This window comes from Deltaproteobacteria bacterium (genome assembly GCA_020848745.1).
GTDB lineage: Bacteria > Desulfobacterota > Binatia > UTPRO1 > UTPRO1 > UTPRO1.
The window spans coordinates 57,672-158,049 of record JADLHM010000055.1; the positions used below are offsets into that span (position 1 = coordinate 57,672).

General features: G+C 72.4%; 83 protein-coding genes, 2 tRNA genes and 2 pseudogenes. 47 read left to right on the forward strand and 40 right to left on the reverse strand.

What is annotated here, in order from left to right; translation table 11 throughout:
• Window positions 1-9 precede the first annotated feature (9 nt).
• Window positions 10-723, forward strand: coding sequence for a cupin domain-containing protein (locus tag IT293_07440; GenBank protein ID MCC6764483.1), 714 nt, complete (start codon window positions 10-12; stop codon window positions 721-723).
• 81 nt (window positions 724-804) lie between these two features.
• Here IT293_07440 and IT293_07445 read toward each other — a convergent pair whose 3' ends face one another.
• From IT293_07445 to IT293_07455, 3 genes are all read right to left on the reverse strand, one after another.
• A complete protein-coding gene (locus IT293_07445) occupies window positions 805-2,217 on the reverse strand; it encodes a wax ester/triacylglycerol synthase family O-acyltransferase (protein MCC6764484.1) in 1,413 nt (470 codons plus the stop codon).
• Between the two features lie 81 nt (window positions 2,218-2,298).
• Window positions 2,299-2,580, reverse strand: a complete 282-nt coding sequence (locus tag IT293_07450) for a hypothetical protein (protein ID MCC6764485.1) — start codon at window positions 2,578-2,580, stop codon at window positions 2,299-2,301.
• A gap of 20 nt (window positions 2,581-2,600) precedes the next feature.
• Complete coding sequence (locus IT293_07455) at window positions 2,601-3,065, reverse strand: nitroreductase family deazaflavin-dependent oxidoreductase (protein ID MCC6764486.1); 465 nt, start codon at window positions 3,063-3,065, stop codon at window positions 2,601-2,603.
• Window positions 3,066-3,178: 113 nt separating this feature from the next.
• On the opposite strand from IT293_07455, the gene IT293_07460 reads away from it, so the two are divergent.
• Both IT293_07460 and IT293_07465 read left to right on the forward strand, forming a co-directional pair.
• Window positions 3,179-3,328, forward strand: a complete 150-nt coding sequence (locus IT293_07460; protein MCC6764487.1) for a hypothetical protein — start codon at window positions 3,179-3,181, stop codon at window positions 3,326-3,328.
• A 33-nt stretch (window positions 3,329-3,361) separates the two neighbouring features.
• The gene (locus IT293_07465) at window positions 3,362-4,213 is read left to right on the forward strand and encodes an enoyl-CoA hydratase/isomerase family protein (protein ID MCC6764488.1); all 852 of its coding nucleotides are present in this window, start codon (window positions 3,362-3,364) and stop codon (window positions 4,211-4,213) included.
• Window positions 4,214-4,241: 28 nt separating this feature from the next.
• Here IT293_07465 and IT293_07470 read toward each other — a convergent pair whose 3' ends face one another.
• Window positions 4,242-4,685: a PaaI family thioesterase gene (locus tag IT293_07470; protein ID MCC6764489.1), complete on the reverse strand. Its 444-nt coding sequence runs from the start codon at window positions 4,683-4,685 to the stop codon at window positions 4,242-4,244.
• A gap of 69 nt (window positions 4,686-4,754) precedes the next feature.
• Between IT293_07470 and IT293_07475 the strand changes: the two genes are divergently transcribed.
• Complete coding sequence (locus tag IT293_07475; GenBank protein ID MCC6764490.1) at window positions 4,755-5,279, forward strand: universal stress protein; 525 nt, start codon at window positions 4,755-4,757, stop codon at window positions 5,277-5,279.
• Between the two features lie 19 nt (window positions 5,280-5,298).
• On the opposite strand, the gene nadA is transcribed toward IT293_07475, so the two are convergent.
• A complete protein-coding gene (gene nadA, locus IT293_07480) occupies window positions 5,299-6,636 on the reverse strand; it encodes a quinolinate synthase NadA (protein ID MCC6764491.1) in 1,338 nt (445 codons plus the stop codon).
• A gap of 54 nt (window positions 6,637-6,690) precedes the next feature.
• On the reverse strand, window positions 6,691-7,365 hold the full coding sequence (locus IT293_07485; GenBank protein MCC6764492.1) for a transglutaminase family protein: 675 nt from the start codon (window positions 7,363-7,365) through the stop codon (window positions 6,691-6,693).
• 209 nt (window positions 7,366-7,574) lie between these two features.
• On the opposite strand from IT293_07485, the gene IT293_07490 reads away from it, so the two are divergent.
• Window positions 7,575-9,314 (forward strand): HAMP domain-containing histidine kinase, encoded by a 1,740-nt coding sequence (locus tag IT293_07490; protein ID MCC6764493.1) that lies wholly within the window; start codon window positions 7,575-7,577, stop codon window positions 9,312-9,314.
• A 101-nt stretch (window positions 9,315-9,415) separates the two neighbouring features.
• On the opposite strand, the gene IT293_07495 is transcribed toward IT293_07490, so the two are convergent.
• Window positions 9,416-10,105, reverse strand: a complete 690-nt coding sequence (locus IT293_07495; GenBank protein ID MCC6764494.1) for an FKBP-type peptidyl-prolyl cis-trans isomerase — start codon at window positions 10,103-10,105, stop codon at window positions 9,416-9,418.
• A gap of 92 nt (window positions 10,106-10,197) precedes the next feature.
• On the opposite strand from IT293_07495, the gene IT293_07500 reads away from it, so the two are divergent.
• The 4 genes from IT293_07500 (at window position 10,198) to IT293_07515 (ending at window position 14,317) form a co-directional block, all read left to right on the forward strand.
• Window positions 10,198-11,751, forward strand: coding sequence for an ATP-dependent DNA helicase RecQ (locus IT293_07500; protein ID MCC6764495.1), 1,554 nt, complete (start codon window positions 10,198-10,200; stop codon window positions 11,749-11,751).
• Entirely contained in the window at window positions 11,748-12,416 is a 669-nt protein-coding gene (locus IT293_07505; protein MCC6764496.1) for a lysophospholipid acyltransferase family protein, read from the forward strand. Before IT293_07500 ends, IT293_07505 begins: the two co-directional genes overlap by 4 nt.
• Before the next feature lie 223 nt (window positions 12,417-12,639).
• Window positions 12,640-13,443 (forward strand): MotA/TolQ/ExbB proton channel family protein, encoded by an 804-nt coding sequence (locus IT293_07510; GenBank protein ID MCC6764497.1) that lies wholly within the window; start codon window positions 12,640-12,642, stop codon window positions 13,441-13,443.
• A complete protein-coding gene (locus tag IT293_07515; protein MCC6764498.1) occupies window positions 13,433-14,317 on the forward strand; it encodes an OmpA family protein in 885 nt (294 codons plus the stop codon). Before IT293_07510 ends, IT293_07515 begins: the two co-directional genes overlap by 11 nt.
• Here the strand turns inward: IT293_07515 and IT293_07520 are convergent, their stop codons facing one another.
• Together IT293_07520 and IT293_07525 are read right to left on the reverse strand one after the other, a co-directional pair.
• On the reverse strand, window positions 14,318-16,111 hold the full coding sequence (locus IT293_07520) for a hypothetical protein (protein ID MCC6764499.1): 1,794 nt from the start codon (window positions 16,109-16,111) through the stop codon (window positions 14,318-14,320). It abuts the gene before it with no gap.
• Between the two features lie 138 nt (window positions 16,112-16,249).
• Complete coding sequence (locus IT293_07525; protein ID MCC6764500.1) at window positions 16,250-16,792, reverse strand: hypothetical protein; 543 nt, start codon at window positions 16,790-16,792, stop codon at window positions 16,250-16,252.
• Between the two features lie 252 nt (window positions 16,793-17,044).
• On the opposite strand from IT293_07525, the gene IT293_07530 reads away from it, so the two are divergent.
• Window positions 17,045-17,254, forward strand: coding sequence for a helix-turn-helix transcriptional regulator (locus IT293_07530; protein MCC6764501.1), 210 nt, complete (start codon window positions 17,045-17,047; stop codon window positions 17,252-17,254).
• Between the two features lie 10 nt (window positions 17,255-17,264).
• Entirely contained in the window at window positions 17,265-17,717 is a 453-nt protein-coding gene (locus IT293_07535; protein MCC6764502.1) for a response regulator, read from the forward strand.
• Between the two features lie 20 nt (window positions 17,718-17,737).
• Here the strand turns inward: IT293_07535 and IT293_07540 are convergent, their stop codons facing one another.
• The 3 genes from IT293_07540 to IT293_07550 all read right to left on the reverse strand — a co-directional run bounded on the left by IT293_07540 (window position 17,738) and on the right by IT293_07550 (window position 19,683).
• Window positions 17,738-18,100: a hypothetical protein gene (locus IT293_07540; GenBank protein MCC6764503.1), complete on the reverse strand. Its 363-nt coding sequence runs from the start codon at window positions 18,098-18,100 to the stop codon at window positions 17,738-17,740.
• A gap of 82 nt (window positions 18,101-18,182) precedes the next feature.
• The gene (locus IT293_07545; protein ID MCC6764504.1) at window positions 18,183-18,914 is read right to left on the reverse strand and encodes a hypothetical protein; all 732 of its coding nucleotides are present in this window, start codon (window positions 18,912-18,914) and stop codon (window positions 18,183-18,185) included.
• A 10-nt stretch (window positions 18,915-18,924) separates the two neighbouring features.
• On the reverse strand, window positions 18,925-19,683 hold the full coding sequence (locus IT293_07550; GenBank protein MCC6764505.1) for a urate hydroxylase PuuD: 759 nt from the start codon (window positions 19,681-19,683) through the stop codon (window positions 18,925-18,927).
• A gap of 131 nt (window positions 19,684-19,814) precedes the next feature.
• Here IT293_07550 and IT293_07555 point away from each other — a divergent pair.
• The 4 genes from IT293_07555 to IT293_07570 all read left to right on the forward strand — a co-directional run bounded on the left by IT293_07555 (window position 19,815) and on the right by IT293_07570 (window position 21,346).
• Window positions 19,815-19,903 (forward strand) — tRNA-Ser (locus tag IT293_07555).
• Between the two features lie 281 nt (window positions 19,904-20,184).
• Window positions 20,185-20,601 carry a hypothetical protein gene (locus IT293_07560; GenBank protein ID MCC6764506.1) on the forward strand — a complete coding sequence of 139 codons (417 nt, stop codon included), beginning with the start codon at window positions 20,185-20,187 and terminating at the stop codon, window positions 20,599-20,601.
• A gap of 187 nt (window positions 20,602-20,788) precedes the next feature.
• Window positions 20,789-20,862 (forward strand) — tRNA-Arg (locus IT293_07565).
• A 241-nt stretch (window positions 20,863-21,103) separates the two neighbouring features.
• On the forward strand, window positions 21,104-21,346 hold the full coding sequence (locus IT293_07570) for a hypothetical protein (protein ID MCC6764507.1): 243 nt from the start codon (window positions 21,104-21,106) through the stop codon (window positions 21,344-21,346).
• Between the two features lie 114 nt (window positions 21,347-21,460).
• On the opposite strand, the gene IT293_07575 is transcribed toward IT293_07570, so the two are convergent.
• On the reverse strand, window positions 21,461-22,891 hold the full coding sequence (locus tag IT293_07575; protein ID MCC6764508.1) for an aldehyde dehydrogenase family protein: 1,431 nt from the start codon (window positions 22,889-22,891) through the stop codon (window positions 21,461-21,463).
• A gap of 113 nt (window positions 22,892-23,004) precedes the next feature.
• Here IT293_07575 and IT293_07580 point away from each other — a divergent pair, with 113 nt between their 5' ends.
• Complete coding sequence (locus IT293_07580) at window positions 23,005-23,772, forward strand: enoyl-CoA hydratase/isomerase family protein (GenBank protein MCC6764509.1); 768 nt, start codon at window positions 23,005-23,007, stop codon at window positions 23,770-23,772.
• Window positions 23,773-23,869: 97 nt separating this feature from the next.
• Here the strand turns inward: IT293_07580 and IT293_07585 are convergent, their stop codons facing one another.
• Together IT293_07585 and IT293_07590 are read right to left on the reverse strand one after the other, a co-directional pair.
• Window positions 23,870-24,328, reverse strand: coding sequence for a hypothetical protein (locus IT293_07585; protein MCC6764510.1), 459 nt, complete (start codon window positions 24,326-24,328; stop codon window positions 23,870-23,872).
• Between the two features lie 2 nt (window positions 24,329-24,330).
• On the reverse strand, window positions 24,331-25,560 hold the full coding sequence (locus IT293_07590) for an acyl-CoA dehydrogenase family protein (protein MCC6764511.1): 1,230 nt from the start codon (window positions 25,558-25,560) through the stop codon (window positions 24,331-24,333).
• 82 nt (window positions 25,561-25,642) lie between these two features.
• Here IT293_07590 and IT293_07595 point away from each other — a divergent pair, with 82 nt between their 5' ends.
• Complete coding sequence (locus IT293_07595; GenBank protein ID MCC6764512.1) at window positions 25,643-26,149, forward strand: VCBS repeat-containing protein; 507 nt, start codon at window positions 25,643-25,645, stop codon at window positions 26,147-26,149.
• Window positions 26,150-26,460: 311 nt separating this feature from the next.
• Window positions 26,461-27,123, forward strand: coding sequence for a biliverdin-producing heme oxygenase (locus IT293_07600; GenBank protein ID MCC6764513.1), 663 nt, complete (start codon window positions 26,461-26,463; stop codon window positions 27,121-27,123).
• Between the two features lie 3 nt (window positions 27,124-27,126).
• Here IT293_07600 and IT293_07605 read toward each other — a convergent pair whose 3' ends face one another.
• Both IT293_07605 and IT293_07610 read right to left on the reverse strand, forming a co-directional pair.
• Entirely contained in the window at window positions 27,127-27,909 is a 783-nt protein-coding gene (locus IT293_07605) for a glucose 1-dehydrogenase (GenBank protein ID MCC6764514.1), read from the reverse strand.
• A gap of 71 nt (window positions 27,910-27,980) precedes the next feature.
• Complete coding sequence (locus tag IT293_07610; protein MCC6764515.1) at window positions 27,981-29,303, reverse strand: aminotransferase class I/II-fold pyridoxal phosphate-dependent enzyme; 1,323 nt, start codon at window positions 29,301-29,303, stop codon at window positions 27,981-27,983.
• A 47-nt stretch (window positions 29,304-29,350) separates the two neighbouring features.
• On the opposite strand from IT293_07610, the gene IT293_07615 reads away from it, so the two are divergent.
• From IT293_07615 to IT293_07630, 4 genes are all read left to right on the forward strand, one after another.
• On the forward strand, window positions 29,351-29,995 hold the full coding sequence (locus IT293_07615; protein ID MCC6764516.1) for a pyridoxamine 5'-phosphate oxidase family protein: 645 nt from the start codon (window positions 29,351-29,353) through the stop codon (window positions 29,993-29,995).
• A gap of 9 nt (window positions 29,996-30,004) precedes the next feature.
• Window positions 30,005-30,610, forward strand: coding sequence for a glutathione S-transferase family protein (locus IT293_07620; protein MCC6764517.1), 606 nt, complete (start codon window positions 30,005-30,007; stop codon window positions 30,608-30,610).
• A 176-nt stretch (window positions 30,611-30,786) separates the two neighbouring features.
• Window positions 30,787-31,812 carry a hypothetical protein gene (locus IT293_07625; GenBank protein MCC6764518.1) on the forward strand — a complete coding sequence of 342 codons (1,026 nt, stop codon included), beginning with the start codon at window positions 30,787-30,789 and terminating at the stop codon, window positions 31,810-31,812.
• A 577-nt stretch (window positions 31,813-32,389) separates the two neighbouring features.
• Window positions 32,390-32,935: a GNAT family N-acetyltransferase gene (locus IT293_07630; protein ID MCC6764519.1), complete on the forward strand. Its 546-nt coding sequence runs from the start codon at window positions 32,390-32,392 to the stop codon at window positions 32,933-32,935.
• An 8-nt stretch (window positions 32,936-32,943) separates the two neighbouring features.
• Here the strand turns inward: IT293_07630 and IT293_07635 are convergent, their stop codons facing one another.
• The 3 genes from IT293_07635 to IT293_07645 all read right to left on the reverse strand — a co-directional run bounded on the left by IT293_07635 (window position 32,944) and on the right by IT293_07645 (window position 36,655).
• Window positions 32,944-34,365, reverse strand: a complete 1,422-nt coding sequence (locus IT293_07635; GenBank protein MCC6764520.1) for an AarF/ABC1/UbiB kinase family protein — start codon at window positions 34,363-34,365, stop codon at window positions 32,944-32,946.
• 35 nt (window positions 34,366-34,400) lie between these two features.
• Window positions 34,401-35,423: an MFS transporter gene (locus tag IT293_07640; protein MCC6764521.1), complete on the reverse strand. Its 1,023-nt coding sequence runs from the start codon at window positions 35,421-35,423 to the stop codon at window positions 34,401-34,403.
• A gap of 149 nt (window positions 35,424-35,572) precedes the next feature.
• On the reverse strand, window positions 35,573-36,655 hold the full coding sequence (locus IT293_07645) for a class I SAM-dependent methyltransferase (GenBank protein MCC6764522.1): 1,083 nt from the start codon (window positions 36,653-36,655) through the stop codon (window positions 35,573-35,575).
• Window positions 36,656-36,742: 87 nt separating this feature from the next.
• Here IT293_07645 and IT293_07650 point away from each other — a divergent pair, with 87 nt between their 5' ends.
• The 4 genes from IT293_07650 to IT293_07665 all read left to right on the forward strand — a co-directional run bounded on the left by IT293_07650 (window position 36,743) and on the right by IT293_07665 (window position 45,829).
• Window positions 36,743-37,864 (forward strand): pyridoxal-phosphate dependent enzyme, encoded by a 1,122-nt coding sequence (locus IT293_07650; GenBank protein MCC6764523.1) that lies wholly within the window; start codon window positions 36,743-36,745, stop codon window positions 37,862-37,864.
• Window positions 37,865-37,956: 92 nt separating this feature from the next.
• On the forward strand, window positions 37,957-38,937 hold the full coding sequence (locus IT293_07655) for a radical SAM protein (GenBank protein MCC6764524.1): 981 nt from the start codon (window positions 37,957-37,959) through the stop codon (window positions 38,935-38,937).
• Between the two features lie 68 nt (window positions 38,938-39,005).
• A complete protein-coding gene (locus IT293_07660; protein MCC6764525.1) occupies window positions 39,006-42,365 on the forward strand; it encodes a PD-(D/E)XK nuclease family protein in 3,360 nt (1,119 codons plus the stop codon).
• Window positions 42,362-45,829, forward strand: coding sequence for a UvrD-helicase domain-containing protein (locus tag IT293_07665; GenBank protein MCC6764526.1), 3,468 nt, complete (start codon window positions 42,362-42,364; stop codon window positions 45,827-45,829). Before IT293_07660 ends, IT293_07665 begins: the two co-directional genes overlap by 4 nt.
• Window positions 45,830-45,841: 12 nt before the next feature.
• Here IT293_07665 and IT293_07670 read toward each other — a convergent pair whose 3' ends face one another.
• Both IT293_07670 and IT293_07675 read right to left on the reverse strand, forming a co-directional pair.
• Entirely contained in the window at window positions 45,842-46,039 is a 198-nt protein-coding gene (locus IT293_07670; protein MCC6764527.1) for a hypothetical protein, read from the reverse strand.
• Window positions 46,040-46,175: 136 nt separating this feature from the next.
• Window positions 46,176-46,859 (reverse strand): TetR family transcriptional regulator, encoded by a 684-nt coding sequence (locus IT293_07675; GenBank protein ID MCC6764528.1) that lies wholly within the window; start codon window positions 46,857-46,859, stop codon window positions 46,176-46,178.
• 206 nt (window positions 46,860-47,065) lie between these two features.
• Here IT293_07675 and IT293_07680 point away from each other — a divergent pair.
• The 3 genes and pseudogenes from IT293_07680 (at window position 47,066) to IT293_07690 (ending at window position 52,225) form a co-directional block, all read left to right on the forward strand.
• Window positions 47,066-49,792, forward strand: a pseudogene (locus tag IT293_07680) (hypothetical protein).
• Between the two features lie 544 nt (window positions 49,793-50,336).
• A complete protein-coding gene (locus tag IT293_07685) occupies window positions 50,337-51,623 on the forward strand; it encodes a citrate (Si)-synthase (GenBank protein MCC6764529.1) in 1,287 nt (428 codons plus the stop codon).
• Entirely contained in the window at window positions 51,620-52,225 is a 606-nt protein-coding gene (locus IT293_07690) for a class II aldolase/adducin family protein (protein MCC6764530.1), read from the forward strand. Before IT293_07685 ends, IT293_07690 begins: the two co-directional genes overlap by 4 nt.
• Window positions 52,226-52,254: 29 nt before the next feature.
• On the opposite strand, the gene IT293_07695 is transcribed toward IT293_07690, so the two are convergent.
• Together IT293_07695 and IT293_07700 are read right to left on the reverse strand one after the other, a co-directional pair.
• Window positions 52,255-53,883, reverse strand: a complete 1,629-nt coding sequence (locus tag IT293_07695) for a hypothetical protein (GenBank protein ID MCC6764531.1) — start codon at window positions 53,881-53,883, stop codon at window positions 52,255-52,257.
• Window positions 53,884-54,070: 187 nt separating this feature from the next.
• On the reverse strand, window positions 54,071-54,724 hold the full coding sequence (locus IT293_07700) for a glutathione S-transferase family protein (protein ID MCC6764532.1): 654 nt from the start codon (window positions 54,722-54,724) through the stop codon (window positions 54,071-54,073).
• A gap of 117 nt (window positions 54,725-54,841) precedes the next feature.
• Between IT293_07700 and IT293_07705 the strand changes: the two genes are divergently transcribed.
• Window positions 54,842-59,674 carry an AAA family ATPase gene (locus IT293_07705; GenBank protein MCC6764533.1) on the forward strand — a complete coding sequence of 1,611 codons (4,833 nt, stop codon included), beginning with the start codon at window positions 54,842-54,844 and terminating at the stop codon, window positions 59,672-59,674.
• An 84-nt stretch (window positions 59,675-59,758) separates the two neighbouring features.
• On the opposite strand, the gene IT293_07710 is transcribed toward IT293_07705, so the two are convergent.
• Complete coding sequence (locus tag IT293_07710; GenBank protein ID MCC6764534.1) at window positions 59,759-61,372, reverse strand: sigma 54-interacting transcriptional regulator; 1,614 nt, start codon at window positions 61,370-61,372, stop codon at window positions 59,759-59,761.
• A gap of 198 nt (window positions 61,373-61,570) precedes the next feature.
• Between IT293_07710 and IT293_07715 the strand changes: the two genes are divergently transcribed.
• A complete protein-coding gene (locus IT293_07715) occupies window positions 61,571-61,780 on the forward strand; it encodes a hypothetical protein (GenBank protein MCC6764535.1) in 210 nt (69 codons plus the stop codon).
• Between the two features lie 118 nt (window positions 61,781-61,898).
• Here IT293_07715 and IT293_07720 read toward each other — a convergent pair whose 3' ends face one another.
• Window positions 61,899-63,185 (reverse strand): class I SAM-dependent methyltransferase, encoded by a 1,287-nt coding sequence (locus IT293_07720; GenBank protein MCC6764536.1) that lies wholly within the window; start codon window positions 63,183-63,185, stop codon window positions 61,899-61,901.
• Window positions 63,186-64,001, reverse strand: coding sequence for a fatty acid desaturase (locus IT293_07725; protein ID MCC6764537.1), 816 nt, complete (start codon window positions 63,999-64,001; stop codon window positions 63,186-63,188).
• A gap of 86 nt (window positions 64,002-64,087) precedes the next feature.
• Here IT293_07725 and lnt point away from each other — a divergent pair, with 86 nt between their 5' ends.
• The 5 genes from lnt (at window position 64,088) to IT293_07750 (ending at window position 70,445) form a co-directional block, all read left to right on the forward strand.
• Window positions 64,088-65,623 (forward strand): apolipoprotein N-acyltransferase, encoded by a 1,536-nt coding sequence (gene lnt / locus IT293_07730; GenBank protein MCC6764538.1) that lies wholly within the window; start codon window positions 64,088-64,090, stop codon window positions 65,621-65,623.
• A 53-nt stretch (window positions 65,624-65,676) separates the two neighbouring features.
• Complete coding sequence (locus IT293_07735; protein MCC6764539.1) at window positions 65,677-66,858, forward strand: methylated-DNA--[protein]-cysteine S-methyltransferase; 1,182 nt, start codon at window positions 65,677-65,679, stop codon at window positions 66,856-66,858.
• A 102-nt stretch (window positions 66,859-66,960) separates the two neighbouring features.
• Window positions 66,961-67,182: a toxin-antitoxin system HicB family antitoxin gene (locus IT293_07740; protein MCC6764540.1), complete on the forward strand. Its 222-nt coding sequence runs from the start codon at window positions 66,961-66,963 to the stop codon at window positions 67,180-67,182.
• The gene (locus tag IT293_07745) at window positions 67,179-67,574 is read left to right on the forward strand and encodes a type II toxin-antitoxin system VapC family toxin (protein MCC6764541.1); all 396 of its coding nucleotides are present in this window, start codon (window positions 67,179-67,181) and stop codon (window positions 67,572-67,574) included. Before IT293_07740 ends, IT293_07745 begins: the two co-directional genes overlap by 4 nt.
• Before the next feature lie 111 nt (window positions 67,575-67,685).
• Entirely contained in the window at window positions 67,686-70,445 is a 2,760-nt protein-coding gene (locus IT293_07750; protein ID MCC6764542.1) for a hypothetical protein, read from the forward strand.
• A 59-nt stretch (window positions 70,446-70,504) separates the two neighbouring features.
• On the opposite strand, the gene IT293_07755 is transcribed toward IT293_07750, so the two are convergent.
• Window positions 70,505-71,257 carry a class I SAM-dependent methyltransferase gene (locus IT293_07755; protein MCC6764543.1) on the reverse strand — a complete coding sequence of 251 codons (753 nt, stop codon included), beginning with the start codon at window positions 71,255-71,257 and terminating at the stop codon, window positions 70,505-70,507.
• 114 nt (window positions 71,258-71,371) lie between these two features.
• Between IT293_07755 and IT293_07760 the strand changes: the two genes are divergently transcribed.
• Window positions 71,372-71,851, forward strand: coding sequence for a hypothetical protein (locus IT293_07760; GenBank protein MCC6764544.1), 480 nt, complete (start codon window positions 71,372-71,374; stop codon window positions 71,849-71,851).
• A gap of 165 nt (window positions 71,852-72,016) precedes the next feature.
• Window positions 72,017-73,249, forward strand: a complete 1,233-nt coding sequence (locus tag IT293_07765) for a magnesium transporter (GenBank protein ID MCC6764545.1) — start codon at window positions 72,017-72,019, stop codon at window positions 73,247-73,249.
• A gap of 12 nt (window positions 73,250-73,261) precedes the next feature.
• Here IT293_07765 and IT293_07770 read toward each other — a convergent pair whose 3' ends face one another.
• On the reverse strand, window positions 73,262-74,452 hold the full coding sequence (locus IT293_07770) for an outer membrane protein transport protein (GenBank protein MCC6764546.1): 1,191 nt from the start codon (window positions 74,450-74,452) through the stop codon (window positions 73,262-73,264).
• Between the two features lie 143 nt (window positions 74,453-74,595).
• Between IT293_07770 and IT293_07775 the strand changes: the two genes are divergently transcribed.
• Entirely contained in the window at window positions 74,596-76,515 is a 1,920-nt protein-coding gene (locus tag IT293_07775; GenBank protein MCC6764547.1) for an alpha/beta fold hydrolase, read from the forward strand.
• Between the two features lie 69 nt (window positions 76,516-76,584).
• Here the strand turns inward: IT293_07775 and IT293_07780 are convergent, their stop codons facing one another.
• From IT293_07780 to IT293_07790, 3 genes are all read right to left on the reverse strand, one after another.
• Window positions 76,585-76,992 (reverse strand): hypothetical protein, encoded by a 408-nt coding sequence (locus tag IT293_07780; protein ID MCC6764548.1) that lies wholly within the window; start codon window positions 76,990-76,992, stop codon window positions 76,585-76,587.
• 280 nt (window positions 76,993-77,272) lie between these two features.
• The gene (locus IT293_07785) at window positions 77,273-78,655 is read right to left on the reverse strand and encodes a sigma-54-dependent Fis family transcriptional regulator (GenBank protein MCC6764549.1); all 1,383 of its coding nucleotides are present in this window, start codon (window positions 78,653-78,655) and stop codon (window positions 77,273-77,275) included.
• The gene (locus IT293_07790) at window positions 78,652-80,145 is read right to left on the reverse strand and encodes a HAMP domain-containing histidine kinase (GenBank protein MCC6764550.1); all 1,494 of its coding nucleotides are present in this window, start codon (window positions 80,143-80,145) and stop codon (window positions 78,652-78,654) included. Before IT293_07790 ends, IT293_07785 begins: the two co-directional genes overlap by 4 nt.
• Before the next feature lie 209 nt (window positions 80,146-80,354).
• Here IT293_07790 and IT293_07795 point away from each other — a divergent pair, with 209 nt between their 5' ends.
• On the forward strand, window positions 80,355-80,867 hold the full coding sequence (locus tag IT293_07795; protein ID MCC6764551.1) for a hypothetical protein: 513 nt from the start codon (window positions 80,355-80,357) through the stop codon (window positions 80,865-80,867).
• Between the two features lie 68 nt (window positions 80,868-80,935).
• Here the strand turns inward: IT293_07795 and IT293_07800 are convergent, their stop codons facing one another.
• The 3 genes from IT293_07800 to IT293_07810 are packed head-to-tail and all read right to left on the reverse strand — an operon-like array spanning window position 80,936 to window position 85,166.
• Window positions 80,936-81,322: a hypothetical protein gene (locus IT293_07800; protein ID MCC6764552.1), complete on the reverse strand. Its 387-nt coding sequence runs from the start codon at window positions 81,320-81,322 to the stop codon at window positions 80,936-80,938.
• A complete protein-coding gene (locus tag IT293_07805; GenBank protein ID MCC6764553.1) occupies window positions 81,319-82,056 on the reverse strand; it encodes an LOG family protein in 738 nt (245 codons plus the stop codon). The genes IT293_07800 and IT293_07805 overlap by 4 nt, the downstream gene beginning before the upstream one ends.
• Window positions 82,053-85,166 carry a discoidin domain-containing protein gene (locus IT293_07810; GenBank protein ID MCC6764554.1) on the reverse strand — a complete coding sequence of 1,038 codons (3,114 nt, stop codon included), beginning with the start codon at window positions 85,164-85,166 and terminating at the stop codon, window positions 82,053-82,055. Before IT293_07810 ends, IT293_07805 begins: the two co-directional genes overlap by 4 nt.
• A 583-nt stretch (window positions 85,167-85,749) precedes the next feature.
• On the opposite strand from IT293_07810, the gene IT293_07815 reads away from it, so the two are divergent.
• The 4 genes from IT293_07815 to IT293_07830 are packed head-to-tail and all read left to right on the forward strand — an operon-like array spanning window position 85,750 to window position 91,398.
• Window positions 85,750-87,456 carry an ABC transporter ATP-binding protein/permease gene (locus IT293_07815; protein ID MCC6764555.1) on the forward strand — a complete coding sequence of 569 codons (1,707 nt, stop codon included), beginning with the start codon at window positions 85,750-85,752 and terminating at the stop codon, window positions 87,454-87,456.
• A complete protein-coding gene (locus IT293_07820) occupies window positions 87,453-90,857 on the forward strand; it encodes a hypothetical protein (GenBank protein MCC6764556.1) in 3,405 nt (1,134 codons plus the stop codon). Before IT293_07815 ends, IT293_07820 begins: the two co-directional genes overlap by 4 nt.
• 38 nt (window positions 90,858-90,895) lie before the next feature.
• Window positions 90,896-91,156 carry an antitoxin gene (locus IT293_07825; GenBank protein ID MCC6764557.1) on the forward strand — a complete coding sequence of 87 codons (261 nt, stop codon included), beginning with the start codon at window positions 90,896-90,898 and terminating at the stop codon, window positions 91,154-91,156.
• Window positions 91,153-91,398, forward strand: coding sequence for a type II toxin-antitoxin system VapC family toxin (locus IT293_07830; GenBank protein MCC6764558.1), 246 nt, complete (start codon window positions 91,153-91,155; stop codon window positions 91,396-91,398). The genes IT293_07825 and IT293_07830 overlap by 4 nt, the downstream gene beginning before the upstream one ends.
• 73 nt (window positions 91,399-91,471) lie before the next feature.
• Here the strand turns inward: IT293_07830 and IT293_07835 are convergent.
• Window positions 91,472-91,728 (reverse strand): annotated as a pseudogene (locus tag IT293_07835) (hypothetical protein).
• A gap of 53 nt (window positions 91,729-91,781) precedes the next feature.
• Here IT293_07835 and IT293_07840 point away from each other — a divergent pair.
• The 3 genes from IT293_07840 to IT293_07850 all read left to right on the forward strand — a co-directional run bounded on the left by IT293_07840 (window position 91,782) and on the right by IT293_07850 (window position 95,594).
• Window positions 91,782-93,056 carry an MgtC/SapB family protein gene (locus tag IT293_07840; protein MCC6764559.1) on the forward strand — a complete coding sequence of 425 codons (1,275 nt, stop codon included), beginning with the start codon at window positions 91,782-91,784 and terminating at the stop codon, window positions 93,054-93,056.
• A gap of 269 nt (window positions 93,057-93,325) precedes the next feature.
• On the forward strand, window positions 93,326-93,604 hold the full coding sequence (locus tag IT293_07845; protein MCC6764560.1) for a hypothetical protein: 279 nt from the start codon (window positions 93,326-93,328) through the stop codon (window positions 93,602-93,604).
• A gap of 88 nt (window positions 93,605-93,692) precedes the next feature.
• Entirely contained in the window at window positions 93,693-95,594 is a 1,902-nt protein-coding gene (locus IT293_07850) for a transporter (protein MCC6764561.1), read from the forward strand.
• 43 nt (window positions 95,595-95,637) lie between these two features.
• Here the strand turns inward: IT293_07850 and IT293_07855 are convergent, their stop codons facing one another.
• The 4 genes from IT293_07855 to IT293_07870 are packed head-to-tail and all read right to left on the reverse strand — an operon-like array spanning window position 95,638 to window position 100,360.
• Entirely contained in the window at window positions 95,638-96,834 is a 1,197-nt protein-coding gene (locus IT293_07855; protein ID MCC6764562.1) for an acetate/propionate family kinase, read from the reverse strand.
• A 56-nt stretch (window positions 96,835-96,890) separates the two neighbouring features.
• Window positions 96,891-97,796 carry a polyphosphate kinase 2 family protein gene (locus IT293_07860; GenBank protein MCC6764563.1) on the reverse strand — a complete coding sequence of 302 codons (906 nt, stop codon included), beginning with the start codon at window positions 97,794-97,796 and terminating at the stop codon, window positions 96,891-96,893.
• A gap of 24 nt (window positions 97,797-97,820) precedes the next feature.
• Window positions 97,821-99,287, reverse strand: a complete 1,467-nt coding sequence (locus tag IT293_07865) for a hypothetical protein (GenBank protein MCC6764564.1) — start codon at window positions 99,285-99,287, stop codon at window positions 97,821-97,823.
• 26 nt (window positions 99,288-99,313) lie between these two features.
• On the reverse strand, window positions 99,314-100,360 hold the full coding sequence (locus IT293_07870; protein MCC6764565.1) for a type II asparaginase: 1,047 nt from the start codon (window positions 100,358-100,360) through the stop codon (window positions 99,314-99,316).
• Window positions 100,361-100,378: the final 18 nt, after the last annotated feature.

The following is a 100,378-nucleotide window of genomic DNA, read 5'->3' on the forward strand; positions in this document are numbered from 1 at the left end:
GCTCGTGAAATGGTACGCGATCTTCGGGGCGTCCGCGCTCGTCGCCTACCCGATCTGGCGACAGGCGAGCTGGTGGCGGTGGGCGGGTGTCGCGTTCGGGCTTGCAGCCGCCGTCGGCTTCGCGTCCGTGATCGCGCTTCCCGCGATCGAGCTTGCGGCGTATCTTCTGTCGCTGGCCTGGCTCGTCACCTGGGTGTACTCCATGCGGGCGTGAGCGACGCCGCGTTCTGGATCGAGCGCCTCGACCTCCGACCGCACCCCGAGGGCGGCTATTTCCGCGAGACGTATCGGGCGGCCGAGAGCATCGCCGCGTCGGCGCTGCCGCCGCGCTTCGGCGGCGGGCGCGCCTTTGCGACGGCGATCTACTTCCTCCTGACGCGCGATGCGTTCTCGGCGTTCCATCGCATTCGTTCCGACGAGATATGGCACTTCTACGCCGGGCAGAGCGTCACGCTGGCGATCCTCGAGGACGTCGGTGGAGGTCGCCTCACGATCGCGAGCCTCGGCCGCGACCCGGCGCGGGGGGAGCGTCCGCAGATCGTCGTGCCGGCCGGCGCGTGGTTCGGCGCCGAGGTCGCCCCCGCGGGGACCTACGCCCTCGTCGGCTGCACCGTGGCGCCCGGGTTCGACTTCGCCGACTTCGATCTCGCCGAGCGCGCGGCGCTCCTGGCGCGGTACCCGCGGCACCGCGGCGTGATCGAGCGGCTGACCCGGATCGGCTGATCCGGCGCGGCGGGCTGTCCGCCTCGCATCCTCATCGCGTCGAGGAGTCCTCGGATCGTCGTCCGGCGCGGCCTGTCGGCGTCATCCGAGCTCGGCGGCGACCCGTAGCTCGCGGAACGACTCCTCGATCGCGAGCACGAACTCGTGCAGGTCGGGAACGAGGTCCCAGTCGGCGATGAAACCCCAGCAGAGACGGCCGGCGTAGCTGAAGAGGGCGACTCCCAGCGCCTGGTTCGGGAGGAGCGCCAGCATCGGGTAGCACTCGCGGAGCTCGGCGCCGAGAAGGTAGAGCGGAATCTGCGGACCCGGCACGTTCGTCACGACCAGGTTGAACGGACGCGAGCGCGTGCTGAGGCGGACCGCCGACGAGAGCAGGGTCGTGCTGGTCCACTCGCTCACGGCGGCGAGGACGCGCGCACCGAGCGTCTGGCGGGACTCCTTGAGGCGCGCGGTATTGGCGCGGACCTTGTCGAGCCGCCGGCGCGGGTCGCGCTCGGCGACCGGCAGCTCGGTGATCCAGAGCGCGATCTGGTTCCCGAGCGTTCCGCGCTGCTCGTCGGTGCGGATGCTGACAGGGATGCTCGCGCGCAGCTCCAGGACGTCGACGTTCACGCGCCGGTCTTCGAGGAACGTGCGGAGCGCCCCCGACACCGTCGCGAGCACGACATCGTTGACGGTGCCGCCGAGGCGGTCTTTCACGGCCTTGACGGCGTCGAGATCGAGGGGAAGCCAGTCGTAGCGCCGGTGCGGACCGATCGGCAGGTTGATCGGCGTCGGCGACGCGGGGCGCGCGGCGACGCCGAGGGTCTCCCCGAGCGCGCTCAGGGCCTCCCAGAAGCCGGCGAGGATGCGGGTCGGCGCGGTGAACGCACAGGGCGCCTCCCACAGGAAATCGAGCGGCTCGCGGAGCCGGCGCAGCCATTCGTCGCGGAAGATCTGAAGGGGTGTCGGCGCCGGACGGGGAATCCAGCGCGGTCCCTGGGTGAATTCCGCCGACGGCGTCGGGTTCAGCAGCACCGCCAGGAGATCGACGCCGGAGACGCCGTCGACCATACAGTGGTGGGTCTTGGCGACGAGCGCGAAGCGGTGTCCCTCGAGGCCTTCCACCACCCAGATCTCCCAGAGCGGCTTCGCGCGGTCGAGCTGCTGGGAGACGATGCGAGCCGCGAGCCGCTTCAGCTGCCGTTCGTCACCCGGACGCGGCAGGCTCGCGTGGCGGACGTGGTAGTGGATGTTGAAGTGCTCGTCGTCGACCCACACCAGGCGGTTTCCGAGCGGCACCGTGGTGAGCCGCTGGCGGTAGCGCGGGATCAGGTGCAACCGCGACTCGATGTAGGTGCGGATCGTGTCGATGTCGATGCCGCCATCGGGTCCCGACAGCGGAGCCGCGTCCAGCACCAGCACGGCGGCGACGTGCTGATGGGTGGTCGGGCTCTCGATCGCGAGAAACGAGTTGTCGACGACGGACAGGCGGTCGAAGGCGTAGCTTTGCATGGCGGCGGGCTCCGGTGGCCGTGGTTTCGGCCCGCTACTATAGCCGAGGCGCCGGCCGCTTGGCTCCCCCGGATCGGCGGGCTAGAAGACGCCGGCGATGACCTCGAACGGCAGGGCGACGAGGTCGAGGATCAGGGTGAACGGGACGAGCGGCACCTTTGCGACGGGGTGTACGTCGAGGTCGAGCGCGGTCTTGGTGGCGACGAAGATGTACTCGTCGTTGTAGCCGCGCCGGTCCTCGTAGCGACCGCGGTCGTAGCGATCGGCGAACGTGGGCGTGGCGGGGGTCGCCGCGAGCAGGGCGAGGGCGAGCAGCGGCGCGGCACAGCGGCGGAGCACGGCGGAACGGGAATGGACGGACATCGGATCCTCCTCGAGTGGGTTCACGCCCGGGCCCGGGGTCGCAACACGACCACCGGAATCGGACGCGCGGTGAGCAGCGCGTAACGCGTGTAGAACGGGTTGGACGCGGTGAGTATCGGCCAGAGACGCCGGCGCTCGTCGGGATCGGCGGCGTGCGCGACGATCGGCACGCGGTTCGCGCCGACCTGCACGACCGCCTCGGGCCGCGCCTTGAGGTTCAACCACCATGCCGGGTGGCGATCGGCGCCGCCGTTGGAGGCCACCACGACGAAATCCTCGCCGTCGGGAACGTAGGTGAGCGCCACGGTGCGCTGGGTGCCCGAGCGGCGACCGGTCGTCGTCAGCAGGAGGCTCGCGAGGCCGACGGCGCGATGGCCGATCAAGCCGCGTGACAGACGATAGAGGCGTGTGTGTACGCGGCTGACGACCTTCCAGAGGCCGCTCTCACCGACGAGCTTCAACGCGCGCCGCGCGCCCTCCTGCATGCGCGCGGTTGTGGCAGCCCGTTCCGGGCGGCGCAAGCTGGCCGAGGGCGGAATCGCCTTGACGACGCCGAGGGGCGAGCAGTAGCTTGCCGCTCTCGCGCCGAGACTCGCGCATGAACCGGAAGACTTTCAGTGCCGCCTACGACGCTCCCGTCCTGCGCGCCGCGCGCGCCGTGCGCGGCGACGTGACGGAGGTCGACGGCGATCAGCTCGTGGCGGCCGCCCGCGGCGCGCCGGAGCGGCGGAGCTTCCCCACCTCGTAGCGGCGTGCCGTTCCGGCGCGCAGGAGACCGACCATGAGCCTCGTTCTCACCGAGAAGCCGCGTCCGCACGTGACCGTCGTGCGCTTGAACCGCCCGCATCGCCTGAACGCCATGTCGTTCGACCTGATGACGGCGCTCTACGAGACGCTGCGTCTGGTCGCCGCCGACAACGCCGCGTGGGTCGTCGTGCTGACCGGCGAGGGGCGCGGCTTCTGCTCCGGCCTCGACCTCGAGGATCCCGGCATGATCCCCGGCATCGACGACATGTCGCTCGCACGGATCGGCATGTTGGCGATGGGCCATTTCTCCCGCATCGTGCCGGCGCTCCGCGATCTGCCGCAGCCGGTGATCGCCGCGATCAACGGGCCCGCGTACGGCGGCGGCATGTGCCTCTCGCTCGGCGCCGACGTGCGCTTCGCCGCGGCCTCGGCCGAGTTCAACGCCACGGGGATCGTGAACGGCCTCACCTCGACCGAGCTCGGCGCGAGCTGGCTTCTGCCGCGCTTGATCGGAGCATCGCGGGCCAACGATCTCCTGCTGACGGGTCGCAAGGTCGGCGCCGAGGAGGCCGAGCGCATCGGGCTCGTGTCGCGCGTCGTCCCCGACGGAGCCGTCGTCGACGTGGCGATCGAGGCGGCCGAGCGCATGTGCGAGTTCAGCGCTTTCGGCCTGCAGATGACGAAGAAGGTGTGCTGGGCGAACCTCGAGACGACGAGCCTGACGGCCGCGGTCGACCTCGAGGACCGCAATCAACTGCTGCTCGGCAACACGGAGAATCTGGTCGAATGCATCCGGGCCCGGCGCGAGAACCGCAAGCCTGTCTACACCGATATGCCCCGGCGGGACGTCGCGGAGCATGCCGCGAGCCATCCGCCGAAGTACTGACGGGACGGCGTCCGTCGAGTCCCGTCACTCAGGGTTTCACGGCCGCGGGCTCGCCCGCGAGCGTGGCGCCGGCGTCGAGTGCGAGCAGGCGGACGCGCCCGCTCGCGACCAGCGTCCCGTCGGTCGTGCGCGCGTCGGCCTGCCAGAGCTGCGAACGGCGCCCGCGTGTCAGTGGACGCGCCGTCACGGTGATCCGCCCCTCGCGGACCGCGTGGATGAAGCTCGTGTGGTTCTCCACGCCGACGACGGCCTGGCGGCGCGGCATGGCGGCCAGGGCGGCGCCGATCGAGCAGGCCGTCTCGACGGCAGTGCAGTGCATGCCCCCGTGCACGATGCCGTAGGGCTGGCGGTGACGGTCGTCGACGTCGTACTCGAGCACGACCTCATCGGGCCCGCTGTGGACGACGCGGATCCCGAGCGTCGCGTCGAGCCCGCCCGCGGGACCGACGAGTCGCGTTGATTCGGAGGACACGCCGAGGTAGTGGCGCGGGCGAAGGGTTAACGCAAGCGCCGCGGCGCGCGGCGCCGGAGGGAGCGAGGGATGAGTGAGATAAAGAACCGCTTGTGCCGCCGGATCCTCGTGCCGCACGACTTCTCGAGCCACGCGACGCGCGCGCTCGAGATCGCGGCCGGGCTCGCGGGACCCGGGAGTGCGATCACCGTGCTGCACGCGCTCCCGCCGGTGTACTCTTCGATGGGCGGACCCGCCGCCGATCTTGCGTGGGCGCCGACGCCGGCGGTGGTTGCCGACGTGAGGCGCCAGCTGACGCGTACCGTGGAGCGCGCGCTCGGGCGCGAGGACGCCGCGCGCGTTCGCTGTCGCGTCGAGCTGGCCGATCCGCTGACGGCGATTCTCGCCGCGGCGAAGGGCGCCGACTTGATCGTGATGACGACCCTCGGGCGCACGGGACTGGGGCACCTCCTCATGGGGAGCGTCGCGGAGAAGGTGGTGCGGCACGCGACCGTGCCCGTGCTCACGGTGCACCCGAAGGCGGCAGCGCGTCTCGCGCGCAGCCGCACGCGGGTCGCCGCGCGTCCCCGCGCCAAGCGGAAGGCCCCCGCGTAGCGCGTGTTCAGCGCGGCTCTTAGCGCTCGGTGATCGCGATCATCTGCTCGAGCGCCCGCCGTGCGTCGCGGACCAGCACGGCGCGCTCGGCCTCGGACAGGCGCTCGCGCGCGCCGGTGTGCTCGTTCACGGCGTCGCCCGGCAGCACGTGGTTCAGGTCGGGCGGCATGCCCTTGCGCAGCAGGTCGAGGATCGCGACCAGGTGCGGCGGGTCGTTCCGCGACATCGTTGCGCAGCCGCATCCCATGCCCCCGAACTGCTCGCGCGGGACGTCGGCCATGTTGACGACCTCGACACCGCGGAGCGCGCCTTGTTCGCGTGCGTTCCGCACGAAATGCCCTTCGGTCGCGATGGCGAGCTTGTCGCCGGGCTCGGCATCGGTCATCGCCTTCCAGAGATAGCTCGTCGAGCCGGCGCCGTCGGCGACGTCGACGACGACCTTGGGGCACTCCGGGTGGACCAGCACGCGGTAGCCGCGGCCTCGCCAATACGCGACCTGTGACGGTGTGAAGACCGTGTGAACGCCGCAGAAGCTGCCCCAGAGCACCATGCGCGCGCGGTCGAGCCGATCGCGCGCGGCGGCGGGCAGGGCGGCGACGGTCTGCGCCGCGCCGTCGAGGCCGCCGGGCCACTGGAAGAGCGCGTCCGGACCGAGCCCGCACCATCCCGCGGCGACCTCGCCGAGATGGCGATCGGGGACGAAGAAGATCTTCTTGTGCTGCTGGAGCGCCCAACCCACTACGGCCCTGGCGTTGGAGCTCGTGCAGACGGCGCCGCCCGTCCGGCCGGCGAGCGCCTTCACGCGTCCCGAGGTGTTCATGTAGGCGACCACGAGGAGATCCTCGCCGTAGCGCACCCGTAGATCGTCGAACACGGGCTCCACCATGGAGTCCTTCGCCAGCATCTCCATCGTGCAGCCGGACTTCGGGTTGGTGATCCAGACGTCCTGATCCGGGTGCGCGAGGATCGCGATCGACTCGGCCATGAAGTGGACGGCCGACTCGACGAAGATCTTCACCTCGGGATGCCGCTGGGTCTGGAGCGCGAGCTGATACGAGTCGGCGATGTGCCCGCCATAGCGCTCGACGAGCTTCACGATCTCGCCGCCCATGTAGTAGTGCGCCAGGAGCATCACGCGGTCGCCGAGCGCGGCGAGCGCCGGGCGGATGTACGCGTCCATCCACGGCAGCACCGTTTCCGGGAGACGGTCGGGGAGGGCGAGGTACTCCTCGGCGTACGGTTGGAGCTCGGGCTGATACCAGTCGAGGGGGAGATCCGTCTGGCAGATCGGCATGTTCGGTACGAGCCGGATGCCGCTGCCGGGGACGTCGGACGCGTGCTGGGTCGGAATCGCCATCTCTGCAGTCGTCGCTACCAGGCGCGCCGATGCGATGCCATCGGAGCGCGCGGCTCAACGCGCGCGGTCGGCGTCGGCCTCGCGCTCGAAGTCGCCGCTCGCGCCGTCGGCCGCTGGCCCGGGATAGTACTCGGCGAACACGGCGTGCATCTCGTCGAACGGCACGTCGACGTGGGTCCCGCGGTCGCGGAGGTACTCCATGTGGCGCTCACCGGCGGTGTCGAACGGGTGCAGGACGCTGTCGGACACTCCGTCGAACTCGAGCGGCTTCACGCCGAATCGATCGCACAGGGAGCGGTTGAACGTCGGCGTCGCCTTCACCCACCGATCGTCGAGGAAGAGCTCCGTGAAACCGTGGAAAACGAAGACGTCCGTGCCCATCTGCGCCCGGAGGCGCTCGGTCGTGAGGTGGTTCCGGACGTCGGCGAAGCCGAGCCGCGCCGGGATGCCGACGGCGCGCGCGGCGGCCGCGAGCACGACCGCCTTCGCGACGCAGAATCCGGCGCCGCGGGTGAGGACGCTCGAGGCGCCGAGGAAGTCGGGCGTGAGGACGACGCCGTAGGGGTCGTAACGGATCTCGTCGCGGACCGCGTAGAAGAGACGCACGGCGCGTTCGCGATCGTCGGCGGCCCCCTCGGTGACGCGGGCGGCGAAGGCGCGGACGGCGGGGGCGTCGCTCTCTACGCAGGGGGACGGCTGCAGGAAGGGGGCGAGCTCGGGCGTCGGCATCGGGTCTCCTCGGTCGGGCGTCATGGCGTCCGGGGGTGGTAGCAGCTCGGCGGAGCCGACGGTACCTGGGCCTGAAAGAAGGTCCCGCCGGGGCGTGGCCGGGACTCAAGAGTCTCCGCGAGCCTGTCGATGTGTACCGGCGAGTGGCCGTGCCCGTTTCCGATTCGTGCGTTTCCCGGACCGCTTACCGGTCCGAGACGACCGCCGCCTTGCGGCAGCGCCTGGCGGTCGCCCTGGGGATCTTCGTCCTGTTCATGGGGGCCGGAACCTTCTTCGAGGTCGTGCGCTACCCGGAACGCATGCGGCCTGCCTTGCTGCTCTACACCGTCGAGGCCGGCATCGCGGTCGCCGGCGTGGTGCTCTGCCGCCTGCCGCGCTTCGACGCCTGGTCCGCGCCGATCGCGCTCGGAATCGGCGTCGGCGAAATGGCCTCCATCTGCGCCTACCACGCGATGGTGGGGGCGCAGGCCGAGCGCGTCACGACGATTCTCGGCGGCCTGCTGAACCTGCTCTCCGTGCTCTGTCCATGGGGCTGGGCGGTGCAGGCCTGGGCCGCGGCCGGCGCGGTCGCGAGCTTCGCGGCGGCGGCGCCGTTCCTGGTCACCACCGACGCGCTCGTGTTTCCGGGCATGGTGCTCCTCTGCGTCGCGACGACCTCGGTGTGGGCGGCGTTCTTCCTCGACCGCTATCGCTTCGAGGCCTTCACCCACGCCGCGCTACAGAGGGAGGAGGCTGAGATCGCAGCGCCGCTCGCGCGGATCAGCGAGACGCTGAGCCGACACCTCGGCCAGGCGGACGTGCTCGATCAGGTCAATCGCCTCGTGCGCGACGCGCTCGGGTGCGATTGGAGCAGCTTGTACCTCTTCGATCCGCATCGCTGCGTGTACTGGCTCGCGTCGAACGTCGGCTCGCCGCCGGACGTGGAGGCCGAGCTGACAGAGCTCGAGTTTCCGCCGACGAGCCTGGCGCTGATCCAGGCGCTGGCGCCCGGCGAGCTCATCGAGATCGCCGACGCCGACGACCAACCATGGGTTCCCGCCGCGCTGATGCGTCGCCTCGCGGTCGCGTCCGCGCTCTATGCCCCCGTCGTCCGCGGCGAACAGATCATCGGGGTGCTCGCTCTCGGGTACGTCGGCCGCCGCGGTGCCTTCTCGAGTCGGCAGCGCCGGCTGGCGCTCGGCATCGCGCACGTCACGGCGACGACGCTCGAGAACCGCCGGCTGATCGCCGACCTTCAAACGGCCAACCGCCTCAAGTCCGAGTTCGTCGCGACGATGTCACACGAGCTCCGCACGCCCATCAACGTCATCATGGGGTACACGGAGATGCTCGCCGACCGGGCCGTGACCGTCGACGAGTCCGCGTTCGATGACACGCTCGACCGCATCCGAACCCAATCGGTCGAGCTGTTGAATCTCGTGAGCGCCACCCTCGACATGGGGCGACTCGAGTCGGGACGCGAGAGCCTGACCCTCGACACGATCGCGCTCGACCCCCTCTTCGCGGAGCTGGCACGCGAGCTCGACGCGTTGACGCCCCCGAGCGTGCAGCTCCGCTGGCGGAACGGCGTGGATCGGGTCGCGATCGTGAGCGACCGCGCGAAGCTGAAGACGATCCTGAAGAATCTGGTCGGGAACGCGCTCAAGTTCACTGACGCGGGAACCGTCGACGTGACTGCGCAACGTATCGACAGCTGGGTGCGCTTCACCATCCGGGACACCGGCATCGGCATTGCGCCCGAGCACCTCTCGGTGATCTTCGAGATGTTCCGGCAAGTGGACTCGTCGTCGACCCGGAAGTTCGGCGGCGTGGGGCTCGGGCTGCACATCGCCCGGCGCCTTGCGGAGCTCCTCGGCGGGACGATCGCGGTGGAGAGCGCGGCGGGAGCGGGGTCGATGTTCGCGGTGACGATCCCGGTCGAACGGCTCACCGACCGCCTCGCCTCGTAGCGTGCGGTACGGCCGCGCCGCCGGCCGACGCCAGAAGCGCGAACGCCCGCGTCCGGTGGACCCACCGGACGCGGGCGTCCAGACGCGACCTGGCGGCGCGCTTACTTCACGATCTCGAGGAGCTCGATGTCGAAGACGAGGGTCGAGCCGGGCTTGATCTGCGGCGGGCGGCCCTGGTCGCCGTAGGCGATGTCGGAGGGACAGATCAGCTTCGCCTTGCCGCCGACCTTCATGAGCTGCACGCCCTCGGTCCAACACTTGATGACGCCGTTCAGCGGGAAGGTGGCGGGCTGGTTGCGCTGGACGGAGCTGTCGAAGACGGTGCCGTCGGTGAGCGTGCCGGTGTAGTGCACCTTCACCTTGTCGGTCGCCTTCGGCTGCTCGCCCGTGCCGGCTTTGATCTCTTGGATCACCATGCCGGACGCGGTCTTGGTGGCGCCTTTCTCCTTGGCGGCCTTCTCGAGGTACTCCTGGCCGGCCTTCTTCTCGGCCGCCGCGGTCGCCGCGGCGTTCGCGGAGATCCGGTCGCGAAGCTTCTGCTGCATCTTCGCAAAATTTTCCTTGACGTCTGCTTTCGGCTCCTTCTTGAGCGCTCCGTCCTCGAACCCCTCCTTGACCTTGGCGAACTCCTCGGGCGTGAGGTTCAACATCGAGAGCTGCTGGCTCAGGTTGAAGCCGAGGGCGTAGAAGCCCTTGTCGTCATCGGTCTTCAGCTCCGGATCGGCGGCGAACGCCGGGATCGTACACACGAGCGTCGCGCACACCAGCAACGCGGTTCGAACACGCAACATCAGGGACTCCTTTCAAAATGCGGGGGTGACCTCGAGAATCCGAGCGTACTATCCGCGTTGCGCGGCGCGCGCAATGCCTCTATACGACCGCGATCGAGTCCCACCGGCAAGCGTCGATCTTCGGTCCCCGCGAGATCCTGCGCGGCGTTTTCGGCTACGAGGACTTCCGTCCCGGCCAGGAGAAGATCATCTCGACCGTCGTCGGCGGCCGCGACTGCATCGGCGTCATGCCGACCGGCGCGGGAAAGTCCCTGACCTTCCAGATTCCGGCTCGCATCCTGCCAGGCACCGTGCTCGTGGTGAGTCCGCTCATCTCGTTGATGAAGGATCAGGTCGACGCGCTCACGCGCTACGGCTTCCGCGCGACCGTCCTCAACTCGTCGATCGACTACGAGACCCGACGCGACCGCCTCGAGCGCTTGCGCGCCGGCGAGTACGAGCTCGTGTACGTCGCCCCCGAAGGGCTCGAGGGCAGCCTCCGGACGATGCTCGCGCAGACGCCGATCTCGCTCGTGGTGGTGGACGAGGCGCATTGCATCTCGGAGTGGGGGCACGACTTCCGGCCGGCGTATCGACGCCTCTGCGGGTTGAAGCAGGAGCTCGGCGGCGTGCCGGTCCTGGCCCTCACGGCGACGGCGACGCGCAAAGTGGCCGGGGACATCATCCGGCAGCTCGGCATGGTGAAGCCCGACGGCTTCAAGGGCTCGTTCTTTCGCGCCAACCTCCGGCTCTGGGCCCACAAGAAGGGCGACGGCCGCGGCTCGCGGCAGGATCTGCTCGGTTACGTGCGGGGACGCGCGGGCGAAAGCGGCATCATCTATTCGTTGAGCCGGAAGAACGTCGACACGCTCGCCGCATTCCTCGCCGCGAACGGCGCGCGTGCGCTGCCGTATCACGCCGGACTCGACGAGGAGACGCGCGCGCGCCACCAGGACGCGTTCGCTCGGGACGAGATCGACGTCGTGGTGGCGACGATCGCGTTCGGCATGGGCATCGACAAGTCGAACGTTCGCTACGTCATCCACCGGGAGATGCCGCGCTCGATCGAGGGCTACACCCAGGAGGTCGGGCGCGCCGGACGCGACGGATGCGCCAGCGACTGCATCTTGCTGTACTCGTGGGCCGACGTCATCGCGCACGAACGGCTGCAGAGCACGATCGAGGACGCGACCGTCCGCAACGCCGCGCGCGCGAAGACCAAGGCGATGTTCGAGCTCGCCGACGCGCCCGGCTGCCGTCATCAGCGTCTGGTGGCCACCTTCGACGAGACGATCCCGCCGTGCGGCGAGTCGTGCGACCACTGTCGGGGCGAGTCCCTCGGCGACGTGCTCGTCGGGGCGCGCGCGAGCGGAAAGGCGATGCGCGGCGGCGCCGGCGGGGCGAAGACCGCGGCGGCGGACGCGCCGCTCGCGGGCGCCGCCGCGGCCCTGTTCGAGCGCTTGCGCGTGCTCCGTCGCTCACTCGCCGACGCGGAGGGCGTGCCCGCGTACATCGTCTTCAGCGATGCCGTCCTGGCGCGCATGGCGGCGACGCGTCCGGCCGACGACGCGGGACTGCTCGCCGTCCCGGGCGTCGGTCCCGCGAAGCTTGCGCGCTACGGCGCCGCGTTCCTGCAAGCCATCCAAGAGGGAGATCCTCATCGATGACGACGTCCCCACCGCCCTCGACGCGCCCAAGCGTCAAGACGACGCCCCCCGCGGGTCCGCTCGCACGCGCCCTCGCGCGCGCCTGGCTCTGGTTTTTCGGCTGGAAGGTCGAAGGGGAGCTGCCGCCCGGCATCAAGGCGGTCGCGATCGCGTATCCGCACACCACGAACTGGGACATGCCGTTCATGCTGGCCGTGGCGTATCGCCTCGGCGTGCGGCCGTCGTGGCTCGGAAAGCGGCAGATCTTCCGCACGCCCTTCGGCGGGTTCATGCGATGGCTCGGCGGCATTCCCGTCGACCGGAGCGCCCGCACGAACATGGTGGCCCAGGTGGTTGAGCGCTTCGCCGGCATCGACCGCCTCTTCCTCGTGGTGCCGCCGTCGGCGACACGCCACAAGGCGGCCCACTGGAAGTCGGGCTTCTACCACATCGCGCGCGGCGCCGGGGTGCCGATCCTCTGCACGTTCCTCGACTACACCCGCAAGGTCGGTGGGATCGGCGCCGTGGTCCACCCGACGGGCGACGTGCGCGCCGACATGGACGTCATCCGGGCATTCTATCAGGGGATCGAGGGCCGCTACCCCGAGAACCAAACCCCGATCTACCTTCCCGAGGAGGACCCGCCGCAGGCCCGGGCCGCCGGGGGCGCCGGACCGGTCGGCTAGATGGGATGAAGCGGCGGGCCACCACGTGGTGGGGGCCAGCCGCTTCATCTAGGAACCTCCGCGCCGCGTACGCCTGGGCGCGGGGGCGAGCAGCCGGCGGCGGCCGCTCCGGAGTGCGCGGCAGGAACGGCCGCGTCGGAGGGACGATTTTTCCCATGGGCGGACGCGGATACGGCTCGGCCGGCCGTTTCGCCGCTGGCATCGAACCTGCTGTCACCGGGGCATGGCGTATCGGTCATGGATTCGCGGACGGCTCCGGGCCTCGTTGGTCGGGGCGGTGGTGTTCACCGTGGCGGCGGGGGCGGTCGGGCTGCTCGATCCGACGGCGCTCGTGATCACCATCGGCGGCGGGCTCGGCGTCACGGCGATGACGTTCTCCCGCGAGCGCATCGCGCGCGCGTGGCAGCTGGTCCAGGCGGCGCTCGAGGAGCCCGCGGATCCCGAAGATATCCTCGCGACGCTCAAGCGCTATGCCCGCATCCACCGGCTCGAAGGGGCGCCGGCGCTCGAGCGCGCGGCGGCGCAGGCAGACGATCCGTTCCTGTGCGCGGCGATCATGCTCGCGACCGAAGGGCGCGACGACGAGGGGCTCGCGGGGGCGCTCGCCGGCGAGGTGCGGCGAGCGTCGGTGGAAGGTGAGAACGCGCGTCAGGTGGTGCTGCTGCTCGGGAAGCTCTTTCCCGCCTTCGGCCTCATCGGGACGCTGATCGGGCTCGCCCACCTGCTGCACAACCTCGGCAACGCGACGAATCTCGCCGCCATCGGTCCGGGACTTGGGATCGCGGTCACGACGACTCTCTACGGCGCCGTGCTCGCCAACGTGGTCGTCCTGCCGCTCGCGACGAAGCTGCACGCGCACCTCGACCGCCGCCACGCGACGATGCAGTTGATTGCGGACGGCACGTTGATGGTGCAACGCAAGGAATATCCGACCCGCATCGAACAGATGTTGCGCGGGGCGTTCGCACTGCCGACGCGCGGCGATGCCTCGTCCGCCGCCCTGACCCTCGCCGACCGTGCGGCCTGACCCGCGAGCGCGGAGCGCCGGGGCGTCCTTCCTCGAGGAGGACTCGAACGGCTGGCTCGTGACCTTCAGCGACCTCGTGCTGCAGCTCTTCGCCTTCGTCCTGGTGGCGGCGGTGCTCGGGGGCGGTGCGGGACCGATCGCGGCGCCGCGTTCGCCGCGCGCGGCGCTGCGGCAGGTCGTGTCCGCGCCGCCGCTCGTGGAGGCGCCGACGCGGCGCGGGCCGGACGCGCTCTCGCTGGCGCGCTTCGAAGAGCCGCCTGTGATGACCGTCTCCACGGCGCCGGCGGAGTCGGCGGTACTCGGCGCGGCCGCGGCCGTTCCCGGCGCGCGTTCTGAGCCAGCGACCGAGTCTCCAGCGCGCGTCGCCGCTGCGGTCGTCGTGCCGCCGAGGACGGGCGTCACGGCCGCGCCTGCCCGCTCGCTCGCGAGCGAGCTCGAAGCGTTCGTCACGGCGGAAGGGCTCGAAGAGGTGGTGCACGTCGCCGTCAAGGGCGGCGGCGTCATCCTCTCAATCGGCGACACGATCGGCTTTGCCTCCGGCAGCGCGGAGCTCCTGCCGGACACCGGCGCGGTGCTGGACGCCGTACGGGCGCTCGTGGCGGCGCGGCCGGATCTCGTCGTGGAGGTCTCGGGGCACACCGACGACCGTCCGTTGCACGCGGGGCCGTTCCGCTCGAATCTCGACCTCTCGCTCGCACGCGCCGCGCGCGTGGCGCACGCCTTGGCGGCCGACGACCCGGCGCTCACGAGCCGCGTCTTCGCGGCCGGCTACGGCGACGCGCGGCCGGTGGCGCCGAACGATGGCGCCGACGGCCGCGCGCGCAATCGCCGCGTCGAGCTGCGCCTGGTTCCCGGGCGCGACTCGGTATCCTGATCAGCGCCGCCCGGGCGCGGCGCCCGCGCGCTTCGGGTCGGGCAGGGCGTTGCGGCAGACCTTGACGAGCTCGTTCACGTCGAGGGCGGACGACCGCATCATGCGTTCGGCGATGCGAGCGAGCGATGCGCCGGTCGCGTCGCCGTGGACGATCAGCGTCAGCACGCGGCCGCTCTCCGGGCCGAGCGCGTCGAGGAACTCGACGGCGGGTTGGCCGGCCTGCCGCACGTCGATCACGACCGTGTCGGGGCGCAGGATGGCGAGCAGATCGAGCGCCTGCTTCTCGTCGCATGCCATCGAAACGGAATGGCCCGCCTTCACGAGCGCCGCTTTCGCCGCCATGAATCCGTCGATGTCCTCGGTGAGGAGGATCGTACGTCGGTTGCCGCGGCCGGCGCCCTCGACGGCGGCCGCGATCTCGGCGGCGCTCGGCGGGGTCACGAAGCAGCGGAGCGGACCGAGGATCCGGCTGCCGGACTCGGCATGCGAGGCGTAGCCGACCAGCGGTACGCCGCTCTCGCCTGCCGCCGTCATCTCGGCGATGCGCCCGCCGTCGCAGCCCGCGAGGTTCAGCACCGTGACGCTGCCGCGTCCCGCGGGGATCGCGCTCGCGAGCGCGGTCTGGATGTGGTCGCGGAGGATCGGATCGGGCTCGAGAACGCGGTGCTGCGCCGGATCGCCCGAGGTCGGCAGAACGGCGCGCGGCGCCGCGAGCTCCGGCCCGGCCTCGGGCTCGGGAGCGGTTGTCGCGGCCGGTGGCGACGCGGGCGCGGCGGGCGTCGCGGACGATGCGACGGCCGCGGCGTCGGCGACCGGAGACGCGGCGCAAGCGGCACCGACCGGGAGCTTCGCCGCCAGCACCTCCTCGAGCGATGCGAGCCGCGACGCGAGCAGGTTGCGGTCTTCCTCCGTGATCGCGAGCTGGGCGGCGAGCCTCCGGTGCTCCTGCTCGAAGCTCGCGAGCCGATCGGTGAGCGCGCTCCGCTCGCGCGCCGTCGCCTGCCGCTCGGCGTCCATGCGCGTGACGACGCCGCGCAACTCTTGCAGCGTCGCGTCGAGCGCGGAGCGCTCCTCGGAACGCTCGGCGAGATCCATCGCGCGGGGCCGGTCGTCGGCCGCCGCGCGCTCGCGGCGGTCGATCCACGGTACGCAGATGAGCGGCGACGGAGCCACGTCCGGGGCGGGAAGCGGCGTCGCGCCGCGCTCCTCGCGCGCCCACATGAGGGTCGAGAGTGCGAGGGACAGGACGGCATAGGCGAAGGAGGGCGCGAGCAACGCCTCGGAGGCGAGCGGCGCGGTGCCGCCGAGCACGAGCAGCACGCCGACCGGCAGATGCCAGCGGTAGAGCGGCACGGCGGCTACCGAGGACACCGGGCGGCGCTGATCCGTTCCGATCAAGCGCCGGATGAACGGATCCTGCGCGGGCTCGCCGACGACGTAGATCTTGCGGTCGACGAGCGCGCGGAGCGGCATCTCCGAGGTTTCCTCGTCGCCCCAGCGGAGCACGCCGAGCGCCTCGGCGCCCGCGACTGCGAGCCCGCGCGCGGCGGCGAGCGTCAGGACCGCGTCCTCGCGGCGGTAGAGCAGCAGTGCGCCCGCCGGCGCTTCGAAGAGATCGAGCACCGCCGGAAGCGCGTCCGCCGTCAGGGTGTCGAGCGGCACTTGGCGGAGCTGCAGCTCGACGATGCGAACCACCGCCGCGAGCGCGGGCCCTTCGATGGCGTCGTTCGGCGCGCGCGACGGCGGATCGGGAGCCGGATCGCGCACGATCCGGCTGAGTCCTGTCGGAGCCATCGCCATCGGGGGGTCCGACCAAGCTAGCACGCGAGGTCGCGGCTGCCGCCTGTGATTATCTCCGGCGCGTGATCGCGCGCCGCCGGCATGCGCGATGCGTTGTAGTCTTCCGAAGCGCCGCCGCGCGGCGCGGTCGTACTACTCGCCGCAGGCCGTGCTGCAGTCGCGGCCGGTCCCGACCGTGCCGCCGATCGCGGTGCAGCGCTCGGCGGATGCCGCGATCTCGCAGCGCGGAACCATGCACTCCGTCACCCGATCGCACCTGCGCTTGGTGCCGGTGCACGTGCCGTCCTTCGCGCCGTCCCCGGGCTTCGAGTCGCCCGCGCAATCGCGCTGCTTCGCGACGCAGCAAGTGACGGTCTCGGCCGCCTTGCCGCAGGCCGATCGGGACGCGAGCCGGCGGATCTTCGCGACGCAGGCGCGCGGGACCGATCCGCAGCTGCGCTTGCCGTTCGCGTCGGGTCCGCAGGCGCTGAGCTCGCGGAGCTTCCGGGTGACGCACCGGACGTGGTCGGCGTGGCTCCCGACCCCGTCACAGGGGCAGGCGGCGTCGAGGGCGGCCTTGGCCTCCTTCTGCGCGGCCTCGCAGTCGACGTCCGTGGCGCGCGCGTGGGCGGGGCCGGCGGCCAGGAAGGTCAGCGAAAGGGCGAGAGCGGCTATCGAGCCCAGCGTCTTGGTCATGGATGGAGTCCTCCGGAGGGATTGGCAGCAGCCACTATCGTATGCCGTCCGTGACCGGGCAAGCGTCCTTCGCGGGCCCTGCCGGCGCCAACGCCGTGACGCCGAGCCAACGAAGTGGCGCACGCCCGACGGGCCGCCGATCGCCAACGACCGAGATTCCAAGGATTTCCGGTCATGCCGGGTGGCATATCAGTTGCTCCCGTACCAGGCAGAGCTTTGTCGTCACTTCGCCAAACCGGAGGACCGTTGAACATGGAAGCCGAGAACATCCGCACGTTGCGCCACAATCTGGGTCTCACGCAGGAAGAGTTCGCGCACCGCCTCGGGATCACCGTCGCGACCGTGAACCGCTGGGAGAACGGTCACAACAGCCCGACCCGCCTCGCGCGCAAGGCGCTCTACGACCTCGCGTCCGAAAAGGGTGGCCCCGGCCCGCAACTGAACACGCCGTCCGAAGGCTGAGCGGGCTCGCATGCTCCGGGGACCGAGTCCGCGCGACGGCCGGCCCCTCACGATCCTGCTGGTCGAGGACAATCTCGACCACGTGGTGATCACGCGTCAGGCCGTGACGTCCATCCTGCCGTGCGAGGTCGAGGTCGTGGGCGACGGCGCGAAGGCGGTGGAGCGACTCGCGGAATCGCCGCAGGTGCGGCCGCGGCCGGATCTGATCCTGTTGGATCTGCACCTGCCGCTGATGAACGGCATCGACGTGCTGCGGTGGATCCGTCGCGACCCGACCTTCCACGGCACGCCGGTCATCGTGCTCACCGCCGCGGGTGACGACGAGACGCTGATCCTCGACTGCTACAAGAGCGGCGCCAACAGCTTTTTGCCGAAGCCGGCGACCGATCACCGGTTCGCCGAGGCGTTGCGCGTACTCACCGGGGCACCGCCGCCGGACGCGGAGGCGCCCGGCGCGGCATGAAGCGGGGGAGGGCGCTCGCCTTAGCGGCGACCGCCCGAGCGGCCCCCCGACGGCCGGAAGTTCGCGAACGCCTCGCTCCCCGGGCGAATCGCCCTGGTGTCGAAGAAGCGTTCCGGCTTCTTCGGGAAGCAGAGCCGTTCGTGGGTGCGCTTGATGCGTTCGCGCAGGATCGACGAGTCGCGCGAGCTCTCGCCGGCGCGGCGCAGCTCCTCCACCGAGAGCTCCATCGTCGCTTGCTGATGGCCGCGGGCGAGGCCGAGCGAGAGCAGGTGATCCTGCGGGGTCGGGCCGTCGTTCAGCTGGATCTGCAGCCGCTTGTCGACGGTGCGGACGATCTTCCGGAGGAGATTCTGTGACTCGGTCTCGAGATCTTGATGGCGCATCGGGTGGTTCCTTCCTGCGTGGCGTGGTTGGCGGCCGCTCACCGCGAAAAGCGGGGAAGTGTAGGAGCCGCCCGCCGAGGTGTCAAGGCGAGGCGAAGCGGATGGTTGCCATCGCGGTCGCGCCAGCGGCGACCGTCACCGCCAGCTCGCGGCGGCCGAGAGTGGGGTGGAGGGCCGCGAGGGTGTACGCGCCCGCGGGCACGTTCGGGAGCCGGAACGTTCCGTCCGCTCCGGTCACGACGAAGTAGGGATGGGGGACGACGCTCAACTCGAGCCGCATCCACGGGTGCACGTCGCAGCGGACCGTCGCCATGACCTCGGGCGCGTCGAGGACCATCGTCCGCTCCGTGGACGGGCCGGGCAGGCCGAAGTTCCAGCGCGCGTTGGCGCGCGGCTCGCCGTGGACGTTGTGGAGCGTGTCGTCGCTGCTTTTGAACACGATCGGCTGCCCGACCTGCGCCGCCGCCACGCGCGGCACGTAGCGGCAGCCGCGTTGGTCGATCACGACGGGCGCCGTCGGCGGCGCGAAGACGCGATCCTCGAGCCCGGACGCGACGTAGACGAACGCGTCGGCGAGGCCGCCGTCCGCTCCTTCGACGTCGCGAACGACGAGGCCGCCAGGGTGTGCGGCGGCGCAGGTCGGGTCGCTCTCCATTGCGATCGTGCGGGGCGGGGGAGGAACGCCCTCGAAGAGGACGCGTCCGGCGATCGTCCCGGTCGTCGCCGGGTCGAGCGGCGTCGGCGTGCCGACGACCCGCGGCGTCGGCGGCACGCGCTCGCATCCGAGCACGGACGCGAGCGCGAACAGCAGCACGAGGGTCGGCTTAGAAACCTTGGACCTTCGCCGCGCGATCGTAGATGTGGTAGACGATCGCCCACCCCACCAGCACGATCACGCCGAGCGTGATCGGATTGGACGCCCACGTCGCGTGCTGCGCGATCATCATGAAGATGAGCGGCACCGACAGGTAGGTGTTGTGCTTCGAGCGCAAGCCGGCGAGCGCCACGTCGTCGGGATTGGGCGCGGTGCCGTTCTTGGTCGCGGTGATGATCGCGCGCTGCAACGGCCAGATCCGGAACCACACGTTGAAGGCCATGATCGTGCCGAAAGTCGCGCCGAGGTGGATCGAATAGCCGCGGAAGCCGAAGCCGCCGACCCACTGGAACACGAAGAGCAGCACGGTCGCGAGCACGACGCCCGCGCCGAACGCGGTCTGCGGGTCTTTCAGGGGCCCCTTCGCGAGCGGGTCGTAGATGAAGGGCGCGACCAGCACGAGCACGAGCATCAGGCCAGGAAGGATGCCGAGGCCGGCGTCGGCGTCCTGGAGCGCGAGCTTGTGATGGTAGAAGAGGTACAGCAGCAGGTAGATGCCGGTCACCCACGTGAAGGCGGCGCCCCAACGGAACCAGTAGAGCGCGCGCGGCATCAGCTCGGGGACCAGCTTCTTCTTGGTCTCGCCGTCGAGCTTCGGCATCACGTTCGCGTTCACCCAGTTGAAGAAATAGAGCAGGCCGATCCACAGGACTCCCGCGACCACGTGGATCCAGCGGAAGAGCGACTCGACGATTGGCATCACTTCCATGACCCCACCTCCTGCGCGATTTCGCGACGGGCTTAGAGCCGCTCCCCAGGGTTGTCAAGTTTGGGAACGGAGCGCGCGCACGCTGGCCAGGCGCGCCGTCGTGGGGTAAACCGCCAGAGGCCGACCGGGATGGAGAGATGGCCGAGTGGTCGAAGGCGCACGCCTGCTAAGCGTGTGTAGGGGTAACACTCTACCGAGGGTTCGAATCCCTCTCTCTCCGCTCTCCCGCCGACCGGCAGCGGCTCCGGCCGTCGAGTGAGACGGACGGTCGCCGCGCACCCGCGCTGACAAGTGCGTGCGGGTCCGGCGTCGTCGTCGTGGCGGTCGCCGCCGGGCGGGACGGCGGACGCCGCCGCGTCCGCCGTGACAAGTCGCGTGGGGGCCGTGCCCGCCTCGGATTTCCGCCGCGTGCGCGGGGCCGCGCCGCGCAATCGCGCGTGCCCCACGTCATGGCACTCGCGTTGCACCGTGCCGTCCCGAACTCGTCTGGAGGAGGATGGCATGAAGTCCACGATGATCGCGATCGGATCGGCCGTGGCCGCGGTGCTCGCCGCGGCCACGGCGTTCGCGCAATGCGAGCTCAGCTGCGCGGCTGAGTGCCGACAGGAGTCGGCGGTCTGCATGAGCGCCGCGAACCTGGAGGGCCGGATCGGCCGTCAGCAGTGTGAGGCGGACGCCGCCGACGCCCGCGTCATCTGCGACAGCGACGCGATCGACGCGCGCGCCGACTGCGTCGGGCTCTGCGGGGTCGACCTGAAGCAATGCGGCGGAGCCGCCAAGGCCGCTCTCAAGCAGTGCAAGGAGCAGGCGAAGATCGAGCTTGCCGGCTGCGAGAACGAGGTCGCGACGCAGCTTGCCGCCGACCGCCAGGCGTGCTCCGAGGATGCCGCCGACTGCGGCGCGAGCTGCGTGGAGTAGCGGACCGACTCCCCCCGACGCCGGCGCGCAGCACGGACCGTGCGCGCCGGCGAGGCTCCTCGCGCCGGGAATGACGCCGACGCTCCCGCTGCACGATCGGCCGCGGGCCATCGGGCCGTCTCGGAGCCAACCGGAGCCCGCCGAAGTTGACGGCCGCCGACCCGGCTAGTAGGGTGCGCCCCTTCACGCGCCCATAGCTCAGTTGGATAGAGCGTTTGACTACGAATCAAAAGGTCGCAAGTTCGAATCTTGCTGGGCGCATTGAGCGATTCGGGTAGCGGCGCGGCTGCACCGGATCCGTGACGGCGAGCCGAGTGGGAGGCCGCGGCACCGCATCCCGCCTCGAGCGCCCGCGAGGCTCGCCGGTCGCGTCGTGCGGGCCACCTCGGACGCCGCCTCAGGTGGACCCGGCGGGCTGCTACCCTCGTTTTCCGCGTCGTCTCGGGTGAATGCCGGACGCGCGCATCCTGCGCGCCGAACGTGCTCCGGATAGCGTCGTTGCATGCCTGGCTTGCGCTCCGTGGCTCGGGGCGCGCCGTACCCCCGCCGGCGCGCACCAGCCGTCGATCCCGGTACGACGGTCACGGCGATCGCCACCGTCATGGTGGCGGTCGCACTCTACGCCCTCGTGTGGTGGGTGCTCGGCGCGACCGACGACGATGGCGAAGTCTTCGGCTCCGCTCCGGCCGCCCCCTTCGTTGCCGGCGCCGAGAGCGGCGCGCCGTCCGGCTCTTCGCGGGCGTGATCTTCGGTCGTTCCGGGTCGGGCCGATACAAGGGTGACGACGCGCCCGACCGATGCCGCGGTGCGTGGCATCGGTCGGGGCGGCGAGCGTGTCCGCGCCGTCGTGCTCGCCGAGTCAGCTCTCGGCGCAGCCCATCACCGCCTTCACCTCGAGGAACTCCTCGAAGCCGTACGCGCCCCATTCACGGCCGTTCCCGCTCTGCTTGTAGCCGCCGAAGGGCGCGGCGAAGTCGGCGCCCGCGCCGTTCAGGTGGACGTTCCCGGTGCGCAGCCGCGATGCGACCCTGAGCGCGTGTTCCGGGTCTCCCGACGCCACGTATCCCGAGAGGCCGTACACGGTGTCGTTGGCGATGCGGATCGCCTCCTCCTCGGTGTCGTAGGGGAGGATCGACAGCACCGGCCCGAAGATCTCCTCGCGCGCGATCGTCATGTCGTTCCGCACGTTCGCGAACACCGTCGGTCGCACGAAGTATCCCCGCGCGAGGCCGTCGGGACGGCCGGGACCACCCGCGACGAGCTCGGCGCCCTCCGCGATGCCCTTCTGGATGAGGCCCTGGATCTTGTCGAACTGCGCTTTGCTGACGACCGGGCCGATCTGCGTGTCCTCGGCGTTCGGATCGCCCGCGATCGTCGCTTCGGCGGCGGCCTTCGCGATCGCGACCGCCTCGGCGTGGCGCTTGCGCGGCACCAGCATGCGCGTCGGGGCGTTGCACGACTGGCCGCTGTTCATGAAGCAGCTTCGGATGCCGCCCTTCACCGAGCGTTCGAGGTCGGCGTCTTCGAGGATGACGTTGGCCGACTTGCCGCCGAGCTCCTGCGCGACGCGCTTCACGGTGTCGGCGGCGTTCTTCGCGACCTGGACGCCGGCGCGGGTCGAGCCCGTGAACGACATCATGTCGATGCCCGGGTGGGAGGACAGCGCGACGCCGACCGTCGGACCGTCGCCGTTCACCAGGTTGAAGACGCCCGCCGGGACGCCGGCCTCGTGCAGCACCTGCGTGACGAGGATGGCGTTCAGCGGCGCGATCTCGCTCGGCTTCAGCACCATGGTGCAGCCGGCGGCCAGGGCGGGCGCGACCTTGCACATGATCTGGTTCACCGGCCAGTTCCACGGCGTGATGAAGCCGCAGACGCCGACCGGCTCGTGCAGGATGCGCGTCGTGCCCTTGTTCTCGACGAAGCTGTAGCCCTTGAGAACCTCGATCGTCTGCATCAGGTGGGCCAGACCCGAGGGCGCCTGCGCCGCGTTCGCGAGCCACATCGGCGCGCCCATTTCGAGCGAAATCGTCTCGGCGAGCTCGCCGAGCCTGGTCTGGTAGACCGCCATGATGCGCTCGAGCAACGCCACGCGCTCCTCGCGCGTCGTGCGCGAGAAGGTCTCGAAGGCCTTCCGCGCGGCGGCCACCGCGCGATCGACGTCGGCGGCGCCGCCGACGCTGATCCGCCCGATCACCTCTTCGGTGGCCGGCGACACGACGTCCAGGGTCTTCGGAACGGCCGGTTTCACCCACTGGCCGTCGATGTAGAAGTCGAGATGTTCGCGCATGGTGCTGCTCCTCCTCGTGGAAAATCGCTCCGATCGATGTCGCAGAGGCCCGGCCTCCATGCAAGCGCGCGGCCACGTAGGACCCTCGCCACGGCCTGTGGTATGGGTGCGCGATGGCTCGTGAGACCGTGCTTCTCGAGATCCGTGACGGCGTGGCGATCGTCACCTGGAACCGCCCCCGCCAGCGCAACGCCTTCAACCGCCAGATGTGGTGCGAGGGGCGCGATCTGCTGCGCGAGCTGCTCGGCGACTCCCGCGCGCGCGCCGTCGTGGTGACGGGCGCCGGCGACGCCTTCACCGCGGGCCAGGACCTGAGCGAGATGTCGGCCGCGCCCGGCGACGCCGAGCATCCGTTCGGCGGTTTCATGGACGTGCTCGTCGACTTCGACAAGCCGCTGCTCGCGGCGGTCAACGGCGTCGGCGTCGGCATCGGGCTCACGATGCTCCTCCATTGCGACGTGGTGCATCTCGCGGAGGAGGCGCGGCTCCGGGCGCCGTTCGTGCCGCTCGGCGTGGTGCCGGAGGCGGCGGCGAGCTTCATGCTGCCGCTGATCGTCGGGTACCAGCGCGCGGCCGAGGTGCTCTACACGGGCGACTGGATCGACGCCCGGCGCGCGCTCGAGCTCGGGCTCGCGTCGCGCGTCTCCACGCGCGCGGAGCTCCTGCCGTCGCTGCTCGCGCTCGCGGCCAAGATGGCGGCGGGCCCGATCGGCTCGATCCGCCACACCAAACGCCTCCTGCTGGCGACGCGCGCCGAGCAGATCCGCGCGGCGCGGGTCCGCGAGGACGCCGGCTTCGTCGAGCGCGTCGGGACGCCCGAAAACATGGAGGCGATCATGGCGTTCTTCGAGAAGCGGCCGCCGGACTTCTCGAAGCTCTGACGCCGACCGGGGTGGAGCCGTGGGGGCGGACGCCGGGGTGCGCGGCTCCCCGACAGGACGGAGACCCACGACCGCCGGGACGCCGCGCGGCTGCCCGTCACCGTTCGTCGCGCTCGCGGCGCCGCGCGCCCGCCGTGCCGGCGATCACCGTGCGGATGTCCGCGGCCCAGCCCGCGGCGTCCTCGGGCGGGCGGAAGGACCAGCTGGTCGCCGACCTGCCGCTGCCGGCGCGGAGACTCAGCCGCTCGTGGTCGCGCGCCACCGTGTAGACGCCGGTCGAGCGCGGCGTGATCTCGAGCCAGAAGTAGTCGCGTTGGTGGATGGCGACGCTCCGCTCGGTCACGACGATCGAGGCGACGCTCTCCTCCCAGCCCGCGTCGCGCGCGCCGCTGTCGTGGGTCCGTCGCATCGGCAGGTCGATCGCGCGGCGCACGACCCGCTCCGACTCGAAGCGCTGCTGCTGCGCGTCGCTGAGCGTGCCCGTCGTGCGCTGGCACGCGGCGAGGAGCAGGAGCGCGCCGACCGTGATCCGGGTGCGCGGGCACGCCGCCGGCATCGTCACAGCGGCAGGTCGCCGGTCGCCTTCCGGCTGCTTCCGTGCTCCCGCCAGGCCGCGAGCGTGCGCTGAGCGATGCGCATCTGGTGCACCTCGTCGGGGCCGTCGGCGAAGCGCGCCCAGCGCGCGTGCTGGAACATGTGCGCGAGCGGAGTGTCGGTCGAGTAGCCGAGCGCGCCGTGCACCTGGATCGCGCGGTCGATGATGCGGCCGAGCGCGTTCGCCACGAAGTGCTTCGCCATCGACACCTCGGAGACGAAGTCGAGGCCGCGGTCGATCTTGTAGGCGGCGTGCAGCACCATGAGCTTGCACTGGTAGAGCTCCATGGTGGAGTCGGCGATCATCCACTGGATGCCCTGCTTCTCGGAGAGGAGCGAGCCGTGCGCGAAGCGCTTGGTCGCGCGGTCGACCATCATTTCCATCGCGGTCTCCGCCTGCGAGATCCAGCGCATGCAGTGCGCGAGGCGTGCGGGCCCGAGCCGATACTGTCCGAGGCGATGTCCCTGGCCGCGGCCGCCGAGCACGTTCTCGTTCGGCACGCGCAGATCCTCGATGCGGATCTCGGAGTGTCCGGTCGCGCCGTGCATCGTCTCGACCTCGCGTACGCGCGTCCAGCCGGGCGAGGGGAGGTCGACGATGAAGCCGGTGTTGGCGGCCTGCGGCCGCTCCGGGTGATCCTCGGTGCGCGCGATCAGGATCGCGAAGCTCGCGCGCCGCGCGTTCGAGATGAACCACTTGTGCCCGTGCACGACCCAGTCGTCGCCGGCGCGGACAGCCTTGGTCTGGATGAGCGTCGGGTCGGAGCCCGCGACCTCGGGCTCCGTCATGGCGAAGCAGCTCATCACGTGGCCATCGCAGAGCGGCCGGAGGTACTTCTCCTGCTGCGCCGGGGTCGCCCAATGGAGGAGCGTGTGCATGTTGCCCTCGTCGGGCGCCTGGCAGTTCAGCACCCAGGGGCCGTAGGAGGCCTTCGCCGCCTCGGCCTGCACCATGGCGAGCTCGACGTGGCCGAGCCCCATGCCGCCCCATTCCTTCGGCATGTGGGGAAGCCAGAGGCCGGCGGCTTTGGCCTCGGCGCGCATCGCGAGCAGCAGCTTCACGTAGTCGCTGCGCTCGATCGTGTCCTTGTTGCCGATCTTGGCCTCGCCCGGGCGGACGACGTTCTGGATGAAGTCGCGGACGCGGGCACGGATGGCTTCGAGCTCGGGGCTCAGCGTGAAATCGACCGCCATGGGTTCATTTCTCCTCGAGGGGAGGTCCTATCACGCCCCGCCCCGGTTGAAGACACATCGGCCGTCGTGCAGAAGACGATGCGTGCGATCACGACTCGTGGGGGCGTGCTTCGTGGCCATGGCGACGATGGTGCGCGGTCCGGGCGGCGCGGCGGCGCAGCCGGCGGCGGCGGGCTGGCAGGGCTATGCCAACGCGTGGATCGCGTCGCACGCGCAGCGGGTCCACGGGCAGGCCCCGCGCGACGTCCGCAAGAGCTGCGAGGGCGACGTGGACGGTGACGGACACACGGACGTGGTCGTGATTTACACGATCGAAGGGGTTGGCGGCGGCAACGACTGGACGCAGTACGCTACCCTCCTCACCTCGACGCCCCGGGGCTACGGCGCCTCCATGCCGAAGGAGGTCGGCGGCAAGGGCGTACGCGTCGTCGAGGGCTGTACGATCGGTGCCTCGAGCGTCGAGCTCGCGCTCAAGACCTACGGCCCGCAGGACGCGTCGTGCTGCCCGAGCGTCCCCGGGAAGGCGCGTTTGGCGTTCGCCGCCGGCGCGCTCTCCGAGGCGCCGGCGCCGGCCGCGCGCGGGAAGTGACGCCTCCGGCGCGGCGATCCCGCCGGTACGGATTCGATGCGGCAACCAGGCGTCTCCCGCGCCTCGTGCACGGCCGCCGACTCCGTGCATGGCTGCCACGCGGGGGTCCGGCGCCGCGCGTGCGCTTGGCGCTGCGGCACGCGATGGCGTCCGCCCGATCGACCGGCGTGGGATCCGCGCCGGCGCGCGGCGTCCATGTGCACGTCGGGACTCGGCTCGTGCGCTCCGGGCGCGCGCGCCGTCGGGGCAATGCCGCCGCGGTCGGCGCGGAGACCTGCCGCGTGGCATCCAACTTGAAAACCCGGCGCCACATGCGTCCGATCATCGACGGGGTCATGCGTCAGCTCGCCGGGGCCACGGTGGAGCCGCAGCGCATCCTGAAGCTGCACCCCATCTCCCGCGACCTCGCGGCCGGCCTGCTCTCGCGCAGCACGTACGTCGCTTGGCTGAGCCAGCTCTTCTTCGTGCACCGCGCCCTCGAATGGCATCTCGGCCGCCTGCGCGCCGTCGTGCCCGCGCTCGGCTTCGTCGTGCGCGACCACTACTTCCACACGCCGGCCATCGCGTCGGATCTCGCGTGCTTCGGCGTCGGGCTGCAGCGGCTCACGCCGCTCGCGTCGACGAGCGTGCTCGTCGAGATGATCGACGGCCTGGCGGTGCGCGCGCCCCTGTCGCTGCTCGGGATCGCCTACGTGCTCGAGGACGCCAAGAACGGCGGCCGCCAGATGGCGAAGCGCGCCCGCCTCGCGTACCGCCTGCCGCCGGGGCAGGGCGTTCAGTTCCTGGATCCGTACGGCGAGGCGCAGCGTCAGCGCTGGCTCGACTTCAAGATCGACATGGAGGCGACCGGCTTCGAGTCGGCGGAGGTGAAGGTGATGGCGGACGCCGCCAGCATGATGTGCAAGGGCATGACCCACGTGTTGGACGAGATCACCGCGGTCGAGCGCGTCACGCGCCGCGCGCCCGCGGTGTAGAGCTCACGTCATCGTCAGCGAGACGTCGGGGCCGCCGCGCAACGTGTGGCCGCCGTCGACGGCGAACACCTGGCCCGTGATCCAGGACGCGGCGTCGCTCAGCAGGAACGCCGCCGTCGCGGCCACATCCTCCACCGTCCCGAGGCGGCCGAGCGGCATCAGCGACTCGTAGTTGGCGCGCGCGAGTGGATGGGAGGCCAGCGGCGCGGCGAGGTCGGTCGGCACGAGGCCGGGGCGGAGCGCGTTCACGCGGATCCCGTGCTCGCCGAGCTCGTCGGCGGCGCAACGGGTGAGCATCTCGACGCCCGCCTTCGATACGCAGTAGGCGCTCATCAGCCGGTGGGTGAGCACGCCGGCGATCGACGACACGTTCACGATGCTGCCGCCGTTGCCGAGCTTCAGCATCGCGGCGGCCTCGTGCTTGAGGGCGAGCATCGTACCGTCGAGATTCGTGCGCAGCACGAAGGCCCACGACTCGAAGGGCTGATCGGCGACGCCGCCCACGCTGCCCGTGCCGGCGGCGTTCACGCCGTAATCGAGTCGCCCGAAGCGGTCGACGACCGCGGCGACGGCGCGCTCGACGTCGGCCTCGTTACCGACGTCGCCCGCGACCGTGAAGGCTTCGGCGGAGGCGGGAAGGGCGCTCGCGGCACGCGCGAGCTTCTCGCCGCCGCGGCCCATGAGCGCGATGCGCGCGCCCGTCGCCGCGAGCGCGGTCGCGATGCCGAGCCCGATGCCGCTGCCGCCGCCCGTGATGAAGCCGACCTTCCGTGCCGTGTTCGCCATGGTGTGCCTCCGGGCGGCTTCTTTCGCACGGCGGCTCGCGGCTGCCAACTCGGCGCGCGCGGGGGGCGGCGTTACGGTGAATGCGTCCGGCGCGCCGGGGCGAGGCTCGCCGCGACCGCAGCGGCGAGCGGCGCCACCTCGTCGGCGTCGAGCGTGGTGATCGTGATGCGGATGGCGGGACCGCTCGCGATCCGGTAGCGCTCGCCCGCGTTCACCGCGTAGCCGGCAGCGAGGAGGCTCCGCACGACGGGGACCTCCTCCGGTACCGGGACCCAGACGTTCAGCCCGGAGCGTCCGTGCGCGGCGACGCCGTGGCGCGCGAGCGCGGCGATCAGCTCGGCGCGGCGTGCGGTATAGGCGGCGGCCGCCCGGGCGACGAGCGCGCTGGTCGCGGCGTCGGCCCAGAAGCTCGCGACCAACCGTTGCAGCACGTGGCTCACCCATCCGGCGCCGATGAGCTGGCGCCCTTCGACCCGGGCGATGGTGGCGGCGTCGCCGCTCAATACGGCGAGGCGGAGGTCCGGACCGAGGGACTTCGAGACCGACCGCGCCACCACCCAGCGGGCGCGCTCGGCGTCGCAGAGGGTGGACGCCGGCGTGCCGGCCACCGGCCCCGCGTGGTCGTCCTCGATGACGAGCACGTCGGGATGCTTCTTCAGGAGGCGACGGAGCTCGCCGGCGCGGGCGGCGTCGAGCGCTGCGCCGCTCGGGTTCTGGGCGCGCGGCGTCACGATGCAGGCGGCGACCCGGCGGTGGAGGGCGCGCGCGAGCGCGTCCGGCACCATGCCGGCGTCGTCGAGCGCGACCGGCTCAGGCACGAGGCCGAGGGCCGCGACGAGGTCGATCACGCCCGGATATCCGGGATCCTCGATCGCGATGCGGTCGCCGGGACGGAGGTGCGCCTGCAGCGCGCGCTCGATGCCGTCGAGGGCGCCGCCCACGACGGCGAGCGCGTCCGCCGGGATGCCGTCGTGGGCGAGTCGCTCGGCCGCCAGGCGGAGGAGTTCCGGCAGGTCGGCGCGCTCGCCGTACGACCGCGGCTGCGGGTCGATCGTCGCGAGCGCGGCGCGGAGCGAGGGCAGCAGCGCGGGATTCGGGCTTCCGTTGGCGAGGTCGCGGACGTGCGCCGGCACCGTTGCGCTGGCCCGGGTCGGGAGCGGAGGGCGATGACGGACGCGCGTGCCGCGCCGACCGTCCGCTTGGAGGAGGCCGCGGCCGGTGAGGGTCCGGTACGCGGCGGCGACGGTGCTCGGACTCACCCGGAGGCGCGCCGCGAGGGCGCGGACGGCGGGGACCGCGGCGCCGCTCGCGAGACGGCCGTCGCGGATGCCCGCCTCGATGCTGCCCGCGATCGCGCTTGCGGTGGCGCCGGCGATTCCGTATCGTACTGTCACGTATTAACGTTTGTACCAGTACGAAAGGAGTACCGCAAGTGCCTCTCATGAGTCCGACCCCCCGCACCACCGTGAAGCGGCGCGCCCAGCGCGGCGTGTACGACCATGCCGCGATCCTCCGCATCCTCGACGAAGCCCTCGTCTGCCACGTGGGCTTCGTCGCCGACGGCCAGCCGTTCGTGCTGCCGACGGCCTACGCGCGCATCGCGGACGACCTCTACCTGCACGGCTCCCCGAGCAGCCGCATGTTGCGGACCGGCCGGGGCGGCGTCGGTCTCTGTGTCACCGTCACGCTGCTCGACGGCCTCGTGCTCGCCCGCTCGGCGTTCCACCATTCGATGAACTATCGTTCGGTCGTGCTGCTCGGTACCGCGACCGAGGTCGTCGACCCCGACGAAAAGCAGGCCGCGCTCCGCGCGCTCGTCGAGCACGTCGCGCCGGGGCGGTACGCGAGCGTGCGTCCGCCGACCGACGACGAGATCACCGGGACGCTCGTGCTCCGATTGCCGATCGACGAGGGCTCCGCGAAGGTCCGGAGCGGCCCGCCGATCGACGACGAGGGCGACTACGACTGGCCGGTCTGGGCCGGCGTGATCCCGCTCGGGCTCCGTTCGGGCGCGCCGGTGCCCGACCCGCGCCTCGATCCCGCGCACGCGATCCCGCGCTTCGCCGTCGCCCACGGGCGCGGCTGAGGAGGACCGATGCTGCGACTCTACGACTACCTGCCCTCCGGAAACGGCTACAAGGTGCGTCTGCTTCTCGCGCAGCGGGCGATCCCGTTCGAGCTCGTGGAGCTCGACATCACGAAGGGCGAGACGCGGACGCCGGCGTTCCTCGCCAAGAACCCGAACGGCCGAATCCCGCTGCTCGAGGTCGAGCCCGGACGCTTCCTCGCCGAGTCGAACGCCATCCTCTTCTACCTCGCCGAGGGGACGCCGTTCCTGCCCGACGATCGCTGGCTCCGCGCGCAGGTCCTCCAGTGGATGTCCTTCGAGCAGTACAGCCACGAGCCCAACATCGCCACCGTCCGCTTCTGGCTCCACTACACCGAGCTCACGCCCGAGCGGCGCGCCGCGATCGAGCAGAAGCGGCCGCTCGGCTATGCCGCGCTCGGCGTCATGGAGCACCACCTGTCGGAGCGCCCGTTCTTCGTCGGCGACCGCTACTCGATCGCGGACATCGCTCTCTACGCCTACTCCCACGTCGCCGACGAGGGCGGCTTCGACCTTGGCCGCTATCCGGCGGTCGGACGCTGGCTTGGGCGCGTGCGCGCCGAGCCGCGCCACGTGCCGATCACGCACCGCTGACGGACGCGCTCGCGCTCGAGGCGGCGGCGCCGCCGGTCGCGACTCGCCGCGTGACGGCGCGTGCTGATCGTGATCGGCCTTGACGACGGTTGACGTCGGGTGACGGCGGCCGCCGCGTGTAACCGCGGTGCCCGCGGGCATCGGGGTCGGGAGCGTTCCTTGCTCTACGCGACGACATGGCGGGCGAGTTGGTCGCGTGGATGCCGGACGTCGAGGACGCCCCGGGCGCGGTGGCGATCGGCCGGCCGACGTGGGTACGGATGGCGGAACGGGTGGCGCCGGTCGGCGCGCGTCTTCTCGGCGGCCGACACTTCCGGGGCGGCGTGGACCGCGCCGCGTGTCGCGCGGTGCACGGGGCGGCGGCGCGCGGCGCGCTCTGGGCGTTCGCGCCGCCGCCGTGCTTCACGCGGGTGACACGCGGACGGGGGCGGCGCCCGGTCGACGTGTATCGCGGTCGGGCGCCGCTGGTCCACGGCCTCGCGAGCCCGGGCGACGCGTCGCTCCGCCACCATCGGGGGCCGGGCTCGTCGCGGATCCTCGTGGTCGTGAGTCGCGGCGTCGGCGCGCTCGCCGACCTCGTCGCGCGCCGCCTCGCGGGCGCCCTCGTGCGGGCGGGGTTCGACGTGGCCATCCCGATGCCGGATCCCCGGCCCGACGGCGGCGAAGCGCTCTGGGCGCGGAGCGTCGGCCGCGCGCTCGTGACGATCGTGCGGCGCGTGCACGCGGGCGTCGCGGCCGAGGCGTGGGCGCGCCAACTCGGCTACCGCAGCATCCTCGCGACGGGGGTCGGCATCGGCGGCACCGTCACGGCCTTGCTCGCCGCGACGACCTCGCGCTTCGACGCCTGCGTACCGATCCTCGCCGGCGCCCACCCGGGACGGTTGTGGCTCCCGCCGCGCGGGCTCGCGCGCGCGGCCGATCACGCCGCGCTCGCCCGCGACGACGTGCGCGATGCGCGCACGCTGCTCCGCCTCTTCGACCCCGTTGCGCCGTGCCGCTTGCCCGCGCCGCGCCGCCGCGACGGCTGCGCCGTGGTCGGCCTCCGCTACGATCGCCAGGTGCCGCCGCGCGACGTGCAGGCGCTCGCCGACCATTGGAAGGTGCGATCGGTGTGGCTCGAGCGCTCCCACGTCGAGGTTCCGATGGCGGTGCGCGCCCTCGCCACGGTGGTCGCCCATACCGCGCGGACGCTCGCGCGCTGACTGCCGCACCCGGTCATCCGAGGCGTCATCTGCCGGCTGTGACGAGCTGGACGGATTGCGGTCGTCGGCGCCCTCCACTATAAGAGCCCGGTTTTTCCGGTGCCGCAGTGGTCCCCGGTAGCTCAGTTGGTAGAGCGTTCGGCTGTAGAAATGCAGCCTCGTCGGGAAACCGGCGAGTGAAAAGCGGGTGAATTCAGGGAAGCCTAAGTGCGAAGCGAGGCAGGCTGCCGAGAAGCGGCCGGAAGCGACGGAGCCGACGGTCGGTTGTCGGCAGCCTGCCGGGCATACGGGAACCCTGAGCCAAGCCTCCCAATGACCCGGTCGCGAGACCGGCAGGGTGGGGGGAAGGTGCAGAGACTAGGGAGTGACGAAAGAATAACCTCCCCACGAGCGCCCGCCACCTACGTCCGTTGGATACGGTGATGAGATAGTCCACGCCCGCCGGAAACGGCGGGACGACGTGTAACCGAATGGTCGCTGGTTCGAGTCCGGCCCGGGGAGTTCGAGAGCGGGTCGCTGGAGCGTTGCTCCGGCGGCCCGTTCTCTTTTTTGCGGCGGCGTACGGTAGGCGGGGGCGATGAGCGGTTCACACTGGATGATCCGCGCCGCGCGGGCGGCGGAGCTCGGGCGCATCGGTGAGATCGAGCGCGAGGCGGGTGCACGCTTCGATGGCATCCCGGCGCTTGTCGGTCTCTCGGAAGTCGTGACGCCCGGCGCCGCGCTCGCCGCCGCGCTCACGCGCGGCCAGCTTTGGGTCGCGGCCGCCGCGGCCGACGACGTCTCTGTCGGATTCGCCTGCGCGGATCCGCTCGACGATGCGCTCCATCTCGTGGAGCTCGACGTGCTGCCCGCGTGGAGTCGGCGCGGGATCGGACGGGCGCTCGTCGAGACGGTGGTCGACGCCGCGCGTGCCGTCCGGCTCGGCGCCGTGACGCTCACGACGTTCCGCGACGTGCCGTGGAACGCACCCTACTACGCGACGCTCGGCTTTCGCGCGCTCGCACCACGCGAGCTCGGACCGGAGCTCGCCGAGCTGGTCGCCGCGGAGGACCGCCGCGGGTTGCCGATGCGGCTGCGGGTCGCGATGCGCCGCGAGGTGCGAGCGGTTCCGACGATCGGCTGAGGCGGGCGTCAGACCGCCGGTGTGCGCAGCAGCTCCTCGAAGAAGGCGCGGTCGGCGAGGAGCGACGTGTCGCCGAGGAACATCTTCCCGTAGCGCTCGAAGTAGAGGAGCTGCTTCCCGAGCAGGAACGTGCCGCGGTCGAACTCCGTGCCGCGCCCGCCGTGTCGCGCGACGCCGACGTGCATCGCGCGCTGGCGCTTCAAGCGCGCGAGGATCCGACGCCAGGTCGGACGCTCGCGCGGCCGCCCTTCGGCCGCGGCGACGTTGCCCTGCCAGGCGGCGAGGAACTTGCCGAGGCTCACCTCACCGAAGGGGCGCGTCAGCATGGGCTCGACGACGCTCCGCGAGAAGGCGGCGAGGCCGTCGCGGTCGAGCCCGAGACCGTCGATCAGCGCCGGCCCGTAGCTCGCCAGGAACTCGTCGGCGATGTCGCCCCACGCGCTCTCGTCTCCGAGCGCGCCCTCGACGGTGCGCCGCAGGAAGCGCCGCGTGCGCGCGTCGAGGCGGCCGACGATGCCCCAGTCGACGACGCCGACGCGGCCGTCGCGCAGCACGAGGATGTTCCCCGCGTGCGCGTCGGCGTGGAACGTCCCGTCGCGGAGCGCCGTGATGAACCATGCCCGCACGAGCTGCCCGAGGAGCGGGCGGGCGTCGAGGCCGAGCCTCGCCATGCCGGCGACGTCGTCGATCGGCACGCCGTCGAGGAAGTCCATGACGAGCGCGCGTTGGCCCGAGAGCTCCGGGTACGGGGCGGGCACGACGATGCGCTCGAGGCGGAGCGTGCGGGCGAGGTCGCGATGGTGCTCCATGGCGCGCGCCTCGTTGCGAAGGTCGAGCTCCTCGGCGAGCTGCTCGCGAAACCCGTCGAGCATCCGCACGAGCTGGCCGGCCTCGGGGATGCCGACCCGGAACGCCAGGACGTCGAGGAGCGGACCCATCAGGCGGAGGTCGGTCGCGACGGTCGTCTCGATGCCCGGCCGCAGCACCTTGACCGCGACCTCGCGCCCGTCGTGGAGCGCCGCCCGGTGCACCACTGCGATCGACGCGCGCCCGATGGGCGCCGGGTCGAAACGCGCGAAGACCTCCGCGAGCGGCCGGCCGAGCGTCGTCGCAACCGCGGTCCGCACGTCGTCGAGGGGCACGAGCGGCCCCGTGTCGAGGCATGAGCGGAACTCGTCGGCGACGGCGTCTCCGAACACGCCGGGCGACGAGGCGACGAGCTGGCCGAACTTCACGAAGGTCACGCCGAGCGACTCGAAGAGCCGCCGGAGCGGGCGCGCGAACGCCTGCGGCCCGAGCGGCCGACGGAGCACGCGGCGCGCGAGCGGCGGACCGAGCGTGCGCGCCGCGATCGTCACGATCCGGCGGGTCCGGCGGCGGAGATCGCGCCCGTCGGGCGTCGGCAGCGGCAACGGAAAGGGACGAAGCACGAGCGGGCTCAATTGAAAGGCCGGGAGCGAGGAAGTCAACTCGCCGGACGGTCGGCGGCGAGGAAGGCGAGCCCCCCGACCGCGACGAGCCCGGCGGCGCAGAGGAACATCGCGCCGTAGCCGACGTCGCGGATGATCGCCCCGAGGAGCGGGCCGCCGACCAGCGCGCCGGCGTCGAAGAGCGCGGTGAAGATCGACGTCGCGGCCCCGCGCTCCGCGGTGCGCGCGCGCTCGACCACGAGCCCCGAGAGGATCGGGAACGTGAACCCGTGGCCGAGCCCGGCGCACCCGCCGGCGACCGCGATCGCGGTGGGTGTCGTCGCGCCCGCGAGGAGCACGTAGCCGATCGCCAGCATGGCGAGCGCGGGCGCGAGCGCCCGCTTCGGACCGACGCGCTCCGGCACCCACGCGAAGCCGAGCCGGAGGATGACCGCCGCGATCGAGTAGGCGGTGAAGAAGAGCCCGACCGAGCCGATCCCCGTCTCGAGGACGAAGGTCTTCACGAAGGTGAACTGCGCGGTGAGCGCGGTCGCGAAGACGAGCCCGATGAACCAGAGCGGGAGCAGGTCGCGTTGCCCGAGCGCGGCGAGGAAGCCGCGGCCGGGAAGCTCGCCCTCGGGGTGGCGCACGTCGCGCAGCGGCAACGACAGGAGAAGCGACGTGAGCGCGAAGACCGTCGAGACGTGAAAGAGGTCGGCGTACGTGCCGTAGTGCAGGATGACGTCGCCGAGGACGCCGCTCACCGACATGGGGAGCAATCCCGAGATGCCGTAGAGGCCGATCCCCTCCGTGCGCCGCTTCGGCGGCAGGAGGTCGGCGGCGTGGGTCATGAGCGCGGTGAAGAGCGTCGCCTCCGCGACCCCGTGCGCGGCGCGTACGACGTAGAGCCACGGGCCGAGGTCGCGTACGGTCGGGTAGAGCGCGCACACGAGCACGTTCAAGACGCCGCCCGCGAGGATGACGCCCCGCCGGCCGCGCGCGTCCATGAGGGTGCCGAGGGGCGGTCGCCAGAGGATCGCGGTCGCGGCGGTCACGCTCACGATCACGCCGATGCGCACCTCGTCGGCACCGAGCTCGTGCAGGAATCCCGAGAGATGGAGGTAGAGCGTGAAGGCGAGGTTCTGGAGGAAGTTCGCGCCGAAGCAGAGGAAGAACTGCCGCGAGGCGACCCGCGGCCGCGCGTGCGGCCGCGGGGGCCGTGCCGCTGCTACGGGCGCACCTCGTAGTACGCGTTCATCGGGTTGTCGAAGTCGAGGGTGCGAAAACGCGTGAATCCCGCCGCCCGTGTCATGTCGCGTGCGACGCCTTCGGTGAACCCGAGCGTGCCGAGCCCGGCGCCGCCGGGCTCCGAGAGCGCCGACGACATGCAGCTCAGCACCGAGAAGCCGTACATCATGGCGGCCATCGGGTTCCTGGCGAGCGTCTCCTCGAAGGTCGGGTGGCTCTTGATGTCGGCGATGAGCCAGGTGCCGTCCGGTTTGAGGCCGCGTCGGATCGCCGCGATCACCGGCGCGGGGTGCGCCATGTCGTGGAGGCAGTCGAAGGTCGTCACGAGGTCGAAGCGCGCGTCCTGCGGGAGCGCGTCTCCGTTCGCGTCGTGGAAGACGACGTTCTCGACGCCCGCGTCGCGGAGGTTCTCGGCGGCGCGTTGCAGCGCGTACTTCGCGATCTCGTAGCCGTGGAACTCGGAGCGCGGGAAGGCCTTGGCCATCTCGATGAGCGCGACGCCGGCCCCGCAGCCGACGTCCGCGACCCGGGCGCCCAACGCGAGCTTCGCGACGACGCCGTCGAGCGCCGGCAGGGCGACCGGCACGAGCATGCTGCGGAACCAGGGCGCGAACATGCGCTCGACGCCGCGGTTCCCTTCGAGCCCGAACGCGTCGTAGGGCAGGCCGAGCCCGCTGCGGAACGCTTCGGGCAGCCGATCGAGCACGGCGAACTGCTGCGGGAGGCCGCAGAAGCCTCCGGCCGCGAAGGCGGGGCTGCGCTCCTCGGCGAGCACCATCGCGCCTTCCGGCGAGAGCGCGAAGCGGCCGTCGCCCGCGTACTCGACGAGGCGGGCCGCTGCCTGGCCGCGCAGCCACTCCCGTACCCAGCGCTCGTCGAGGCCCGTGCGGCCGGCGAGTTCCACGCTCGTGACGGGATCCTCGGCGGCGGCGAGGGTGCGGTACAGGCCGAGGTGGTCGCCGAGGTAGATCATCGACGAGACCAGCGCGCCGCCGAGGTATCCGAACACCTGCTCCACTGTGGCTTCCAGCTTCTCGGGATCGATCGGACGCGGTGCGGCCATCGTTGCTCCTCCGGGCGGGGATCGCTCCGCACGACACTCTAGGAGCCGCGCCGTGCCGGTTCAAGACGACTGTGCTATGCGCGCCGGGTGTCGACGCCCGATCCGATCCGCGCGGAACCGCTCGCACTCGAGCGCCGCTTCCCCGCGCTTGCGGGGCGGCTGCCCCGGTTGCCACTGGCGGTGCTGCCGACGCCGGCGCACCGCCTCGCGAACCTCGGCCGCGACGTCGGCCTCGCCGACCTCTGGGTGAAGCGCGACGACCTCACCGGCGCGCCTTATGGCGGCAACAAGGTGCGGAAGCTCGAGTGGCTGCTCGCCGACGCGCGCGCGCGCGGGCACCGCAGCGTCCTCACGACCGGCGCGCTCGGCAGCAACCACGCCCTCGCGACGGCGATCTACGCGCGCGCGAGCGGCTTCCGCGCGCACCTCGTGCTGATCCCGCAGCCGGTGACGGAGCACGTCCGCCGAGCGCTCGTCCTCGACCACGCCTACGGGGCGGCCATCCACGCCGTGCCATCGATCGGAGCCGCGCGCCGGCGCGTCCTCGGCCTCATCGCGCTGGGCGCGCTCGCGGGCGATCGCCCCTACCTCGTGGCGACGGGCGGCTCGTCGGCGGTCGGGACCCTTGGCTACGTGAATGCGGGCCTGGAGCTCGCGGAGCAGGTGGCCGCGGGCACGCTGCCGGAGCCGGCGGCGGTCGTGGTGCCGCTCGGAAGCGGCGGTACCGTGGCCGGGCTGGTCGCGGGGCTCAGGCTCGGCGGGCTCGCGACCCGCGTCCTCGCGGTGCGCGTGACCGATCTGCTGCCGTTGTCGCCGCGGTTCCTCGCCCGCCTCGCCGCGCGCGCGCTCGCGATGCTGGCGCGTCTCGGCGCCGGGGCGCTCCCGGCGATCGCGCCCGGCGACTTCGACATCCGCTCGGAGTGGCTCGGTCCGGGATACGGCGTGGTCACGCCCGAGGCCGTCGACGCCGCGCGCAGGCTCGCGGCGACCGAAGGGCTCCGGCTCGAGACGACCTACGGCGCCAAGGCGCTCGCGGGCGCGCTCGCGCTCGGCCAGGCGCCCGCGTGGCGCGGCCGGCCGCTCCTCTTCTGGCATACGTACAGCGCCGCCGATCCGGCGGCGACGCTCGCCAACCTGCCGGATTGGCGGGAGCTGCCGCGCGAGGTGCACCACGTGTTCGGGGAAGGTCCCGGCGCCCTCCCGTCTTGACCTCTCGGTCGAGGCCAGCGTACACCCCCCGGCGCTGCGACGGGCGATTCCGTCGCGACGCGGAGGGGGGTCGATTGCGGAAGGCGGCGTTCGTGCTCACGGGGATCAAGCGGCTCTTCGACAGCCGCCCCGTACATGCCCAGATCGTCGTCACCCGCGAGTGCAACCTCGCCTGCGGCTATTGCCACGAGTACACGAACGGCGCGTCGATCGTGCCCTACGAGGTGCTCGCGCGCCGCATCGACCGGCTCGGTGAGCTCGGCGCCTTCACGATCGACCTGCTCGGCGGCGAGCCGCTTCTTCATCCCGAGATCGTGCCGCTGGTCGCCCGCGTCAAGGCGACCCGCGGGGGGATGAACTTCGCCACCATCATCACCAACGCCTTCAAGCTCACCCCGGAGCTGGTCGACGGCTTCAACGAGGCGGGGCTCGACTGCATGCAGGTGAGCGTCGATGGCATCGACCCCGAGCCCGGTCTGCCGAAGTCGTTGCGCTCGGTGCTGCCGAAGCTCCAGATCCTCGCCGCGCGCGCCGCCTTCCCGGTGAAGATCCAGACGGTGCTCACCGAGGAGAGCTGGCGCAGCTACGCCCAGTTCCGCGAGCTGCTGGACCCGTTCGACTTCGAGTTCGGCTTCTCCCTGTTGCACGACGGAGAAGGGCGCATCGCCATCCGCGGCGAGCATTTCGCGGAGCTGCTGCGCCGGCACGAGCTCTTCCCGGGGATGGCGTTCTTCCGGCGCCACGCGGCCGAGATGCTGGTCGGCGATTTCCGCCGGCCGTGGAAGTGCCTCGGCGGCTTCAAGTACCTGTATGTGAACCCCGACGGCCGGGTGCAGTACTGCAGCCAGGTCGCTGGCGCCGCGCCGGCGCTCGAGACCCTCGGACTCGACGATCTTCGCGACGCCGACGCGCACAAGCCGTGCGAGGCCGGCTGCGCGCTCGGCTGCGTGCGCACGGTCTCGCACGCGATGGCCAACCCGCTCGGGTCGCTCGCGACGTCCGTCGAGATCCTCGCGGACTTCATGCGGCCGCGTGCGCCGACACCGGCGCCGATTCCGCGCGGCCGTCGCTGACGGCGCCGTTCCGGTCGGCGGCTGTCGCATCGCTTGCAGTCGCCGCCGGTGCGCGACATGAGCGGCGGGTGGCGACGAAGGAGCGGAAGCCGCGGTCGGCCGCGGCGGGCGAGCCAGGGCGGATACTGGTGGCGGCGCGGGCGCGCGATCGCGTCGACGCCGCGTGCGCCTGGCTCGCCGCGCATCCGCGCGACGCGGAGGTGCTGGTCGTCGCGGCGAGCGCCGAGGCGGTCGACGACCTCGTGCGCGCCGACGTGCGCGTCGGGGGCGCCCGCTTCGGGCTCGCGCGCACGACCCTCGGCAGGGTCGCGGGCCTTCTCGCGGCGCCGGCGCTCGCGGCGCGCGGCGGCGTGCCCGCGAGCGTGCTCTCGCTCGATGCGGTCGCGGCCCGCGCCATTCACCAGCTGAGCGCCGCGGGCCGGTTGCGGTACTTCGCGCCGGTCGCGGATCGTCCCGGGTTTCCCCTCGCCGTGGCGCGGACGATGGCGGAGCTGCGCGCGCACGGCGTGACGCCCGCGATGCTCGCGGCGCTGCCGCTCGTCGGCGAGGACCTGGCGCTCCTCGCCGCGGAGATGGCGGCCGAGCTCGACGCGGCCGGGCTCGCGGACCGCACGGCCGTCTTCGCCGCCGCGACGGCGGCCGTCGAGGCGAGCCCGGCGCCGCCGCTCGTCGGCCTCCCGACGCTCCTTCTCGACGTTGCACTCGCGAGCGCTTGCGAAGCGGACCTCGTGGCCGCGCTGGCGCGGCGGGCGCCCGCGCTGCTCGCGACCGTCCCGCTCGGCGACGACCGGAGCCGGGACCTCCTCGCCGGCGCGCTCGCCACCGGCCCGACCATCGCCGAGGTCCACGACGACGAGGCGACCTCGCTCGCGCGCTTGCAGCGCCATCTCTTCGCCCCCTCCACCCCGCCGCCGGCGCCGCTCGACGAGACGGTCACGCTGCTCTCGTGGCCCGGCGAGGCGCGGGAATGCGTCGAGATCGCGCGCCGCATCCAGGAGGAGGCCGCGCGCGGCGTACCCTTCGATCGCATGGCGGTCTTCCTGCACGCGCCGCGCGAGTACACGGCGCACCTGGAAGAGGCGTTTCGCCGGGCGGACGTGCCGGCGTTCTTCGCGCGCGGCACGAGCCAGCCCGATCCCGCGGGGCGCGCGCTCCTCGCGCTCCTGGCGTGTGCGGCGGAAGGGCTCTCGGCGCGACGCTTCGCCGAGTATCTCTCGCTCGCGCAGGTGCCCGATCCCGAGGCGCGAGCGGCGGGCGCGGCGGCGCCGCCGCCGCCCGTCCTCGTCTCGGCGGAGGAGGCGCTCCTGCCGGCGGCGGTCGCCGAGCAGCTCGCGGCCGTCGGGGCCGCGCTGCGGGCGGACGCGGAGCGGGAGGGACCCTTGCCGCTCGACCCGCTGGCGGAGGCCGTCGTCGCGGGGACGGTCGCGGCGCCGTGGCGCTGGGAGGAGCTCCTCGTCGAGGCGGCCGTGATCGGCGGCAAGGAGCGCTGGCGGAAGCGGCTCGACGGCCTCGCGCGGGAGCTCGACGTCCGGCGCGCCGAGCTCGCCGAGGAGGACGAGCCCCGCGCCGCGCGGCTCGCCGGCGTCCTCGCGCAGCTCGGACACCTGCGCGCCTACGCGCTGCCGTTGATCGAGCGGCTCGACGGCCTCGCCGGGCGGCGCGCGACGTGGGGCGCCTGGCTCGACGAGCTGCGCGCGCTCGCGGTCGAGGCGCTTCGCGACCCGACCCAGGTGCTCGCGACGCTCGCGGAGCTCGCGCCGATGGCGCCCGTCGGTCCGGTCGCGATCGACGAGGTGCGGATCGTGCTCGGACCGCGCCTGCGTTCACTGACGGTGCCGCCGCCGCGTCGCCGTCACGGCGCCGTCTTCGTGGCGCCTGCGGAGTCGGCGCGCGGGCTGGTGTTCGACGTCGTGTTCGTCCCCGGGCTCGCCGAGCGCTTGTTCCCGCGCAAGATCGTCGACGACCCGATCCTCCTCGATCCGAGCCGGCGGGCGCTCGCGGACGTCGCGGCGGCGCCGCTCGGCACGCGCGCGGATCGGGTCACCGCCGAGCGCCTCGCGCTCCGCCTCGCGGTCGGCGCCGCCGGCGCCCGCGTCGTCGTCTCCTATCCGCGGCTCGACATGGAGCAGGGGAAGCCGCGGGTGCCGTCGTTCTACGCGCTCGAGGCGTTGCGCGCCGCCGAAGGGCGGTTGCCGGGCTTCGAGGAGCTCCGCCGGCGCGCGCGCGGCGAGGGGCGGCTCGGGTGGCCCGCGCCGGAGCGCCCCGAGGATGCGATCGACGACGCCGAATACGATCTCGCGCTCCTGGCGCCGCTCCTCGACGCTCAGATCGATCCCAAGGCGACGGTTGGCACCGCCCGCTACCTCCTTGGCGCGAACGCACATCTCGCGCGGGCGCTCCGGGCGCGCGCGCAACGCTGGTGGAAACGGTGGACGCCCGCCGACGGGCTCGTCGATCCGGACGATCTCGGCCGCACGGCGCTCGCGGCGCATCAGCTCGCGGCGCGCTCCTATTCCCCGACGGCGTTGCAGCACTTCGCGGCGTGCCCGTACCGCTTCTTCCTCCAGGCGGTCCATCGCCTGAAGCCGCGCGAGGAGCCGGTCGCGATCGAGCTGATCGATCCGTTGACGCGGGGCTCGCTCTTCCACGAGGTGCAGTTCGGGGTGCTTTCGCGCCTCAAGGCGGACGGCCTGTTGCCGGTGCGCGCGGAGACGCTGCTGCGGGCGCGGGACGTCGTCGATGGCGTGCTCGACGGCGTCGCTGAGCGCTACCGCGAGCTCCTCTGTCCCGCCATCCCGCGCGTCTGGGAGGACGGCGTCAACGGCATCCGCGCCGACCTGCGCGAGTGGTTGCGGCGGAGTGCCGAGGACGAGGCCGGCTGGGTGCCCGACCGCTTCGAGCTCGCCTTCGGGCTGCCGCGGCGCGAGCGCGGCGACGCCGACCCCGCGAGCGTCCCGCAGCCGATCACGGTGGCGGGTCCGCTCCAGCTGCGCGGCTCGATCGATCTCGTCGAACGTCATCCGCGCGGCGCGCTGCGGGTCACCGATCACAAGACCGGCAAGGCGCGCGCCGCGAACGGCGTCGTCGTCGGCGGCGGCGAGGTCCTGCAACCGCTGCTCTACGCGCTCGCCTGCGAGCGGCTGTTGCCGGAACCCGTGGAGGCCGGACGGCTCTACTACTGCACGGCGGCGGGCGGATACGCGCAGCGCGTCGTGCCGCTCGACGCGGCGGGGCGCGCGGCCGCGGCCGCGGTCGTCGACACCATCGACCAGGCGCTGCGCGACGGATTCCTGCCGGCGGCGCCCGTCGCGCGCGCCTGCGCGTACTGCGACTACCGGCCGGTCTGCGGCCCGTACGAGGAGATCCGGCAACGGCGGAAGCCGGCCGAGCGCCTGCGCGACCTCGCGCGCCTGCGGAGCCTGCCGTGAGCGGCGAGCGCCCGGCGGCGGCGCTCGCCGATCACCGCGAGCGCGAGCGCATCGCGACCGACCTCGACGCGACCCTGATCGTCGAGGCGGCGGCAGGCACCGGGAAGACGACCGCGCTCGTCGCCCGCATGGTCGCCATGCTGGCGGCGGGTCGCGGCGAGCTGCACCGGATGGTCGCGGTGACGTTCACCGAGCTCGCCGCGGGCGAGCTGAAGCTGCGCCTGCGGACCGGTCTCGAGCGGGCGCGTCTCGACACCGCGCCCGCGTCCGACGAGGCCCGGAACCTCTCGCGCGCGCTCGGGCAGCTCGAAGAGGCGAGCATCGGCACCATCCATTCTTTCTGCAGCGACCTCCTGCGCGAGCGTCCCGTCGAGGCCGGCGTCGATCCGCTCTTCGAGGTCGCGCCGGCGGACGTCGCGGACGGCCTCTTCGACCAGGCGTTCCACCGCTGGTTCGAGGAGGTGCTGAAGGATCCACCGGAAGGAGTGCGCCGCATCCTGCGCCGGCCGCCGCGTCGCGGTCAGAGCGTGCGCGGCCTGCTGCGCGGCGCCGCCTGGGAGCTCAAGGAGCGGCGCGACTTCGCCGCGCCGTGGCGCGCGGAGCCGTTCGCGCGCGAACGCGAGGTCGACGCGCTCATGACCGAGCTCGAGATCCTCGGCCGGCGCGCGATCGACGGCGACCGCAACGACTACTTCTACCGCTCGCTCGCCGAGATCGGCGACTTCGTCCAGGAGGTGCTGCGGCGCGAGGCGATCTGGGGCCGCGACTACGACGGGCTCGAGGCGGAGCTGCTGCAGGTGGCGAAAACCGTGCACTGGCATTGGGTCGGCTTCACGAGCGGTCCGGGCGCCGCCCTGAAGACGACGTTGCGCGCGGAGCGGACGCGGGTGCAGGCGCGTCTGACGAGCTTCGTCGACGCGGTCGGCGCCGACCTGGCGCCGCGCCTGCAGGCCGAGCTCTGGCCGGTGATCGAGCGCTATCAGGCGCTCAAGCGGAACGCGGGCCGTCTCGACTTCGGCGACCTCCTCCTGGTGGCGCGGGACCTCCTGCGGCGCGATCCGACCGTGCGGCGCGATTATCAGGAGCGCTTCACGCACGTCTTCGTCGACGAGTTCCAGGATACCGACCCGCTGCAGGCGGAAATCCTGCTCCTGCTCGCGGCCGACGACCCCGCGCAGGCCGATTGGACGGCGGCGCGCCCGCGGGCCGGGAAGCTCTTCATCGTCGGCGACCCCAAGCAGTCGATCTATCGCTTCCGCCGCGCCGACGTGGCGCTCTACGAGGACGTGAAGCGGAGGCTCCTCGCCGCCGGCGCGCTGCTGCAGCACCTCACCGTGAGCTTCCGCGCCGTGCCGGAGATCCAGACGGCCGTGAACGCGGCGTTCGCCCCCCGGATGGCGGGCGCGACGCCGAGCCAGGCGACCTACGTGCCGCTCGTCCCCGCGCGCGCGGCCGTCGCGACCCAGCCGCCGATCGTGGCGCTGCCGGTGCCGTCGCCCTACGGGGATTTCGGGAAGGTCGTCGACTGGCAGATCGAGAAATCGCTGCCCGACGCGACCGCGGCGTTCGTCGCCTGGCTCGTCCGTGAGAGCGGCTGGACCGTGAGTGAGCCCGACGCGCCGCGCCGCCCGATCGAGCCGCGGGACGTGTGTATCCTGTTCCGGCGCTTCAAGTCGTTCGAGACCGACGTGACGCACGCCTACGTACGCGCGCTCGAGGCCCGCCACCTGCCCCACGTGCTCGTCGGCGGCAGCGCGTTCCACGTTCGCGAGGAGGTCGAGGCGCTGCGCAACGTGCTCGGCGCGATCGAGCGACCCGACGACGAGCTGGCGGTCTTCGCGACCCTGCGCGGACCGTTCTTCGCGCTCGGCGACGGCGCGTTGCTCGCGTTTCGCGAGCAGTACGGAACGCTGCATCCGTTCCGCCGGATTCCCGACGATCCGCCGCCGGGGCTCGCCGAGGTCGCGGCCGCGATGGCGGTGGTGCGCGACCTCCATCGCGGACGCAATCGCCGGCCGATCGCCGACACGATCGCGCGCTTCCTCGCGGCGACGCGCGCCCATGCGGGCCTCGCGATCTGGCCGGCCGGGGAGCAGGCGCTCGCCAACGTCGTGCGGCTGACGGACCTCGCGCGCCGCGCCGAGCGGCAGGGGATCACGTCCTTTCGCGCCTTCGTCGAGCGGCTCGCGGCCGCCGACGGGGAGGCGAGCGACGCGCCGATCCTCGAGGAGGGGACGGGCGGCGTGCGGCTCATGACCGTGCACCGCGCAAAGGGCCTCGAGTTCCCCGTCGTGATCCTCGCCGACCTCACCGCCAAGGAGGCGCCCGGCGAGCCGCGCCGCTACAGCGACGGGAGCCGGGGGCTTTGTGCGATGCGGATCGCCGAGTGCTCGCCGCCCGAGCTGCTCGCCCATCGCGACGAGGAGCGGGAGCGCGAGCGGGAAGAGGCGGCGCGCATCCTCTACGTCGCGGCGACACGCGCCCGCGACCTCCTGGTGGTGCCGGTCGTGGGCGACGAGCGCCGCGACGGCTGGCTCGCGGCGCTGCATCCGGTCGTCTACCCGGACGAGTCGCGGCGGCGGCAGCCCGAGACCGCGACGCCGGTCGCGTGTCCGCGGTTCGGGCTCGACAGCGTGCTGCAGCGTCCGGACCGCGCGCCGGGCCGCGAGCGCGCGGTCGCGCCGGGGCAGCACGTCCCGGAGGCCGGCGATCACCGGGTCGTGTGGTGGGATCCGAAGGCGCTCGAGCTCGGGGTGGAGGAGAGCGTCGGTCTCCGCCAGCAGAAGCTCCTCGAAGCCGACGCGAGCGGCGAATCCTCGGAGCGCGGCGTCCGCGCGCACGCCGCGTGGCGGGCGACGCGCGAGCGCGTACGCGGGGAGGCGGGACGGGCAACGGTCGCCGTCGCCACCGCGACCGCGTGGGCGGCCGCGACGGCGGAGACGGGCGCGGCGCCGGCGGAGCTCGCGCCGCTCGCCGCCGCCGTCACGGTCGAGTCGGCACGCGGCGGCGCGCCGGCCGAGCGGCCCGCGGGCACGAGCTTTGGCGTGCTCGTGCACGCGGCGCTCTCGGTGGTCGACCTCGATGCCGGGTCCGACGCGATCGCGGCCACGGTCGCGTCGCAGGCGCGGCTCTTGGCCGCGACGGCCACCGAGGTCGCGGCCGCCGTCGTCGTGGTGCGCGACGCGCTCGCCCATCCGCTCGTCCGGCGCGCGGCCGCCGCGGCCCGCGCCGGGGGTTGTCGGCGCGAGGTCGCACTCGCCTGCGTGCTCGACGACGGCACGCTCGTGGAAGGTGTGGCGGACCTCGTGTTCCGCGACGACGACGGCTGGACCGTGGCCGACTTCAAGACCGACCGCGACGTCGCGACCCGGCTCTCCGAGTACCGATGGCAGCTCGCCGCCTACGCGCGCGCCGTCGCCGGCGCGACCGGCGCGCCGACTCGCGCCGTCGTGCTCAACGTGTGATGCGCGCCGCGGTCAGTGGACCGTCGGGTCGCCGCGTCGTAGGGGTCCCGTCGGCGTTGCGCCGAGTCGCGTGAGCGGCGCCGCGACGTCGCCCGGCGCTTGTCGGACCGGCGGCGAGAACCACCGCGCCGTCCGATGACGCAGAATGCGGATACGGCGCCCGAGCATGAGGCGCTCGGTGACGACGTCGAGCAGGCGTTTCTCCCCCATGTTCACTCCTCCCCTCCGTCTTCGGTATGCGAGATGATCTCCATACCCGTCATGATGTTTTGCCATCTGTCGTCGCGAGACAACACGCGACACCGCCCGAGCTTCAGAAAAGCCGCGCCCTTCTGGAGCGCCTGCGTCAATCCGGAGCAGGTGTGTGGAGCAAACGCTCGCTGACGACCCGCCAAGCGCGGTCCGCGAGCTCGTCGGGCGGACAGAAGGCGACGTCCATCGTCGCGTGCATCAGGAAGCCGTCGACGACGGCGAAGAGGATCCGCGCCTCCCACGGGGGGTCGAGGTCGGGGCGGAAGTCGCCTTCGTCCATCGCCTGGCGGATCGTCATGGCGGCGGCTTCGAGGAGCCGAGCGCGTATTCCGGGGGCGCGGGGGAACGCGCCCGGGTCGCGCATCATCTCGACCCGGAAGTTCATGAGGCAACGGAAGTACTCGGGACGCTGCCGACCCCACGTGGCGGCGGCGCGGATCTGCGTTTCGAGCCGCGCGCGCGCGGTCGGCCCTTGCGCCTGCTCCACCTGGAACGTCGCCCAGTCGCTCCCGACGGCGGCGAAGGCGAGGGTGATGATCTCCTCCTTGGAAGAGAAGTGATACGTGAAGTGGCCGCGGGCGAAGCCGGTCTCGCTCTCGAGCGCGCTCACGGTGCAGGCGCGGATGCCGTCGCGGGCGATCACTCGGATGGCGGCCGCGATGATCTCGCTCCGACGCGCGACGCTCGCGGACCGCGCCTTGGCGGTGCGATCCGTCGGTGCGACCGCGGCGGGTCCGCTCGTGGACGGTGGCGCGTCTTCCCGCGTACCGGGCAACATTTTTCTCTTGTACAGTCATACTACGCCATGGTAAAGACGGAGCGCTCGCGGCGGGGAGCTGAAATCGTGAGTGCCGTCATGGGTTCCCCGTCTTCGTCCATGCCCTCGCCCGTCAGGAGGCTTCGCCAATGAATCCAGCCTGGTCCCGCCGCGCCGTGGCGCTCCTCGGCGCGCTCGTGTGCTGTCTCGCGGTCGCGCCCCGGGTGATGGCCGCGCCGTCGTTTACCCTCTTCGAGTCCGGGCAGGTGCGACCCCTCGCGTCTTCCCCCGACGGGACGCGTCTTTTCGCGGTCAACACTCCCGACAACCGGCTCGAGGTCTTCGACGTGACCGGCGCGAGCATCGCCCACGCCGGGAGCGTCACGGTCGGTCTCGAGCCGGTCGCCGTCGCGGCTCGCACCAACGGCGAGGTCTGGGTCGTGAACCATCTCTCCGACAGCGTGAGCGTCGTCGACGTCAGCGATCCCGCGGCGCCGCGCGTCGTCCGGACGCTGCTCGTCGGCGATGAGCCCCGCGACATCGTCTTCGCCGGTGCGGGCGGCAACCGGGCGTTCATCACGACGGCGCACCGTGGCCAGAACACGCCCCACCACGCCACCATCGAGACGATCCTCTCGACGGCCGGCCTCGGCCGCGCCGACGTGTGGGTCTTCGACGCCGCGAACCTCGGGGTCTCGCTCGGCGGGACGCCGCTCACGATCGTCACCGTGTTCGGCGACACGCCGCGTGCGCTCACGGTGTCGCCCGACGGCGGCACGGTCTACGCCGCCGTCTTCCACTCCGGGAATCGCACCACGACGCTGTCCGAGGGGGTCGTGCCCGACACGGGTCCGAATGCGCTTCCACTTCCGAACGACAACTTCCAGAACATCGTCGGTCCCGAGGTCGGACTCATCGTCCGCTACGACGGGACGAAATGGACCGACGAGCTCGGCCGCGACTGGAGCAGCTCCGTCAAGTTCTCCCTGCCCGACAAGGACGTCTTCTCGATCGACGCCGACGCCAACCCGCCGGCGCAGGTCGTCGGTCCGACGAGCTTCTACGCCGACGTCGGCACGATCCTGTTCAACATGGTGACGAACCCGGTGAACGGGAAGGTCTACGTCACCAACCTCGACTCGAAGAACCACGTGCGCTTCGAAGGCGAAGGCGTCTATGCCTCGGGCTTCAAGCCAGTGGGCGAGCCGGCGAGCGTCCGCGGCCACCTCGCGGAGTCGCGCATCACCGTGCTCGACGGGGCGTCGGTCTTGCCGCGACACCTGAACAAGCACGTCGATTACTCGACGTGCTGCGCGCCGATCCCGAACACCGAGAATGCCGACAGCCTGGCGTTCCCGCTCGGCATGGCGGTGTCGAGCGACGGCGGCACGCTCTACGTCGCCGGTTTCGGGACCGGCGAGATCGGCGTCTACGACACGAGCGAGATCGAGAACGATACCTTCACGCCGGCGTCGGCGGACCAGATTCCGCTGACCGGCGGCGGTCCGACGGGCCTCGTGCTCGACGAAGCCCGGACCCGCCTCTATGTGCTGACGCGCTTCGACAACTCGCTTTCGGTGGTGAGCACCGCGACCGGTGCCGAGACCGCGCACGTCGCCTTGCACAACCCCGAGCCCGCGAGCGTGGTCACGGGCCGGCCGCGGCTCTACGACACGAGCTTCTCCTCGAGCCACGGCGACTCGTCGTGCGCGAGCTGCCACATCTTCGGCGACTTCGACAGCCTGGCCTGGGACCTCGGCAACCCCGACGACACCGTGCTCAACAACCCCGGCCCGTTCTCGGTCGGGCCGTTCATCAACCCGGATTTCCACCCGATGAAGGGCCCGATGACGACGCAGAGTCTGCGCGGCATGGCGAACCACGGGCCTATGCACTGGCGCGGCGACCGCACCGGCGGCAACGAGCCCGGCGTTGTGACCGCCCAGCCCGACTCCGGCACGTTCGACGAGGACGCGGCGTTCAAGAAGTTCAATCCGGCGTTCCCCGGTTTGGTCGGGCGGGATCAGCAACTGACGGCGAACGAGATGCAGCAGTTCACCGACTTCGTCCTGCAGGTCACGTATCCGCCGAACCCGATCCGCAACCTCGACAACTCGCTGACACCGTCACAGATGAACGGCCGGAACTTCTTCTTCGGGCCGGTGTCCGACACCTTCCAGGACTGCGACGGCTGCCACCGCCTGGTGCCGTCCGCGAACGCGGCGGCCGGCGTCGCGGCGCCGGGCTTCTTCGGCACCGACGGGCGCTCGTCTTTCGAGAACGAGACGCAGATTCTGAAGGTTCCGCAGCTGCGCAACATGTACCAGAAGGTCGGCATGTTCGGCATGGCGGCGGTGCCGTTCTTCAACGCCGGCAACAACGGGTTCCAGGGCGACCAGGTCCGTGGCTTCGGCTTCCTGCACGACGGCAGCGTCGATACGCTCTTCCGCTTCCACCAGGCGACCGTCTTCAACCAGACGGGCATCAACGGCATCAATCCGACCGGCATTCCGGCGGGCCCCGCGGGCGATCCGCTGCGTCGCGACCTCGACGCGTTCATGATGGCGTTCGACTCGAACCTGGCGCCGATCGTCGGCCAGCAGATCACCCGCACGAGCACGAACGGCGCGACGGTCGATCCGCGCATCACACTGCTCGAGCAGCGCGCCGACGCCGGAGAATGCGACCTCGTCGCGAAGGGCAAGATCGGCGGCGAGGAGCACGGATGGCTCTACGTCGGCGGCGGCGACTTCGAAACCGATCGCTCTGGCGAGGTGCCGCTCGGCGACTCCGCGATCCGCGCGCTCGCGAACACGGCCGGGCAGGAGATCACCTTCACCTGTGTGCCGCCGGGGTCAGGGCTCCGCATCGGCATCGACCGCGACGGCGACGGCTACGGCGACGGCGACGAGCGCGACAACGGCAGCGATCCGACCGATGCCGGCAGCATTCCAACGGGCGTTCCTCCCGTCTGTGCGACCGTCTCGCCGGCGCTGTGGAAGTCGGCGACCCTCACCGACAAGACGGGCCGTCTCTCGCTCCGCGGCGACCTGTTCCTCGGCGCGTACGCGCAGGAGCCGGTCTCGGCGAGCGCCGACGACAACGACGGCGCGATCTTCGCCGACGGCGTCGCGGGCAACGTGATCGTGCCGAAGGGCTCGGGCTTCAAGTACAAGGCGCCGCGCGGCGCGACCGGCGTGACCGAGGTCGCCGTGAAGGAGAAGCGCAACTCGGGCGGCATCTTCACCGTCACGGTGAAGACGAAGGGCGCCTGGATGCAGGGCGCGGCCGACGAGGACGAGACGACGACCGTCGTCAATCTGAACATCGGCGGCGCGTGTTTCCGCGGCAACGCCAAGCACGTACGCTGATCGCGTCCGCGATCCGTTGAGCGGAGCGACGCCGCCCGCAGTTCGGTGCGGGCGGCGTCGCTCGTTTGCACGATCCCGCCTCGCGGCGCATCCTGCGGGCTTTGCGGAGTCTGGGGAGGAGCCGATCATGCCGAGCGACACGCTCACGGTCACCGACAATCGCACCGGGCGCACGTACACGTTGCCGATCCGCGGCAACGCGATCACCGCGACCGACCTCCGGCAGATCAAGGGACCCGACGATTCGGAACTGATCTCGTTCGATCCGGCGCTCCGCAACACGGCGACGTGCCGGAGCGCGATCACGCACCTCGACGGCCGGGCCGGGACGCTCAGCCACCGCGGCTATGCGATCGAAGACCTCGCCGATCGGTCGAGCTACCTGGAGGTGGCCTACCTGATCCTCGAGGGCGGGCTGCCGAACCGGACGCAGCTCGACGCCTGGCAGGCGGAGCTCGCGCGGCACGCGCTCATCCACGAGTACGTCACGCGATTCATCGACGGCTTCCGCTATGACGCGCACCCGATGGGCATGCTCATGAGCACGGTCGCCGGGCTCTCGACGTTCTACCCGGAGGCGGCGCACGTCGACGATCCGGCGGTGCGCCGCCGCCAGATCGTGCGGCTCCTCGGGCAGGTGCCGACGCTCGCCGCGTTCGCGCACCGCAAGCGCACGGGCCTGCCGTACGTGTATCCCGACCTCGGGCTCTCCTACGTCGGCAACTTCCTCAGCATGATGTTCCGCATGACCGAGCTCCGGTACGAGGCCGACCCGGTGATCGAACGCGCGCTCGACGTGGTCTTCTTGCTGCACGCGGACCACGAGCAGGCCTGCTCGACGACCACCATGCGCTGCGTGGGGAGTGCCAAGACCGACCCCTACAGCGCCGCGGCCGCCGCGACCGCGGCGCTCTTCGGGCGCTTCCACGACGAGGCGTACGAGGCCGTGATCACGATGCTCGAACGGATCGGCGGACCGGAGGGCGTACCGGCGTTCGTCGCCGAGGCCGCACGCACGCGCAGCGAGCCGCCCGGCTTCGGGCACCGCGTGTATCGCACCTACGATCCGCGCGCGCGCATCCTGCGCGGGCACGCGGCGAAGGTGTTCGCCGTGACCGGCCGTCCGCGCATCTTCGAGACCGCGCTCGCGCTCGAGGAGGCCGCCGCCGGGGACGCATACTTCATAGAGCAAGCGCTCCACCCGACGATCGACTTCTACGAGACGATCATCTATCACGCGATCGGCTTTCCCCCGGAGATGTTCCCCGTGCTCTTCGCCATCCCGCGCTTCGTCGGATGGGCGGCGCAGTGGAACGAGATGATGAACGATCCCCACCAACGAACGTACCGGCCGCGCCAGCTCTACACGGGCGTCGGCGCGCGCCCGTACCTGCCCATGACGGAACGTGCATGAACCTCGATGATCTGAAGAAGCACCTGGTCGACATCTGTCATTGCGCGAGCGAGCGGTGGTTGACCGCCGGCTCGGGCGGCAACATCAGCGTCCGCATCCCCGACACGACCCGCTACCTCTGCACCGCGACCGGAGTCACCTTCCGCGACACGGCGGTCGAGAACGTCGTCGAGATGGATCTCGACGGCCGGCAGATCAGCCCGGGTCCGTGGAAGCCGTCGAAGGAGCATCGCTGGCACGCCGGCATCCTGGCGCTCCGTCCGGAGGTCCATGGCGTCGTCCATACGCACTCCACCGCGACCATGGCCTTCGGCATCGTGAACATGACGCCGCCCCACATGACGGGCCAGGCGCGCGCCCACCTCGGCAACATCCAAATCGTTCCCTATGCGGATGCGGGATCCGACAAGCTCCGCGACCTCATCGTCGACGTGTACGAAGAGCATCCGGAGACCCGCATCGTGCTCCTCGCGAACCACGGACTCGCGGCGACCGGGCCGACCCTCCTCGAGGCCTACAATCGGGCCGAGATCGTCGAAGATTCCGCCCAGGCCTATCTGGACTGCCGGATCCTCGGCCGGGAGCCCAAGACCGACTTCTAGCGGCATCGCCGGGGACGCCGGCGGTCGTTTCACTGCTGCAGGCAGTAGACGTGGTGGGGCGTGCCGCACGCCGACGTGGTGGCGGTGTTGTTCCACCACGTCGGGCTCGCGAAGGTCGCGCTGCCGAAGATCGCGGCGCCGGTGCCCGCGGCGAAGTCCCCGCACGTCGTCGTGCTCGTGCCGGCGACCGACGGGGTCGTCGCGCCGCTCCAGGCGACGTCCGAAAGGCTGCTGAGATACGCGCCGGTCGGCCGCTGCCAGATGCCGCTCGCGAGGGTGCCGCCGGCGGCGAGCGTCGCGCCGTCGGAGACGAACGTGCCGTCGCGGCGCACGTAGGTCGCGGCGAGCGCGATCCGTGACACCGCGCTCGCGGCCGAGGTCGCGAGAAGGGCCTTGTAGGTGCCGGAGAGCGACGCGCCGAGCGCTTCGCTCGCGCACATCGCGTCCGCGCTCGCGAGCCCGTCGCCGACGCTCGGGTCGATGGTGCCGTTCGTGATGAACGCGAGCTTGCCTTCCGTGACCGTCGGCCCGAGCGCGTTCGCGCCGAGGCTGGTGCCGAAGCAATAGTGGCGGCGGGGCTGCGAGCAGTTGCCGTTCGCGGCGTCCGTCCAGGCGGCGGGGCCGCCGAGGCCGTTGCCGATGCGGCCATTGCCGCTCGTCGCCGTCCAGTTGGTGCAGGTGTTGTCGCTGGCGACGCCGTTTTTCTGGGTGCCGGTCCACACCTCGACCCCGCCGACGTCGTTGCCGAGCTCGTCGAGGTGGATCGCGTTGAAGACCTGGTTCGCCGCCAGCGCGGACGGGAGGTCGGCGACCGGCGCGCCGTCGGGGCGCACGAAGCCGCGCGCGCCGCCGAGCCGGTCGATCGCGTTCACCGTCGCCGTCGAGAGCCAGGCGACGTAGGTGCCCGGCAGGCCGGCTGCGGCGGCGCGGGCGCCGCAGATGGCATCGGCGCCGACGAGCCCGCCGAAATCGCCGCCGTGGGTCGTCGAGGTCACGAAGACGACGTTGAAGAGCCCGGGGGTCGCGCTGGCGGTCGGGGTCGCGGTCGCGGTCAGCGTGGGCGTCGGGGTCTGTGATTGGGTCGGCGTCGGGGTGAGGCTCGTCGCGGTTTCTTGCGGGGTCGGCGTGGCCGTCGTCGCGACGGTCGCCGTGGCCGTCGGTAGGGCGGTCGGGGTGGGGGCGGCCGAGGGCGTCGCCGACGCTGCGGGCGCGGGGCACGCGGCGGTGCGCAGATCGTACCCGACGCTCGCGAGGAGCGCCTCGGCGCGCGGCATGCCCGACTCGGTGACGTCCGCGGCGCGGCAGTCCGCGACGCGCAACACGCACTCGACGTAGTCGTCGAGCGCGCCCGTCGGGTCGGTGCCGAAGCGGAGGCACGTCGCGCGGAGCGCGTCCACGTCGAGGGCGGCGGCGCCACGCAGCACGTCGTACGAAACGGCCGCGGTTCCGCAGGCCTTCACGATGGCCGCACGGAGCTTCACGCCGGCCCGCCCGACGCGCAGGATCTGGTTGTCGCAGAGCGTGGCGGCCTTGGCGGCGCACCCGCCGTCACCCGGCTTCAGCTGCACGCACGAGAAGACCGCGTCGAGGCACTTCTGCACGCTCGCGAGCTTTCCGGCCGTGAAGGTGCGCGCGGCCTGCCGATCGCCTTCTGGCACTTCACGACGACGCGGGCCGTCGCCGGGTCGGGAACGCTCTGGGCCGCGGCGCGGGACGCGAACGACGCGAGAACGACGGCGAGGACGATGGTGAACGGGAAGCGCACGGCGGGAATTCGGGGAGAGCGGCTCCTGCGAGGATGGTCGTCGCCGCTTTCCCGGTCAAGGGCGGTTCCGGGCGCCGAGATCAGCCCGACAAGCGCGACAGGAACCCCTGGTCCTGCTCGACGAGCGCCTGCAGCGAGGGCCGCCCGACGATGCGTTCGAACCACGCGGCGAGCGCGGGGAACCTCGCGCGGTCGATCTCGACGCCGGCGTGGCGGAGGTTCACGAGCTGGCAGGCGACGCTCACGTCCGCGAGCGTGAAGGTCTCGGCGACGAGGTGGTGGCGGCCGTCGAGCTCGCCTTCGAGGTACGCGAGGAACGTCGGCAGCTCCTTGAGGCCGCTTTGCACGACCGCCTCGTCGCAGCCGCCCTTGATGAGCTTCGCGCTGATGACGCGCTGGAAGAACACCTTGGCCGTGAGGCTCGGGGCCATGCCGCCGTCGGCGTACTCGTCGAACCAGCGCACCCGGGCACGCTCGTAGGGATCGCGGGGGAAGAGGGCGGGCGTCGGGAAGCGCTCCTCCAGGTACTCGGCGATGACCGTGCTGTCGGCGAGCGAGCGGCCCTGTTCGTCCTCGAGGGCGGGAATGCGTCCGAGCGGACTGCGCTTCAGCAAGTCGCCGCTCTTGTCGAACGGATTCGTCGCGACGAGCTCGTAGGGGATCTGCTTCTCGGTCAGCACGCAGCGGACCTTGCGCACGAAGGGGGAGAGCAGGGCGCCGTAGATCTTGAGCATGGGGGAGCTCCTTCCGAGGCTGACGTGCGCCGCAGCGCGGCGCCGAGCGGTCAACTAACGGCCGCCGCCGGCTGAAGCAATGACGTTCGACCGCCTCTTGGTATAGAGCGAACGGCGATGGCAGCCCCTGAAGCCGCCGCCGACCTCGACCGGCGCCGCGCGACGGTGGTCTTCGTCGACCTCCTCGGCGCGTCGACCCTCGCCAGCGAGGCCGGCATCGAGCGCGCCTACGCGATCGTCACGGGCTGCATGCGCGTGCTCGACGGCATCGCGCGCCGGCACGGGGGTGTCGTCGATCGCTACCTGAGCGACGCCCTCATGGCGGTGTTCGGCTTTCCCATCCGGAAGGCCGATGCCCCGGCCTTGGCGGTCGCCGCGGCCGTGGAGATGCTCGATGCCGCGGCCCGCTACGCGGGCGAGGTGCGAAGCCCGGTTCCGCTCCAGCTCCGCATCGGCATCAACACCGGCCTCATGATCGCCGGCGATCTGCGCGGCGCGGTGGTCCGCGAGTTCGCCGTCATGGGCGACGCGGTGAACGTGGCGGCGCGCTTCAAGGATCTCGGCGATCCCGGCCACATCCACATCGGCGCCGCGACCGCCGCCGGGGCGCGCGAGCGGTTCGAGCTGCTCGCGCTGCCATCGCTCGTGCTGCGGGGGAAGCAGCAGGAGGTCGAGGCCTTCCGGGTCGTCCCGCGCGCGCGGCGCGGCCGGGCCCGGCCGGGCGACGAGCTGGCTCTGGTCGAAACGCCGCTCGTCGGCCGGGCGGAGGCTCTCGCCGCGCTCCGCGCCGCGGCCGAGGCGGCGCGCGCGGGCCGGGGGCGGTTCGTGCTGCTCCAGGGCGCCGAGGGCATGGGCAAGTCGCGGCTCGTCGCCGAGCTGGCGCGCGAGGCGCGCGCAGCCGGGGCGCGCGTGCTCGCGGGCGCCGCGCGGCCGAGCCACGCCGACGATCCGCTGCGTCTCGCCCTCGATCTCCTCGCGGACGGGATCGGCGTCGCCGTCGGCGACGATGCGGCGACGATCGCCGCGAGCCTGCGGGCCGCGGCTCGGGGATGGCCGCCGCTCGACCGCGACGCGCTCGCGGCGGCGCTCGCCGGGACGATCCCGGCGCGGGACGCGGCGGCGGCGCTCGCCGCCGCGCTCGAAGCCGTGCTGGCGTCGTTCGCGGCGCGCGGGCCGCTCGTAGTCGTGGCCGAGGACGCGCACTGGGCGGACGAGGCGTCGCTCGACCTCCTGGCGGCGCTCGCAGTGAAGCTCGCGGCGACGCCGGCGCTCTTCCTCGTCGCCATGCGCCCCGACGCGGCGCGGGCGGCGCGGCTCCACGCCGCGCTGCCGGGGCTCGTCGCGCTCGACGTCGGGCCGCTCGCGGCGGCGGACGCGGCGGCGCTGGTCGACGCGGTCACCGGGGGACGCGACCTCGCGCCCGCCGTGCGCGCGCGGCTCGAGACGCGGGCCGGCGGCGCGCCCGCGCGGCTGATCCTCGGCGCGCTCCTCGTCGGGGCGCTCGAGACCGAACTCGCGCAGGAGGCCGCGACCATCGAGCGCGGCAGCGACGCCGAGCGCCGCCGGGTGACCGTGCTCTTCGCGGACATCACCGGCTTCACGCGCATGTCGGAGCAGCTGCCGCCGGCCGAGGCGTATCGCGCGGTGAGCGGCTGCCTCCAGATCCTGCACGAGGCCGCGGTCGAGCACGGCGGCTCGGTCGACAAGTACCTCGGTGACTGCATCCTGGCGGTATTCGGCGCGCCGATCGCGGTCGAGGACGCGCCGCGCGCCGCCGTCAACGCCGCGATCGAGATGCGCCGGCGCGTCCGTGCGTACAACGCCGCCGCCGCGCTGCCGTCGCCGCTCGACATCCACGTCGGCATCAACACGGGCTTGAGCGTCGCGGGCGACGTGAGCGGACCTTTGCTGCGCGAGTTCACGCTCATGGGCGACGCGGTGAGCATCGCCTCGAAGCTCAAGGACGCGGCGCCGGCCGGGCAGGTGTGGGTCGGCCCCGAGACCCACCGCGCCACGCAGGCCGACTTCGCCTACGAGGCTGCGCCTGAGAACTCCGGGATCGGCCCCGCCTGGGACCTCCGCTCCGAGCAGGTGCAGGTCTACCGCAAGCGTCTCGGGCGCGGCGCGACGATCTTCGCCGAGCTCGTCGGGCGCGACGAGGAGCTCGCGGCCTTGCGCCGCATGGTCGCCCGCCTCGTGTGTGGCGAGGGCGGCGTCGCGGGCATCGTCGGCGAGGCCGGGCTCGGGAAGTCGCGGCTCTTCACCGAGCTCGCCGTGACCGATGAGGGGCGCGCCGTGCGCTGGGCGGAAGGGCGCGCGGTCGCCCTCGGCCGCAACCTGCGCTTCCACCCCTTCGTCGACCTCCTGCGCTCGCTGCTCGGCGGCGATGGGCAACCGGGGTCCGAGACGTGGGACGGCCTCGTCGGGACGGCCGCGCCGTTTCTCGGCGCCGAGACCGACGAGCTGATGCCGCCGCTCGCGATGATCGCCGGCGCGGCGCTCCCGCCGGGGGACGCGGAGCGCATGGCGGAGGTCCGTCCGGAGATCATCGACCGCCTGTACGTGCGCGCGATGCGCGCGCTCATCCGAGGCGTCGCGCGCGCTCGGCCGCTCGTGCTGTTCTTCGAGGATCTCTACTGGGCGGACCGCGCCTCGATCGAGCTCCTGACGGAGCTCCTGCCGCTGGCGTCCGAGGTGCCCGTGCTCTTCCTTTACGCGGCCCGTCCCGGGTTCCCGGAGACGACGGGGCGCATCGCGGCGGCCGCGGTCGACGTGCTGCCGGCCGACCGGGTGCTGCGGATGGATCTAGGGCCCCTCGACGGCGCGGCGACGATGAAGCTGCTCGGCACGCTCTTCCGCCACGGCGCGCTGCCCCGTACCTCGCGCGAGCGCATCGCCGAGCGCGCCGGCGGGAATCCGCTCTACGTCGAGGAGCTCCTGCGATCCTTGATCGAGCAGGGCGCGGTCGAGGTCGCGGGCGACGGCCTCCGGGCGACGGCCGCGATCGAGTCCATGGTCGTGCCGGCGACGGTGCAGGAGGTGATCCTCGCCCGCGTCGACCATCTGCGGCCGCGGCCGAAGCAGGCGCTGCAGATCGCGGCGGTCGTCGGGCAGCGGGTCGCCGAGCCGGTGCTCGCCGACCTCGTCAGCGAGCCCGAGGAGATCCCGGAGATCCTCGACGCGCTCGTCGAAGCGCAACTCCTCACGAGCGAGGTCCGCGGCGAGGTCCGGACTTTCGTCTTCAAGCACCGCCTCATCCAGGACGTCACCTACGAGTCGATCCTCGAGACCCGGCGCGCCGATCTGCACAGCCGGGTCGGGCGTGTGATCGAGCGCCGCATGCCGGGCGCGCCCGGATACCACGGCATGCTCGCGTACCACTACTCGCTCGGGAACGACCTCGAGCGCGCCGAGGAGGAGCTCTTCCTTGCCGGCGACGACGCCTCCCGCGCCGGCGCGCCCGTCGAGGCGCTCGAGCTGCTCCAGGAATCGTCGCGGCTCTACCTCGCGCGGCATCCGGGCGGCGGCGACCCCGTGAAGCGAGTCGCGCTCCACGAGCGCCTGGCCGGCGCGTATCTGCACCGCGGCCAGATGGAGGAGTCGACGCGCCACTTCGACGAGGCGTTGGCGCTCCTCGGCGAGGAGAACCCGAGCTCGCGGCTCGGCATCGTGCTGGCGCTGATCAAGACGCTCGTGCCGGTCGGGATCGACCTGTATCTCCGCGGCGGCGGCGCGCGTCACCGGCCGCCCGCGACGCCACGCGACCGCGAGATCATTCAGCTGATGTTCGACCGCGCGCGGACGCAGACGACGGCCGACCCGGCGCGGTTTCTCCTGCAGGGCATCGCGACCATCGGCCGGATGCGGCGTATCGATCCGGTGACCGTCCCGAACGCGGCCATGGTGTACGCCGGAATGGTCGGCATCTTCGCCTACGGCGGCCTCTCGTTCGACGTCGCGCGGCGCTTCCTCGACGTCGCGGATCGCTACGCCGATCCCGCGAACCCCAACGAGCTCTTCCTCGTACGGATGATGCGCTTCACCTACGCGTTCTGCTGCGGCGACTGGGACGACCGCCACGAGATCCCGCTGGCCGTCGTCGACGATGCGGTGCGCCGCGGCCAGCTCTGGGACGTCGCGCACCACGTCGGGCTCGAGGCCATCAAGCACACCGCGCAGGGCCGCTGGCACGAGACCGACGCGCAGATCGACTGGATGGCCGCGCTCGCGCAGTCCTACGCGTACGATCTCGCGGCCGTCTACGTCCACGCGTGTCCCGCGTATCTCTACGCCGAGCGCCGTCAGCTCGACGCGGCGCTCGCGGCGAGCGAGGCGTATCTCCAGGGGTACGACGAGGTGCTGCTGAACCTGCACGCGCTCGGCACCAAGGCCAAGGTGCAGGTGCTCCTCGGCGACCTCTCCGGCGCGCGCGCGACGATCGCCGATGCCGACGAGCCGCTCTCGAAGGGGCCGATCCCCCCGTGGCACTTCGGCCAGATCGCCCGCTCGCGGCTCATGCTGCGCGTGAGCGAGGCCGAGCAGGCGGGGAGCCGCGCGGCGCCGCTCCGCGCTTCGCGAAAGGCCAGGCGCGACGCGCTCTGGGCGGCGGCGCGCTTCGCCTCGTTCCGTCCCGAGATCTGGTCGGCGACCGCGCAGCTCCATTGGCTCGGCGGCGCGCAGCGGAAGGCGCTTCAGTGGTTCGGCCGGGCGCTCGACGAGGCCGAGCGCCTCGGGATGCGCCCCGAGGCGGCACGTGTCCGCCGCGAGATCGGGCGGCGGCTCCACGAGTCCGGTGCCGGCGCGATCTTCCGCGGCCGCGACGCGCGCGCCTGGTGGAGCCATGCGCGGCGCGAGCTCGAGGCGCTCGACCTGCGCTGGGATCTCGCGCGGCTGAGCCTGCTCGAGGGCGGCGGCGCCGGGCGCGGCGCGCGGCTCCGCGTTGCCGGGTGAGGCGCGCGTCGGGGTCGGGGAGTGCGGCGACGGGGAGGCTCCCTTCGTCCCCGTGCATCTGCGATCCGTAGCGCGACCTCGCGATTACGAGCTCCGCAGGTCGAGCTCCTTCATCTTCTTCTGCAGCATCACGCGCGAGAGCCCGATGGCCTGCGCGGTCCGCGTCACGTTGCCGCCGTTCTGGCGGAGGGCGCCCGCGATGAAGTCGCGCTCGAAGGCGGTGCGCGCGTCGCGCAGGGACGCGGCGGTGCTCGCCGGCGCGGCGCCGGCGGTTGCGAGCCCGCACGCCTGTGGGTCGGCGGCCGAGGCGTTCGGACCCGCGCCCACGCCCGTCGCGGCCACGACGTGCGGGGACAAGTGGTCGACGCCGATCGCTTCGCCGGGCTGCGCCAGCGCTACGGCGCGCTGGATCTCGTTGGCGAGCTCGCGGATGTTGCCCGGCCAGGCGTACTCGGCGAGGCGGCGCGTGCTCTCGAGCTCGATTCGCGGCACCTCGCGGCCGAGCTGCCGGCACGCCTCCCGCAGGAAGCGATCGACGAGCAGCGGCACGTCGTCGCGCCGCTCGCGAAGCGGCGGCAAGCGGATCGGGAACGCGGCGAGCCGGTAGAAGAGGTCTTCGCGGAACCCCTTCCGCGCCACCTCTTCGCGGAGGTTCCGGTTGGTCGCCGAGATCACCCGGACGTCGACGGCGCGCGGACGGGTGTCCCCGACCGGCACCACCTCGCCCTCCTGGAGAACCCGCAGGAGCTTCGCCTGCATGCCGGGCGGCATCTCTCCGACCTCGTCGAGGAAGACCGTCCCGCCCGAGGCGGCCTCGAAGAGCCCGCGCCGATCCTGGAGCGCACCGGTGAACGCGCCGCGGCGGTGGCCGAAGAGCTCGCTCTCGAGCAGGCTCTCCGAGAGCGCGGCGCAGTTGACCGCGATGAAGGGCCCGTCGGCGCGCGCGCTCGCGCGGTGGATGGCGCGCGCCGCGAGCTCCTTCCCCGTGCCGGTCTCGCCCTCGACCAGCACCGCGATCGGCGAGGTCGCCGCCCGCTCCATCAAGCGGCGGACGTTTGCCATGGCGGGGCTCGTGCCGACGATCTCGCGCTCCGCGTCGCGCGTGGCGAGGTCACGCCGGAGCGCTCCGACCTGCGTTCGCAGGCGCTCCTCGTCGGCCCTGATGCGCGCGTACATGCGGGCGTTCTCGATCGCGATCGCGACGCTGCCGGCGAGGGCGGCCAGGAATCCGAGGTCGGCGTCGTCGAACGAGCCCCCGACGCGGTTCACCACCTGGAGGACGCCGATCGCGCCGCGGCCGGTGACGAGCGGCGCGCACAGGATGCCACGGGTGACGGTGCCGGTGATCCGATCGACGTCCCCGGTGAAACGCGGATCCGCGGACGGATCGTCGATGCGCTCGGCCCGACCGCTCCGCAGCACCGCCCCCGCGATGCTGCGGTCGGCCGCCACGCGTATCGACCGGAGCTTGGCGGTCACATCGGCCGCGTCGGCGGCGTTGTAGGTGACCTCGAGCTCGCGCGCGCCCGGATCGGCGAGGAAGATCGTCGCGCCCTCGGCCGCGAGCGCCGTCCGGCACCGCTCGAGCACGAGGGGCATGAGCTCGTCGAGCTCGACCCGTTCCGCGAAGGCGCGACCGAGGTCGTAGAGCAGCCGGAAGCGGGCGGAGTCGGCGGGTGCGGGGGGCGGGTCGGGCATCGGCGCGTGAGCGTGACGTGCGGCGGGGTTGGTAGCAGATCGGGGAGCGGCCGGGGAAGCGCCGAACTCCGGTCGGCCGCCGCCGGCTCCGTGTGGCGGCGGCCGGGTGGCGGCGCGCGCCAGTGCCGAGGTTCGACGCGTTCGATGCCGGCATCGTCTGATCCAACTTGGCGCACGCCCACCGGCGCCGCGCAACTCGTGCTCCGCGAGGGCCTCGTTCCCGGCAAGGCGAAGATCCTCTTCAAGGGGAAGGGCGACCGGCTCGGGATGCCGCCGAACCTCGCCGCCCTCACGTCGCCGGTGCGCGCGCAGCTCGTGAACGACACGAGCGGGATCTGCTGGGAAGCGGTCTTCAGCGCGCCCTTCAAGAAGCAGGACGCGACCACCTTCACGGACAAGGCAGATTGACGCGCGGGCTTCCCGTCGGCGGGCTACATGCCGAGCAGCGGACGCAGGGCGTCCGTGGATGCGCGCAGGTCACGGCCCGGTAGCAACCGGGTGACGTTGCTCGTGAGGGATGCGACGATCAGGTCCGAGCGTCCCCGATGGTACGCCGCCGTCGACAGCACCAGGACGGGGCGCCGCTTGGTGCCGTCCTCGTCGGCGAAGACGAAGCGCACGAGGGCGATGTCCCCGCGCTCAGATCGTCGCAGCTCGCGGCGCCGACCTCGCGCGGCCTCCTCCCCGCGACGACGTGGTAGGCCCGCGTCCGGCGCGTGCGGAAGAAGTGGTACGACGACCAGAAGAGCAGGAGGAAGGTGCGGACGCTCGCTTCGCCGAAGCGGGCCGCGAGCTCGCCTCGGTGCGCCTCGATGCCGCGCGCCCAATCGCGGACGGTGTAGGCGTAGCTCAGCGTGTCGTCGGTCACCTCGTGGATGACGAAGCCGGCCCCGGTCAGCACCCCGATGAGTCGCCCGAGATCGACCGCCGCCACCGGGCCGGGCCAGACGTGCTTCGTGATGAAGGCCGCGAACTGATGCGCACGGCCGCGCGCGCAGAAGTCGGCGTAGACGCGCCCTTCGGGCGTGAGCCAGCGCGCGAGGAAGCCGCCGACGCGCCGGTAGTCGGGCACGTGCTCGAGGGTGCCCATGAAGACGGCCGCGTCGTAGGGCGCCGACGGTCGATACTCGAGGAAGTCCGCGAGTTCGACGCGACAGGGGAGGCCGAGCCGGACGATGAGATCGCTGACGAAGCGATGCTGCGCGCGCGAGATCGTGATGGTCTCCACCCGGATTCCTCGGAGGCCCGCGTACTCGACGAACGCGCCCCAGCCGCCGCCCATGTCGAAGACCCGCATGCCGGGACGGAGGCCGAGGCGATCGATCGCGTGCTGCATCTTGCGGCCCTGCGCCGCGCTCGGGTCGTCGTCCGGAGCGGCGTAGTACCCGTGCGAGTAGGACCGCCAGCGCTCGAACCAGGGCAAGAAGAACTCGGCGGGCCGGTCGTAGTGGAACGCGATCGCGGCGGCGTTGTAGGCGAGCCGATTCGGGAGGCGGAGCCGCAGCAGCCGGAGCGCCCGCGTCGCCCAGGGGACGTCGAGCGACAGCACGTCGGTCGCTTTCACGACCTCGAAGCCGTCGCCCTCGAGGTCGATGCGGGCGGCGAGGAACGCTTCGGCGACGGCCAGGTGGTCGCCGCGGGCGAGCGCCGCCACGTCGCGCTCGTCGGAGAAGACGATGCGCGCGAGCGGCGCGCCCGTGGCGGAGGCGAGGGTCGTGCCGTCGGGAAGCGTGAGCGCGAGCCGGGCGCCCGTGCGGCCGAGCGCTTCGATCATGGCGGTGAGCGCCGGCGGGATCGAGGCGGCCGCCGCCATTCAGATGACGAGGTCGCGCGGGATGGCGTGCGCGATCGTCGCGTGGAACGCCGGGAGCTTCGACCAGTGGAGCATCGGACGCAGGTGGTGCGCCGTATGGTACCCGAGATTGAAGGTGCGAAGGTTGTAGAGGCGCGCGGTCGCCGAACGGGAGGCATGCCAGTGATCTCGTGCGTCGAGGCCCGCGTGGTGGTAGTGCGTCGCCTGCGCCTGCAGCACCAGGGCCAAGGGCAGGGGGAGCGCGAACACCAGGAGCGCGTTCACGGGAGAGGCGATGATCAGGCACGCGAGCACGATGGCGCAGACGCCTGCCATCCGGCGGAAGCGACGGAACACGATCGGGTGATCGCGGCCGATGCGACAGGCAACGGGATAGATGTTCACCGCCAGCACCCAGGCGAACTCCCACGAGCCCATCGTACCGCCGTCCCGCCGGCGCCAGCGGTTCGAGTCGCGTTGCTGGTCGAGATAGTGCCGGTGATGTCCGAGGTTGTGGTGCAGCGTGTAGACGTACGGCAGCATGCCGAGCTGGAAGAACATCATCACTTCGAAGACCCGGTTCAGGATCGGCTGGCGGAAGGTTCTGATGTGGTGATGGTTGTGGCACATGCCGGCGAAGTTCACCTGCAACGGGAAGAGCAGGGCGGTGCAGGCGAGGACGTGGAGCGGCGCCGAGATCCCGAGGAAGATCGCGATCTGCGCCGCGCTCACGGCCGTGATCAGCGCGGCGGGCACGACGTCGATCGGGTGGCGGAACACGCGCCGCAGCGGCGAACGCACCGCACGCTGCCGGCGGAACGCGGGAGACTCGGCCACGCCGCACGGTATCCGATGCTTTCGCGGCGTGGCAAGCGACGCGGCCGCCTCGCGGTCACGGCGCGCGGCGCCGCGGGCCGACGCGGGTGAGACTGCCGCGCGCGGTCGGCCTCACGGCGCTCTCTGGCGCGCTGTACGGGTTGGCGTTCCCGCCGGTCGGCTGGTGGCCGCTCGCGTGGGTGGCGTTGGCTCCCTTCCTCGCCGCAGTGGCCGCGAGCTCCCGGCGGCGCGCGGCGGGGCTCGGCATCGTACTCGGCGTCACCCTGTCGTACGGGGTCGGGACCTGGATGCCGGATGCGGTCGTCAACTACTACCAGCAATCGGTCGTCGTCGGCGTGGCCATGTTCTTCGCCTGCGCGCTGTGGCAGGCGGCGTGGCAGTACGCCCTGTTCGCCGTCGGCGAGCGACGGTGCCTGGCGACGCCGCGCGCCGCGACGCCCCTCGTCGTCGCCGCGGGGTGGACGGCCGCCGAGGTGGCGCGCGTCCACGTGCCGTTCGGGAACCCGTGGGCGCTGCTCGGCTACTCGCAGACGGCGGCGCCGGTCGTCGTGCAGGTCGCCGATGCGGCCGGCGTGTTCGGCGTCGGCTTCGTCGTCATGACGGTCAACGCGGCGCTGGCGTGTTGGTGGACGGCGCGGGCGGCCTCGCCGCCCGCGCGCAGGGGCGCGATGCGCGGGCTCACGATCGCGGCGCTGCTGGTGGTCGCGGTCCTGGGGTACGGCGCGTTCCGACTCCGCACCGAGGCGGGCAAGCCGGGGCGCCCGGCGCTCCCGGTGGTGGCCGCGCAGGCGAACCTCGACCTCGGCGCGCAGTGGAAGTCGGAGTTCTACGGGGCGAACCTCGCCGCCTACACCGACCTCACGCTCACCGCGACCAGGGAGCGGCCCGCGGCGGTCGTGGTCTGGCCCGAGAGCGCGCTCACCTTCTTCCTCGAGCGCGAGCCGACCTACGCGGCGTATCTCGCGCGGGTTGCCGGCGCCGCGGCGGCGACGCTGGTCACGGGCGGACCCCGCGTCCTCGCCGACGCGGGGCGCGAGGAGTTCCGCAACGCGGCCTTCCTGGTCTCGCCGCGGGGCGCGACCAGGCTCGTGTACGAGAAGGGGCGCCTCGTGCCCTTCGCCGAGTACTTCCCGCTCGCCGGCGCGACGCTGCTCCGGCGCCAGTTCGGCAAGGTGCGCGAGTTCACGCCCGGGGCGACGCAGGCGCCGTTCCCGACCCCGCTCGGGCTCGCCGGCATGATGATCTGCAACGAGGCGATGCTCGGCGCCGAGGCGATCGATCGCGTACGGCGGGGCGCGGCGTGGCTCGTCACCCTCACCAACGACTCGTGGGTGGGCCGCCGGCAGTACGCCGAGATCGCGCTCGCGATGGTGCGCCTGCGGGCCGTCGAGGTACGGCGCTGGCTCGTGCGCTCGTCGACCTCGGGGCCGTCCGCGATGATCGACCCGGTCGGCCGCGTCGTCGACGTCCTGCCGTTCGATCGTAGCGGCGTCGTGCGCGCCGACGTCGCACCGCGCGAGGACCGGACGCTCTACGCGCGCCTCGGCGACGCCTTCGCCTGGAGCTGCGTGGCGGTGACCCTGGTGGCGGTGCTCGCGCGCCGCGGACGCCGCGGCGGATAGCGATCGCGCGCCCCCGATTGCGAGGCCGCGGCGGAGTGTTACGGTCGCCCGCCATGACGACGCCGTTCTTTGCGCTCTTCGACACCCCGATCGGCCACTGCGGCATCGCCTGGGGACCGGAGGGCATCACGGGACTCCAGCTCCCGGACGCCGGTCCGCGGGCGACCCGGGCGCGCCTGCGCGCGCGCTTCCCCGCCGCGACCGAGGCCGAGCCGCCCGCCGCCGTCGCCCGCGTCGTCGACGCGATCGGCAGGCTCCTCGCCGGCGAGAAGGTCGACCTCTCGACGGTCACGCTCGACATGGACGGCGTGCCGCCGTTCCATCGCCGCGTCTACGAGGCCGCGCGCGCGATCGCGCCCGGCACGACGCTGTCGTACGGGGAGATCGCCGCCCGGCTCGGCATGCCGGGCGCGGCGCGGGCGGTCGGCCAGGCCCTCGGGCGGAATCCCTTTCCGATCGTCGTACCGTGCCATCGCGTGCTCGCGGCCGGCAACAAGGCGGGCGGCTTCACCGCGACCGGCGGCGTCGACACGAAGCTCCGCATGCTCGCGCTCGAAGGCGCGGCGCGGCCCGCGGCGCGCGAGCCACGGCTCTTCGACGGCAACGCGGGCCTCGGCTTCGACTGGCGTACGGCCGTCGCCCATCTGAAAGCCGCCGACCCGAAGCTCGGGCGCGTGATCGACGCCGCCGGCCCGGCGAACGCGCTCGTCCTCAAGAATACGCCGAGCGTCTTCGGGGCGCTCGCCGAGGCGATCGTCCATCAGCAGCTCTCCGGCAAGGCGGCGGCCACCATCTACGGCCGCGTGTGCGCGCTCTTCCCGCGCGCGCCGCACGGCCCGACCGCCGAGCACGTCCATCGTACCGCCGAGGAGCGCTTGCGCGGCGCCGGGCTCTCGGCTGCGAAGGTCGCGGCGCTCAAGGACCTCGCGCGCCGCGAGCGTGCCGGCGAGATCCCGACGCTCGCGGAGGCGCGCGCGATGGACGATGCGGCGATCGTCGAGCGTCTGATCGCCGTTCGCGGCATCGGGCGCTGGACGGCCGAGATGCTGCTCATCTTCCGCCTCGGCCGCCCCGACGTGCTCCCCGTCGACGACTACGGCGTCCGCAAGGGCTTCGCGCTCGCGCACGGGAAGCGCGAGCTCCCGACGCCGCGAGCGCTCGCGAAGCACGGCGAGCGCTGGCGGCCGTATCGGACGGTCGCGAGCTGGTACTGCTGGCGCGCGCTCGATCTGTAGCCGTCGTTTTGGCGCCGCAGGGGAGGCGGGCCCGCCCACGAAGGCGATCTGGCGGTGCCGCTTGACATGAAGAAGCGATGAAACTACTCGGTTCGCGTGTCGATGGTCCAGCTGCGTAGCGTCCCGCCCGATCTGCACCGCCGCCTCAAGGTCCGTGCGGCGATGGAAGGCATCAGCATGTCCGACTACGTGATGCGTGAGCTGCGGAAAGCCCTGGAGCGGCCGATGCGGCAACAAGTGCTGGACCGGTTGCAGGCGCGTCCCGTCCGGAAGCTCAAGCGGCGTCCCGCCGAGGTCATCCGAACCGAACGCGCCGCCAGGTGATCGTCCTCGACGCGTCCGCGCTCGTCGAGCTGCTGCTCGGAACCGCGCAAGGGCGGCGTGTCGGCGCTCGCATCGCCGATCCGGCGCTCGGATTGCACGTTCCGCACCTCGCCGACATCGAGGCCGCGCAAACGCTGCGTCGCTATGTGCGCGATCGCGAGATCGACCAGGAGTCCGCGACGGCCGCGCTCGAGGATTTGCACGCGCTCGACCTGGTGCGACACGCTCACGAACCGCTCCTGGATCGCGTCTGGGAGCTGCGGCAGAACCTGACGGCGTACGACGCCGTCTACGTCGCCCTGGCGGAGGTGCTGGATACGGTCGTGCTGTCGTGCGATCGCAGGCTGGCGCGGGCGCCCGGAATGTCGAAGCGCGTGGATCTGATCGTCTGAGGAGGTGCGCGCCCGTTTGCGGCATGCGGCGCGGCCCCTCGCCCATGCCGCTCACGGAAGGAGGGCGTCGCCGCGAGACGCCGCCGCCGATTCGGTCTATGGAGGCGCGTGGTGCGCCGCCTGCGTGCGTGGGTCCTCCGGATGGTGCTCGGCTGCGCGCTCGGCGCCGGGGCGCTCGTCGGCGTCGTGTGGTGGCGGCTCGCCGAGGGGCCGATCCCGCTCCGCGCGCTCGACCGCCCGATCGGCGACGCGCTCGCGGCGCTGGTCCCCGACGTCACGGTGCGGGTCGGGACGACGGCGCTCGTGCGCGCCGGACGGGGCGTCGCGCTCGAGGTCGGCGACGTGCGGCTGCTCACGCCCGACGGGACGCCGGCGATCTCGCTGGCGCACGTGCGGGTCCGTCCGAGCCTCGGCGCGCTGCTGCGCGGCCGCGTCGTCATCGCGCGCGTCGACGTCGACGACGCGGTGCTGCCGCTCGTACGGCGCGCCGACGGCACCCTGGCGATCGGCGAGGGGGAGGGAGCCGCGCTCGTGCTCGGCGGGCCGGCGGGAGCGACGCCGTCCGCCGCGCGCGCGGCCGTGGCCCTGCCGCGTATCGCGCTCGGCCGGAGCCGGGTCAGCCTCGACGACCGCCGCGCCGGGGGTACGATCGCGCTCTCCGACGTCGGCCTCGTGGTGTCGCCGCGGCCGGGCGGACTCGACGGCTCACTCGCGGCGACCGTCGATCTCGCGAGCGCCGTCCCGCCGATTCGCGGGCGCGTGCGGGTGCCGCTGCGGGCGGAGGTCGGCGCCGATCTCGCGGACGACGGGACGCCCATCGAGGTCCGCTTCGCTCTGACGGCGGACGCCGGCGAGCTCGCACCGGGCGACGACCCGGGTCCGCCCCTGCCGCTCGCGGACGTCGCGGCGCGGGGGCGCTACCGTCCCGACCGGGAGACGCTCGACCTCGCCCGGCTCGCGGCGACGATCGGAGGGTCGCGCATCGCCGCGCGCGCCCGGGTCGTCCTCGGCGCGTCGCCGGTCGCGGGGCTCGACGGCGCGGTGGACGCACTCACCCTCGCGGCGCTCGCGCGGCTCTGGCCGGCCGATCTCGCGGGCGAGGCGCGGAGCTGGATCGCCGCGAGCCTCCGCGAAGGCGAGCTCCGGCGCTGCCGCGTCCGGCTCGGCGCGCCGGTGCCGGCGATGCCCGACGACGCCGGGGCCGCCACGCCGTCGCCGCCCCCGGACCTCACCGCGGCGGTCGCGAACGCCGTCGACGTGGCGTGTGATTTCCGCGGGGTCGCCGCCGACTACCTGCCGCCCCTCGACCCGATCCGCGACGCCGCCGGGTCGGCGCGGCTCACGACCGAGCGGCTCGCCGTCGACGTGCACGACGGCAGGGTCGGCGGCTGCCGGGTGGAGGGGGGCACCTTCGTGATGGACTTCGCGGTCGATCCGCCGTCGGCCGCGATCTCGGCCGACGTACGCGGCCCGACGGCCGAGGTGCTGGCGATCGTCGAGAAGCCGCCGATCGCGTTCACCCCGCCGCTCGGCATCACGCGCGCGACGGTCGGCGGCGAGAGCCGTGTGCACGCCGAGCTGCGCCTGCCGATCGCGAGGACGATCGGACCGGCCAACGTCACGGTGCAGGCGACGGCGGAGCTCACCGCAGCGCGACTGCCGCCGCTCACCGCCGGGGTCGGCATCGAGAACGGGACGCTGACCGTCCGGGTCGACGGCGCGCGCGTCGAGATCGAGGGGACGACGGCGGTGACCGGCCTTCCGCTCGTGACGACGCCGGTGAGGCTGGCGCTCGCCGTCGCGCCGGGCGCGGCGGTCGGCGAGCGGACGTTGGCGATCGCCGTCGACGGCGACGGGGTGGCGGTGCGCGGCACGGGGCGCATGGCGGGCGACGTGCTGACCGCGCTCGCCGTGGACCACGTACGCCTCGCCGGCACCGACGTCGCCGGCACGATCACGCGGACGCCGAGCGGCGGCTACGACGTCACGCTCGGCGGCGCGAGCCTCGACCTCGATCGTTTCCTCGCGGGGCGTCCGCTCGGCGCCGGCGACGCGTCGGCGATCGGTCCACCGCTCAGAGTGAAGCTCGACGTCGGACGCGTCCGGACCGTGCGCGAGCTCGATCTGCACGGCGTCCGCGGCACGCTCACGGCCGCCGACGGCCGCATCGCCACGCTCGATCTGCGCGGCGGGCTCGTCGAGCCGGCCGGCACGGTGGCGGCGACGCTGACGGACGGTCCCGGACCGCGCCGGCTGACGCTCGCCGCCGACCAGGCGGGTCGTGTGTTCCGGGCCCTCGGCGGTCTGCAGCAGATCGTCGGCGGGACGCTCGTGCTCGACGCGACCACCGACGCGCGCGGGCCGTTCGAGTCGCTCGCCGGGACGCTCGTGGTGCGCGACTTCAAGGTCGTGCGCGCGCCGGTGCTCGCGAGGGTCCTCGGGATCGGCTCGCTCGGCGGCATGGCCGCCCTCGTGCAGGGCGAGGGCATGCCGATGAGCGAGGCGCGCCTCCCGTTTCGACGGGACGGGACGCGGCTCGAGCTCCACGACGTGCGCGCCGTCGGCGCCGTCGGCCTCACCGCCGACGGCGTGATCGACACCGGCGCCGGCACCTGCGATCTCCGCGGCAACGTCATTCCCGCCTACACGCTCAACAGCGCGCTTGGCCGGATGCCCGTCCTCGGGCGGCTTCTGGTGGGCGCGCGTGGCGACGGCGTATTCGGGATCGACTACCGCGTGCACGGGCGCGTGGCCGACCCGGTCGTGCGTGTGAACCCGCTGACGTCGATCGCGCCGACGGTGCTGCGGTCGTGGTTCGTCGATCCGTTCACGCGGGGAGCGACCGGCGCGGAGCGCGCGCGCGGCAGGTAGCATTTCCGGAGCCTCGGGACCAAGGAGGTCCTCCCGTACGCGCGCCGCCGGGGATTCGTTCAGTGCTGTCCCTCGCGAATCGGCTGTGCGCCTCGCGCGAAGACCAGGAAGTACTGGTGCGGCAGCAGCCCGGGCTCGTCGACGAGCGCGAAGCCGGCGGCGCCCATTTCCTCGATCACCTGCGCGCGCGCGAGCTTGTGCTCGGGCGGCGGGCCGACCGGCAGCGGCCGCTTCTCCCAGTCGACGATCGCGACGCGTCCCGCCGGCTTGAGCGCGGCCGCGAGCCTCCGGAGATACGCCAGGCGCGCGTCGAGGTGGTGGTAGGTGTCGACGATCAGGACGAGGTCGAGCGCCGCGGGCGGCAGCCGCGGGTCGTCCGCCGAGGCGAGGACGGGGATGACGGTCGGCGTTCGCTCCTCCTCGGCGCGGCGGCGGAGGTGCGCGACGAGGTTCGGCTCGGTGTCGATCGCGAAGACCGCGCCGGTCGGCCCGACGGCCGCGGCGAGCCAGCGGCTGAAGTAGCCGGTGCCGGCCCCGAGGTCGGCGACCCAGGCGCCGGGCCGAAGGGCCAAGGCGGCGACGAGCTCGCGCGGCTTCTGCCAGACGTCGCGCGCGGGGTCGTCGAAGACGCGCCGCCAGTGCTCCACGTCGGCGAAGTCGTGGCGGCTCCCGGGCGTCGGCTCGAAGAGCGCCGCCTGCGTCGCGTGCGGGTGCGGGGTCGCTTCGCGCGCGCTCGCCACGGCCGTGGCGCCGAGGCCGATGCTCGCGACCAAGGAGAGCCGGAGGGCGCGGCGAGTGAAACCGGGCATCATGAGGCCAGAGTCTCGCGTGCCGTGCGCCGGCTCGCAACCGTCCTTCGGAAAAGTCGATGCGGCGACGCAGTTTTTCTATTCGCCACGGCCGCCCGGCTGGGATAGCTCCGAGGCATGCGCTCCGCGTACGGCCTTGGCGCGTCCGCTGATCGCGCGGCGGCGCTCGTCGTCGATCGCGCCGTCGCCGAAGAGGCCGCCGCGCTCGGCATCCGGAGCGATACCCTGATCGGGCTCGCTCTCGTGCCGCTCGCCGCGGTGGCGTGGGCCGACGGCCGTCTCGACGAGAGCGAGCGCCGCATCGTCCTCGGCGCGGCCGCGGACACCGGCCTCGGCGCCGACGGGCCGGGACGCCGCCTGCTCGATCGCTGCCTCGCCGCGCCGCCCCCGGGGGAGCTCTGGACGCTCTGGCGATCCTACGTCGCGTCGGCGTGCGCGACGCTCTCCGACCGGGCGCGGCGGCGCTGGCGCGACAAGGTCGTGGCCGACGCGCGCCGGGTCGCCGAGGCGGCAGGCGGCTTCAAGAGCGTCGTGCCGAAGGTCTCGGCGGACGAGGCGGCACTCCTCGACGAGATCGCGCTCGCGTTCACGAGCTGAGCGGCGGGCGCGGGTCCGCCGTCGCCATGCGGCGTGCGTCGCCGGCGCGCACCCGGGGGCGCGCCGTACGCCGGCGCCGCGGCCCGGGAGAGTCGCCTTCCCGCACCCGGCAGGGTAGAAGGCCTGCCGAACACGCCGACGCACAGGCGGGAGGGGAGGAGGCGCATGGCGGATACGACGCCGACGGAAAGGCAGGGGATGCCGGCACGCACACCGCTCGGGGTCGAGCTGTTGCGGCACGGGGTTCGCGAGTCGGTCGAGCTCCTGGAGCACGAGCCCGATCGAGCGGTCGCCGAGGCGCTCACCGACTTCTATCCCGATCTGGCGGTGCAGATCCTGTGGCGCTTGCCCGAGGCCAAGCGGCGGCAGGTCTTCGCGCTGCTGCCGGCCGAGAAGCGCGAGCAGTGGAGCCTGAACGTCGACTATCCGGAGGAAAGCGTCGGCCGCCTGATGGATCCCCCGCTCGGTGTGCTGCGGCCGGACCAGACCGTGGCCGAGGCGGTCGAGGTGCTGCGCGAGCTCACGGCGCGCGCCATGGTGACCTACGGCTACGTGCTCGACGAGAGAGGACGGTTGCTCGGCGTGATCGTCTTTCGCGAGCTGCTGTTCGCCAGCCCGGAGCAGCACATCACCGAGGTCATGCTGCGCGACCCGTTCTCGCTGCGTCCGCGGACGCCCATCCTGGAGGCGATGAAAGAGGTGCTGCGTCGGCACTACCCGGTCTATCCGGTGTGCGAGGAGGACGGCCGCCTCGTCGGCATCGTGCGCGGCCAGACGCTGTTCGAATATCAGACGTTCGAGATCAGCGCCCAGTCCGGCAAGATGGTCGGCGTCGAGAAGGAGGAACGGGTCTCGACGCCCTGGCGGAGGAGCCTGCTGTTCCGCCATCCCTGGCTCCAGTTCAATCTGCTGACGGCGTTCGTGGCGGCCGCGGTCGTCGGCGTCTTCGAGGAGACGATCGACAAGGTCGTGGCGCTCGCGGTCTTCCTGCCGGTGCTCGCCGGCCAGTCCGGCAATACCGGCTGTCAGGCGCTCGCGGTCACCATCCGCGGCCTCACGCTCGGCGAGCTCACGACGGCCGGGGCGAAGAAGCTCGTCGCCAAGGAAGCGTGGCTCGGCTTCCTGAACGGCATCGGCACCGGCATTTCGGCCGGGCTCGGCATGTTCGCCTTCGCGTACTCCAAGGGGGATCCCGATGCGGCCATGCTCTCGCTCATCGTGCTGCTGGCGATGGTCGGGGCCTGCGTCTCGAGCGGGATCTTCGGGGCGCTCGTGCCGCTGGCGCTGCACCGGCTCGGCGCCGATCCCGCGACCGCCTCCAGCATCTTCCTCACGACGACGACCGACGTCGCGAGCATGGGGCTCTTCCTCGGACTGGCGACCGTGCTCCTGCTGTAGGCGGGGTCGCGGTCAGAACCGCCGCGTCAGCTGCCAGAAGACGACCGGGCCGCTGACCGCGTAGCGGCCGGGGACGACGCGGGCTTCGCCGGCGTTGATCTTGCGGTCGTCGAAGAAGCCCGCTCCGCCCGCCAGGTCGATGGTCCAGCGCCCGATGTCCACGCCGCCGCCGACCCCGAAGATCAGGTCGTTGTAGTCGGAAAGGAGCGGCGTGACCGAGCGCGGCTCGAGCGCGTTCTGGCCGCGTGCGATGCCGGCGCGCGCCACGACTTGCGGATGCACGCGGACCTCCGCGGCGACGCCCCAGCGATAGACGTCCTGCGTCTCGGGGGCGAAGGGCGTGTCGAGCGCCGGCGTGTCCTGGAAGCGGAACGTCGAGCGTTCGAAGGCGGAGCTGTCGGTCCAGCGTCCGAACGTCATCAGCGTCACGTTCGGGTGGGGGCTCCACGACAGGCCGAGCGTCACCTGTTGCGGGACGTCGAAGTCGAAGTGCAGATCCTCGCGTTTGCCCCCGACGCCGACCGAGCCGCGCATGTAGATCTTGCCGGGCGTCTTGTAGGTGAGCCCGAGCTGCCAGTTCGGGTGGAAGCGATAGAGGAATCCGAGGGTCGCTTGGACGCCGGGGCCGCGCAGGCGCCAGCGCAGGCTCTGGTCCGGCGTCGGCACGTGATTCTTCAGATCGCCGAGGAGCGGGTTCAGCTCGACGCCGAAGGCGAGATCCTCGCGCGGGCGCCAGGCGAGCGTGGGAGCGAGCGTGATCACCCCGAGCTCGGTGAACGAGTCGCGCGGCACGCCCGCCTCGGGATCGCGTTTGAAGTCGAACTTCGAGCCGACCGCGCCGAACAGGCCGAAGCCGAGCGTGAGATCGTGGCCGATCGGCATCGCGGCGCCGCCGCTCGGCGCCAGCGCGACGTTGTGCGTGGTCTCGTCGTAGCCGGCATCGTTCGAGAGCTCGGCGCGCATGAAGAGCAGGCCGGCGCCGATGGTGGCCTGGGTCTCGCGAAGGAGGGTCACCCCGGCCGGGTTCTGGAAGAACGCGCTCATGAGGTCGGTCGGCGCGGCCGCCGTGGCGCCGGTGAGCGCCGCGTCGCGCGCCCCCACGGTCGGCGCGAGGAGCTGGCTCGCCCCGGCCGGTCGATCGCCCGTCGCGATCAGCATCGCGATGGCGATCGCACGCCAGCCTCCTCGGACCACGTATCGCATCGTTCACCTCGAGCCGCGAAGGAGCCGGCGGGGGGCGAACGGTGCCCCATGGCGATGGTGCTGTCAATGACTTCACGTCGGTCGGATGCCCCGCGCGCTTGCCGTCCCGATCCGCGGCACGTATGGAGCGAGCGCGCCGGCTCATGTCCATCGCCCGACCACGAACCATCACTGGTCTCTGCGTGCTCGTCGGCGTACTCGTTTCCGCCGGCTGTGCCGCTCCCGTGCGCGTGCACCGCGCCGACTCGCGCTCGGTCGATCGCGAGCTCACCCGCAGCGTGACCGCTACCGGCGAGCTCAGTCAGGACACCCACAACGTCCTGCACCGCTGGGGGATGATCGAGGCGTACGCCGCGCGGCCCGACGAGGTGATCGACTTCCTGCATCGGGCGCTGGTCGACGGCCGCGAGGGTCCGGACGCGGCGTTCGCGCTCGCGGAGCTCTCGTTCCATCACGCCGAGCGCGGCCACAAGGGAGCGGGGGAGCGCTGGCGGCGGACCGGGCACTATCTCGCCGCGGCGATCTACGCCTACGCGTATCTCTTCCCCGACGATCCGAGGGAGGCGCCGAACCGCCTCGACCCGCGCGTGCGCCGCGCCGCCGATCTCTACAACCGCGGCTTCACCCTCGGGCTCCCGAGCGCCGACGACCGCTCCGTCGCCATCGGCGCCGGGCGCTTCCCGCTGCCGTTCGGCAGGATCGACATCGCGTTCGACGCGGCCGCTTTGCGCTGGGGTGATCGCCGGCTCGAAGGCTTCGTCCCGGCCGCCGAGCTCAAGGTGCACGGCCTCACCGAACGGTATCGCCGGTCGGGGCTCGGGGTGCCGCTCGCGGCCGGCACGAAGCCCCTCGATTCGTCCAAGGAGCCGGAGGACTTCATCGATCCGGCGACCCGCGTGCCGGTGACCGCCATCCTGCGCATCCCGGAGCCGCGCCGGCAGCTCGCGCGGAGCGAGATCCACGCCTCCCTCGAGCTCTACGACGCGACGGCGACCGAGGAGGTCGCGATCGGCGGGCGGAACGTGCCGCTCGAGGTCGAGCCGACCGCGGCGTTCGCCTACATGCTCGCCGAGCAGAAGTTCTGGGACTTCGAGCTGAAGAGCCTGCTCGGCACGGCCGTGCTCGGGAAGGATCCGATGCGTCTCACCGCCGTCCAACCGTGGCGGCGCGGCCGCATCCCGGTCGTGCTGGTGCACGGCACCGGGTCGAGTCCGGGGCGGTGGGCCGACATGGTGAACGACCTGATGGACGACCCCGTCATCCGGGACCGCTTCCAGTTCTGGTTCTTCACCTACGATTCGGGAAACCCGATCCTCTACTCGGCGGGCGGGCTCCGCGATCTGCTGACCGCCGCCGTCGAGCGGCTCGACCCGACTGGCGCCGACCCCACGCTCCGCCGCATGGTCGTCATCGGCCACAGCCAGGGCGGGCTCATCACCAAGCTCACCGCGGTCGACAGCGGCGACAAGCTCTGGGGCTTCCGGACCCGGCTCGACGACATGCTGATCAGCAGCAAGGCCCGCGAGCTGCTGCGGCGCCTGGCGTTCGTGAAGCCGTTGCCGTTCGTGAAGCGCGTCGTGTTCGTCGCGACGCCGCATCGGGGGAGCTACGTCGCCGGCAACTGGATGGCGCACCAGTTCGCGCGCCTGATCGCGATCCCGAGCAAGATCCTCGATGCCGGCGCCGAGATCGCCAAGGGCAATCCCGATTTGGCCGAGTGGCGCGTCCCGAGCGCCGTCGAGAACATGACCCCGGGGCACCCGTTCGTGCGCGCGCTCGGACCGATGCCGGTCGACGCCCGCATTCCCTGCCACTCGATCGTCGCCGTGAAGACCGATCCGCCCTACGACGGCGGCACCGACGGCGTCGTCCGGTACGAGAGCGCGCACCGCACCGACTGCGCTTCGGAGGTGGTCGTGAAGTCGGCGCACTCCTGCCAGTCGAATCCCGCGACGATCGCCGAGGTGCGCCGCATCCTCCTGCTCCACCTCGGGGATCCGAGCGTGTCCGTGCCGCCGGTGAGCGCGCCGCGGCTGCCCGCGACGCCGTCCGGGGCACCGTAGGGAGCCGAGGCGCGGGCGACGACGTCGGCCCCGATCGCCTCGGCACGGGGAAGCACCCCGAACGGTGGCTCAGGACGAGCGGGCGAGACGAAGGTGCGGCACGACGGGCGTCGCCGGCGGCAGCCAGGCGAAGCGCGTCACCCGATGGGCGTTCAGGTCGAGGACCGTGAGGATCGCGACCACGTCGTCGAGGTTCCGCTCGGCCTCGAGCGCCCAGGCGATGATCGTAAGGTTCTCGCCGCCGGTCAGCAGCCGCGCCACGATGTCGGCGACGAGGAAGCGGTCGGGATGGATCGCGCGCCGGAGGACCCCGAAGTCGCCGCGGTCGATCTCGCGCCAGCAGCGGTCGCCGGCCCAGTGCTCGACGAGCCGCGCGCGCAGCCAGCGGTCGAAGGACCGGGCGCTGTAGGGAAGGTCGAGGCGCGCCCGGTGCTCGAGGCCGCCCTCGTCGGCGTCCACGTCAGGTGCGGCGTTCATCGCGGTCCTCGCGCTTGCGCTCCCGGTCGCGGCGGCGCCGCAGCACGCCACCGACCTCGATCGCGAGCACGATCACGCCCACGATGCCGGTGGCCACGAAGAGGACGGTGAGCAGCATGCCCATGCCGTAGTGCATGCCCCGTGCCGCACCCGGATTCGCGGAGATGGGATGCGCCCCGCCCGCCGCGATCCGTGTCGTTTCGACCCGCGTGTCGAAACGACACGCGTCCGGCGGGGTTCGGAGGCCCGGGACGGCGGCATGGGGACCGCGCGCCGGCCGTCACTCTCCGCCGTAGCGCTCGAGCTTCCGGTACAGGGTCTTCCGGCCCATCTTGAGGATCTGCGCGGCCATCGTCTTGTTGCCGGCGACGGCTTCCATGACGCGCAGGATGTAGCGGCGCTCCATCTCCTCGAGCGACACCAGCTCGGAGGGGTCGTCGGTGGCGACGACCACGTACGACGGACGGTGCTGCTGGATGCGCTCGGGGAGGTCGGCGACCGTCACCTGGTCGTAGCGGGCGAGGGCGACGGCGCGCTCCATGCAATTGTGGAGCTCGCGGGCGTTCCCGGGCCACGGGTAGGCGAGCAGCAAGCGCGCCGCCTCGGGCGCGATGCCGGTGAGCGCGCGGCCGGCATTGGCGGCGGCGCGCTCGAGGAAGTGCTGGGCGAGCAGCAGCACGTCGCCGCCGCGGGCGCGCAGCGGCGGTAGCGGGATCGTGATGACGTTGATCCGAAAATAGAGGTCCTCGCGGAAGCGTTTCTCCTCGACTGCGCCCTCGAGGTCGGCGTTGGTGGCGCTCACGAGGCGCACGTCGAACGGGACCTCCGTGTCGCCGCCGACGGGACGCACTTTGCGCTCCTGCAGGACGCGCAGGAGCTTCGGCTGGAGCGCGAGCGGCAGCTCGCCGATCTCGTCGAGAAAGAGGGTGCCGCCGTTCGCTTGCACGAGAAGCCCGGCGCGCGCGGTGCGGGCGTCGGTGAAGGCGCCGCGGGCGTGGCCGAAGAGCTCGCTCTCAATGAGCGTGTCGGGCACCGCGGCGCAGTTGATGGCGACGAACGGCCCGCGACGCCGGCGGCTTCGCTCGTGCAGGGCGCGGGCGACGAGCTCCTTGCCGGTGCCGGTCTCGCCGGCGACGAGCACCGAGCTGTCGGTGTCGGCGACCCGGTCGATCAGGGAATAGACCTCCCGCATCGCCGAGCTCGTGCCGACGAGGTCGTCGACGCGGCCGCCGTCGGCGACGCGCTCTCGAAGGCGCTTCACCTCCGCCTTTAGCCGCCGGTGCTGCACGGCGCGCTCGAGCGAGAGCGCGAGCACCTTGATGTCGAAGGGCTTGGTGAGGAAATCGTAGGCGCCGGCCCGCATGGCGGCGATCGCGGCCTCGAGGTTCCCGAAGGCGGTGATGACCATGACGGGAACCTCGGGGTGCGCGGCGACGATGCGCGCGCAGAGCTCGAGGCCATCCATTTCGCGCATGTTGATGTCGGTGACGACGGCGTCGAAGGGCTCCGCCGCGAGCGCGGCGAGCGCATCGGCGCCCGACGTCCGCCACGTCACCGTGAACCCGAGCGGGGGCAGGCGCTCGGCGAGCATCTCGCACATGCTCTGGACGTCGTCGACGACGAGCACGCGAGCGGGGGCGTCGGGGGCGTCGGCTCGGCTCATGCGGCGCGATGCGGCGGATGCTCGGCGGCGGCGGCCGCCGGCAGGTAGAAGGTGAAAAGGCTGCCCTCGCCGGGACGGCTCTCGACCTCGATCCAGCCTCCGTGGTCGCGGATGATGCCGTGCGCGACCGCGAGGCCGAGCCCGGTGCCCTCGCCGGGCGCCTTGGTGGTGAAGAAGGGCTCGAAGATGCGCGACAGGTGCTCGCTCCGGATGCCGGCGCCGTGGTCGGCGACCGTGACGCAGGCGAAGTCGCCGTCGGGCCCGCCGTCGCCGGGGGGTCGGGCGCGCCGACCGGCGCACGTCACCTCGATACGGCCGCCGCCCGTCGTCGCCTGGACGGCGTTCACGATCAGGTTCACGAGGGCCTGCTCGAGCTGGTGCTCGTCCGCCGACACGACGAGCGGATCGTCGGCGAGCGCGCTCGCGACCTCCACCTGCCGCCGGCGCGCGATCGGCGCCAGCGTGTCGATCGTGCGGGCGCAGACGGCGCGCACGCTCGTGAGCCCGAAGCGCGGGCCGCGCTGGCGGGAGAAGTCGAGCAGCTCGCGGATCATCTCGGCCATGTGGCGCGATTGGTCGACGATGACGCGCGCGCTCGCGGCGGCGCGCTCGCCGGTCGCCTCGCCGTCGGCGATCATCTCGGCGCGCCCGCCGATGACGGAGAGCGGCGTGCCGAGCTCGTGCGCGACCCCGGCCGCGAGCTGGCCGATGGTGGTGAGGCGGTCGGTGTGGCGTAGCTGGTCGAGCGCCTGCAGGCGCGCTTCGGTCTCGGAGGTGAGCTGGCGGCGCGCCTCGGCGAGCTTGCGGCACATTCCGTCGATCTCGCGCGCGAGGTCGCCGATCTCGTCGTTCTGCTCGATGCGGAGCGGCGAGTCGAGGTCGCCGGCCGCGATCGCGCGCAATCGGTCGCGCAGGCGCTGCACGGGCCGCCCGACGTACCAGACGCCGAGCGCGTACACGGCGGTGGTGCAGGCGAGGAGGATGCCGCCGGTCGCGAGCAGGATCTGCCAGCGATTCGCCTGGACGTACTCGTGCTGCTCGCCGATCGACTCCACGAACTCGAGCACGGCGATCGGGGAATCCGCGCCGAGCGTCTCGGGGATGTACGTATAGCGCTGCGGGACGCCCTGCGCGTTCTCCCGGACGTGGATCACGCGCTCGCCTTGCGCGAGCTGCGCCTTGTCGGCGGGGGGAAGCGCGAGGAACCGCGGGTCGGTCTCGTCCGTCGCCGCGAGCCAGGTCCAACGGATGTGCACGCCGTCGACGGCTTCGCTGATCGTCCGCTCGACGAGGTGCTCGGCCGCCTCGGGTCCGTACGTCCGCCAGACGCCGTCGATGCTGGCGCGCAGCGCCTGTTTCAGGCGGAGGCCGCGCTGCAGGTCGGCGTCGAAGAGGACGACCTGGCGCTGGAGCAGGAGGTAGGCGTGCGTCGCCATGACGGCGACGATCGCGGCGGCGATGGCGAGGGTGATCTTGCGCGCGAGTCTCACGTGCGACTCCAAGCGAAACTCGGGCCGCGATAAGCCGAAGCGCCGGCGCGGTCAAGCGAACGTGTGCAGCGCGTCGGGCACGTGTCGTTTCGGCCCCGCGTATCGTTTCGACACGCGCGGCGGCGCAGCGCGCGCCGTTCCGTGACTCTGCGGCATCCCTCCGGGTGCGGCACGACGGATGCAACGTGGTGCCGTGGGAGGACTCGGACATGAGGGCTGCCTACGATCGGTCGCGAAGCGGGGTCTGGGACGGTGCGCACGGGCTGCTGCTGCCCGAGATCGACCCGACGGACGAGACCGCTCTCGACGTGCAGAACGTGACGCAGCCCGAGCGGCGGCTGCTCTTCGCGATCCTCGCCGACGCGATTGTGCGCGTCCGTCGCCTCGCGACCGCGCCGCGCCACGCGGCGATCGAGCTCCGCGAGGCCGAGCGCTGGATCCGCTCCGACGATCGGGAGTGGCCGTGCTCCTTCGTCAACGTCTGCGAGGCGCTCGACATCGAGCCGGCGCCGCTGCGGCGGGCGGTGCTGGCGTGGCGGCGCGCGGCCGGCGGGCGCACGAACGTCACACGTCGCACGCTGATGGCGAAGAAGAGAAGGCGCAAGCGCTCCGCCGCCGCCGTGGCGGCGTCCGCCTCCGCGCGCGCGGAGTTCGCTGCCGCCGCGCTCGCGGCGAGCGCGCCCGATCCGAACGAGAGGCTCGCCGCGGGCACGAACGGCTGAAGGGCGATGCCGCGGCAAGCCCCGGCCGGCGCGATTCGTCGCCCTGGCGGCCTCGCGCCGGGCCACGCCTACGGTGCGCCGCGCGGCTTCTCGCCGGCGGCGAGCATCACCCCGGGCGGCGTCCACGCGCCGTCGAGCGCGCGCTGGTGCGCGAACCGGTTGACCGCCTCGCCCGCCGCGACGCGCGCCCGGCGTGTGAGCTCGGTGAGCACGAGCGGGTAGGCGTACGCGTAGGCCTCGACCGCGATCGCGGCGACGTCCTGCGCCGCTGCCTCGTCGGGTGCCACCGCCGACGGCGCGGCCGCCGCGCGCCGCGGGGCGAGCGCGCCGGTCGCGAGCGCGAGGACGAGCGTCGCGGCGAGGATCCGCGCGAGGCTTCGGCGCCGCACCGCTCGCCGGGCGGCGGCGCGCGGCGTCGCCCGGCGCGGACTCGCCCCGCGCCGGCTCGTGCTCATGGCTGCGCCGTCCGGGCCGCGCTCCACGCGGCGTGGCGTGCGCGGATCAGCGCGACGGCCTCGACCGCGCCGTCGGCGCACGCGGGAATCTCCATGTCGGGCGGGCTCGCGAGCTCGAAGCCGGGGCGGAGCATGTACTGGCGCGCCCAGGCGACGAGATCACGCCACATCGGTCCCACGAGCACGAGCGGCACGTCGTGGAGGTGCCGGACCTGGAGCAGCTGCCAGATCATCATCGCCTCGAGCACCGTGCCGATGCCGCCTGGCATCACCACGAACGCGTCGGAGACGAGCACGAAGTGGTGCAGGCGCGTGAAGAAGGTCTCGTGCTCGAAGGACTCGGCGACGAAGGGGTTCACCTGCTGCTCGAACGGGAGCTGCACGCGGATGCCGATGCTGCCGGCTCCCGCCGCGGCCGTGCCCGCGGCTTCGGCGGCGCCTTCGTTGGCCGCTTGCATGAGCCCGGGACCGCCGCCGGTCACGATGTCGCAGCCGAGCGCGGCGAGCTCCGCCGCGACGTGCTTCACCTCCCGGTAGACCCAGTGGCTCGGCTCGGTGCGCGCCGAGCCGAAGATCGTCACCCGGAACCGCTCGCGCTTCGAGGGCCGGAGCCGCGTCAGGTTGTTGATGGTGGCCCAGAGGCCGAAGACGGTGTCGACGAGGATGCGGCGCACGCCTTCCTCGTCGGCGAGGCTCACGGTCTCGGGCCGGGGCGGAGCGGTCGGGTCGGTCATGGGCGATACCTCAGGACGATCTCGGCGGGGCAGGCGCGGACGGTCGCGTGCGCGGCGGTGAACTCGGAGTGGGGACGGCCGTCCACCTCGACGGCCGTGAGCGGACCGGCGGGCGGCGGGTCGAGCACGAGCCCGCCCGCCGGCACGCGGAGATCGCCGCGGAGCGCGACGACGAGCGCGTCGGCGCCGTCACGGCGGAGCGTGAATCCGAAGGTGCCGTGGCGCGTCCGCAGGCCGTCGACGGCGACCGCGCCGTCGTCGAGCCAGGCGGACGGGATGCCGGCGCCGATCACGAGCGCGTCGTCCTCCGTGCGCTCGTAGGCCAGCATGGCGAGGAACGAGAGCACCCACTCGGCGCCGATCCAGGCGTGCGGGACGTCGCCGATGTGGCCCGGGCTCCGCGGGTCGCGCCACGAGATCTCGGGCCACTGGTTCCACGGGCGCGGCCGGCGGTCGTCGAGCAGGAACTCGGCGAGCTTGTTCGCGGCGGCGCGCTCGCCGAGGTGCACGAGGGCGCCGACGATGCGGACCTCGTAGGCGGTGTAGTTCGACCAGTCGACGGCCCCGTCGCGCCGGCCGCGGAAGCCCTTCAGATACTCGGCGTAGGTCGCGGCGAGGGCGTCCGCCGGCATGAGCGCGGTCTCGCCGAGGAGCGCGATCGCGTTCGACGTCGCCGTCGGGTCGAAGTCCGCCCACTCGACCGAGCCGGGCACGTAGGCGAGCCCGCGGGTCGCGATGGTGTGCGCGAGCGAGGCGCGGACGTCGGCGCGGAAGGCGTCGCGGACGGCGCGCCAGCGCGCGGCCGCGTCGGTCGCGCCGCGCGCGTCGGCGAGGTCGGAGGCGTCGGCGAGCGCGCGCAGCGCCCAGAAGTCGTCCCAGTAGGCGTGCACCGGGTGCGCGAGGTAGCCCTCGTGGCTCGCCGACTCGGGGAGGAGCCCGCGGAAGCCGCGCTTCTCGTCGGTGTTCCACGCCGGCCCGAGGCGCCGCGCGCGGAGCCGCTCGATCTGGTCGACGGCGCGCTCGACGGTGGGCCAGAGCGCGTCGAGGAAGGCGCGATCGTCGGTGGCGCGGAAGCACTCGGCGACGGCGAACACGAGCTGGCCGTGGCTGTCGTGCTCGACGAGCCAGTCGGGGCCCTCGGCGTCGACGGCGCACGGCACGAAGCCGTCGGCGCGCTGGAAACCGGCATACCAGCGCGTGAACTCGACCGCCGGCGCGGCGCAGCCGACGCGCAGCAGCGCCGTCGCCATGATCGCGCCGTCGCGGATCCAGGCGCGGGTGTAGCGGCGCGGCCCGGGCTGCAGTGCGGGCCCGGAACGCTCGATCAGTACGTGCGCGACGCAGCTGCGCATCGTTTCGACGTAGCGCCGCCAGCGCGGCGCGACCGCGACCGTGACGCCGCCGAGCGTGGCGCGCCAGAGCGCCGCGGCGCGCGCGAAGGCGTCGGGGCCGGACGTCGCGACGGGCGGCACGCCGGCCGCGGGATCGCTCGTCCCGAAGGGCGCCGCCAGGTACACGTCGCGGGTCGTGCCCGGGCCGAGATCGAGGTCGAAGCGAAGCGCGCCCGACGCGTAGCCGAAGGCGTCGTCGACCGCGGTGCGCGGCGGTACGTCGCCGGCGCGGAGCGCGTCGACGACGTTTCCCTGGTCGAAGGTCGCGGTCCCGAAGGCGGCGGCGTCGGAGAGCGGCACGACGACGCGCGCGTCGTCGATCCACACGCCGTCGATTTCGCCCGCGAGCCGGGCGATCGGGCGCACGCCGCCGAGCGCGCCGAAGGCCTGCCACGGCGGCGTCACCTGGAACGGCCGGAGCGCCGCGAAGAGGCGCGCGCGCCGCGCGACCGGGCCGGCGTTTTCGACGCGATAGCGCAGGAAGAGCGTGGGGCGGCCGTCCGCGCGCAGCGCGCAGGCCGTCGTGCGGAGGGTGAGGTCGCCGACGCGCCAGACCGACGACGGCAGCGGCAGGGAGCCGTCCTCGAGCTCCTGCGTGACGGTCGCGTCGGCCCACGTGACGAGGCGTCCGTCGACGAAGAGGAACGGCTCGACGGAGCACGTGCCGCGGTCGAGCTCGACGAGGCCCTCCTCGTTCATGAGCGCGCAGGTCTCGCCGTCGGGCACGCCGACCGGCGTCCAGTAGGACTGCTCGCGGGCGAGCCAGCGCGGGTAGTCGCCGCGCGCCGCCTCGGCCGCGACGCCGCCGAAGAAGGTCTGCGGCGAGCGTGAGAGCTCGAACGGGCGGACGGTGATGGCGGCGATGCCGAAGCCGGCGCCGCCGACGCTCTCCGTGAGGTCGAGGCGGAGGAACCGCGCCGCCGTCTTCGGCATGTAGACCCAGCTGCGCGGGGCGTCCGCATGGGTGGTGGCGTGCGCGGTCGTCCACGCGACGCCGTCGGCGGAGGTCGCGACGGTGAACGCGCGGGCGCGGCCGTCGGGCTCCCAGTCGATCGTGAGGCCGCCGTACTCGCGCTCGGCGCCGAAATCGACCTCGATCCGTTGCGGCTCGCTCGTGCGCGCGCTCCGCCAGCTCGCGAGCGGGGGACGGTCGAAGATGCCGTCGGCGGGATGGCCGGGGAGGGCGCTCGATGCCCGCACGAGCGGCCGCGAGCGGACCGTCAGGTCCTCGAGGCGGAGGTCCGCGATCCAGAGGCTCCCGCGTCCGCCCGGCCCGGCCGCGAGCGCGAACTCGATCGCGCCGAGGTCGGCGAGCGCGCCGCCTCCCGCCGGTCCCCACGCGAACTCGACCTCACGACTCCGGATGCGGATCGGCGTCCACGCTTCGGGGAGCGCGAAGGCCTCCTCCTTGTACCACCAGACGTTCCGCCCGCTCGGGTCGGCGAGCTTGAGCTCGAGCCGGTTCGCTGGCCCGTGGCCACGCACTTGGAACGCGAGCGCCCACGTCTCCGGCATCGCCACCGTGACCGGCTTCCGCGCCACGACGAACCCGCCGCCGTCGCCGAAGTCGAAGTCGCAGCGCATCGCCGCCGCGCCGTCGGGGCCGACGTCGGGCGCGAGGTCGAGCTTCGCGAGCCCGGAGGCGACGGGCAGCCAGGTCGAGAGGTCGGTGAAGTCGTCGAGGAGCACGGTCGCGAGCGCGCGGCGCCGGGCGAGCATAAGAAAGGACGAGCGAGATGACAACGCCGGGCGCACGCGTCGTGAGTTATACGGAAGCGGTGGCCGCAGGCGGGCGGGTCGGGGCGGGCTCCCACGGTCGCCCGGTTCCTGGCACCCAGCGCGTACGGCCCGCCGGTGCCGCTCCGGCTTGCGCACGGCGCGAGCTGGGGCTCCCCGAAGCCCGCCCCGACTCGCCCGCCTGCGGCGGCATCACCCATGCGTCGTGCGGCCATTCGTCGTGCGGCCATGCGTCGTGTCGCCGTCGGGTGCGGCACGGCGCGTCGGCACCGCTTGCGCTGGCCGTGCTGCGATGCCTCGGCGGTGGGTGGGTCCGGGACGGCTCCGGGGAGCCGCAGCTCGCGTCGTGCGCAAGGCAAGAGAGGCAGCGGCGGGCCGTACGCGCTGGGTGGCAGGATCCCGGCGACCGTAGGAGGCGTCCCGGACCCACCCACCGCCGACACCGCACGCAGATCGCACGCGGCGGACCGAGACGCCAATGCGCGGGCTCGGTCGCGGTCCCGAGGGGGTTGCGCTATGCAGCGCGTCCATGAGCGAGGATGGCACCGCGCGAGACGCGCGGCTCATGCGCGACACCTGGCGCCGTCTCGTCCAGACCCTCAGGGCGTTCGCCCGCTCCGAGGTGCGCGCCTACGCCTTCGGCTGGCTCGCGATGCTGTTCACGCTGCTCTTCGCGATCAGCGGCCTCAACGTCCTCAACAGCTACGTCGGCCGCGACTTCATGACGGCGATCGAGCGGCGCGACCAGGCCGGCTTCGTGCACCAGGCGCTGCTGTACGTCGGGGTCTTCGGGTTCTCGACGGCGGCGGCCGTGCTGCTGCGCTTCGCGGAGGAGCGCTTCGGGCTCCTCTGGCGCGACTGGCTGACCGGCCGGGTCGTCCACCTCTACCTCACCGACCGCACCTATCTGCGGCTGAGCGAGGCCGGCACGCTCAGCAACCCCGACCAGCGCATCACCGAGGACGTGCGGACCTTCGTGCAGATGACGCTGTCGCTGTTCCTGATGTTCCTGAACGGGACGCTCACGGTGCTGGCGTTCTCCGGTGTGCTGTGGTCGATCAGCCGGCCGCTCTTCGTGATCGGCATCGTGTACGCCGGCGCCGGGTCGCTGCTGACCTTCTGGCTCGGGCGGCCGCTGATCGCGCTCAACTACCGGCAGGCCGACCGCGAGGCCGACTTCCGGACGACGCTCATCGAGGTGCGCGAGAACGCCGAGTGCGTCGCGCTGCACCGCCGCGAGCGGCAGCTCGAGCAACGCCTGCACGACCGCGTGCGCTCGCTCGTCGGCAACATGCGGAACATCATCGGCGTGAACCGCAACCTCGGCTTCTTCACCACCGGCTACAACTACATGATCCAGATCATCCCGGCGCTCGTCGTCGCCCCGCTCTTCATCCGTGGCGACGCGGAGTTCGGCGTGATCGCGCAGGCGGGCATGGCGTTCGCGCACCTGCTCGGCGCCTTCTCGCTGGTCGTGACGCAGTTCCAGGCGATCTCGTCGTACGGCGCCGTGCTGGCCCGGCTGAACGCGCTCGCGGCGGCGGTCGAGGCGCCCGGGCCCGTCTCCGGCATCAAGACCGTGGTCGACGACGACCGCGTGGTCTACGAGGACCTGACGCTCCTCGGCCCCGCCGACGAGGTGTTGGTGCGCGATCTCTCGTTCGTGATCGCGCAGGGCGCGCGTCTCCTCGTCTGCAGCAAGGATCCGGCGATGCGCGGCGCGCTCGTGCGGGCGACCGCGGGCGTCTGGGACCAGGGCCGCGGACGGGTGAAGCGTCCGGAGCTCGAGGAGCTCGCGTTCCTTCCCGAGCGTCCCTACCTCCCGCCCGGCACGCTCCGCGAGATGATGGGCGCCGGCGATGGCAGCGTGCCCGTCGACGACGAGATCCGGAGCGCGCTCGGGGTGCTGGGGGCGCACGAGCTCTTCGAGCGCACCGTCGCGATGGAGGCCGAGCAGGACTGGGAGCGCGTGCTGACGCTCCACGAGCAGCAGGTGCTCTCGGTCGCGCGCGTCCTCGTGTCGCGTCCGAAGTTCGCTTTCGTCGACGACCTCGGCCGCATCGTCGGCGACGAGCGGCTGTCGGTCGTGCTGAACGCGTTCATCGAACGCGGCATCACCTGCGTCGCGCTCGCCGCCATGGACGGCCCGCGCGCCGACTACGACGCCGTGCTCGAGCTCGCCGACGGCGGCGCGTGGCGGGTCGAGTCGGCCCAGCTCGACGACGAGGCGCCGCTCGCCGGCGGCGGCTCGATGCCAGGAGGTGCAGCGTGAGCGAGTCCGGCTTTCCCCGTCGTTTGACGAGCCCGTCGGGGCTGGTCGTGCAGGTGAACGCCAACGGCTCGATCCGGCGGATCGACCACGGCGACGTCGTTCTGAACCTCTTTCCGGGGAGCGAGCTCGAGGGCGGGCCGGCCAACGTGTGGCTCCGCCGGCGCGGCGACGGGATCGCGTCGACGCCGCTCCTCGGGCCGGGGAGTCCGGGCGCCATCGAGGTCGGCGCCGACCGCCTCGTGGTTCGCGGCACGTGGGACGAGATCGACTTCACGCTGACGCTCGTGCTGGCGGCGTCGGCGCCGGCGTGGTTCTGGCACCTCCGGCTCGCGAACCGCGGCGCGGCGCCGGTCACGGTCGACGCCGTCCATGCGCAGGACCTCGCGCTCGCGCCCTACGGTGCGATCCGGATGAACGAGTACTACGTGAGCCAGTACGTCGACTACACGCCGCTCGTCGATCCGGCGCGCGGCTTCGTCCTCGCCGTGCGGCAGAACCTGCCGATGGGGGGCCGGCACCCCTGGGCGCTCGTCGGCGCGCTCGGGCACGCGGTCGGCTTCGCGACCGACGCGCTCCAGCTGCACGGGCTCGCGACCCGCGCGGGCGCGACGGCGGCGGCGCTCGCCGCGCCGTCGCTGCCGGTGCGGCGGTGGCAGCACGAGCACTCGCTGGCGGCGATCCAGGAGCAGGCGTTCACGTTGGCGCCGGGCGCCGCCGCGGCGCGCGGCTTCTTCGTGTGGATCGAGCCGGACCACGCCGCGGTCACGTCGGAGGCCGACCTGGCGGCGGTCGGGCGCGCGCTGGCGCTGCCGGAGGCCGCGCCGGCCGCGGCGTCGGGCGACGCGGCCGGCGCGACCGCGGCGGCGCCGGTCGCGTCGCTCTTCACGAGCGCGCCGCTCCTCGCCTGCGACGACCTCGACGACGCCGCGCTCGCGGCGGCGTTCGGTGCGGAGCGGCGCCATCCCGAGGCCGACGCCGACGGGCGGCTGCTCTCCTTCTTCGCGGCGCCGTGCGCGCACGTCGTGCTGCAGGCGAAGGAGCGCCGCGTGCTCCGTCCCCACGGCACGATCCTCCGCACCGGCGACGCGCTCGTGCCCGACGAGGCCGCGCTCACCTCCACGGTCTGGATGGACGGCGTCTTCCACTCGCTCGTGACCCAAGGGCACGTGAACATCAACCGCATCCTCTCGACGACGCGTTCGTACCTCGGCCTCTTCCGCGCCCACGGGCTCCGCGTCTTCGTCGACGTCGACGGCGCGTGGCGACTTCTCGGCGTGCCGTCCGCCTTCGCAATGACGCCGAGCGGGGCGCGCTGGCTCTACCGCTTCGCGGGCGGCTGCGTCGCGGTCGCGAGCCGCGCCGCGACGATCCGCCACGAGCTCGGCCTCGCGCTCGACGTGCTCGAGGGCCCGCCGCGCCGCTTCCTGCTCTCGTGGCACCTCGCCTTCGGCGGCGACGACGGCGCCGACCCGGCGGCGGTGCGCTGGGAGCGCGACGCGACCGGCGTCGTCGTGCGCACCGATCCGGACGCGGAGTCGGGCCGGCGCTTCCCCGAGGGGTTCGCGCGCCTCGACCCGGTCGACGGCACCACGCTCGCGCGCGTCGCCGGCGACGAGGCGCTCTTCGCCGACGGTCGCGCGCGGCGCGCGCCCTACGTGGTGGTCGAGACGGTGCCGGCCATGCGCGCGGCCTTCCGCGTGACGGCCGCGCTCACGGTCGCGGCGCCCGCGCCCGCGGCGTCCGACGCCGGCGACGCCGGCGACGCGGCGGCCGAGGCCGCGTTCTGGGACGGCGCCGCCGGCGCGGTCGCGCTGCACGCGCCGAAGGCGGCGCCTGAGGCGGCGCGGGTCGCCGAGATCCTGCGCTGGTACGCGCACGATGCGCTCGTCCACTACCTCGCGCCGCGCGGGCTCGAGCAGTACTCGGGCGGCGGCTGGGGGACGCGCGACGTCTGCCAGGGGCCGGTCGAGTATCTCCTGGCGCTCGGGGAATACGCGCCGCTCCGCGACCTCCTGCTGCGGGTCTTCGCCGCGCAGAACCCCGACGGCGACTGGCCGCAATGGTTCATGTTCTTCCCGCGCGATCGCGGCATCCGTCCGAACGACTCGCACGGCGACATCGTCTTCTGGCCGCTCCTCGCGCTCGCGCAGTATCTCGCCGCGACGGAGGACTTCGACCTGCTGCGCGCGTCGGTGCCGTTCTTCCACCCCGACGGCGACGCGGCGGCCGAGCACGCGATGATCGCCGCGCATGTGGGACGCGCGCTCGCGGTGATCGAGGCGCGCCAGATCCCGACGACCTCGCTCGTCGCCTACGGCCACGGCGACTGGAACGACTCGCTGCAGCCCGCCGACCCCGCCATGCGCGAGCGCCTCTGCAGCGCGTGGACGGTGACCTTGCAGGTGCAGACCTCGCACGCGCTCGCGCTGGCGCTTCGCCGCGCCGGCTGGAACGGGCTCGCGGCTACGTTCGAGGGGCTCGCCGAGCGCACGCGCGAAGACTTCCAACGCCTGCTCCTCCCGGGCGGGACGCTCGCCGGCTTCGCGTACTTCCACGTCGATCGCCCGATCCAGTACCTGCTGCACCCGAGCGACGACGCGACCGGCATCCACTACCGGCTCCTCCCGATGATCCACGCGATCATCAACGGCATGCTGACGCCGGAGCAGGCGCGGACGCACGTCGATCTCATGCGCGCGCACCTGGTGGCGCCGGACGGCGCCCGCCTCTTCGACCGGCCGCCCCGCTATCGCGGCGGCGAGCAACGCCTCTTCCAGCGCGCCGAGACCAGCACGTTCTTCGGGCGCGAGATCGGCATCATGTATACCCACGCCCACCTCCGGTACGCCGAGGCGATGGCGACGCTCGGCGAGGCCGATGCCTTCTGGCTCGCGCTCCGCCAGGCGATCCCGATCGGCCTCCGCGACGTGGTGCCGAACGCGCGCCCGCGCCAGGCCAACACCTACGCCTCGAGCTCGGACGCCGTCGTCGCCGACCGCTACGAGGCGCAGGAGCGCTACGCCGACGTGCGGGCGGGCAAGGTGCCGGTCGAGGGCGGCTGGCGCACCTACTCGAGCGGCGCCGGCATCGCCTTCCGCCTGATCCACGAGCGCTTCTTCGGCCTCCGGCGCGGCCGCGCGACGATCGCGCTCGATCCGGTGCTGCCGCCGAGCCTCGACGGGATGGCGCTCGACGTCACGCTCGCCGAGCGTCCGGTGCGCGTGCGCTACGTCGTCGGCACGCGCGGGGCGGGAGTCGTCGACGTCGCGTTGAACGGCGCCGCGCTGCCGTTCGCGCGCGAGCCAAACCCGTACCGGCCGGGCGCCGCGCTGATCGCGACGCCGGCGCTCGCGGCGGGTCTCCGCGCGGACGGCAACGAGCTCGTGATCCGCCTCGGATGAGCGTTGACGTCAGGAGATGAGGCGATCATACGCACGCGATGAGTAAGCGGCTTCAGGTCATCGTCGACGACTCGGAGTTGCTCGAGATCCAACGGGCAGCCCGCCGGGAGCGGCTCACGACCGCCGAATGGGTACGTCGCGCGTTGCGCGCGGCGCGGCGTGCCGCGCCGCGCACCGATGCGAAGAAGAAGCTCGCGGTGGTGCGTGCCGCTGCCGGGTATGACTTCCCGACGGGAGACATCGACAGCATGCTCGAGGAGATCGAGCGCGGCGACGGTCATCCCCCCGGGTCCCGGTGATCCTGATCGACTCGAACGTGCCCATGGACCTCGTGGGCGCGGACCATCCGCACAAGGTGGATGCGCGTCGCCTCCTGGAAAGAGCGATTGCCGACGGGGAGCGTCTGGTCACGGATGCCGAAGTGCTCCAGGAGATCCTGCATCGTTACGCGGCGGTGATGAAGCGCGCCGGGATCGAACGTATCCTCAGCTTCGATCGCGGCTTCGATGTACTGCCGGGTGTGACGCGGCTGGGACGGTAGGCTCTCGCCGCTTCCGCGGAGAGCTCGGGCGACCCGCCGGTCACACGCCGACCCGCTTGGCGGCGTCGGACTGTCACTTCACGGTGTAGCCGCGGCCCTCCATGCAGGCGCCGAACGCGCGATCGGTATTGGCGGCGGCGCCGCCGTGTCGCCTTGTTGCGCCGCCCACGCGCGGTATTCGGCCTCGTCCTGCGCCTGCTGCTGCGGACTCTGGCCCTTGGCCGGGTAGACGTAGGCGCCTTGCGCGCCGGCCGTGACGTAGCCCGCGAGCACGAGGGCCGCGGCCGCGGCGAGCATGACCGAGCGTCGGGAGCGGATCGTGATGGTCATGCGGGTCGATTGGGCTCGGTCCGGATCTCGGGCATGGTGGGGACGGAGACGACGTGGACACGCCCGACCCGCGCACGCTCGACCCGCTCGCGCTCGCGCTCCGCTTCGGGGTGGCGCTCGCGCTCGGGGTGTTGCTCGGGCTCGAGCGCGAGCGCAGCAAGACGCCGACGGGATTCGCGGGCGTCCGGACGTTCGGCCTCTTCTCGGTGACCGGCGCGGTCGCGGCCTTTCTCGACGCGGCGCTCGACCGGCCGTGGCTCGCGCTCGGGCTCTTTGCCGCGGTCGCGGCGCTCGTGGTCGTCTCCTACGCGGTGAGCGCCCAGCGCGGCGAGCTCGGCATCACGACCGAGGTCTCGGCGCTGCTCGCGTTCCTCATGGGCTACCTCTGTGTCGCCGGCCACCCGATGATCGCGGCCGGGCTCGCCGTGGCGAGCGGCGGGGTGCTCGCGCTCAAGGAGTGGCTGCACCGCCTCGCGGGACGGATCGAGCCCGCGGACGTCGAGGCGACGCTCAAGTTCGCGATCGTCAGCATCATCGTCCTGCCGCTCGTGCCGAACGAGAGCTTCGGCCCGGCGCCCCTCGACGTCGTCAATCCCTACAAGATCTGGCTCATGGTGGTCCTGATCTCGGGGCTGAACTTCGCGAGCTACGTGCTCGTGAAGATCGTCGGCGCCGAGCACGGGATCGGCCTCACGGGGCTCCTCGGCGGACTCGTGTCGAGCACGGCGGTCACGCTCGGCTTCGCGCAGCGGAGCCGCGAGGCGCCGGCGCAGGCGGCGGTGCTCGGGATCGGAGTGCTGGTCGCGTGGACGGTCATGTTCGCGCGGGTGGTGGTGCTGGTGGGAGCCGTGGCGCCCGCGCTTGCGCCGCGCGTCGCGGTCGCGATGGCGGCGCTCGGGCTCCCGTGCCTCGCGATCGGCTGGCTGCTCTGGCGGCGCCGGCGCTCGAAGGAGAAGGCGTCGGTGAGCGCCGGAGCGAATCCCTTCGAGCTCGGCCAGGCCATCCGCTTCGGGCTGCTCTTCGGGGCGATCACGTGTGCCGCCAAAGCGGCGCAGGTGTACCTCGGAGACGTCGGCCTCTACCTCGCCGGCGCGATCGCGGGGCTCACCGACGTCGACGCGATCGCGCTCTCGATGGCGCAGCTCGTCGTCGCGACACCGGCGAGCGCCGAGGCGGCGGCCCGCACGATCGTGATCGCGGTCGTGTCCAACACGCTCGTCAAGGCCGGGATGGCGGCGTTCCTCGGCGCGCCGGCGTTGCGGCGCGTCGTGCTCGGCGCGGCCGGGGTCATGTCGGTCGTCGCGGCGGCGGTGGCGGTCGTGCTGTAGCGCGGTGTCGGTCCGACGCGATGTGTGCCGCGCCGATACGGTTCAGCGCCGGTTTCTCATCCCCCGTCGCTGCTCGCGGGGGATCTCTGGCGTCGCTCCGTTCGCATACTCGTACTCCGAGCGTCGGCCGCTCTCATCGCAGCGGAGCTGCTGCTCGCGGCCGTCGCCGCGGCCGTGGTACGGTGAGCCCGATCGCCTCGCTTGCAGGGTCTCTACGAGAGGATCGGTCGTCTACCGGACGACTTCCTCATAACCAAAAAGGAGAAGGCATGGACCGGAAGACGAGTCTTCGAAGGAGCCTCGGTGTCGTGGCCGCCGTCATGATGCTCGCGGGCGCCGCGTCGGCGTACGCGCAGACGCAGGGTATGGAGCGGCGCGACGAGCGCCGCGACGATCGCGCCGGGGCGCGGGCCGTGAAGCAGGAGTGCAAGGCCGGTGACGAGAACACCCGGGCGGAATGCCGGCAGATGAAACGCGACGCCAAGCAGCAAGGGCGGAACGACGGGGGCGCGCGCGAGGAGGCCCCCGCGGAGAAGCCGGCGCAGTGATGGCCGGGCGAGGCGGTGTCCGCGTCGGACGTCGCCCCCGCCGCGTTCGCGACCGTCGCACCGCCGATCTCTCGGCGACCGTGACCGCGTGAATCTCGACGACTTCGAGCGGCCCGAGAACGACCGGGCGCCGATGGTCCGCTCGCTCGGTCGCGTGGGGCTCGCCACCGCCGGTGCGATGCTTCCCGTGCTCGCGCTCGCGAGCGAGAGCGGTCCCGGGTTCCGCTCGGACCTCGGGATCGTCGGTGGCACTCTGGATTTCCTCGGCGCGCATCCGTTCGTGCTCTTGTTCGGCACCCTGGCGCTCGGCACCAGACTCGGCCGGCTGAAGCTCGGGTTCTTCACGCTTGGCTCCACCGCGGCGACACTGTTGGTCGGGATCGCGCTCAGCCTGTGGGCGTATCTCGGATACGACATCGTCTACGCTGTTCCCGCGCTACTCACCACGATCTTCCTGAACCTGTTCATGTTCGCGGTCGGGCTGAAGGTCGGGCCGCAATTCTTCGCCGGGTTGCGGCAGGACGGCGCGAAGGGCGTGGCGATCGCGTTGGTCGTCGTCGGGCTCAACTTTGCCATCGCCCTCGGCGGCGCCAAGCTCTGGGGGCTCGCGCCCGGGTTCGCCTCGGGTCTCATTTCGGGAAGCATGACCGACACCGCGGTCATTGGCGTGGCGACGAGCGCGATCGACACCGGCACTTACCGGCCGCCCGACGGCGTGGCCGGGGCGGAGGTCGCCGGCAACATCGCGGCGGCGTACGCCGTCACGTACCTCTTTTCGCTGATCGGGATCATTCTGCTGGTGCGGTATCTGCCGCGCGTCGCGGGTGTGGATGCGAGGGCCGCCGCCCGCGCAGCGGAGGCGGACTACGGCGGCGACGACGGGCACCTACCGATCGCCGGGACGGCGGCCGCCTACGCGCTCGAGCGCGCCACGGTGGACGTGCGGGCCTTCCGGGTCGAGGCGGCCGACGTCGCGGGGCTCTCCGTGCACGAGCTGTCGGTACGCGCCGACGTACCCGTGCTGCAGGTGCTACGCGGGAACGACGTCCTCGACCTGGATTCCAACCCGGTCATCGAGACAGGAGACGTCCTCACGGTGGTGACCGACGTCGCGCGCCTGGTTAGCGGTGCCGAACGCATCGGCCCCGAGGTCGCTGATGCGCGAGCGCGCGGCGTCGATCTCGAGGTCGCGGACCTCGTGGTCACATGCCCGGAACTCGCCGGCCTCACGGTGCAAGAGGCCTCGGATCGGGTCCGTCGGGCGCTTTCGCCGGGGCTGGAACGCGTTGGACGCCTCTTCCATCCGGTGGGACTGATCCGGAGCGGCGAGCCGCTCCCGCTGCGGCTCGGTACGCGGATAGAGCGCGGGGACATCCTGCGCGTGATCGGGCGACGCGCGCGGACGGACGCGGTGGGGAAGCTGGTCGGGGCGACGGTGCGGTTCACCACGGAGTCCGACATCCTCACGGTGGCACTGGGATTGGCCGTCGGCTACGTCGCCGGAACCCTCAGGGTGACGATCGGCCACGTGCCCGTGTGCCTCGGTGCGCCCGCTGGCGTGATGCTCGCGGGCATCGTCATCAGCACGCTGCGTTCCCGCTATCCCCTGTTTGGCGGCCCGGTCTCCGAGGGCGCGCGCAGCTTGCTGCAGGCCCTCGGGCTCGACGTGTTCATCGCGGTGGTGGCGGTGAACACGGCGCCGAACGTTGCCGGCGCCTACACGGGCGGCTACGTCTCCGTGCTGCTGGCGATCGGCGTGGTCGCGTCGTTGGTGCCGCCGCTCGCCGCGTGGGTGGTCGGGCGCACGATCCTGGACCTCAATCCGGCCATCCTGCTCGGCATGATCTGCGGGGCCCGGCACTCGACCCCTGCGCTGCGGGCCGCGCAGGAGGAATGCGGCAGCGCCGTCCCGGCGGTCGGCTATCCGGTGGCGTACGCGGTCTCGTCGTTGCTGGTGCTCCTCGGCGGCTACCTGGCGCTCTTCCTGTAGCGCGTGCTCGAAGCCGCCGGCCGACGAATGCGGCGTCGCGTTCTCAGGCACGGAGGCCGCTGATCCCGAGCAGTGCGGCCGTGTGGCGCGCGATCATCAGTTCTTCGTTGGTCGGGATCACCCAGGCCGAGACCCGACTGTCGGCCGTGGTGATCCGCGGCCCGTGCGCGGCGTTGGCGTCGGCGTCGAGCGTCACGCCGAGCCACGCGGAGGCCTCGCAGACGCGCCGCCGGATCTCGGCGGAGCGTTCGCCGATGCCGGCGGTGAAGACGAGCGCGTCGACGCCGCCGAGCACGGCCGCGAGGGCGCCCACCTGCTTCGCGGCCTGGTAGACGAAGTAGTCGATCGCGAGGCGCGCGGCCGGGTCGGTGCTGGCGAGCAGGTCGCGCATGTCGTTGCTGACGCCCGAGATCCCGAGCAGCCCCGATTGCTTGTAAAGCATCGCCTCGACCTCTTTTGCCGAGCGCCCCATCGTCTGGAAGAGGTGGAGGATCACGCCCGGGTCGACCGTGCCCGGCCGCGTGCCCATGCAGAGCCCATCGAGCGCCGTGAAGCCGAGGGTGCTGTCGATGCTCTTCCTCCCCCGCAGGGCGCAGAGGCTCGCGCCGCTTCCGAGGTGCGCGACGATCACGCGTCCGTCGGCGACGGTCGGCGCCACTTCGGGCAGCACCGAGGCGATGTACTCGTACGAGAGCCCGTGGAAGCCGTAGCGCTGTACCCCGGCGTCGCGCACCGCCTTCGGGAGCGGTACCAGCTCCGCGACGGCCGGCTGGCCGCGGTGGAAGCTGGTGTCGAAGCAGGCCACCTGCGGCACGTCGGGGAGCCGCTCGCGCACGGCTTCGATCGCGGCGAGGTTGTAGGGCTGGTGGAGTGGGGCGAGCGGGATCAGCGCGCGGAGGTCGGCGAGTACCGCGGGTGTGATCCGGCACGGGCCGGTGTGCTGCGCGCCGCCGTGGACCACCCGGTGGCCGATGCCGAGCACGTGCGCCCCGCCGTAGTGGGTGCGGAGCCAGCCGGCGAGCACGGCGAGCGCGGTGCGACCGTCCGTCACCGAGCCGCCGAGATCGTCGTCGGCGAGCCGCGCGCCGGCCTCGTCGCTCACCGTGAGCCGCGGCTTGACGCCGATCCCGTCGATCTGGCCGCGCGCCTCGAGCTGCCACGTCGCTTCGGCGGGACGCCGGTACACGCAGAACTTCAGGCTCGACGAGCCGGCGTTGAGTACGAGGCTGTAGTCGTCCATGGTGGGCCTTGCTGCTGCGATTTCCCGCCTCCTTCGGGGGCGGACGGTGCGTCGGGTCAGTCGCCGCGCAGGAGCTCGCGCTTCGCCGCGGCGAGCTCCTTGCGGACCGCCGGCCCGACCTCGGGATACTCGAGGTCGAGCGACGCGAGCGCGTCGATCACCGCGGCCGCGACGACGACGCGCGTGAACCACTTGTTGTCCGCCGGCACCACGTACCACGGCGCCTCCGGCGTCGCGGTGCGACGGATCGTGTCCTCGTAGGCTTCCATGTACTGTTTCCAGTAGCCGCGCTCCCTGGTGTCGGCGGCCGAGAACTTCCAGTTCTTCTTGGGGTTCTCGAGGCGCTCGAGGAAGCGGCGCTTCTGCTCGTCGCGCGAGACGTGCAGGAAGAACTTCCGGATGCAGACGCCGTTGCGGGCGAGGTACCGTTCGAAGCCGACGATGTCTTCCGAGCGCTCCTTCCAGATCTTCTTCGTGACCAGCTCGGGCGGGAGCTTCTGCCGTTCGAGGATCTCGCGGTGGACGCGGACGACCAGCGTCTCCTCGTAGTAGCTGCGGTTGAAGATGCCGATCCTGCCGCGCTCCGGCAGGCTCTTGGTGCAGCGCCAGAGGAAGTCGTGGTCGAGGTCCTCGTTGCTCGGCGCCTTGAACGAGTAGACCTGGCAGCCCTGCGGGTTCACGCCCGACATGACGTGCTTGATGGCGCCGTCCTTGCCGGCGGCGTCCATGGCCTGGAAGATCAACAGCACGGCCCAGCGGTCCTGGGCGTAGAGCCGGTCCTGCAGCTCGGCGAGCGCGTCGATGCCGATCTGCAGCGCCTCCTTGGCGCGGGGCTTGTCCTCGGAGGTGAGGTCGAGCGTGTCGCCGGGATCGACGTCGTCGAGACGGAACTTCTTGCCGTCGGTGACGCGGAACGGCTTGGCGAACGCGTGGGCGCGCTTCAGGATCTCCTCGAGGGCCATTGCCATGGGCGGGTCTCCCGTGCCTCAGCGCCAGCGCGCGACCATGCGGGCGCGCCGGACGATCGCGAAGCGCGTGACGACCGAGTCGCGGCGGTCGGAGGGCGCGATGCTGGTGAGGTCGTTGAGCCCGCCGTAGCGGGCGTTGCCGCCGACGAGGGCGCGGAGCTTGCCGCCCTTCAGGACCTGGTAGCCATCGAGGTGGGTCCACTGCTGCTGCTTGCCCCAGCCGGCGTCGCGGCCGAAGCGGGTGTAGACGTCGGGCGGCACGCAGACGAGTCGGTGCTCCTTCGGGTCGAGCCCGAGCTCCGCGAGGATCCGCGCCCCGTTTGCGAGGAGCGCGGTCTCGATGTCGTCGCGCGCGAGACCGCGGCGGCCGGTGAGGCCGAGCGCCTTCAGGATCGATCCGTCCACCGGCGGCTCGCCGCCTTCCGCGAAGTCCTCGACCAGCACCGCCTCGGCCGCGAAGCCCGGCCGATAGCGCGCGCCGCCCGAGCTCACGAACGTGTGACGCACGAACTGCGCGATCAGGACCTTCACGTGCTCGGCGACGTTGGCGGGATAGTCGTGCTTCTCCACGAGCGCCTCGATCCGCATCGCGCCCTCGTGCTCGCTCTCGCTCTCGCGGAGCCCGGGCTGCGAGACGCGCGCCGCGACGTACTCGAGGACGGGGCCGGCGTCCGGCTGCGGCTGCGTGGTGGCGACCGCGAAGCCGAGCGCGCGGGCCCGGCCGACGACGTCGGCCGCGAACGATGCGCCGAGGTCCACGGGACAGCCGTCCATCGCCGTCGGCGGGACGGGGATCTCGGCGGCCGACTTTTCCTCGGGCTTCTTCGTCTGCTCGCCGGCCTGGCGCGCGAGGATCTCGGTCGAGAGCCGGTTCAGCTCGGCGACGTCGCCGCGGTTGGCGGCGTCGTAGGCGAGGCGCTCGAGCTCGGCGATCTCGCGGGGCGCCTCGGTCTTCTTGCCGGCCTCCTCGGACCGCCGGGCCGCGAGGACGAGCGTCGCGAGGTAGGCCCGGCGCGATGCATAGAAAGCGGCTTCGCCGGCGTCGACCTTCACGAGCTCGTCGAGCGTGGCGAGGGTCTTGTCGCGGAGATCGGCGAGATCGACGCCGCTCTTCAGGGCCGCGGCCATTCCGGGCGAGAACGGGTCGATCGCGATCGTCGGCGCGTCGTAGGTGAGCTCTCCGATCACGACGAGCGCGGCCTGCGCCTGGGCGCCGCGCCGGAGGCTCTCGGCGCGCGACGCCAGCTCCTGCACGAGCTTCCAGTCCTGCAGGATCGTCGCCGAGCGGCTCTTGGCGACGGTCTCGTCGATCTGCTGCTGGACGCCGCGGAGGCCGCGGTACTGTTCGGCCGAGAGATCGGGTGCCAGGAGGGCGTGGGCCCGGCGCAGGTAGACGTCGCGGTAGACGGTGTCGGCGTCGGCGACCTCAACGAGGAGGCGCGCGGTCGCCGTTGCGGAGGCGGGAGTCGGTGCTTTCGTTGCCATGGGCAGGCTCCTTCGTGGTGTCGGGCTCAGTAGCGGTCGAACGCGCGTTGCGCGGCGGCCGGGTCCGCCGTCTTGGTGAGGACGAGCTTCAGGAGGACGCGCGCCTTCCCGGGATTCAAGTCCATCGCGGCGACGGTGCCGAGGGCGTCGTCGTTCACCTCGACGTTGCGGCGCACGAGGCCCGCGCCGACGCGGCTCGACCGCACCACGACGACGCCTCTCGCGATCGCGCGCTTCATCGCCTCGATCGCCGGCGCGGTCATGTTGCCGTCGCCGACGCCCGCCATGACGATGCCCTTGGCGCCGTTCGCGGCCGCGGCATCGATCAGGTCGGGCGACATGCCGGCGTGGGCGTAGATGACGTCGACGCGCGGCAGCGTCTGCCCGGCTTTGATGGTGAAGTCGCTCTTCGGTCCGTAGGGGTGCGCGAGCCCGCGGTAGTACTCCTGGGTGCCGAAGAGCGTGACGCCGACGAGCCCCGCCTCGTTCGAGCGGAAGGTTTCGACGTCGGTCGTGTGGGTCTTCACGACGTCGCGCGCCGAGTGCACGTCGTCGTTCAGCACGACGAGCACGCCGCGGCCGCGGCTCTCCGGGTCGGCGGCGACGGCGGCCGCGTTGTACATGTTGAGGGGGCCGTCGGCGCTCATCGCGGTCGCGGGGCGCATCGAGCCGGTCATGACCACGGGTTTGTCGCTCTTGACGAGGAGGTGGAGGAAATAGCTCGTCTCCTCGAGGGTGTCGGTGCCGTGGGTGATGACGACGCCGTCGACGTCGCGCTGGCCGAGGAGCTCGTTCGTGCGGGCGGCGAGCTTCACCCACACCTCGTCGTTCATGTCCTGGCTGCCGATCGACGCGATCTGCTCGCCGCGGACGTCGGCAACCTCTTTCATCTTCGGCACCGCGTCGATCAGCAGGTCGACGGCGAGGGCCCCGGCCTTGTAGCCGACGTCGGTCGCCGATCCGGACGTGCCGGCGCCGGCGATCGTGCCGCCGGTCGCGAGGATGACGAGGCGCGGTTTGCCCCTGGCCGCGGCGGGCGCGCCGTGGAGCGCGAGCGCGAGCGCGGCCGTCACGGCGGTGGTGGTCGCGAG

What these genes read in the sequence shown, in the direction of transcription:
- IT293_07440 (MCC6764483.1), top strand. Translation starts at nt 10, where the DNA reads ATGGTACGCGATCTTCGGGGCGTCCGCGCTCGTCGCCTACCCGATCTG.
- IT293_07445 (MCC6764484.1), bottom strand. Translation starts at nt 2,217, where the DNA reads ATGCAAAGCTACGCCTTCGACCGCCTGTCCGTCGTCGACAACTCGTTT.
- IT293_07450 (MCC6764485.1), bottom strand. Translation starts at nt 2,580, where the DNA reads ATGTCCGTCCATTCCCGTTCCGCCGTGCTCCGCCGCTGTGCCGCGCCG.
- IT293_07455 (MCC6764486.1), bottom strand. Translation starts at nt 3,065, where the DNA reads ATGCAGGAGGGCGCGCGGCGCGCGTTGAAGCTCGTCGGTGAGAGCGGC.
- IT293_07460 (MCC6764487.1), top strand. Translation starts at nt 3,179, where the DNA reads ATGAACCGGAAGACTTTCAGTGCCGCCTACGACGCTCCCGTCCTGCGC.
- IT293_07465 (MCC6764488.1), top strand. Translation starts at nt 3,362, where the DNA reads ATGAGCCTCGTTCTCACCGAGAAGCCGCGTCCGCACGTGACCGTCGTG.
- IT293_07475 (MCC6764490.1), top strand. Translation starts at nt 4,755, where the DNA reads ATGAGTGAGATAAAGAACCGCTTGTGCCGCCGGATCCTCGTGCCGCAC.
- nadA (MCC6764491.1), bottom strand. Translation starts at nt 6,636, where the DNA reads ATGGCGATTCCGACCCAGCACGCGTCCGACGTCCCCGGCAGCGGCATC.
- IT293_07485 (MCC6764492.1), bottom strand. Translation starts at nt 7,365, where the DNA reads ATGCCGACGCCCGAGCTCGCCCCCTTCCTGCAGCCGTCCCCCTGCGTA.
- IT293_07495 (MCC6764494.1), bottom strand. Translation starts at nt 10,105, where the DNA reads ATGTTGCGTGTTCGAACCGCGTTGCTGGTGTGCGCGACGCTCGTGTGT.
- IT293_07505 (MCC6764496.1), top strand. Translation starts at nt 11,748, where the DNA reads ATGACGACGTCCCCACCGCCCTCGACGCGCCCAAGCGTCAAGACGACG.
- IT293_07510 (MCC6764497.1), top strand. Translation starts at nt 12,640, where the DNA reads ATGGCGTATCGGTCATGGATTCGCGGACGGCTCCGGGCCTCGTTGGTC.
- IT293_07520 (MCC6764499.1), bottom strand. Translation starts at nt 16,111, where the DNA reads ATGGCTCCGACAGGACTCAGCCGGATCGTGCGCGATCCGGCTCCCGAT.
- IT293_07525 (MCC6764500.1), bottom strand. Translation starts at nt 16,792, where the DNA reads ATGACCAAGACGCTGGGCTCGATAGCCGCTCTCGCCCTTTCGCTGACC.
- IT293_07530 (MCC6764501.1), top strand. Translation starts at nt 17,045, where the DNA reads ATGGAAGCCGAGAACATCCGCACGTTGCGCCACAATCTGGGTCTCACG.
- IT293_07535 (MCC6764502.1), top strand. Translation starts at nt 17,265, where the DNA reads ATGCTCCGGGGACCGAGTCCGCGCGACGGCCGGCCCCTCACGATCCTG.
- IT293_07540 (MCC6764503.1), bottom strand. Translation starts at nt 18,100, where the DNA reads ATGCGCCATCAAGATCTCGAGACCGAGTCACAGAATCTCCTCCGGAAG.
- IT293_07550 (MCC6764505.1), bottom strand. Translation starts at nt 19,683, where the DNA reads ATGGAAGTGATGCCAATCGTCGAGTCGCTCTTCCGCTGGATCCACGTG.
- IT293_07560 (MCC6764506.1), top strand. Translation starts at nt 20,185, where the DNA reads ATGAAGTCCACGATGATCGCGATCGGATCGGCCGTGGCCGCGGTGCTC.
- IT293_07570 (MCC6764507.1), top strand. Translation starts at nt 21,104, where the DNA reads ATGCCTGGCTTGCGCTCCGTGGCTCGGGGCGCGCCGTACCCCCGCCGG.
- IT293_07575 (MCC6764508.1), bottom strand. Translation starts at nt 22,891, where the DNA reads ATGCGCGAACATCTCGACTTCTACATCGACGGCCAGTGGGTGAAACCG.
- IT293_07580 (MCC6764509.1), top strand. Translation starts at nt 23,005, where the DNA reads ATGGCTCGTGAGACCGTGCTTCTCGAGATCCGTGACGGCGTGGCGATC.
- IT293_07585 (MCC6764510.1), bottom strand. Translation starts at nt 24,328, where the DNA reads ATGCCGGCGGCGTGCCCGCGCACCCGGATCACGGTCGGCGCGCTCCTG.
- IT293_07590 (MCC6764511.1), bottom strand. Translation starts at nt 25,560, where the DNA reads ATGGCGGTCGATTTCACGCTGAGCCCCGAGCTCGAAGCCATCCGTGCC.
- IT293_07600 (MCC6764513.1), top strand. Translation starts at nt 26,461, where the DNA reads ATGCGTCCGATCATCGACGGGGTCATGCGTCAGCTCGCCGGGGCCACG.
- IT293_07605 (MCC6764514.1), bottom strand. Translation starts at nt 27,909, where the DNA reads ATGGCGAACACGGCACGGAAGGTCGGCTTCATCACGGGCGGCGGCAGC.
- IT293_07615 (MCC6764516.1), top strand. Translation starts at nt 29,351, where the DNA reads ATGAGTCCGACCCCCCGCACCACCGTGAAGCGGCGCGCCCAGCGCGGC.
- IT293_07620 (MCC6764517.1), top strand. Translation starts at nt 30,005, where the DNA reads ATGCTGCGACTCTACGACTACCTGCCCTCCGGAAACGGCTACAAGGTG.
- IT293_07625 (MCC6764518.1), top strand. Translation starts at nt 30,787, where the DNA reads ATGGCGGGCGAGTTGGTCGCGTGGATGCCGGACGTCGAGGACGCCCCG.
- IT293_07630 (MCC6764519.1), top strand. Translation starts at nt 32,390, where the DNA reads ATGAGCGGTTCACACTGGATGATCCGCGCCGCGCGGGCGGCGGAGCTC.
- IT293_07645 (MCC6764522.1), bottom strand. Translation starts at nt 36,655, where the DNA reads ATGGCCGCACCGCGTCCGATCGATCCCGAGAAGCTGGAAGCCACAGTG.
- IT293_07670 (MCC6764527.1), bottom strand. Translation starts at nt 46,039, where the DNA reads ATGGGGGAGAAACGCCTGCTCGACGTCGTCACCGAGCGCCTCATGCTC.
- IT293_07675 (MCC6764528.1), bottom strand. Translation starts at nt 46,859, where the DNA reads ATGTTGCCCGGTACGCGGGAAGACGCGCCACCGTCCACGAGCGGACCC.
- IT293_07685 (MCC6764529.1), top strand. Translation starts at nt 50,337, where the DNA reads ATGCCGAGCGACACGCTCACGGTCACCGACAATCGCACCGGGCGCACG.
- IT293_07690 (MCC6764530.1), top strand. Translation starts at nt 51,620, where the DNA reads ATGAACCTCGATGATCTGAAGAAGCACCTGGTCGACATCTGTCATTGC.
- IT293_07700 (MCC6764532.1), bottom strand. Translation starts at nt 54,724, where the DNA reads ATGCTCAAGATCTACGGCGCCCTGCTCTCCCCCTTCGTGCGCAAGGTC.
- IT293_07705 (MCC6764533.1), top strand. Translation starts at nt 54,842, where the DNA reads ATGGCAGCCCCTGAAGCCGCCGCCGACCTCGACCGGCGCCGCGCGACG.
- IT293_07710 (MCC6764534.1), bottom strand. Translation starts at nt 61,372, where the DNA reads ATGCCCGACCCGCCCCCCGCACCCGCCGACTCCGCCCGCTTCCGGCTG.
- IT293_07720 (MCC6764536.1), bottom strand. Translation starts at nt 63,185, where the DNA reads ATGGCGGCGGCCGCCTCGATCCCGCCGGCGCTCACCGCCATGATCGAA.
- IT293_07735 (MCC6764539.1), top strand. Translation starts at nt 65,677, where the DNA reads ATGACGACGCCGTTCTTTGCGCTCTTCGACACCCCGATCGGCCACTGC.
- IT293_07740 (MCC6764540.1), top strand. Translation starts at nt 66,961, where the DNA reads ATGGTCCAGCTGCGTAGCGTCCCGCCCGATCTGCACCGCCGCCTCAAG.
- IT293_07755 (MCC6764543.1), bottom strand. Translation starts at nt 71,257, where the DNA reads ATGATGCCCGGTTTCACTCGCCGCGCCCTCCGGCTCTCCTTGGTCGCG.
- IT293_07760 (MCC6764544.1), top strand. Translation starts at nt 71,372, where the DNA reads ATGCGCTCCGCGTACGGCCTTGGCGCGTCCGCTGATCGCGCGGCGGCG.
- IT293_07765 (MCC6764545.1), top strand. Translation starts at nt 72,017, where the DNA reads ATGGCGGATACGACGCCGACGGAAAGGCAGGGGATGCCGGCACGCACA.
- IT293_07770 (MCC6764546.1), bottom strand. Translation starts at nt 74,452, where the DNA reads ATGCGATACGTGGTCCGAGGAGGCTGGCGTGCGATCGCCATCGCGATG.
- IT293_07775 (MCC6764547.1), top strand. Translation starts at nt 74,596, where the DNA reads ATGTCCATCGCCCGACCACGAACCATCACTGGTCTCTGCGTGCTCGTC.
- IT293_07780 (MCC6764548.1), bottom strand. Translation starts at nt 76,992, where the DNA reads ATGAACGCCGCACCTGACGTGGACGCCGACGAGGGCGGCCTCGAGCAC.
- IT293_07785 (MCC6764549.1), bottom strand. Translation starts at nt 78,655, where the DNA reads ATGAGCCGAGCCGACGCCCCCGACGCCCCCGCTCGCGTGCTCGTCGTC.
- IT293_07795 (MCC6764551.1), top strand. Translation starts at nt 80,355, where the DNA reads ATGAGGGCTGCCTACGATCGGTCGCGAAGCGGGGTCTGGGACGGTGCG.
- IT293_07800 (MCC6764552.1), bottom strand. Translation starts at nt 81,322, where the DNA reads ATGAGCACGAGCCGGCGCGGGGCGAGTCCGCGCCGGGCGACGCCGCGC.
- IT293_07805 (MCC6764553.1), bottom strand. Translation starts at nt 82,056, where the DNA reads ATGACCGACCCGACCGCTCCGCCCCGGCCCGAGACCGTGAGCCTCGCC.
- IT293_07810 (MCC6764554.1), bottom strand. Translation starts at nt 85,166, where the DNA reads ATGCTCGCCCGGCGCCGCGCGCTCGCGACCGTGCTCCTCGACGACTTC.
- IT293_07815 (MCC6764555.1), top strand. Translation starts at nt 85,750, where the DNA reads ATGCGCGACACCTGGCGCCGTCTCGTCCAGACCCTCAGGGCGTTCGCC.
- IT293_07825 (MCC6764557.1), top strand. Translation starts at nt 90,896, where the DNA reads ATGAGTAAGCGGCTTCAGGTCATCGTCGACGACTCGGAGTTGCTCGAG.
- IT293_07845 (MCC6764560.1), top strand. Translation starts at nt 93,326, where the DNA reads ATGGACCGGAAGACGAGTCTTCGAAGGAGCCTCGGTGTCGTGGCCGCC.
- IT293_07855 (MCC6764562.1), bottom strand. Translation starts at nt 96,834, where the DNA reads ATGGACGACTACAGCCTCGTACTCAACGCCGGCTCGTCGAGCCTGAAG.
- IT293_07860 (MCC6764563.1), bottom strand. Translation starts at nt 97,796, where the DNA reads ATGGCCCTCGAGGAGATCCTGAAGCGCGCCCACGCGTTCGCCAAGCCG.
- IT293_07865 (MCC6764564.1), bottom strand. Translation starts at nt 99,287, where the DNA reads ATGGCAACGAAAGCACCGACTCCCGCCTCCGCAACGGCGACCGCGCGC.